Origin of the sequence: Dechloromonas sp. A34, assembly GCF_026261605.1 — a bacterium.
Classification (GTDB): domain Bacteria; phylum Pseudomonadota; class Gammaproteobacteria; order Burkholderiales; family Rhodocyclaceae; genus Azonexus.
Window position 1 is genome coordinate 1,690,300 of record NZ_CP102486.1, and the last position, 113,325, is coordinate 1,803,624.

The window sequence follows — 113,325 nt, forward strand, 5'->3', positions numbered from 1 at the left end:
CGTCTGCTGCAGGCGCTGCCGACGGGCAGCGTTTCGGCCTACCTGCCCAATCCCTATCTCGCGCCGCGCACGCTGCAACTGGCGCTGGCCGAGGAGCTCGGCCTCGCGGTCAGCGGCGACAGCGACGACTATCACCTGCTACAAAGCATCAACCGGGCGCTCATGGAACACGCCGCAGCCGGCCGCCAGGTCGTCGTCTGCATCGACGAGGCGCAGGCCATGCCGTTGGAGACGCTGGAGTCGCTGCGCCTCCTCTCCAACCTCGAGACCGAGAAGCGCAAGCTGCTGCAGATCATCCTGTTCGGCCAGCCGGAACTCGACCGCAAACTGGCCGAGCCTTCGGTGCGCCAATTGCTGCAACGCATCGCCTTCCATTACCGGCTGCACGGCCTTGATCGCCAGGAGGTGGCCAACTATCTGGCGCACCGGCTGCGCGTCGCCGGCTACCGCGGCGAGGGCGTCTTCGGGCCGCGCGCCGTGCGCAGCCTGCACCGGGCCAGCCGCGGCACACCGCGCCTGCTCAATATCCTCGCCCACAAGGCGCTGCTTGCGGTGTATGGCGAGGGCCGACACAGCGTCCGTCTCGGCCATGTCCGGCAGGCGGCGGCCGATACCGAAGGTGCCGATCGGCCGGGGTGGTGGTGAGATGAGCCTGATCAACGACATGCTGCGCAATCTCGAGGCCAAACGTCCCGACGATCTGGCCAGGCAGAACCTGCAAAGCGAAATCCGTTCGCTGCCGCCGGCCGCCACGCCGCGCCTGCGCCTGGGGCCAGTGCTCGCGCTGAGCAGCCTGCTGGCGCTCGCTCTCGGTGGCGCGGTGCTGCACCTCGATAGTCAACTGTTGCCGCTGCTCGGCATTGTCGAAACGCCGCCGCCAGCGGTCGCCGCGGTGCCGGCCCCGGTGGTGCTGCAACCTGCTGTTCCAGTCTTGACGCCGACCCCACCCGAGCTCCAGCCGGCCCCGGTCGCCGACGATCTGAAGCTGGCTCAGGGCTTGAGCGTACTGCCGATGCCGGCCGCGCCGGTGCTACCGGTGCCCGACCCAGTGGCGCCGCCGCGTGAGGTAAAACCGGAGGCGCCGCCGGCGAAGAGCGAAACGGCAGCAATCAAGGTGGCCGCGACTACTTACGCCGGGCCGGTCTCGATCGAGAAAAGCCCGGTCCTGGCGACGCCGCGCGACCGTGCCGATGCCGAATATCGCAAGGCGGAAACCACTCAGGCGACCGGGCGCAGCGGCGAGGCGACGGAAGCTCTGCGCGCCGCGCTGAAACATGACGCCGGCCATGTCCCGGCGCGCCAGGCCTTGCTTCGGCAGTTGCTCGACCAGCGCCGGTTCGAGGAGGCGATGAGCATGCTCCAGGAAGGCCTCGACCTGCAACCGATGCAGACCGGCTGGGCGATGTCTCTGGCCCGCCTGCAACTGGAACGCGGCGATGTGACGGCGGCCGACCGCACGCTGGGCCGCTCGCAGGACTATGGCGAAACTAATGCCGACTATGCTGCTTTCCAGGGCCATCTGAAGACCAGGCTCGGGGCGCATCGGCTGGCGGTCGCCCACTACCAGCGCGCCGCCCGCCTGTCGCCCGGCGAAGGGCGTTGGTGGCTGGGCCTCGGTCTGGCCCAGGAGGCCGATGGCAAGGCCGCCGAGAGCAAGGAGGCGCTGCGCCGGGCGCTGGCGAGCGCGACCCTGTCCGGCGAACTGACGGCGGTAGCCGAGCAGCATCTGCGCTAAGCAACGCTGACCAAATGCCCCGGCGCTTGCCGCCTTGCCGTACTGCTCGTGCTATCTTCGGCGACGTCATATCAGCACTCGCTGTTTTTGACCAAGGTTCAAGACGGCGCCGGGAAAATCCCGACAATGGGCCAGTCTTTCAGGAGCTTATCGTGCGTATCTGGATCTTGCCTTTCCTCGCTTTCCTGTTTTTGTTGAACCCGGCCCGGGCCCAGACCGGGGCTGGCGAACTGCCCATCCACCAACTGGCGCGCGAGGGCAGCGGGGCCGAGATCAGTAGTCTGCTCAAGGCCGATCCGGCGGCGCGCGACCAGCGCACCGCCCTCGGTTCGACGCCGCTGCATCTCGCCGCGATGAACCCGGATCGCAGCGCGATGGCCGCGCTGCTGGCCGCCGGGGCCGATCCCAATGCCCGTGACGGCGAGGGTTCGACGCCGATCCACATGGCGGCCTACGCCAGTCGGGCCGCGCATGCCCGCCAACTGCTCGAGGCCGGGGCCGATCCGCTGCTCAAGAACAACCAGGGACGCGATGCGACGGCGATGGCGCGCAAGGTCAAGGCCGACGAGGCGGCCGGCGTCATTTCGCTGTGGCTGCTCAAGGGCTGCAAGGCTGGCAAGCCATGCTGAAACGCCTAGCCCTGCTGGCGCTGTTGCTGACCACCTTTCACGCCGGCGCCGAGGAAAGCCTGCCGCCGCTCACGCTCTACACGCCGACCGTCTGCCTGGCCTGCATCGATTACGCCGAACATCTGCGCGCCGCCGGCTTTACCGTGACCGTCACGGCGACTGACAACATGGCGGCGGTCAAACGCCGCCTGAAAGTACCGAAACATCTGGCCGCCGAGCCGAGCGCGATGGTCGCCGGCTATTTCGTCGAGGGCCACGTGCCGGCCGACGACATCAAGGAGTTGCTGCGCGAGAAGCGCAAGGCACGCGGCTTGGCCGTACCCGGCCTGCCGCTCGGGGCCCCGGGCCGCGAATATTCCAATCCGACCTGTGATACCGCCTGCACTGTGCTCGATGGCGACACCGGTACGGGCCGGGTGCGCCGCGAACTCTATGAGACGCTGCTCGTCAAGCCGGACGGCGACACCTCGATCTACGCCCGGCACTAGTGCCAGCCTTCGCTTTTGTGGCATTAATGCCAGCCTTTGAATTTGTGGCATCGGGCGGTGTCAGAGCAGCGCCGCCGGGCCGAACAGCTCTTCGTGGCGGGCGTTGAGCCAGGCATCGTCCTCACCCTGCGGATTGTTTTCCCGGGTCTGGCTCATGCTTTGGACTAGGACCCCGTCGCCGCGCACCCGGTAGCGGGTGTCGATGCGGGTGAACTGGGCTGGCGCCAGGTTCAGGTAGGCGAAGCAGGTGCTTTCCGGCAGTGCCGGTTCCGGTGCCTTGCCATCCAGTCGGCCGAGAATCTCGGTGGCGGCGATCTGCCCCATGCGGCTGGCCAGTTGTCCGGTTTTCGGATAGTGGCCGAACAGCGGCGACACTGCGCCGACGCTGTCGCCGATCACGAAAATCCGCTCGTCGCCGGCCAGGCCAAAATGCCGCGGATCGACCGCCGCCCAGGTGCTGTCCCGGCCGCTCAGTCCGGCCTGGCGGCAGAGCGGGGCGGCCGTCTGTGGCGGCATGATGATGGCGTCCGCGAAGCGGATCTCGTCGATGTCCAGCGTCGCGACCCGGCGGTAGGGGTCGAGTTGGCGCAGCCGGGTGTTGGGCAGGTAGGTGACCTGGTCGCGGAAGAATTCGCCGAACACCCGCTGATAGCCGGGCCATGGCGCATTCGGCTCGACCAGTGTGAGATGGGCCTTGAGACCGCGCGACTTGATGCTCTGGGCGATGATCATCGCCCGTTCATAGGGCGCTGGCGGGCAACGGTAGGGGGCGAACGGGATGGTCATCAGGAACTCGCCGCCGGCGAATTCGCCGAGTTTGCGTTGCAGCGTCGCCAGCTCGCTGCCGGCGGTATAGGCGCTCGGGAAAAGCTGGCGGGTCTCGCGGGCCGCTGCCTGGTCGCCATCGAACAGTGCCGCATCGTCTTCGCCGATGCCGGCCGAGACGACCAGCCAGTCGTAGGGGAAAGATCCGGCCGTGGTGATGACCTGGCGCTGTGCGCGCTCGATGGCGAGGACCTCGGCCTGCACGAAGTGGTAGTCGAGGGCCGCGGCGGCTGCCCGATAGTCCTGGTGCAGGCGGCGCCCGTCGTCGAGGCCGGCCAGCCAGCGGTTGCCCAGCGCCTGCGACACGAAGGCCGCCTGGCGCTCGACAAGCAGCACCTCGCAGCGTTTGGCCAGGTGCCTGGCGGCGGCCAGTCCGCCCCAGCCGCCGCCGATGACGATGGCCCGCGGGCGAGCCGGGGTGGCGCGGATGGCCGGCGCACAGAGCGTGCATCCGGTGGCGAGCAGGAACTGGCGGCGGGTGAGCGACATGGGCCTAGCTTAGAGCCTCGCGCCCGGACCGGAAATGATCGAAAGCAATTTATCCGGCCGGAAATTCGGCTTGAGAGCACCTTTCGCCTGCCGGCAAGGCCCCGTGGCTGTAGCCGGCCGCGCTTTCCGGGGTTATCCTTGACGGGCTGTCTGTTGTCCAATCCGGGGCCGCGAATCTCATCCGGCCAATCGTCGCCCGTCGAACCCTAGCGAACCATGAATCCACAAGATAATTCCGTCGTCTTCGGCACTGAAGACATTCTGCGCAGTCTGTGCAATTCGGTGACCAAGGTATTGAGCATCGCCACCCACAGCCAGATTCGCTATTCCGGCATGGTTCAGCGCATCACCAAGACCTGCCTGAAACCGGACATCGGCTGTTTCGTGCTCTTCGACGGCGGCTTCTCCGGGCTCGTCGTCACCAACTTCTCGGCCCAGGCAGCCATGGAACTCTACGAGAGCTACATGCTGAACATGGGCATGGCGAAGAGCGAACTGGCCGGCTCACATACCTCGGACGAGGTCAGCAACGTGATGGGCGAACTGATGAACCAGATCGTCGGCGACTTTACCAGCAAGGTGGCGCGCGAACTGCAGACCCATATCACCCAGAACCAGCCCAAGATGCTGGCGCTGAACAAGCAGGTCATGCTCAGCGTGGACACCAATCTCGACCAGCCCGAATCGCGCCGGGTGACCTTCTTCACCGGCCGCAACAATATTTTCTATCTCGAGCTGGCGATCGACCGCACCGAGTTTATCAAGCTCAACGATTTCGAAACCAGCGAAGTCACCGATCCCGACGAGTTGATCGCCCAGGCCAATGCGGCGCCGGCCGTTGCCTCAACCCAGCCGGAAAGCGCCAGCGAGCAGGACGAATTCCTGCGTTCCCTCGGCATGTAAGCCTGGCTGGAAAGCCCTAGCGGGCTGGCAGTCTGGCCAGCTGGCGGTCATGCCAGGTGGCCAAGAGGCTGATCGCCAGGCCGGCGCCGAGCAGGGCCATGAACATGTCGGATTGGGTGTCCCAGACATCGCCCTGGGTGCCGAGAAATTCATCGGCGCCCTGGCCCATCCACAGCGCGGCAGCCCATTCGATCATTTCGTAGACGGCACTGATCGCCAGCGCGATACAGACGCAGAGGAAGGCGGTCATCCGCCGGCCATTGACGTGGGCGCCGCGGATCAGGATTTCGCGGGCGGCCAGGGCCGGGACGAAACCCTGCATGAAGTGCCCGATCTTGTCGTAGGGATTGCGTGCCGTGCCAAGCAGGTCCTGCAGCCAGAAGCCGAACGGGACGCGGGCGTAGGTGTAGGCGCCACCGCCGATCAGGACCAGGGCATGGGCGGCGATCAGCACCGTCAGTAGCGTGGTCAGCGGGTAGCTGCGACGCGTGGCGACCAGCAGGGGCAGGGCGATCAGCACCGGGGCGACTTCCATGAGCCAGGTCAGGCGGTCGAAGGGGGCGAGGCCGGAGACGATCAGCGCCGCGACGATGAGCCCGGCGAGTGCGGCGTTGAGCGTATCCCGGCTGTCCATCTCAGCCTTCGTTGCGGATCAGGGCGAGCAGTTCCTCGCCGTAATGTTCGATCTTGGCGCTGCCCATGCCGGTGATGCCGGCCAGCAGGCCATGGCTGACCGGGCGCACTTCGGCCAGTTCGCGCAGGGTCTTGTCGTGCAGGATGACGTAGGCCGGCACCCCCTGTTCGCGGGCGGTATCGCCGCGCCATTTGCGTAGCAACTGGAACAGCGCTTCGTCGGCCGGCGCCAGGTCGCTGACCACGGTGCTGCTGCTGCGCGACGGCGTCGCCTTGCGTTTGGCCGGCCGGCGCAATTGGACCTGGCGTTGGCCTTTGAGGACTTCGCGCGCGGCGTCGGTCAGTTGCAGGGCGCCGTGCTCGGCCATGTCGACATGGACCAGGCCGGCGGCGGCCAGCTGGCGGAAGACGCTCTTCCAGGCGTGGTCGTCGAGTTCCGAACCGACGCCGAAGGTCGGCAACTGGTCGTGGTTCCACTGCTTGACCTTGTCGGTCGCCTTGCCGCGCAGGAGGTCGGTCAGGTGGCTGACGCCGAAGCGCATGCCGGTACGGAAGATGGCCGACAGCGCTTTCTGCGCGGCCAGCGTGCCGTCCCACAGTTCCGGCGGGTCCTGGCAGACGTCGCAATTGCCGCAGGTCTGGCGTTCCTCGCCGAAATAATTCAACAGCACCTGGCGCCGGCAGCGCGGCGCTTCGCAATAGGCGAGCAGGGCGGTCAGGCGTTGCGACTCGAGGATCTTCTGGCCCTCGCCGGCGCCCGATTCGGCGATCCGCGAATGCTGCAGCGCGACGTCCTGCATGCCATAGGCCATCCAGGCTTCGGAGGGCTCGCCGTCACGGCCGGCGCGGCCGGTTTCCTGGTAGTAGGCCTCGATGCTCTTCGGCAGGTCGAGGTGGGCGACGAAGCGGACGTCCGGCTTGTCGATGCCCATGCCGAAGGCGATCGTAGCGCACATGACCAGGCCTTCCTCGCGCAGGAAGCGACGCTGGTTGGCGGCGCGCTCCGGGGCGGGCAGGCCGGCATGGTAGGGCAGGGCCGGATAGCCCTGGGCCGACAGCCACTCGGCCGTTTCCTCGACCTTCTTGCGCGACAGGCAATAGACGATGCCGGCCTGGCCCTTGCGGCCGGCCAGGAAGCCGAGCAACTGCTTCTTGGCATTGTCCTTTTCGACCACGGTGTAGCGGATGTTCGGGCGGTCGAAGCTGGACAGGAAAACGCGGGCTTCGCCGAGGCCGAGCCGGGTCAGGATTTCGTTGCGCGTCGCCTGGTCGGCGGTGGCGGTCAGCGCGATGCGCGGCACTTGCGGGTAGCGCTGATGCAGAGCGCTGAGCTGCAGGTATTCCGGGCGGAAATCATGGCCCCATTGCGAGACGCAGTGCGCCTCATCGATCGCGAACAGGGCGAGCTTGCCGGCTTCGGACAGGGCGTCGAGCATGGCCAGCGTGCGATCGAGCAGCAGGCGTTCGGGGGCGATATAGACGAGGTCGAGATTGCCGCTGAAGATGGCCTGCTCGACCGCCTGGGCTTCGCGCCAGTCGAGCGTCGAATTCAGGCAGGCGGCCTTGACGCCGAGTTGGATCATCGCGTCCACCTGGTCCTGCATCAGCGCGATCAGCGGCGAGACGACGACAGCACAGCCCGGGCGAAGCAGGGCGGGAATCTGATAGCAGAGGCTCTTGCCGCCGCCGGTCGGCATCAGCACCAGGGCATCGCCGCCGCCGGCGACGTGGCCGATGATCTCGGCCTGGGCACCGCGGAAGGCGGGATAGCCGAAGATATCGCGCAGCAGGCCGAGGGCCTTGGTGTCGGTCGTCACGGGTTCAGGCCTGTGCTTCGGGCAGGATGGCTTCGCGATAGAGCACGTCGCCGTCCCAGACCAGGGCTTCGCCGCGGTCTTCGTGCCAGTCGGCGAGCACCCAGCGTTCGACGTGGATGCCGTCGACGATGTGGTCGTGCCGGGCCGGCCGGTGGGTATGGCCGTGGATGAAGGTGGCGTAGCCGTGTTCGCGCAGGAATTCGTCGGTGGCGACCAGTTCGAGGTCGCTGTAGGGATCGTCCTTGCCGCGCTGACTGGCCTCGCTGACTTCGCGCATGTGGGTGGCGATGGCCCGGCGTTCGGCCAGCGGCTTGGCGAGCAGGGCGGCCTGCCACTCGGGATTGCGGACTTGGGCACGGAAGGCCATGTAGGCGGTGTCGTCAAGACACAGCGCGTCGCCGTGCGCGAGCACGAACTGCCATTCCGGTGTGGACAGGACGTAGGGATCGCCGATCAGCTTGACGCCGCTTGCCGCAGCAAAGCCGGGGCCAAGCAGGAAGTCGCGGTTGCCGTGCTGGAGGCTGATGCGCAGGCCGGCATCGGACGCGGCGCGCAGTGCGGCGACGATGCCGGCGTGGTAGGGCTCGTCGATATCGTCATCGCCAACCCAGGCTTCGAACAGATCGCCGAGGATGAACAGTTCCTCCGCCTCCCGGGCGCGCCCGGCGAGAAAGCCAAGGAACAAACAAGTCGCCCCGGGTGACCGGGGCGACAGGTGCAGATCGGAAATGAACAGGATCAAACGATTTCGGCCTTCTCGATGATCACGTCCTCGGCCGGCACGTCCTGATGGAAGCCCTTGTTGCCGGTCTTGACGGCGCGGATCTTGTCGACGACGTCCATGCCTTCGACCACTTCGCCGAACACGCAATAGCCCCAGCCCTGGCCGGACGGCGACTTGAAGTCGAGGAAGTCGTTGTCGACGGTGTTGATGAAGAACTGGGCAGTGGCCGAGTGCGGGTCATTGGTGCGGGCCATGGCGATGCTGCCGCGCTTGTTCTTCAGGCCGTTGGCGGCCTCGTTCTCGATCGGGGCCTGGCACGGCTTCTGGTTCATGCCCGGCTCCATGCCGCCACCCTGGATCATGAAGTTCTTGATGACGCGGTGGAAAATGGTGTTGTCGTAATGGCCGGCCTCGACGTAGGCGAGAAAGTTGGCGACCGTCTTCGGGGCCTTCTCGGCGTCTAGGTTCAGAGTGATGACACCGTGGTTGGTGGTGAGCTTGATCATGGGGGAGTCCTTATTTTTCGGAAATGATTTTGACGCTCTGGATGACCACGGGGGTCGTCGGAACGTCTTGGTAATAGCCAGCGTTGCCGGTCGGCACCTTGGCAATCTTGTCGACCACGTCCATGCCCTGGGTCACCTTGCCGAAGACGGTGTAGCCCCAGCCGCGCGGATCGGCGGAGGTGCGGTGGTTCAGGAAGTCGTTGTCCTTGAGGTTGATGAAGAACTGGACGCGGGCCGAATGCGGATCTTGGGTGCGCGCCATGGCGACGGTGCCGCGGTCGTTCTCCATGCCGTTGGTGGCTTCGTTCTGCAGGGCCGGGGTCAGTACCTTCTTCTCTTCCATGGCCGTGCTGAAACCGCCACCCTGGATCATGAAGCCGTTGATCACGCGATGGAAAATGGTCGACTCATAAAAGCCGTGCTTGGCGTTGTAGAGGAAGATCTCGACGGTCTTCGGTGCCTTCTCTGGGAACAGTTCCAGCGTGATCTTGCCCAGGTTGGTCGTCATTTCGACGGTCGGGGCGGCCCACACGGCCAGCGACGCCAGCAGGCCGGCGGCCAGGGCGGAGATATTTTTCAGCATCAGGCACTTCCTTCGTAAATGATTTTCCACTTGCCATCTTCACGCAGCCAGTACTGGCGCTTCTTCATCTGATTGTTCAGATTGTTGCTGCGGTAGTCCTGGTCGAAGGTGACGACGACGATTTCTTCCTTGCCGGGATTGCGGAATACGGACAGGTTGTCGAGCTTGACCTTGATCCATTCCTTGCTGGCGTTGAGTTGTTTCTTCTGGGTCGCGAACGCTTCGTAATCCTGGTCGCTGGACTTGAAGCGCTTCGAGTAATGCTTCAGGTAGCGCTCGGCGTTCCGGCTTTCCCAGTCGGTGCGCCAGGTGTCGATCGCGTGGTTCAGTTCGTCACGCTCCTTGACCCAGTCGTCAAGCGACAGCCATTCGACGGAGTTGCTGATGATCACGGGAGTCAGGCCGACCTGCAGGTTCTTGGCGACGGCGTCGAGATCCTGGTTGGTCAGCACGACGCAGCCATCCGAGGCGTTCGGTGGTCGGGCGAAGGTGTCCGACGGCGTGCCGTGCAGCCAGATGCCGCTACCACCGCGCCCTTGCTGGCGGTCCCATTCGTTCGGGTAGTTGATCGGGAAGGCGCCGCTGCCGTAGAGGTCGGTCAGCTTCTGGCGGGGCAGGTTGGCGGTCACGTGATAGACGCCGACCGGAGTTTTCTTGTCGCCTTCGACCAGCTTTTCGGCACCCAGCTTGCCGTGGGTGATGTAGTAGTCGGCAACGAAGCGCGGCCGGCCGCCATGAGACTTGTCGTTTTCATAGACATAGAGGCGCGAGCGCTTGGTGTCGACGACGATGGCGAAGCGCTGGTCGGGCTGCATCTGCAGCAGGTAGCGCGGCACGAAGCTGGCTTCCGGCTTTTCGCGGTAGCCCTTGAGGCGGACGATAGCCTCCGCCCTCAGGTCGGCGACCTTGTCTGCCGGTGCGTCGCTGAGCGCCCCGAAAGTCTGGATCGGATGGGCGCGGGCGAGCAGCAGGTCGCCCTTGATCAGGTTGGCCAAGCGGTAATTCGGGTGTTGGCGAAGCAAGTTCTCAGTCAGTTGCAGCGCATTGTGCAGTCGATTTTCTTCAATTTCCTTGAAGATCCCGGCTAGTTGGGCTTCCGGACCAGAATCCGAAGTCGTTGCCGGGAGCAGGCCATTGGCCTTGGTCGAGATTTCGGCCGGCAGCGAAAGCGTCGATGACAAGGTCAGCGACGGGTGCGGTGAGATATCTTCCGGCTTCGAGGACTGCCACTGATAGACCAGAAAGCCGCCGACCAGGCAGCTCGCCAGTCCGAGAATGAGGTACTTGCGGCTTGCCATCAGCGCGCGTTTTCTTCCTTGATAAGCCATTTGTTATTGGAGCGGACCAGAACCAGCGTCTTGAGCGTCGAACTGCTCAGACCGGGCGCCGTGTAGTGTTGGCGGAACTTAGCCGTGGCCTTGTCGCCATTGATCGCAATCTGGGGCTCGTCAACGGTCACCGAAATCTTGCCCGCCTTGCCGGCGATGCGGTCTTCGCGCTCGGTTTCCCAGGCCTTGCGGCTGATGCCCTTGGGGGTGTTGAAATCGGAGGCATAGGCGGCCAGGTAGGCCTTCATGTCCTTGCGCGACCAGGCGCTGGCCCAGGCCGAGATGGCCTTGGCGACGTCGTCGCTGGCGCCATCCGCTTTGGCGGGCGCAGGCGTTGGTGCTGCGGCCGGCGTCGGCTTGGCTTCGGCGATCTTGGCCGGGGCGGTCGAGGCGGCGCCCGGCGTCGAGGTGACGACGCTGGCAGTCGGGGCGACGACCGGTTTGACGGTGGCGGCCGGGGCGGCGGCGACCGGAGCGGGTGCCGGTGGGGGCGGCTTGACGTTACCCTTGCCGGAAGTGGTGATCAGATCGCGAATCAGGGCCAGCTTGTTCTGGGTGGCGGCGTTGGAATTGTCCAGTTGCAGCGCCTTGTCGTAGGCCTGGCTGGCCAGCTTGGCATAGACGTCACCGAGGTTTTCGTAGGCGATGGCGTAGGAGGGATGAGTCCTTATGGCCATTTCGAGCGCCGTGCGCGCCTTGTCGTATTGTTTCTGCTGGGCGTAGAGCACGGCCAGGTTGTTATAGGGCTCGGGCAGCTCCGGGTAGTCTTCGGAGAGCTTGGTGAAGACGGCGATGGCCTCGGCCGGCTTGTTCATTTCGGTGAAAATCAGACCCTTCAGGAAGCGGCCCTGGGCATCCTTGGGGCGGCTGCTCAGGTAGGCATCTACCTTTTCCAGCGCCTGCGGGTACTGGCCCTGCTTGATCAGGCGCTGGACTTCCGGCAGGTTGTCGGCAAACGCTGGCACGGCGAAGCCGATGGCCAGGCCGATAGCCAGTGCACGCAGCGTCTTGAGCTGCTGAAAACGGGGCTGGGACAGGGATTTGATGGTCATCGCTATGCTATAATTTTCGAGGTTGTACAATCCTTCGATTCTACCAAAAACGCCGGTGATTCCATAGGTTTAAGCGTTCCGGCGACGCCACGGATTCATTCCCGCATGCTCAAAATCTACAATTCCCTGAAGCGCGAAAAGCAGGTTTTCGCCCCGATCGAAGCCAACAAGGTTCGCATGTATGTCTGCGGGATGACGGTGTACGACTACTGCCACCTCGGTCATGCCCGGGTGATGGTCGTTTTCGACATGGTCTATCGCTGGCTGAAGGCCTCCGGGTACGACGTGACCTATGTCCGCAACATCACCGACATCGACGATAAGATCATCCGGCGCGCCGCGGAAAATGGCGAAACGATCCAGCAACTGACCAATCGTTTCATCGCCTACATGCACGAGGACGCCGATGCGCTGGGCGTGCTTCGCCCGGATCACGAGCCGCGGGCGACCGAATACGTGCCGGAAATGCTCGATCTGATCGGCAAGCTGGAGAGCAATGGCCTGGCCTACCACGCCGCCGACGGCGACGTGAATTACGCGGTGCGCAAGTTCGATGGCTACGGCAAGCTGTCCGGCAAGTCGCTCGACGACCTGCGGGCCGGTGAGCGGGTCGAGGTCGATTCGGCCAAGCAGGATCCGCTCGATTTCGTGCTCTGGAAACATGCCAAGCCGGGCGAGCCGGCTTGGGAATCGCCGTGGGGCGAGGGCCGTCCGGGCTGGCACATCGAATGTTCGGCGATGAGTTCGAAGCTGCTCGGCCAGCATTTCGACATCCATGGTGGCGGCCAGGACCTGCAGTTCCCGCACCACGAGAATGAAATCGCCCAGTCCGAAGGCGCCAACTGCTGCACCTTCGTCAATTACTGGATGCACAACGGTTTCGTCCGCGTCGACAACGAGAAGATGTCGAAGTCGCTGGGCAATTTCTTCACCATTCGCACCGTGCTCGAACAATACGACGCCGAGGTGATCCGCTTCTTCATCCTGCGGGCCCATTACCGCAGCGCGCTGAACTACTCGGATGCCCACCTCGACGATGCCAAGCGCAGCCTCGATGGTCTTTATTTCGCGCTGCGCGATGTGCCGCCGGCCAAGATCGCTATCGACTGGAACAATGATTTCGCCGCCCGTTTCGCAGCCGCGCTGAATGAGGATTTCGATTCGCATGGTGCGATTGCCGTGCTCTTCGAACTGGCCGGCGAAGTGAACCGCCAGCGTAGTGCCGAACTGTCTGGTCTGCTCAAGGCGCTGGGCGGCGTGATCGGCTTGCTCGAACGCGAACCGATGGCCTACCTGCGCGCCAATGCGGGAAATGGCGGGGGGCTGGACGAGGCGGTCATCGAGCAGTTGATCGCTGACCGTGCCGCAGCCAAGAAAGCCAGAAATTTTGCCGAGGCCGATCGCATTCGCGACGAACTGAAGGCCGGCGGCATCGTGCTCGACGACAGTGCCCAGGGAACTAGCTGGCGTCGGGCCTGATTCCTGATGACCAAAATGAAAACGGCCCGCGCAGGGCCGTTTTTTCATGGGACGCCGGGGTTTAGCGTAGTACCTTGCCGCCCGGACCAATGACGGTTAGTTCGACGAAACGCGAGCCGACTCGGCTGGCTGGCGTGTAGTTGACGCGGTAGCCACCGAAGTCGACGCCGCCCATGCTTTCCAGGGCGCTGACCAGCTTGTCGCGGCTGAGATCCTTGCCGGCGCGCTTCAGGCCTTCGACCATGGTCCGGGCCATCAGGTAGGCTTCCATGCCGTAGTACGAGTAGCTGCCCGGCTTGGCGACCAGCTTCTGGTATTCGCGGACGGCCGGTGCCGAATCGTTCCAGGGATAAGGTGCGACTTGGGAAATACCGATGCCGCGCGCTTCGGGGCCGAGTTCCTGGACCAATTGCTCGGTGCCGACCGGCGACAGGGTCATGAACATCGGGTTCTGTCCGGATTTCTTCATGGCCTTGACGAAGGCGGCGGTCGGCTTGTACAGCGTGACCATGATCACCGCCTGCGGATTGGCCTTGGCGATCGGTTCCAGCGCTTTGCTGACATCGACGGAGTTGCGTTCGACGGTGCCGACCGCCGATGGTGCTAGGTTGTGCTTCTTCAGGGCCGTCGTGATGCCTTCCAGACCCGATTTTCCGAAGCCGTCATTTTGGTAAAACACGGCAATGCTTTTCAGGCCGAGCGAGACCAGTTGATTGACGATGGTGTCCGTTTCGTCGGCGTAGCTGGCGCGGACATTGAACATGTAGCGCGAATTCGGGTTGCCGGAGATTGGCTCACGCAACGTCGCGGCGCCAGAGATGGTGCCGACCAGTGGCACCTTGGCTGGGCCGAAGACGGTATTCATGGCTTCGGTCGTCGGGCTCGAGCCGTAGTAGGAGAGGAGCGCGAAGGCGTTTTTCTCCTTGAGCAGGGTCTTGGTGTTGGCCACCGTGCGCTCGGTTTCGTAACCGTCATCGAGGGCGACCAATTCGAGTTTGCGGCCGTTGACCCCGCCGTTCTTGTTCAGCTGCTCGAAATAGTTCTGGATCGTCTGGCGCATGTCCAGGCCATAAGCGGCATTCGGGCCGGAGAAAGGGGCTGACATGCCAATGGTGATCGAAGTATCGGTGACGCCGGGATCAGCCGCACAATTGAGTGCTGAAAAGGCAAGTGTTCCGATTGCGGCGAGCCGCTTCAGGCGTTGCATTGGTAGTCTCCCCAATCATGATTATTCGATGATTCTAGCAGTCGAATGAAGCTTGGGGGCGGCTTGATCATACTTTAGTGATAGATCGTTAGGGGCCTGTCAGCGGGGGGGGCTGCCGAAATAAAACAATCCCGGTCAGGCAATGACTATTGCCTGACCGGGATTGCCGGGATGGAATCGATGGCCGGGTTCAGGCAATCGATTCGCCAAGGATTAATTCACTTTGTTGCTTTAAGCGGAGGTGTCTGCCTCACTCGCCGAAGAAATCCTTGACCTTGTCCATCCACGACTTGGCGCGGGGATTGTGTTTCGCGCCACTGTCGCGGCTGGATTCCTCCAGTTCGCGCAGCAATTCCTTCTGGCGGTCGGTCAGGTTGATCGGCGTCTCCACCACAACATGGCACATCAGGTCGCCATGGGTGTGGCTACGGACGCCCTTGATACCCTTGCCACGCAGGCGGAAAACCCGTCCCGACTGAGTTTCGCCGGGGATCTTGATGCCGGCGGCACCATCCAGCGTCGGAATCTCGATTTCGCCACCGAGGGCGGCCGTGGTGAAGGAAATCGGCATTTCGCAATGCAGGTCGTTGTGGTCGCGGGTGAATACCGCATGCGGCTTGAGGTGAATCTGGACGTAGAGGTCGCCCGGCGGGCCACCATTGACGCCATGTTCGCCTTCGCCGGCCAGCCGGATGCGATCGCCCTCGTCGACCCCAGCCGGAATCTTCACCGCCAGCGTCTTGTGTTGCTTGATGCGCCCCGCACCGCCGCAGCTCTTGCAGGGATCGGCAATGAAGCGACCGGTGCCGTGACACTTGTGGCAGGTCTGCTGGATCGAGAAAAAGCCCTGTTGCAGGCGGACCTGGCCGGAACCGTTACAGGTCGGGCAGGTTTTCGGCTGGGTGCCGGCCTTGGCGCCGGTGCCATGACACGGTTCGCAGACTTCCATGGTCGGAATGCGAATCTTGGTTTCCGTACCGTGAGCCGCCTGTTCGAGCGTGATTTCCAGGTTATAGCGCAGGTCGGCGCCGCGGTAGATATTGGAGCGGCCTCCACCACCGCCGCCACCGGCGCGGCCGCCGAAGATCTCGTCGAATATGCCGCCGAAGGCGTCGGAGAACCCGCCGCCGCCAAAACCGCCACCGCCCATGCCGGACTGCGGATCGATGCCGGCGTGGCCGTACTGGTCGTAGGCAGCGCGTTTCTGGCCGTCCGACAGGATCTCGTAGGCTTCCTTGGCTTCCTTGAATTTCTCCTCGGCCGCCGGATTGTCCGGGTTGCGGTCGGGGTGGTGCTTCATGGCCAGCTTGCGATAGGCCTTCTTGATTTCGTCTTCGCTGGCGTCGCGATTGACGCCGAGAATTTCGTAAAAGTCGCGTTTTGACATGTTTCCTACCCGTCAAGTGACAAAGGCACCGTGCCTCCGGGGAGTTCCCGGCGGCGCGGTGCCATAAGGCATGGTCAGATTATTTCTTGTCCTTGACCTCGGTGAACTCGGCATCCACCACGTCGCCTTCGTCCTTCTTGGCTTGCTGCTCGCCTCCCGGTGCGGCACCGCCAGCGGCGCCTTCAGCCTGCTGCTGGGCATACATCTTTTCACCCAGTTTCTGGGCAGCGGCGGCCAAGGCTTCGGTCTTGGCGGTGATGACTTCCTTGTCACCCTCGCGCAGCACGTCCTCGACATCCTTGATGGCGGCTTCGATGGTGGCCTTTTCGGCCGCATCGAGCTTGTCGCCATATTCGGTCAGCGATTTCTTGACCATGTGCACCATGCCGTCGGCTTGGTTGCGGGCATCGGCCAGTTCGTGCACCTTCTTGTCGTCTTCTGCGTGCAGTTCGGCATCCTTGACCATGGCCTGGATTTCGGCTTCGGACAAACCGGAGTTGGCCTTGATGGTGATCTTGTTTTCCTTGCCGGTCGCCTTGTCCTTGGCAGTCACGTGCATGATGCCGTTGGCGTCGATGTCGAAGATGACTTCGATCTGCGGCATGCCGCGCGGCGACGGCGGGATGCCTTCCAGGTTGAACTGACCGAGGCTCTTGTTGCCGGAAGCGACTTCCCGCTCACCCTGCAGGACGTGGATGGTCACGGCGGACTGGTTGTCGTCGGCGGTCGAGAAGACTTGGCTGGCCTTGGTCGGGATCGTCGTGTTCTTCTGGATCAGCTTGGTCATGATGCCGCCCAGGGTTTCAATGCCGAGCGAGAGCGGGGTGACGTCGAGCAGGAGCACGTCCTTGACTTCGCCCTGCAGCACGCCGCCCTGAATGGCAGCGCCGACGGCGACCGCTTCATCCGGATTGACGTCCTTGCGCGGCTCCTTGCCGAAGATTTCCTTGACCTTCTCCTGGACCTTGGGCATGCGCGACTGGCCGCCGACCAGGATGATGTCGTCGATGTCGCTGATCTTGCAGCCGGCATCCTTCAGCGCGGTGACGCAAGGCGCCATGGTGCGCTCGATCAGTTCATCGACCAGCGATTCGAACTTGGCACGGGTGATCTTCAGTGCCAGGTGCTTCGGGCCGGAAGCGTCGGCGGTGATGTAGGGCAGGTTGATTTCGGTCTGCTGGCTGGAAGACAGTTCGATCTTGGCCTTTTCGGCGGCTTCCTTGAGGCGCTGCAGGGCCAGCACGTCAGCCTTCAGATTGACGCCGGATTCCTTCTTGAACTCGTCGATGATGTAGTCGATCAGGCGCTGGTCGAAGTCTTCGCCACCGAGGAAGGTGTCGCCGTTGGTGGCCAGCACTTCGAACTGCTTTTCGCCATCGACATCGGCGATTTCGATGATCGAGATGTCGAAGGTGCCGCCGCCGAGGTCATAGACGGCGATCTTGCGATCCTTGCCCGGGGCCTTGTCCATGCCGAAGGCAAGGGCGGCTGCGGTCGGTTCGTTGATGATGCGCTTGACTTCGAGGCCGGCGATGCGGCCGGCGTCCTTGGTGGCCTGGCGCTGGCTGTCGTTGAAGTAGGCCGGCACGGTGATGACGGCTTCGGTGACTTCTTCGCCGAGGTAGTCTTCGGCGGTTTTCTTCATCTTGCGCAGTACTTCGGCGGACACCTGTGGCGGGGCGATCTTCTTGTCGCGCACCTGGACCCAGGCGTCGCCGTTGTCGGCCTTGACGATCTTGTAGGGCATCAGGGAGATGTCCTTCTGGACTTCCTTCTCCTCGAAGCGACGGCCGATCAGACGCTTGACGGCGTACAGCGTGTTCATCGGGTTGGTCACGGCCTGGCGCTTGGCCGGGGCGCCGGAAAGAATCTCGCCATCTTCGGCGTAACCGATAACGGACGGCGTGGTGCGCGCGCCTTCGGAGTTTTCGATGACCTTCGGCTGGCCGCCTTCCATGATGGCGACGCAGCTGTTGGTGGTGCCCAGGTCAATACCAATGATCTTGCCCATGTTATTTCCTTTACTGAATGCGAATGAATTTGTGATGTTCAGGAGTTGGGGGCGGCGCCCCGAATTTCAAGACTTCGGCTTGGCGACCATGACCAGGGCAGGGCGCAGTGTGCGCTCGGCGATCAGGTAGCCCTTCTGCAACACGGTGACGACAGTGTTGGCTTCCTGCTCCGAATCCACCATGCCGATCGCCTGATGCTTGTGCGGATCGAATTTTTCGCCGAGCGGATTGACTTCGACCAGGGCGTTCTTTTCGAAGGCGGACACCAACTGCTTCAGCGTCAGTTCGACGCCGGACTTGAAGCTGTCGACGGTTTGTTCCGGCACTGCCAGGGCTGCTTCCAGGCTGTCCTTGACGGCCAGCAGTTCGCCGGCGAATTTCTCGACCGCAAACTTGTGGGCTTTGGAAATGTCATCCTGGGCACGGCGGCGGATATTTTCGCCTTCGGCCTTGGCGCGCAGCCAGGCGTCGTAGTGTTCGGCGGCCTTCAGCTCGAGGGAGCGGAACTGTTCCTCAATGCTGGGCAGTGTGTCGGTGTGCTCTTCAGCTACTGCTTCGGCAACGGGTTCGGTGATAGCTTCGGTTCCCAGCAAAGGATCCTGGGGGGGTTCGGGGTTGGACATAGGCGCGTTCTCCAAAAAAACTGCTTTATTACTTTGGGGGTGTTTATCCGGTTTCAAGAGGCCTGGCGAAAATTCTTGGCCCTCAAAACGCATGCGGCCCCGGGCTGCTGCGTGCTACGATAATTCGATGAGTTTCTCCAGCCGTTCATGATGGAAACAATTGGCAAATATCGAGTAATCCGAGAACTGGGCAAGGGGGCGACCGCCACGGTCTACCTCTGCGACGATCCGGATGCCAGCCGTCAGGTCGCCGTCAAGGTGATCCGTTTCGGGCAGGATTGCGCCGCTATGTCGCGACGCATGCGCAAGTTGTTCCAGAACGAAGGCATGGTTTCGAAGCGGCTGGATCATCCGAACATCGTGCGGGTCTATGACGCCGTGGTCGAAGATGAGTTCGCCTATCTCGCCATGGAGTACGTCGACGGGTTCGGCCTCGAGCAGCACTGCCGGATCGACAAGCTGCTGCCTATGCACCGGGTGATCGGTATCATCTTCAAGTGCTGCATGGCGCTCGACAGCGCTTACCGGCAGGGCATCATCCACCGCGACATCAAGCCGGCCAACATCATGGTGGCGGCCAACGACGAGGCGAAGATCGCCGATTTCGGCCTTGCCCTGAACATGAACAAGGATCTCGACCGCGACTCGACCTTCATCATGGGGGTTGGCTCGCCGGCCTACATGTCGCCCGAACAGATCAAGGGTTATCCGCTCAACCAGAAGACTGATCTGTATTCACTTGGTGTCGTGCTCTTTCAGCTATTGACCGGCCGCCTGCCGTTCCGGGCCGCCAACCAGGCAACGTTGGTCTACCGCATCATCAATACCGACGCCCCGGCGGTTACCGCGCTCAACCCGAATCTGCCGGAAGGGCTGAACGCCATCATCCGGCGGGCGCTGGAAAAAGATTTGTACAGTCGCTACCGGAATGGCGCCGAGTTCGCCAAAGACCTCTCGGCGGTGCGCTATCAGATCCTCGAAGAGGACGAGACGGCGCAGGATACCCGGCACTTCGAGTTGCTGCGCAAGCTCGATTTTTTTACCGAGTTCGAGAATATCGAGCTCTGGGAGGTCTTGCGGGTTGCGGTCTGGCGCGAGGTTTCGCCCAATGTCGCAGTCATTTGCGAAGGCGACCGCAACAAGTTGTTCGGGATCATCATTACCGGTTGTGTCGAGGTCTCCATCGACGGCAAGGCGCTATGTCGCCTTGGGCCCGGCGAACCGATCGGTGAGGTGGCTTTCATGCATCCGACCAGCGATCAACGTCACGCCACTGTGGTCACGCTAGAGCCAACACTGTTCCTGGAAATCAATGCTGCCGCCCTGGCACTGTCGTCGGAGGAGTTGCTGGAGCGCATGCGCAATGTATTGTTGGCGCGGCTGATCCGCCGCCTGCGGGAGGTCAACAAGATTGCCGCGGCTCTTGGGCAGCCGGCGGTTCAGATGGCTAGCGGCTCGCTGAGCGGATATACGCGTTCCCGCCCAGGGGGCGGTCTCGACCTCGAACTGACGCCGATGTGAAAACCGCCTCGTTCAGAGGCGGTTTTGGTTTTGCCGTCAGCGATCCAGCTAGACCTTGAAGCGGCCAACCATGGCCGCGAGGCCTTCGGCCAGGCGTTTCAGGTCGTGTGCCGCGCCGGCCGTCTGTTCAACGGTGCCGGTGTTGTCGCGCGCCATGCCGGCAATCGCTTCGATACTGGCCTCGACCTTGACCGAGACGCGGCGTTGTTGCTCGGTGGCCGAGGCGATGCTGTCCAGGCCATGATCGACTTCGGTGACCGAGCCGTTGGTTGCCAGCAGCACGCTTGATACCGTCGCCACGGCTGACTGGCTGCTTTCCAGGTGATGCAGGCCGGCTTCGATGCTGCGCCGGACGGCTACCGACTGAGCGCTCAGATTGGCGGTAATGGCATCGATCTCGCTTGCCGAACGGGAGGATTTCTCGGCCAGTTTGCGCACTTCGTCGGCGACCACGGCGAAACCACGACCCTGCTCGCCGGCCCGGGCGGCCTCGATGGCGGCATTGAGGGCGAGCAGGTTGGTCTGCTCGGCAATATCCTTGACCTCGCGGGTCATCTGGGTGATCGCATCGGTGTTGCGGACAAAGTCGTTGACCGAGGTCGCCATTTCCTTGACGGCGTGCTCGACGACGTCCATTTCGCCGAGCAGCAGCGTGAGATTACGGCTACCCTCGTTGGCTCGGGCCAGGCTTTCCTGCGACTGGTGTTGAACGTTTTCGGCACTATGCGCAATCGATGTAATGCTGGCCGCCAGTTCCTCGACCGCGGTGGCCGCTTCGATCGACTTTTCGTTCTGCAGGTGCGAGCTCTGCGAGACGCGGTCGGCGATGTCGGAGAGCGCCGCAACCCGGGACGAAACCTGGCTGGCGGAGTCGCGTACCTGGCGCACAAGTTGGTTGAAGTTTTCCATCATTTCGTTGAAGACCAGCGCTGACTGGCCGACTTCGTCCTGCCCCTTGATCGGCAGTCGGCGCGTCAGGTCGCCTTCGCCGCTCGCGATGTCGCGCAGTCCCTTGCGCAGCTCTTCGAGGGGGGCGGTTACAAAGTGATGGGTCAGCAGATAGATGATGACCAGCAGAGCGCCTAGCGCCGCAATTGCGACGCCGCCGATTTTCAGGCGGAAGGCGGAAACCTCGGCTTCCACGGAGTCGAGGGAAACCTTCATGCTGACGACACCGAGTACCGTACCCTCTGGAACTTGATGGCACATGATGCAGTCTTTGCCGAGGTAGTTCTTGGATGCCTTGGTCGGATTGATCACCTGCAGGTAGGAGCTGTCGCTGCTCGTCTCGACCTTCATGTAAGACTGTCCGCTGCTCATCACCTGCTGTTCGAGCGGCGTCAACTGGCGGCCACCCTTGGTGTCCGGCCCGAATATCTTGACGACGGCGTCGCTGCGTGCGACATGCAGATCCTTGATGATCGACAGTTGCTTGATCTGGTCGAGAAAGACCTCGCGCTGGCCGACGGTGCCGGTCAGCATCATGCCGGTCAGGCCGGCCATGGTCATTTCGTGGATGCTTTGCGAGAAGTCCTGCGCCTGGCGGATGGCCGTATCCCGATTAACTTGGGATGTCCAGATGATGGCTCCTGCCCAGATGACGGCCAGAATCAGCCAGATGGCGGCGGTCAAGCGCACCCAGATTTTCAAATCGGCAAAGCGCGGCATTTCATCTCCCTAGTAGCTGCCGCCGATGGTTGTTATTAGGCGGTCAGGTCAATTTGTTGAATTGTGCCAGCCGCGCCGTCTTCCTGCAAAAATATACCGGATGAGCGGATCTGTCCGAGAAGCCCATTGTCATTGGCTTTGAGGTCGAATGGCGTATTGATGCTGCTCAGCGCGATGGCACCGACGCCAGCTGCGGCCAGCGACTGGAGCTTGTCCTGACCACTATCGCGGGTCCAGATCTGAAGTTTGTTGAAGGCGGCATCGTTTTCGTCGATCCAGCCATTATGGTCGTCGTCGAGTTTTGCCAGTTCGCCGAAACCGTTGTTGGTACTCGGCCCGAACAGTTCGCTACCGTTATTGACCTTGCCATCCTGATTGCGGTCGAAGACCAGGAAGCCACTGCCGGGGGCGACGAAGTTGATCTGCTCCTTGTCACCGTCCGAATTCAGGTCGAAGGCAAAGCGCTGTTCGGTTAGCTGGGCGGCGGTGCCGGAAAAGTTGAGGACCAGCGGGTCAGTCTTGCGTGCCGCATCGCCAACACGCAGGCTGACGTTGCTTTCCTCGTAGTAGGAGCGCGACATCGACAGTTCGAGTGAGAAGCTGATTTCTCGACCATCCGCCGTCCTGACCGTACCGCTTGCCGAAAAACTGGTTTGTTCGATTTCGGTGTAGGACTCGTGATAGTCGTACTCGATGCCATAACCAGCGGCGGCAGGAGTGCTCTGTGCCGCAACCTGGCTGGTACTGGCGGATGCCTGGTCAATGCGCGCCTGCAGTTCCGTCGCGTCAAAAACCTTGATCTCTTTGCCGAAGAAATACGCCAGCATGGAGCGGATCAGCATTGTCTTCGGATCGCCGTCCACTGCTGCATCCTGGGCTTCCTTGATCGAATCCGCCGATTGCGCCGCCCGGCCGGCATCGGAAATGCTGACCCGGTCGCCCGCCGAACCTCGGCCGCGGAATGCCTCGTCGGCAAAGTCGGGGCGCTGCTGGCCGACCCACATCTTCAGCGATTCCTTGACCTCATGGCGTTGCAGACTGGCGTGCGTGGAGGCCATGTCGAGATTGGCACTGGCGATTTTCATGGTGGCCTCCGCGTAAGGCGTTTTGACGCCTTGTTAACGGCTGGTCACCAGCAAAGTTAAATTTATTTTAGATGTGGCTGGATCCAGCGCTTGAGCGTGCCGAGGTCGAGTGCACCGCTTTGCCGGGCGATTTCCCGGCCATCCTTGAAAATGGCCAGGGTCGGAATGCTGCGGATATTGAAACGGGCAGCCAATTGCTGTTCCGCTTCGGTATCGAGCTTGGCCAGCCTGACCCGCGGCTCGAGATCGATGGCCGCCTGGTGGAAATTGGGCGCCATCGTTCGGCAGGGGCCGCACCACGGCGCCCAGAAATCGACGACCACCGGCAGGTCGTTGCGCCCGATCTGGCGTTCGAAATTGGCGGCCGTCAGTTCCAGCGGTTCGCCGACGAACAGCGCCTGACTGCATTGCCCACACTTCGGGCTTTCATTCAAACGGGCATTGGGCAGGCGGTTGACTGCATTGCAGTGCGGACAGACGACGTGCAGGCTTTCACTCATGGCGAACCCCAAATATTAGGTTGTTCTGATGTTTGTGCTGCCGGCGGAATTTCAAGTCCGGGCGCCCCATTTCAAGGCTTCCCGCACCGTAAGCTCAAGTGCGTTGGGGTCGGCGGGCGTCCGGGTCGGCCAGCCGGCCAAGTGGCTTTCGACCATATCGGCCAGCGCCTTGATCCAGGCATCGTCCTCGTTGAGCGCCGGGATGTAGTGATATTCCTTGCCGCCGGCTGTCAGAAAGTCGTCGCGGCCTTCCTGGGCGATTTCCTCGAGTGTTTCCAGACAGTCGGCGACGAAGCCCGGGCAGATCACGTCGACCCGCCGAACCCTCTTCTTCCCCCATTCATGCAGCGTCGGGGCGGTATAGGGCTGCAGCCATTCGGCCTTGCCGAAGCGCGACTGGAAACAGATCTGGTAGCGGTCGGCGCCGAGATTCAGGCGCTCGGCCAGCAGGCGGCCGGTCTTGTGGCATTCGCAGAAATAGGGGTCGCCGAGGTCCAGGCTGCGCTTGGGTAGGCCGTGGAAGCTGATCAACAGGCGGTCGTCGTTGCCCAGTGCGCCGACTTTCTGCCAGTGCCGGCGCACCGATTGTTCGAGCGCGGCCAGGTAGCCATCGTCGTCGTGGAAATTGCGGACGAAGCGCATTTCCGGCTGGTTGCGCAATTGCAGCAGCCATTTGGCCGCTTCATCGACGACGGTGGCGGTGGTACTCGACGAGTAGTGCGGGTACATCGGCACAAGCAGGATGCGGCTGGCGCCGGCGGCCTTCAGGCGCCCGAGTACCTCCGGGACCGAGGGCGAACCGTAGCGCATCGCTAAGGTCACGGTGACCTGATGACCACGCTGGCCAAGCAACCCCTTGAGCAGCTTCGCCTGGCGTTCGGTATGGACGCGCAGCGGCGAACCTTCGGGCAGCCATACGCTGGCGTACTTGGCGGCCGATTTCTTGGGGCGGACGTTGAGGATGATGCCGTTGAGGATCAGCCACCAGATCGGCTTGGGAATCTCGACGACGCGCGGATCGGATAGAAATTCACGCAGATAGCGCTTCAGGGCCGGTGCAGTCGGTGCCTCCGGGGTGCCCAGGTTGACCAGCACGATGGCGGTGGACGAGGGTGTGCCATGCCGGTACGGCGGTTCGGGCAGAAAGCGGGGCATTTATTTTTCCGGGTTGTAGGAGAGGGCGCTGGACAGCAGGCGGGCGGTGATGTCGACAATCGGGATCACCCGTTCATAGGCCATGCGGGTCGGTCCGATGACGCCGACCGAACCGACGATCTGGCCATCGACAGAATAGGGGGCGGTAATGACGCTGCATTCGTCGAGGGTGGCGATGCCGGATTCGCCGCCGATGAAGATGCGCACCCCCTCGGCCCGGTGGGAAACGTCGAGCAGGCCCATCAGGCTCGAGCGTTGCTCAAAGAGATCGAACAGTTCGCGCAGGCGTTTCATGTTCGACGACAGTTCTTCGACGTCGAGCAGGTTCCGTTCGCCGGAAATCACATAGGGCGTCGCATTTTCGGTCAGTGCGGCATCGCCAGCGGCCAGTGCCTGTTCCATTAGCGGTTTGATGTCTTCGCGCAGCTGCATGATTTCGCTGGCCAGGCGCTGCCGTATCTGCTCGAAATCGAGGCCGGCAAAATTCTGCGTCAGATAATTCGCGGCGCTGACCAGTTCGGAGGGCGAGTAGGCCTTGTCGGTATTCAGGATGCGGTTCTGCACATCGCCATCGGTGGTGACGATAATCAGCAGGATGCGCTTTTCCGACAGGCTGAGAAATTCGATCTGGCGAATGCGACTGCTTGCCCGGCGCGGCGCGATGACGACGCCGGCGAAGTGAGTCAGGCTGGATAGCAGTTGCGAGGCGCTGGAAATGATCTGGTTCGACGGCCGACCTTGCAAGGCCTCTTCCATGGCACCCATCTGGCGGGCTTCGAGCGTTTGCACGGTGAGCAGGCTGTCGACGAACAGCCGATAGCCGCGCGCCGTCGGGATGCGCCCGGCCGAGGTGTGCGGGCTGGCGACAAAGCCGGCTTCCTCGAGATCGGCCATCACGTTGCGGATGGTGGCCGGCGACAGATCGAGGCCGGAAAACTTGGACAGGGCACGCGAGCCGACCGGCTGACCATCCGCGATGTAATGTTCAACCAGCGCTTTGAGAAGGGTGCGTGAGCGTTCGTCCAGCATGGCAGGGCATTGTACAAAAATCCGCGGGCGGCGCGGCAACGCAATTTTTATGCAAGAATTCGGGACATGAACAGAGGCTTCGCTTCCCATCGCTCACCGAAGACCATCGCCCTGGTCGGCAAATACCATAGCCCGGAAATTGCCGAGTCCTTGCGTCGTCTGGCCGAATACCTGCACGAGCGGGGTATTTCGGTCTTCATCGAACGGGAGACCGCCGAGCATATCGGGCGCATCGTCGATCTGGCGCGCTGGGTGACCTGCGGCTTCAACGACATCGGGGCTCATGCCGATCTCGCCATCGTGCTCGGTGGCGACGGCACCATGCTCAACGCGGCGCGCCGTCTGGCCCGCTATTGCGTGCCGCTGGTCGGGGTCAATCAGGGGCGGCTCGGCTTCATGACCGACATTGCCCGCGACGACATGCTGACCTGCATGGACGATCTGCTCGATGGCCGTTTCATCGAGGAAACGCGGATGCTGCTCTCGGCCGAGGTGCTTCGCGACGGCAAGGAAATCGCCACCAATCTGGCGCTCAACGATGTCGTCGTCGACAAGGGGGCGATCGGCCGGATGATCGAGTTCGAACTCTTCATCGACGGCGAATTCATCTACAACCTTCGTTCGGACGGCCTGATCGTCTCGACGCCGACCGGGTCTACCGCCTACTCGATGTCGGCCGGTGGCCCGATTACGCATCCGACCCTGGGCGGTATCGGGCTCGTGCCGCTCTGCCCGCATGCCCTGACCAACCGGCCGATCATCGTCAATGACAGCGCCGACATCGAACTGCGCATCGCCAATGCCGACGACCCGCGCGTGCACTTCGACGGCCAGGTGACGCTCGACCTCGAGCGCGACGATTGCGTCCGCCTGCGCCGTTCCGAATACGCCATCTGCTTCCTGCATCCGCCGGGTTACAGCTATTTCGCCATGCTCCGCCAGAAGCTCCAGTGGAGTGAACGGCCCAAAGGTCCCTGATGTTGCGTCACCTGACCATCCGCGATTTCGTCATTGTCGACCGGCTGGAGCTGGAGTTTGCCACCGGTTTCGGCGCCCTGACCGGGGAAACCGGTGCCGGCAAGTCGATCCTGATTGATGCCTTGGCCCTGGCCCTCGGCGAGCGGGCCGATGCCGGCGTCGTGCGTTCTGGCTGCGACAAGGCGGAAGTTGCGGCCACCTTCGAGGTCGCCGCCCTGCCGCAGGTCGGCGAATGGTTGGCCGCCAACGATCTCGAAGGCGACGGCGAATTGCTGCTGCGCCGCGTGGTCGATGCCGGCGGTCGTTCGCGGGCCTATATCAACGGCTCACCGGCGACGGTTCAGCAATTACGCGAAGTCAGCGACTGGCTGGTCGATATCCACGGCCAGCATGCCCATCAATCCTTGCTGCGCGCCGATGCCCAGCGCCAATTGCTCGACGCCCATGCCGGCCTTGGCGGGCAGGCTGCTCAGGTGGCGGCGGCCTTCCGCGCCTGGCGGGAGGTCGAGGCTTTGTTGCGTACGGCCAGCGAAGGCGCGGATGCGCTGGTGCGCGAGCGTGAACAGCTGGAATGGCAGGTCCGCGAGCTGGAAACGCTGGCCTTCTCGGCCGACGAATGGGCCGGGCTGGAAGTCGAGCATCGTCGTTTAGGACATGCCACCAGTTTGATCGAGGGGGCGCAGTTCGCGCTGGCCGTGCTGGCCGACGACGACGCGGCCTGCGAGCGGCAGATCGATAGCGTTGGCGCACGGCTCGATTCGCTGTCCGAGTACGATCCGGCCTTGCAGGAAGTCGCGGCGCTGGTGCAATCGGTGCAGGCCGAACTCTCCGAAGCGGTATCGACGCTGCGCCGCTATACCGACCGGGTAGACCTCGATCCGGCGCGCCTCGGTGAAATCGACCGCCGGATGGAAGCTGTGCTCGGCGCCGCCCGCAAGTATCGGATGCAGCCGGACGGCTTGCCTGAACTGCTCAAAGGCTGGCAGCAACGGCTGGCGGTGCTCGATGCCTCGACCGATCTGGCCGCCCTCGAAACCCGGGTTGCCGCCGCCCGCGACGATTACATGACTAAGGCGCAGGCGCTTTCGGCCGGGCGTCGACAGACGGCAGAGGCGATGGGCCTGGCGGTCAGCGAAATCATGCGCCAGTTGGCGCTGTCCTCCGGGCGCTTCGAAATCGCCCTGCTGCCCGCCGAGAATGGTGCCGTCTACGGCCTGGAGCAGGTCGAATTCCGTATTGCTGGCCTGGCCGGCAACGAGGCCAAGCCGCTGTCCAAGGTCGCCTCCGGCGGCGAATTGTCGCGGATCAGCCTGGCCATCCAGGTGCTGACCTCGCGCTCGGCCAGCGTACCGACGCTGATCTTCGACGAAGTGGATGTCGGCATCGGCGGTGGTGTTGCCGAAATCGTCGGTCGCCTGCTCAACGAACTGGGAAGCGAACGCCAGGTGTTGTGCGTGACGCATTTGCCGCAAGTGGCGGCGCAGGCCGACTGGCAGTGGCAGGTCAGCAAGGCGACGCGCGATGGTGCGACGCTGAGCTCGATCCGGCCGCTCGATCAGGATGGCCGTGTCCGGGAAGTTGCTCGCATGCTGGGCGGCGTCGATATCACCGAGATAACCCTGCAGCATGCCGGCGAGTTGCTGGGGTCAAGAAGCAAAAAAGTCAAAAATCAGGCGTCCAGCCCACTATAGTCAGAGCGGGCTTCCATTGTTGACGGGTCATGATCGGGGCGGTCGGCAGCAACTCCTCTGTTTCTTATTCCGCGGCGCAGAGCAATGCTTTGACGCCCGAGCAGCAGCGCCAGGTCGCGGCGCTCCGGGTAACCGATCGCCAGGTCAAATCGCACGAGCAGGCCCACATGGCGGCCGGAGCGGGACTGGTTCGGGGCGGTAGTTACGAGTATCAGTCCGGGCCCGACAACAAGCGCTATGCCGTTGCCGGCGAGGTTTCGATCGATGTTTCGCCGGGCCGAACGCCGGATGAAACGATCGCCAGGGCCCAGCAGATCAGGGCCGCCGCGCTGGCGCCGGCCGATCCGTCAACGCAGGACCGGCGGGTTGCGGCTACGGCCGGGCAGATGGAAATGCAGGCGCGCGCTGAAATGGCGCAGCAGCCCGATGATGTGTCGGCGAGCGAGGAGCCGGTCAACAGTGCAATTGCCGCCTACCGACAGATAGCCGCGGCACAACCGGGATCAAGCAGTTTTCAGGCGCAGGCCTAAAGCAGGCGGGAAAGTGCGTAGGCTGCCAGCGCCAGGAAGAACAGGCCGCTGATGCGATGAATCCAGAGCAGCGGCAGCTTGTGCAAGAACTTGCGGCCGGCCATGACGCCGAGGATCGAAGTGCAACTCAGGGCCAGCGTGGCGCCCAGCCAGACGGCAGCCATTTCGGTCGTGCTGCCCATGCCAGCTACCGCAATCTGCGTCTTGTCACCAAATTCGGCCAGGAAAATCAGCAGGAAGGTCGTGGCGAAAATGCCGTGGCCGGGCTTTTCCTCGACATCTTCGTCCTCGTCTTCTTCCTGGTAGCGCAAGGCACTGACGCCGAAAACGGCAAACAGCAGCGCCACGGCCACCGTCACTACCCACTCTGGTAGCCAGGCGGCGACTGCGGCTCCGAACAAGACGGCCAGCAGATTGAGAACGGCAAAAGCGGCAATGGCGCCGAGTACGACCGGCAAACCGCGATGACGGGCGGCCAGCGTCATGCAGACGAGCTGGCTCTTGTCACCGAATTCGGCCAGGGCAATCAGCAAAAAAGTGGCACCTGCCGAGGAGAACCAGTTCCCCAGCGCCACGGAAGTTAGATTAGACATCGAAAAACAGCGGCTCAGACTTTGCGGTCCGGGTTGTCGCGATGCGGGCAATCTGTCTTCAGGCACTGGGCGTAGAGATAGAGCGCGTGATCCTGAATGGCGAAACCACGTTCCTTGGCGATGGCATTCTGTCGCTTTTCGATTTCTGGATCGTAGAACTCCTCGACCCGGCCGCAGTCGATGCAGACCAAGTGGTCGTGGTGCTTGCCGCGGTTGATCTCGAATACCGCCTTGCCCGATTCGAAGAAATGGCGTTCAAGCAGTCCGGCCTGTTCGAACTGGGTGAGCACGCGATAGACGGTGGCTAGGCCGATATCCATGTGTTCCGCGATCAGCATGCGATAGACGTCTTCGGCAGTCATGTGCCGGAGGGTGCTCTTCTCGAAAAGCTCAAGAATTTTCAGGCGCGGAAAGGTGGCTTTCAGGCCCATGTTCTTGAGGCTTTGGGGGTCGCTCATATGCTGTAATTCCAGGGAGTGTTGGCGCAGGCCGATTGGGGATTTCGGGTATGATATACCGCTTCAAAGCCGTTTGAGAAACTCCGGAATCCCGCATGCTCCGCACCCGCCCATTGTTTTTTGCAGCCATTTTTACGCTGCTGGCCGCTTGTTCGACCAAGCCGAGCTTCATTAACGAATACAAGATCGATGTCCAGCAGGGCAATGTGCTGAGCCAGGAAATGGTGGCTCAACTCAAACCCGGCCAAACGCGTGACCAGGTGCGTTTTCTGCTCGGTACGCCGCTGATTGCGGATATGTTTCATCTGCAGCGCTGGGACTACGTCTATCGCTACCAGAATGGCCGGACTGGCCAGGTTGAGGTCCGCAGGTTTGCTGTTTTCTTCAATTCCGACGGCCGCCTGGAGCGCGTGAACGGGGATGTTGCGGTCGCCGATACCGGCGAATTGAACATGCCGACCGCCAGAAGCCGTCTGGTCGACCTCGGGACCTTGTCGGGCGAGGCGGCCGACAAGCCGCTGCCGCCGCGCGAGGAACCGGGTTACTTCCGCCGTTTCATGGACATGTTGGGGTTTTAGGCTATGAGCAAGACACGCATTGGCATCGTCGGTGCCAGCGGCCGCATGGGTCGCATGTTGATCGAGGCTGTGCTCAAGGATGAGCAGGTCGTGCTCGGGGGGGCTTTTGATCAGCCGGGTAGCCCGGCGATCGGCAAATCCGCCGGCGAACTGGTTGGTCTGGCCGCAGATGTTTTGGTTTCCGATGATCTGGTCGGCGGACTGAAAGGAATCGACTGCCTGATCGACTTCACGCGCCCGCAGGGAACCTTGCACCATCTCGAGCTCTGCCGCCAGGCCGGGGTCGGCATCATCATCGGGACCACCGGTTTCGAGGCGGAGGGCAAAGCAGCGATCACCGCCGCCGCCCAGGATATTCCCGTCGTCTTCGCGCCGAACATGGCGGTCGGCGTCAATCTGGTCTTCAAGCTGCTCGATACCGCAGCCCGCATCCTGAATCAGGGTTACGACATCGAAATCGTCGAGGCCCACCATCGCATGAAGATCGACGCGCCGTCCGGGACGGCCCTGCGCATGGGCGAGGTGGTGGCCAACGCCCTGGAGCGCGACCTCAAGGAATGCGCGGTCTATGGCCGCGAAGGCGTGACCGGTGAACGCGACCCGTCGACCATCGGTTTTGCCACGGTCCGGGGCGGTGATATCGTCGGCGACCACACCGTGATGTTCTGCGGCCTCGGTGAACGCGTCGAAGTGACCCACAAGGCGAGCAGCCGGATGCCTTACGCCCTGGGTAGCCTGCGCGCAGCCCGCTTCATCGCCGGTCGCCAGAGCGGTCTGTTCGACATGCAGGACGTCCTCGGCCTGCGCTAGAGGCCATGAAATCCCGCCTGCTGACTCGTCAACTTCAGGAAGTTTTTGGTGGCGATGGCGAGCCGCAGTTCAGGCAGTTGGTCGAGGCGGCTCGCGCCGCCCAGCAAACGGAACTGGTCCAGGGGCTGGAGAAGTTGCTGGGTCAGGTCGATTCGGCTTATGGCGCTTATGTCGGCCTGAACAACTGGCAGGGCATGCTGTCGGGCGATGCCCTGGCGGACTGGAATCTGCGTAGCGGGACCATCGAATCCGGTCGGCATTGGAAAGAGATGCTCGGCTATGGCTCCGATGAGCTGGACAATACGATTGCCCACTGGCAGCGGCTGGTTCATCCGGAAGATCTGCGGGCGCTCCTGGCGCGCATGGCGGCCCAGGCGCAGAGCAAGGAACATTATTTTCAGGCCGAGTGCCGGCTCAAGGCGCGCGACGGCCAGTGGCGATGGTTCCTGCTGCGCGGCGCGGTGGCGGCATGCGATGCCGACGGCGAGCCGCTCCGCCTGTTGCTCTTGCAGCGCGATATCAGTGAGGTCAAGGCCGTCGAGGCGGCGCTGATTTCCGCAAAGGAGGCGGCCGAGGCTGCCAACAAGGCGCGTGGCGCCTTCCTCGCCAACATGAGCCACGAGATTCGGACGCCGATGAACGGCATCATCGGGATGACCGAACTGGCGCTCGATACCGAGCTCGATGCCGAGCAGCGGCATTATCTGAAGACCGTCAAGTCCTCGGCCGAGGCGTTGCTGACGATCGTCAACGACATCCTCGATTTCTCCAAGATCGAGGCCGGTAAGGTCCGCTTCGAGAGCATTCCCTTTTTGATCCACGATGCCTTGCTGGAGTCGATTCGGGTGCTTGCCGTCAGCGCCCACAAAAAAAGCCTGGAGCTGATCGCCGATATCCGGCCGGAGGTGCCGCAACGGGTGGTCGGCGATCCGACACGTTTGCGTCAGGTGATCATCAATCTGGTCGGTAATGCCATCAAGTTCACGGAACGGGGCGAGGTTGCGCTTGAGGTGGTCGTCGATCAACAGACCGACGGCTCGGTCTTTCTTCGTTTCTCGATCCGGGATACCGGGATCGGTATCCCGCCTGAAAAGCAGCAGGCAATTTTCGAGGCATTTTCACAAGCCGATGTGTCGACAACTCGGCGTTTTGGTGGCACGGGCCTCGGCCTGGCGATCAGCGCGCGTCTGGTGCAATTGATGGATGGCCGGATCTGGCTGGAGAGCGCGCCAGGGGTCGGGTCCGTATTCCACTTCACGATCAGGTTTGGCACCGATTCCGAGATTCGCCCGCGGCCAGTGCCTGACGCCAGATTTCGTGGTCGCCGCGCGCTGGTCATCGAAGACAACGCCACGGCTGGGCAGGGGCTGGTTGAAATGCTGGAACGGCTCGGTGTCCAGACGGCACTGGTCGCCGATGGCGGGGCCGCGGAGGCTGCCATCGAGCGGACTCGCGCAGTCGACTTCTCTTATGACTATATTTTTGTCGATGCCAAAATGGATGCCCCGGCCGGCTTTGCGCTCGCCGAAGGGTGGCGTAACGGTGCGCGGGGCGAGCGTCTGGTCGTCATGCTGACGACGGAGAATCAGCGACAGGATCTCGCCCGTCTGCGCGAAATTGGCGTCTCGGCCCATCTAGTCAAACCAATCGGGGCTGATGATCTGGCCGATGCGCTGGGATTGGCGGAGGGGGGCGACGTGGGCGGGCTGAGTCTCGCGCCGTTCGACCTTGATGTACAGCAACCGGATTCGGGGCGGAATTTGCGGATCCTGCTGGTCGAGGACAATCCGGTGAATCAGGAACTCGCCGTGCGCCTTCTGGAACGCAGTTCTCATCATGTCGTGGTGGCCAACAATGGCGCGGAGGCTGTTGAGCTGTTCGACAGTGGCCAATTCGACGTCATTCTGATGGGTATGCAGATGCCCGTGATGGGGGGTATCGAGGCTACCGAGGCCATCCGCTCGCGCGAAATGCGGCGCAGTTGGGTGGTGTCCAGCGAGTTTCGACAGGTCTACATCATCGCGATGACGGCCAATGTCATGGCTAGTGATCGAGAGCGGTGTCTGGAAGCCGGGATGAACGATTATCTGGCCAAGCCGCTACGGCCGGAGCAGCTCTGTGCGGCGCTGGCGCGCTCCTGCGAGGCATCCGGGGGTGGCCAGCTGCTGGATGCCGACTTGTCGCCGCTCCCGGCAGGGGGGGCGGCTCGATCTGAAGGCGGCGCTGCACAACATTGGCGATGTCGAACTTTTCGCGACGATGGCCAGCATGCTGCTCGCGGAGTGGGGCGATCACCTCAATCGGCTAAATCAGGCGCTGGCCGCGGCTGATTCCCAAGCGTTGCGAATCCACGCCCACACCCTAAAAAGTCTGCTCGCGATGTTTCATGCAGAACTGGCCAGGCGTCAGGCGATGGCGCTCGAGAATGCGGCCATGGTGGAGGGGCGGGTTGACTGGCCGGCCTGTCAGCGTCTGTATGGCGAGCTGGCGGACGAGATGGAGCGGATTCACCCGCTCCTGAAGCAGTTTGTCGATACCCGTGTAATCCCTTGAATTTGCCTGAAAAGCTAGTTTTCGGCTAGAATAGGAAGGTTAAAAAAGCACAAGCGGGGAGGCGCAAGCCTTCCCGCTTGGCACATGAACAAGCAGAAAATACTAGGAGAGCCGGTCGTGTCGTTGCTGCCCTCATTTACCCCCGCCATTCTCGCCCTCGCCGACGGAACGGTATTCAAGGGCCAATCCATCGGCGCAGATGGTGTTACCAGTGGCGAGGTGGTGTTCAACACCGCCATGTCCGGCTATCAGGAAATCCTCACCGATCCATCCTATTGCCGGCAAATCGTCACCTTGACCTATCCGCATATCGGCAACACCGGTTGCAATGCGGAAGATTTTGAATCCAATGCCAATTACGCCGCCGGGTTGGTCATTCGTGACCTGCCGCTGGTCGCCTCCAACTGGCGGGCCCAGGAAGACCTTTCGCCCTACCTGAAAAAGCATGGCATCGTTGCCATCGCCGGCATCGATACGCGCAAGCTGACCCGCATCCTGCGCGAAAAGGGTGCCCAGGCTGGTTGCATCCTGGCTGGCGAGATCGATGAGTCCAAAGCGCTGGCCATGGCGCGTGCCTTCCCCGGCTTGGCCGGGATGGACTTGGCCAAGGTGGTTTCCGCTACGGAAAGCTATCCCTGGACCGAAGGTGAATGGACGCTGGACGGCTACGAAAAAGGGCCGGAAGCGCGCTTCCATGTTGTGGCCTACGATTTCGGCGTCAAGCGCAATATCCTGCGCATGCTCGTCGAGCGCGGCTGCAAGCTGACGGTCGTCCCGGCCCAGACGCCGGCCGCCGATGTGCTGGCGATGAAGCCGGACGGCATCTTTCTCTCCAACGGCCCGGCGATCCGGAGCCCTGCGACTACGCCATTGCCGCCATTCGTGAATTTCTCGAGCGGGGCGTGCCGACTTTCGGCATCTGTCTCGGCCACCAGTTGCTGGCGCTGGCTTCCGGCGCCAAGACGGCCAAGATGAAGTTCGGCCACCACGGCGCCAATCACCCGGTCAAGGACCTGGACAGTGGCCAGGTGTTGATTACCAGCCAGAACCACGGGTTTGCCGCCGATATCGATTCCCTGCCGGCCAATCTGCGGGCGACGCACGTCTCGCTGTTCGACGGCTCGCTGCAAGGGATTGCCCGCACCGACGTGCCGGCCTTCTCCTTCCAGGGGCACCCGGAAGCCAGCCCGGGGCCGCATGACGTGGCCTACCTGTTCGACCGCTTCCTCGATCTGATGGCGCGCGGCTCGACTGCACTAGATAACGCAAAACAAGCGGCGAAATAAGCGAGAAACATATGCCGAAACGTACAGATATTAAGAGTGTTTTGATTATTGGCGCCGGCCCGATCATCATCGGTCAGGCTTGCGAATTCGACTACTCTGGCGCCCAGGCCTGCAAGGCACTGCGCGAAGAGGGTTACAAGGTCATTCTGGTCAACTCCAACCCGGCGACGATCATGACCGACCCGGAAATGGCCGACGTTACCTATATCGAGCCGATCACCTGGCAGGTCGTCGCCAAGATCATCGAAAAGGAACGTCCGGATGCGCTGCTGCCGACCATGGGCGGTCAGACCGCGCTGAACTGCGCGCTTGATCTCGACCGCGAAGGCGTGCTGGAGAAGTTCAAGGTCGAACTGATCGGTGCTTCCAAGGAAGCCATTGACAAGGCCGAAGACCGCCAGAAGTTCAAGGATGCGATGACCAAGATTGGTCTCGGTTCTGCTCGTTCAGCCACCGCCCACAGCATGGAAGAGGCCTATCAAGTCCAGGCTGCGATCGGTTTTCCGACCATCATCCGGCCCTCTTTCACGCTGGGTGGCACCGGCGGCGGCATCGCCTACAACATGGAAGAGTTCGAGACCATCTGCAAGCGCGGCCTGGAAGCCTCGCCGACCAACGAGCTGCTGATCGAAGAATCGCTGCTCGGCTGGAAGGAGTACGAGATGGAAGTGGTCCGCGACAAGGCGGACAACTGCATCATCATCTGCTCGATCGAGAATCTTGATCCGATGGGCGTGCATACCGGCGACTCGATCACTGTCGCCCCGGCCCAGACGCTGACCGACAAGGAATACCAGATCCTGCGCAACGCCTCGATCGCCGTGCTGCGCGAAATTGGTGTCGATACCGGCGGTTCCAACGTGCAGTTCTCGATCAACCCGAAGGACGGACGGATGATCGTCATCGAGATGAATCCGCGCGTCTCGCGTTCGTCGGCGCTGGCCTCCAAGGCGACCGGCTTCCCGATCGCCAAGATCGCTGCCAAGCTGGCCGTCGGCTATACGCTCGATGAACTGGCCAACGACATCACTGGTGGCAAGACCCCGGCCTCCTTCGAGCCGTCGATCGACTACGTCGTCACCAAGGTGCCGCGTTTCGCCTTCGAGAAATTCCCGCAGGCCGATTCCACCTTGACGACGCAGATGAAGTCGGTCGGCGAAGTCATGGCCATCGGCCGCACTTTCCAGGAATCGCTGCAGAAGGCTCTCCGGGGCCTTGAGGTCGGCGTCGATGGCTTCAACCTGAAATCGGTCGATCCGGAAACCATCGACGAGCAACTCGCCCGGCCGACGCCGGATCGCCTGTGGTACGTCGCCGATGCCTTCGGCGTCGGCATGTCGGTCGAAAAAGTGTTCGAGCTGACCAAGATTGATCCGTGGTTCCTGGTGCAGATCAAGGAGATCGTCGATCTCGAACTGAAAGTGGAAAAACGCGATCTGGGGTCGTTGACTGCTGAAGAACTGCGTTACCTGAAGCGCAAGGGCTTTGCCGACCGTCGGCTGGCCTATCTGCTGAAGACCACCGAAACCGAATTCCGCGCCCGTCGCCATGAACTGAACGTCCGCCCGGTGTACAAGCGGGTCGACACCTGCGCCGCCGAATTTTCGACCGGTACCGCCTATATGTACTCGACCTACGAGGACGAGTGCGAGGCCAATCCGACCGACAAGAAGAAGATCATGGTGCTGGGCGGCGGTCCGAACCGCATCGGCCAGGGCATCGAGTTCGACTACTGCTGCGTGCATGCCGCGATGGCGATGCGCGAAGACGGTTACGAAACGATCATGGTCAACTGCAATCCGGAAACCGTGTCTACTGACTACGACACCTCCGATCGCCTGTACTTCGAGCCGCTGACGCTGGAAGATGTGCTGGAAATCGTCGCCATCGAGAAGCCGGTCGGCGTCATCGTCCAGTACGGCGGCCAGACCCCGCTCAAACTCGCCCTGGCCCTCGAAGCCAACGGTGTGCCGATCATCGGCACGACGCCGGAATCGATTGACATCGCCGAAGACCGCGAGCGCTTCCAGAAGCTGTTGCACGAACTCGGCCTGAAGCAGCCGCCGAACCGTACGGCCCGTACCGAAGAAGACGCCCTGCGTCTGGCGCAGGAAATCGGTTATCCGCTGGTAGTCCGTCCGTCCTACGTGTTGGGTGGCCGGGCCATGGAAATCGTCCATGAGCAGAAGGATCTCGAGCGTTACATGCGCGAAGCAGTCAAGGTTTCCCATGATTCGCCGGTGCTCCTTGACCGCTTCCTGAACGATGCCGTCGAGTGCGACGTCGATGCCCTGTCCGATGGTGAGGAAGTCATCATTGGCGGCGTCATGGAACACATCGAGCAGGCCGGCGTGCACTCCGGCGACTCGGCCTGCTCGTTGCCGCCTTATTCACTGTCGCCCGCTGTCCAGGATGAACTGCGTCGGCAGACCAAGCTGATGGCCAAGGCGCTGAACGTTTGCGGTCTGATGAACGTACAGTTCGCCATCAAGGACAACGACGTCTACGTGCTCGAAGTCAATCCGCGTGCTTCGCGCACCGTGCCGTTCGTCTCCAAGGCCACCGGCCTGCAACTGGCGAAGATTGCTGCCCGTTGTATGTCCGGGCGCAGCCTGAAGGACCAGGGCGTGACCAAGGAAGTGATCCCGCCGTATTACTCGGTCAAGGAAGCCGTCTTCCCCTTCGTCAAGTTCCCCGGCGTCGATACCATTCTTGGCCCGGAAATGAAGTCGACCGGCGAAGTGATGGGGGTCGGCACCACCTTTGCCGAAGCTTTCGTCAAGTCGCAACTGGCCGCCAGCGTCAAGTTGCCGACCTCCGGCAAGGTCTTCCTGTCGGTCAAGGACAGCGACAAGGCTAAGGCCATCGAAATTGCCCGTCACCTGCATGAAGTCGGTTTCCATCTCGTAGCCACGCGCGGAACGGCGCATGCCATCGCCGCGGCCGGGCTACCGGTACAGTCGGTCAACAAGGTAACCGAGGGGCGTCCGCATATTGTCGACATGATCAAAAACAACGAAATTTCGCTGATCATCAACACGGTGGAAGAAAAGCGTCAGGCGATTGGCGACTCGCGGTCGATCCGGACTTCCGGCCTGCAGGCGCGGGTCACGATGTACACGACGATCTGGGGCGCAGAAGCTGCCGCTGAAGGTATTCGCAATCGTGGCGAGTTGCACGTTTATTCGATCCAGGCGCTGCACGAGCAACTTCACTGAGACTAACCTGAACCGCCGGGCTGCCCTTTACGGGCGCCGGCGGTTTGCTTTTGCTGGAAGAAATTATGAGTAAAGTCCCGTTGACCGTAGCCGGTGCCGAAAAACTCCGCGAAGAGTTGCATCGCCTGAAGACCATCGAGCGTCCGAGCGTCATTGCGGCAATTGCCGAAGCGCGCTCGCACGGCGATCTCTCGGAGAACGCCGAGTACGACGCGGCCAAGGAGCGCCAGGGCTTTGTTGAAGGGCGAATCCAGGAGGTCGAGGGCAAGCTGTCGAATGCGCAGATCATCGATCCCAAGCTGCTCGATGCCGACGGACGCTGTGTCTTTGGCGCCACGGTCGATATCGAGGATCAGGATACCGGCGATGCCGTGACTTATCAGATCGTCGGCGAGGATGAGGCCGATATCAAGAACCGCAAGCTGTCGGTTGCTTCGCCGATGGCCCGGGCGCTGATCGGAAAATACGCCGGTGACATTGCCCAGGTGCTGGCTCCCGGCGGTATTCGGGAATACGAAATCATCGATGTCCGCTACGAATAGGCCGCGATGAGAAAGCTGTCCGAGGCCCTCTATCTGCTCACCATCACTTTGTGGGTGGGCGGGCTGTGGGCTATCGGATACATCGTCGCTCCCGTTCTGTTTTCCAGTCTGACCGATCGGCAAACGGCCGGCATGGTGGCCGGAAAGCTGTTTGCGTTGATCGGCTGGGTTGGCCTGGGTAGCGCGACCTACCTGACTGTTTTCCTATTGCTCCGTCGCGGTGGCGGGATTTTCAGGTGTGCGGTGTTCTGGCTGGTTGTGGTGATGGCCTTGCTGACCGCCGCCAGCCAGTTTGGCATTCAGCCCCTGATGGCACAACTGAAAGCCGATGCCTTGCCGCGCGAGGTGATGGAAAGCGTGTTGCGCGACCGATTCGCCGCGTGGCACGGATTTTCCAGCATCCTCTATCTGGTCCAGAGCATGTTGGGATTGTGGCTGGTGGTCTGGGCCGGCAAAGGACTGAAATAATCAGCCCTGGAAACTGCGCTTGGTTGTCTTGCTCGGGGCGGAGGCTGGGCGGCGCGGCCTAGTTTTCGGGCTTGGGGACGTGGCTGGCGCCGTATTCTCAAGCGGGGCGGGGCGGTAAATCACCAGCAGTTTGCCGATATGTTGAACGTCGGCAGCGCCGAGTTTGGAACAGATTTGTTCAAGATAGGCGACGCGGTTCTCACGGCTGTCGCCATAAACGCGTATCTTGATCAGTTCGTGAGCGTTGAGATTGACCTCGATTTCCTTGAGTACGGCCTCGGTGAGGCCGTTTTCGGCAATCGAGACGACAGGATTCAGGTTGTGGGCACGGGCGCGCAGTTCGCGGCGCTCGACAGACGATAATTGCAGCATAGTAAACCTTTCAAAAACGGCATTTTACCGAATGAGCAGAACCAGGACCAGCAAAGCGTGGATGCGGGAGCATGTAAATGACCCGTATGTCCAGCTCGCCAAGAAAGAGGGTTGGCGTTCGCGTGCCGCTTTCAAACTGATGGAGATCGACGACAAGGACAAGTTGCTGCGGCGCGGCGAGGTCGTTGTCGACCTCGGTGCCACCCCGGGAGGGTGGTCACAGGTCGCGGCGAAGCGGGTCGGCGATGGCGGCTTGGTATTTGCACTCGACTTGCTGGAGATGGAGCCCCTGCATGGCGTCGAATTCATTCAGGGCGATTTCCGTGAGGATGATGTGCTGAGAACCCTGGAAGAAAAGCTGAATGGCCGTCACGTTGGGCTTGTAATGTCCGACATGGCCCCCAATATGTCCGGTGTACCGCTTGTTGACCAGGCCAGAATCATGTACCTGGCGGAACTGGGACTGGAGTTTTCCAAGGTGCACCTGAAACCGGATGGCGCTTTTCTGGTCAAAGTTTTTCAAGGAACGGATTACGAGACGTTTCTCCGTTCGATGCGCGAAGTGTTCAAGACAGTCGTGGTTCGCAAACCGGATGCCTCTCGTGATCGGAGCGCCGAGCTTTATTTGCTCGGGCGTGTTTTGCGTTGAAACTTATGTATAGAATGGTGCTTTTGTCGCTCGGCGCTGTAGAAGGAGAGCAAGCTTGAACAACATGTTCAAAAACCTCGCAATCTGGCTGGTCATCGGTCTCGTGCTGATGACCGTGTTCAATCAGTTCAACACCCGCCAGGTCGCGCAAGGCTCGGTCGAGTACTCGCAATTCATCGAAGAGGTCAAGCAGGGGCGCATCAACAAGGTCGTCATGGAAGGTCGTACCCTGAAGGCGACGACTACCGACGGCAAGCGCATCACCACCTATTCGCCGCCTGATCTCTGGCTGGTTTCCGACCTTCTGAAGAGCGGTGTCAAGATCGAGGCCAAGCCGGAAGAAGAGCAATCCTTCCTGATGAGCATCTTCGTCAGCTGGTTCCCGATGCTGCTGCTGATCGGCGTCTGGGTGTTCTTCATGCGCCAGATGCAGGGTGGCGGCAAGGGCGGGGCCTTCTCGTTCGGCAAGTCGCGCGCCCGAATGACCGACGAAGCACAGAATGTCGTTACTTTTGCCGATGTCGCCGGTTGCGACGAAGCGAAAGAGGAGGTCCAGGAGATTGTCGATTTCCTGCGCGATCCTTCCAAGTTCCAGAAGCTTGGTGGCCGCATTCCCAAGGGCGTGCTGATGGTCGGCAACCCGGGTACCGGTAAGACGCTGCTCGCCAAGGCGATCGCCGGCGAAGCCAAGGTGCCGTTCTTTAGCATCTCCGGTTCCGATTTCGTCGAAATGTTTGTCGGCGTCGGCGCTGCCCGCGTTCGCGACATGTTCGAGAATGCCAAGAAGCACGCGCCATGCATCATCTTCATCGACGAAATCGATGCCGTCGGCCGCCATCGCGGTGCCGGCTTGGGTGGCGGCAATGACGAGCGTGAACAGACCCTGAACCAGTTGCTGGTCGAAATGGATGGTTTCGAAGGCCACTCCGGCATCATCGTGATTGCCGCGACCAACCGTCCGGACATCCTCGATCCGGCGCTGCTGCGTCCGGGGCGCTTCGACCGTCAGGTGGTCGTGCCGCTGCCGGATATTCGCGGCCGCGAGGAAATCCTCAAGGTTCATATGCGCAAGGTGCCGATTTCCGGTGACGTCAAAGCCGACATCATCGCCCGTGGTACCCCTGGCTTCTCTGGCGCCGATCTGGCCAACCTAGTCAATGAGGCGGCCTTGTTTGCGGCACGTACCAACAAGCGCCTGGTCGATATGGATGACTTCGAGAAGGCCAAGGACAAGATCATGATGGGTGCCGAGCGCCGCAGCATGGTCATGAGCGAGGACGAGAAGCTGAATACGGCCTACCACGAGTCGGGCCATGCTGTCGTCGCTAAGCTGGTGCCGAAGTCCGACCCGGTGCACAAGGTCACCATCATTCCGCGTGGTCGTGCTCTGGGCCTGACCATGCAGTTGCCGGAAGAGGATCGTTATGCCTACGACCGGCAATACCTGATGAGCCGCATTGCCGTGCTTTTCGGCGGGCGGATTGCCGAAGAGTTGTTCATGAACCAGATGACGACCGGTGCCTCGAATGACTTCGAGCGGGCGACGGCGATGGCGCGTGATATGGTGACCCGCTACGGGATGTCGGATCTTGGCGTCATGGTCTACGGCGAGAACGATGGTGAGGTTTTCCTCGGTCGTTCGGTGACTCAGCACAAGAATGTTTCCGAAGCGACGATGCAGAAGGTCGATGCCGAAATCCGTCGCATCATCGACGAACAGTACGCGCTGGCCCGCAATCTTCTCGAAGAGCACCGCGACAAGGTGGAGGCGATGACCAAGGCGCTGCTCGAATGGGAAACCATTGATGCCGAGCAGATTGACGACATTATGGAAGGCAAGCCGCCGCGTCCGCCCAAGCCGTCGCAGAGCAAGCCGCGAGCGTCCACGCCGAGCGATACGCCAGGAGCCGAGCCGACCGCGGCGGCCACGGCCTGATCCATTTGACCGATTAAAGGCCGGGAGCTTTCTCCCGGCCTTTTGCTTTTATCTCCATGACAAATATTCGTTGCGGCTCGTTTCTGCTCCCTCTGGATCGCCCACTCGTGATGGGTATCGTCAATCTGACCCCTGATTCGTTTTCCGGCGACGGCCTGGTGGGCGATGTCGAACGGGCCATTCTTCACGCCCGGCAGCAATACGAGGCTGGGTCGGATATTCTCGATATTGGTGCCGAGTCGTCGCGTCCGGGGGCAATTCCAACACCGGAAGACGAAGAGTTGCGCCGCTTGTTGCCGGTCCTCAAGGAAATTACGACCTGGGGGATTCCCGTCTCGGTCGATACCTACAAGCCCGCCGTAATGCGTGCCGCTTTGGCGGCGGGGGCGGCGATGATCAACGACATCACTGGGATGGTTCGTCCGGAAGCGGTTGCGGCAGTGGCTGCCAGCGATTGTGCAGTCTGTGTCATGCACATGCAGGGTGATCCGGACACCATGCAGCAAGCCCCGGCATATCGGGATGTCGTCGGCGAAGTGCGCAATTTCCTGATGGCTGCAGTCGTGCGTTGTCGTCAGGCGGGAATTGAAGACCAGCGTCTGGTTCTTGATCCCGGCTTTGGTTTCGGCAAGAGCCTTGAACACAACTTGGCGCTGTTTCGGGCTTTGGGTGCGACTGGCTGCGACGGGCTTCCGATCCTTGTCGGGGTGTCGCGCAAGTCGATGTTAGGAGCGATTACCGGCCGTCCCGTTGATCAACGTCTGGTGGCCAGTGTGGCTGCCGCGCTGATGGCAGCGCAAAAAGGTGCAAAAATATTGCGGGTGCATGATGTTGCCGCGACCAGGGATGCTTTGGCTGTCTGGTCGGCAATCGAACAGGGAGAAAATAATGAGTAGGAAGTACTTTGGAACCGACGGTGTGCGCGGGCGGGTCGGCCAATCGCCGATAACGCCGGATTTTGTCATGCGGCTGGGCTACGCTGCCGGCAAGGTCCTGCTGGGGCAAAGCAAAATGCCGAGCGGCGTCCGCCCGGAGGTGTTGATCGGCAAGGATACGAGGCTCTCCGGTTACATGCTGGAATCGGCCCTTGAGGCTGGGTTTTCGGCGGCCGGGGTTGATGTCTGCCTGGTCGGTCCGCTGCCGACGCCGGCGGTGGCTTATCTGACCCGGGCGTTGCGGCTGCAGGCGGGGATTGTGATTTCTGCCTCGCACAACCCGTATTACGATAACGGCATCAAGTTCTTCTCGGCGCAAGGGACCAAGTTGGCCGATGATGTCGAGCATGCCATCGAGGAGGGTATCGACCAGCCCATGGTTTGTGTTCCGGCGGCCGATCTCGGGCGGGTCAGGCGGATCGAGGATGCACGCGGCCGCTACATCGAATTCTGCAAGAGCACCTTCCCCAACGATCTCGATCTGCGCGGCCTGAAAATCGTCGTCGATTGCGCGCATGGGGCTGCGTATCACACGGCGCCCAATGTATTTCATGAACTGGGGCGGATATCGTGACCATTGGCGTCCAGCCGAATGGACTGAATATCAATGACGGTTTCGGAGCTACGGCGCCGCGTGCGCTGTGCGAGGCCGTTCTGGCCCACCGGGCGGACCTCGGCGTGGCGCTGGACGGTGATGCCGACCGGATCCAGATGGTCGATGCCGAGGGTAATCTCTATGATGGCGACCAACTCCTTTTTGCCATCGTGAAGAGTCGGGCGCGAACTGCGCCGGTCAAGGGAGTAGCTGGCACGCTGATGACCAATCTCGCGCTGGAACACGCTCTGGGCAAGCTGGGGGTGGCTTTTGGTCGGGCTGCGGTCGGCGATCGCTATGTCGTCGAAATGATGAACGAAAAAGGCTGGCTGTATGGCGGCGAGAACTCCGGTCATATTCTGGCTCTTGATCGGCATACCACGGGGGACGGAACGGTGGCCGCCCTTCAGGTGTTGGCGGCATTGCGGGAAAGTGGCGGTGATTTGAGGACCTTGCTCGGTAGTCTGGTGCTTTATCCGCAAAAACTGGTCAATGTGGCGATCAACAAGGCATTCCCCTGGAAGGATGATCCGCGTATCGCCAAGGCTCTTGCCGAGGTTGAAACGCGCATGGCGGGCCGCGGCAGGGTGTTGTTGCGCGCCTCGGGAACCGAGCCTTTGTTGCGCGTCATGGTCGAGGGCGAGGACGCCGTCGAGGTGGCAGAGGCTGCCGAGCACCTCGCTGCGGTGGTGCGCAACGCGGCCCAGTAAATCCTGATTTGTTAGGGAATATTGACCGGCGGACCTCTCGGTCGCTATAATCGACGGGTTTTTCGCCAACCGAAACCGCCAAGCTCATGCGTAAAAAGCTAGTCGCAGGAAACTGGAAGATGCACGGTAGTCTCCGGCAGAATGCGATCTTGCTGGAAAGTGTCAAGGCCGGGGTTGGCGACATCAAATGCGAGGTCGTCGTCTGTTGCCCCTATCCTTATATGGGGCAATTGCAGGCGGTTCTCTCCGGGTCAGGCGTGGCCTGGGGGGCGCAGTCGGTGAGCGAGTATGTGGCGGGTGCCTATACCGGAGAGGTGGCGGCGTCGATGTTGCTGGAATTCGGATGTCGATATGTATTGGTTGGCCATTCCGAAAGGCGCAGCCTGTTTGGTGAAACTGATGGCGTGGTGGCTGCTAAGTTCGAGGCGGCGCAACGGGCGGGGTTGATTCCCGTGCTCTGTGTCGGCGAAACGCTGAGCGAGCGTGAAGCAGGGGCGACGGGCGAGGTTGTGTCGCGGCAGTTGGCCGCCGTGCTTGAGCGAGTCGGGGTGGTGGCATTGAAGGATGCGGCGCTGGCTTATGAGCCGGTATGGGCGATTGGCACTGGAGTGACTGCGTCACCGGCGCAGGCGCAGGAGGTCCATGCGGCGATTCGCCAGCAAGTGGCCGGGCTGAGCGCGGAGGTGGCAGGTGGTTTGCGTATTCTGTATGGCGGTAGTGTCAAGCCTCAGAATGCAGAGGAATTGTTTGCGCAGCCTGATATCGATGGTGGTTTGATCGGTGGGGCGGCGCTGGTTGCAGATGATTTTCTGGCAATTTGCCGTGCGGCAAGTTGATAGGCGAAAAAAATGAACTGGTTTTTCTCGGTTGTTCTGACGGTCCATATTCTGGTTGCCTTGGCGATTATCGGCCTGGTGCTGATGCAGCATGGCAAGGGGGCGGATATGGGGGCGGCTTTCGGTAGTGGTGCTTCCGGCAGTCTGTTCGGCGCCACGGGGTCGGCCAACTTTCTCAGTCGGACGACTGGTGTTCTGGCGGCCGTGTTTTTTGTAACCAGTCTGACGCTGGCTTATGTGGCATCAAACAAGCCAAAAACGACTGGCAGTGTGATGCAGGAAACGGTACAATCGCAGCCTGTTTCGCAGCCCGCTTCCGGCGGTGGCGGATCTCCTGTGCAGCCTGCTGATGCGGCTTCCAGGGCTAAAGATATTCCGAAGTAAAGCAAGGTGACCCGCCCGGCAATGTCCCTCGCCGGGCGGGTCAAAAAAGTAGTGCCGACGTGGTGAAATTGGTAGACACGCTATCTTGAGGGGGTAGTGGCGCAAGCTGTGCGAGTTCGAGTCTCGCCGTCGGCACCAATAATTGGGGCAGTGACCATAGGGTCAGCTGTTTCGTACAAGAAACTGAAAATTGGCGGCGGATCATGGAAAACTACTTTCCTATCCTGATGTTCGTCCTGGTGGGCGTCGCGGTTGGCGTCCTGCCGGTTGCGATGGGTTTCATGCTTGCTCCCAACAGGCCGGATCCCGAAAAGCTCTCTCCTTATGAGTGCGGCTTTGAGGCATTTGAAGATGCGCGCATGAAGTTCGATGTGCGCTATTACCTGATTGCCATTCTTTTCATTCTGTTTGACCTGGAAATTGCGTTCCTCTTCCCGTGGGCGACGATTTTCAAGGACATCGTGGCGACCGAATCGATCAAGCTGTTCGGATTTGTCGAGATGCTCGTCTTCGTTGCCATCCTGGTTATCGGGTATGTCTATGCCTGGGCCAAGGGTGCGCTAGAGTGGGAATAAAGCATGGCTATTGAAGGCATTCTCCAGGAAGGTTTTGTCACCACCACGGCTGACAAGCTGATCAACTACATGCGAACCGGTTCAATGTGGCCGATGACCTTCGGTCTGGCCTGTTGCGCGGTGGAAATGATTCACGCCGGGGTCTCGCGTTACGACCTCGATCGTTTCGGTGTCGTTTTTCGCGGCAGTCCGCGGCAGTCCGATGTGATGATCGTGGCGGGAACGCTGACCAACAAGATGGCGCCGGCCTTGCGCAAGGTATATGACCAGATGGCCGAGCCGCGTTGGGTGATTTCCATGGGCTCCTGTGCCAATGGTGGTGGCTATTACCACTACTCCTACTCCGTGGTGCGCGGCTGTGACCGCATCGTGCCGGTCGATATCTATGTTCCGGGGTGCCCGCCGACGGCGGAGGCGCTCATCTACGGCATTATCCAGTTGCAGAACAAGATTCGTCGTACCAATACCATCGCTCGTTAATTGCCAAGGCTGATTCGATATGTCTGCCAAGCTGGAAACGCTTAGCCAAAATCTAGAGAAGCACTTTGGTGACAAGCTCAAGTCGCTCAAGCTTGCTTTGGGTGAAGTAACCATTGAAGTCGGTGCTGCTGACTATCTGGCGGTAATGACTGCGCTGCGGGATGAGGCGGATCTTCATTTTGAAGAGCTGATCGATCTCTGTGGTGTCGATTACTCGACCTACGGTGAAGGTGCCTGGCAGGGGCGGCGCTTCGCGGCGGTTTCTCATCTGCTTTCGATCGAGCATAACTGGCGCCTGCGCGTCCGGGTCTTCGCCGAGGATGATGAATTTCCCTCCGTCGATTCAGTAACCGGCATCTGGAAAAGTGTTAATTGGTTCGAGCGCGAAGCGTTCGACCTGTACGGCATCGCTTTCGTCGGTCACGATGACTTGCGGCGGATTCTGACCGATTACGGCTTTATCGGCCATCCGTTCCGCAAGGACTTCCCGATCTCCGGTCATGTCGAAATGCGATATGACCCCGATCAGGCCCGTGTGATTTACCAGCCGGTAACCATCGAGCCGCGCGAAAACACCCCGCGCATTCTGCGCGAAGACACCTACGGGGATCCGGCACATGGCTGATATCCGCAATTTCACTCTTAACTTTGGCCCTCAGCACCCGGCAGCGCACGGTGTGCTGCGGCTGGTGCTTGAGTTGGACGGCGAAGTCGTCCAGCGCGCCGATCCGCACATCGGGCTGCTGCATCGGGCAACCGAAAAACTGGCCGAAACCCGGACCTGGGTGCAGTCGGTGCCCTACATGGATCGTCTTGACTACGTTTCCATGATGTGCAACGAGCACGCCTACTGCCTGGCTACCGAAAAGTTGCTGGGTATCGAGGTGCCGGAGCGCGGCAAGTACATTCGCACGATGTTCGACGAAGTAACCCGTATCCTCAACCACCTGTTGTGGATCGGCTGCCACGCGCTCGACGTTGGTGCGATGACCATGGCGCTCTATACCTTCCGCGAGCGCGAAGATTTGATGGATGTCTACGAGGCGGTCTCGGGGGCTCGCTTGCACGCCGCCTACTATCGTCCGGGCGGCGTTTATCGCGATCTGCCCGACCGCATGGCGCAGTATCGTGAATCCACCTGGACCAGCGCCAAGAAGGCCAAGGAGTTAAATGAAAACCGAAGCGGTTCGGTGCTCGATTTCCTCGAGGACTTCACCAACCGCTTCCCGACCTACCACAGCGAATATCACACCTTGCTGACCGATAACCGGATCTGGAAGCAGCGTCTGGTCAATGTTGGCGTCGTGACCCCCGAGCGCGCCCTGCAAATGGGCTTCACCGGTGCGATGTTGCGCGGCTCCGGTATCGCTTGGGATCTGCGCAAGAAGCAGCCGTACGCCGCCTACGACAAGGTCGACTTCGATGTGCCGGTCGGCGTTAATGGCGACAGTTATGATCGCTATCTGGTGCGCATGGAAGAGATGCTCCAGTCCAACCGGATCATCAAGCAGTGTATCGCCTGGCTGCGCAAGAATCCCGGGCCGGTGATTACCGAAAACCACAAGGTGGCGCCGCCGCCGCGTGAGGACATGAAGACCAACATGGAAGAGCTGATTCACCACTTCAAGCTCTTTACTGAAGGCATTCATGTTCCGGCGGGCGAGGCATATGCCGCTGTCGAGCATCCGAAGGGCGAATTCGGTATCTATTTCGTTTCCGATGGTGCCAACAAGCCTTATCGCATGAAGATTCGTGCCCCGGGCTATGTCCACCTGGCCGGCATGGACGAAATGTCCAGAGGCCACATGATTGCCGACGTCGTTACGATTATCGGTTCCCAAGATATTGTTTTTGGCGAGATTGACCGCTGATGTTTTCCGCTGAAACCCTAGAGAAATTTGCCCGCGAGGTCGCCAAATACCCCGCCGATCAGAAACAGTCGGCGGTAATGGCCTGTCTGGCGCACACCCAGGAAGAAAAGGGCTGGTTACCTCCCGAGGCGATCGAAGCCGTAGCCAACTATCTCGGCATGGCGCCCATGGCAGCCTACGAGGTGGCTTCCTTTTACAACATGTACGACCTCAAGCCGGTCGGCAAGTACAAGATCACGGTCTGTACCAACCTGCCCTGCGCGCTTTCCGGCGGCTACCATGCCGGCGAATACGTTCAGAAAAAGCTCGGCATCGGTTACGGCGAAACGACGGCCGACGGCAAGTTCACCCTGAAAGAGGGCGAATGCATGGGGGCCTGCGGCGACGCACCGGTTTTCATCGTCAATAACCGTTCGATGTGCAGTCACATGCATCCGGAGCAGATCGACCAGCTGCTTGAGGAGTGCAAATAATGGCCATGCTCGGTTCGATCAACGGTGTCCTGATGGAAGGCCTGGATGGCGACAATACCTGGCACCTGAAGGATTATGTTGCGCGTGGCGGTTACGCCCAGCTGAAACGCATCCTGGACAGCAAGATGACCCAGGAAGATGTCATCAGCGAAGTCAAGAAATCCGTGCTCCGTGGTCGTGGTGGCGCCGGCTTCCCGACCGGCTTGAAGTGGTCCTTCATGCCGCGCTCCTTCCCGGGCGACAAATACGTCGTTTGCAATACCGACGAAGGCGAGCCGGGTACCTTCAAAGACCGCGACATCATGCGCTACAACCCGCATGCGGTCATTGAGGGTATGGCGATTGCGGCTTACGCGATGGGTGCAAACCGCGGTTACAACTACGTGCACGGCGAAGTCTGGCAGGAGTACAAGCGTTTCGAGGAAGCGCTGGACGAAGCCCGTGCTGCCGGATTTATCGGCCAGAATATTCAAGGTTCAGGGTTCAATTTCGAACTCTTCGCGCATCACGGCTACGGCGCCTATATCTGTGGCGAAGAGACCTCGCTGCTCGAGTCGATCGAGGGCAAGAAGGGGCAGCCGCGCTTCAAGCCGCCTTTCCCCGCTTCCTTCGGTTTGTACGGCAAGCCGACGACGATCAACAACACCGAAACCTTTGCCGCCATTCCCTTCATTCTGAAGATGGGTGGCGAAGAGTTCCTGAACCTCGGCAAGCCGAACAATGGTGGAACCAAGCTGTTCTCGGTTTCGGGCCATGTCAATCGTCCGGGCAACTACGAAATTCCTCTCGGTACGCCGTTTGCCACCTTGCTTGAAATGTGTGGTGGCATGCGCGGCGGCCGCAAGTTGAAAGCCGTGATTCCCGGCGGTTCGTCGGCACCGGTCATGCCGGGCGAAGTCATCATGGATTGCACCATGGATTACGACTCGATCAGCAAGGGCGGTTCGATGCTGGGTTCGGGTGCCGTCATCGTGATGGATGAAACGGTCTGCATGGTTAAGGCGCTGGAGCGCCTGTCCTTCTTCTACCATGAAGAATCCTGTGGCCAATGCACACCCTGTCGCGAAGGTACGGCCTGGATGTACAAGGTCGTTCATCGCATCGAAAACGGTCAGGGCAAGCCGGAAGACATCGACCTGCTGAACAGCGTACTGGGCAATATCGCCGGTCGCACGATTTGTGCGCTCGGTGACGCAGCAGCCTTCCCGGTGCAAAGCTTCCTGAAGCATTTCGGTAGCGAGTTCGAATACCACATCGAACACAAGACCTGTCTGGTTCCCAAGGATGTGCAGTGGGCGGGCAGTGGTTTCCACAAGGTTCAGGCCTGAGCGAAACCTTCCAAGCGATAGATACGAAAGAACTGGCTACAAGGTAGCGACATGCTAGAAATCGAGATCGACGGCAAAAAAGCGCAAGTGCCTGACGGCAGCACGGTGATGGACGCCGCGCAGCAGGTTGGGGTTTACATTCCGCATTTTTGTTACCACAAGAAACTTTCGATTGCCGCCAACTGCCGCATGTGTCTGGTGCAGGTGGAAAAGGCTCCGAAACCGTTGCCGGCTTGTGCAACACCGGTGACCAACGGCATGAAGGTCTTTACCCATTCCGAGCTGGCGGTCAAGGCGCAGAAGGGGGTCATGGAGTTCCTGCTGATCAATCACCCGCTGGATTGTCCGATCTGTGATCAGGGCGGCGAGTGCCAGTTGCAGGATATGTCCGTCGGCTACGGTCCGATGAAGAGCCGTTATACCGAAGAAAAGCACGTCGTCTTCCACAAGAACGTCGGACCGCTGATCTCCATGGAAGAGATGAGCCGCTGCATTCACTGCACGCGCTGCGTCCGCTTCGGCCAGGAAATTGGCGGCATCATGGAACTCGGCATGGCGAATCGGAACATGCATTCCGAAATCACCACCTTCCTTGGTCGCACGGTTGATTCCGAATTGTCGGGCAACATGATCGACATGTGCCCGGTTGGTGAGCTGACTTCCAAACCGTTCCGCTACACCGCCCGCTCGTGGGAGTTGCAGCGTCGCAAATCGATCAGCCCGCATGATTCGGTCGGCGCCAACCTGACCGTCCAGGTAAAGCACGACAGCGTGATGCGTGTTCTGCCGCGCGAAAATGAAGCGGTCAACGAGTGCTGGATTTCCGACAAGGAACGTTTCTCCTATCAGGCGCTGAATTCCGATGAGCGACTGACCAAGCCGATGGTCAAGCAAGGTGGTGAATGGCGCGAGGTGGACTGGAATGTCGCGCTCGACTACGTCGCCCATGGTCTCAAGGATGTCACCCGCGAACATGGTGGCGATTCGCTGGCAGCGTTGGCCTCTCCGGCTTCGACGCTGGAAGAACTTTTCCTGCTGCGCAAGGTTTGCAAGGGACTGGGCAGCGGTAACATCGATTTCCGGCCCCGGCAGAGCGATTTCGGCACGGACGGCAAACGTGGCGGTACGCCGTGGCTTGGTCTTCGTCTGGCAGAGATCAAAGATCTCGATGCCGCACTGGTCGTCGGATCGTTCCTGCGCAAGGATCATCCGCTGATTGCCCAGCGTCTGCGTCAGGCTGCTAAGAAGTACACCAAGGTCAGCCTGATTTCGGTTGCCGGCGATGATCAACTGATCAAGCTGCATACCAATCTGACCGTTTCGCCAGCCTTGTTGGCCGAAACGCTGGCTGCGGTGCTCAAGGGCGCTGCCGAACTTAAGGGCGTTGCTGCGCCGAGCGGGTTGGAGAGTGTTTCGGTTTCCGCCGGAGCCAAGGATATTGCACAGAGCCTGGTCGAAGGCGAGAAGCGCGCCATTTTCCTCGGAAATGTGGCAACCCAGTCGCCGCAAGCTACCCAACTCCATGCCTTGGCTCTTGAGTTGGGCAAGCTGACCGGTGCTACCGTCGGTTTCCTCGGCGAAGCTGCCAACGTGGTTGGCGGTTACGTGGCCGGGGCCGTTCCGGGCAACGGCAATGCCCGCCAGATTTTCGAACAGCCGCGCAAGGCCTATCTCCTGATGGGTATCGAGCCGGAGTTCGATTGTGCCAACCCGCAACTAGCACTTGCTGCACTTAAACAAGCTAGTTTGGTGGTGTACCTCTCCTCCTTCAAGCATGCTCCGGCACTCGAGTATGCTGATGTAATGCTGCCAATCGCGCCTTACACCGAAACCGCCGGTACTTTCATCAACACCGAAGGCCGCGTGCAAAGCTTTAACGGCGTGGTCAAGCCCCGTGGCGAGACCCGTCCCGCCTGGAAGATTTTGCGCGTGCTGGGCAATGTTCTGAATCTCGATGGTTTCGCCTATGAAAGCAGTGAAGCGGTTCGCGATGAGGTGCTGGGCAAGGGCGTCGAATTCGTCGCCGGCCTCTCCAACGATTTGAATGGCCTCGCCATCGAACTGCCGCAAGCGGTCGAAGGTATGCAGCGGATCGCTGACGTGCCGATCAATTTTGCCGACGCGCAGGCGCGCCATGCTCCGGCGTTGCAGCAGACCACCGATTCGGTGGCTCCGTCGGCCCGTATCAACGAACAGACCCTGGCGCAACTTGGTATCGCTGCCGGGTCTCAAGTCAGGATCAAGCAAGGGCAAGGTGAAGCGTCGCTGGTCGCCAAGGCTGACAACTCGATTCCGGTCGGTTGTGTTCGGGTTTCTGCCGCTCATGCCAGCACTGGCAACCTGGGCGACATGTTTGGCCTGATTTCCGTGGAGCGTGCATAAATGGACGCACTGATGAATTTCGGACTGGGGATTTTTGGCGGCGCTTGGCCGGCCGTCTGGACCCTGATCAAGATCGTTCTGATTGTCGCTCCGCTGATGCTGGGCGTGGCTTACCTGACGCTTGCCGAGCGCAAGGTGATCGGTTTCATGCAGGTCCGCATCGGTCCCAACCGGGTCGGACCGTGGGGCCTGATCCAGCCGATCGCCGACGGTCTCAAGCTGTTGCTCAAGGAAATCGTGGTTCCGAGCAGTGCCAGCAAGGGCATTTTCATTATTGCCCCGATGCTGGCGATTGCCCCGGCCCTAGCCGCCTGGGCGGTGGTTCCCTTCACCGACACGCTGGTGCTGGCCAACATTGATGCCAGTCTGCTCTACATCATGGCGATTACCTCGATGGGGGTATATGGCGTCATCCTGTCGGGCTGGGCCTCCAATTCGAAATATGCCTTCCTCGGCGCGATGCGTTCCGCTGCCCAGATGGTGTCTTACGAAATTGCCATGGGTTTTTCGCTGATCTGCGTGCTGATGGTCTCCAACAGCCTGAATCTTGTCGAAATCGTCAATGCCCAGAACACCGGAAGTTTCGCCGGTTACGGCCTGACCTTCTTGTCCTGGAATTGGCTGCCCTTGTTCCCGATGTTCATCGTCTATCTGATCTCGGGTACTGCCGAACTGAATCGCGCACCGTTCGACGTCGCCGAAGGCGAGTCGGAAATTGTTGCCGGTTTCCACGTCGAATATTCGGGCATGGCATTCGCGCTGTTCTTCCTGGCCGAATACGCCAACATGATTCTGGTCGCCACCCTGACTTCGATCCTGTTCCTCGGTGGCTGGCTGTCGCCGGTCGGCTTCCTGCCGGATGGCATCGTCTGGCTGTTTGCCAAGATGTCCTGCATCCTCTTCCTGTATCTCTGGTTCCGTGCCACCTTCCCGCGTTATCGCTACGACCAGCTGATGCGTCTGGGCTGGAAAGTGTTTGTGCCGATTTGTCTGATTTGGCTTTTCGTAGTGGGGGTCTGGATGATGTCCCCGCTGAATATCTGGAAGTGAGGAGAGACTGATGGGTTCGATGAAGGAAATCTTCAACAGCCTGCTCCTCAAGGAGCTGTTGAAAGGGATGGCGGTAACCGGCAAGTATTTCTTTGCCCGCAAGATTACCGTCCAGTATCCCGAAGAAAAAACACCGCAGAGCTTCCGCTTCCGCGGGCTGCACGCCCTGCGTCGCTACCCCAATGGCGAAGAGCGTTGCATCGCCTGCAAGCTGTGCGAAGCGATCTGCCCGGCCCTGGCCATCACCATCGAGACCGAGCCGCGTGACGACGGTTCGCGGCGGACGACGCGCTACGACATCGATCTGACCAAGTGCATTTTCTGCGGTTTCTGCGAAGAGGCGTGCCCGGTGGATGCCATCGTCGAAACCCGCATCTTCGAATATCACGGCGAAAAGCGGGGTGATCTCTATTACACCAAGCAGATGCTGCTGGCCAATGGTGACCGGTACGAGGCGCAGATTGCCGAAGATCGCGCCCTTGACGCCCCTTACCGATAACAGGTACTCGCGATGGATTTTCAAACCCTGGTCTTCTTTTTCCTGTCAGCGATCCTGATCGTTGCCAGCCTGCGCGTGATTACCGCGCGCAACCCGGTGCATGCCGCATTGAATCTGATTCTCGCCTTCTTCACCTGCGGCGGTATCTGGGCTCTGCTGCAAGCCGAGTTTTTGGCGATTGCCATTATTCTGGTTTACGTCGGCGCGGTGATGGTGCTCTTCCTCTTCGTCGTGATGATGCTTGACATCAACATGGACCGAATTCGTGAGGGCTTTTGGAACTACCTGCCGCTGGGGGCCGTCCTCGGCCTGCTGATGGTTCTGGAAATGGGCCTCGTTCTCGGCGCCAAGTATTTCCAGGTGCCCGCCGCAGAAGCCATTACGCCGGCTGGCGTGTCGAACACCAAAGCCATTGGCGCGCTGATGTTCAGCGACTATGTCTATCCGTTCGAACTGGCCTCCATCGTGCTGCTCGTCGGCATGATCGCGGCCATCGTTCTGACTTACCGCGGTCCGAAGAAATCCAAGTACACCAATCCGAACGAGCAGGTCTTCGTCAAGGCGAAGGATCGTATCCGCGTCCTGCAAATGCCGGTTGAAAAAGACTGAACCCCGGGGTGCCAATGCTTACTCTTTCCCTTTCGCATTTCCTGATTCTGGGCGCGATTCTCTTCGCGATCAGCGTGGTCGGCATCTTCCTCAACCGGAAGAACCTGATCGTGTTGCTGATGGCCATCGAGTTGATGCTTCTCGCGGTCAACATGAATTTCGTGGCGTTTTCCCACTACCTCCAGGACTTGTCCGGCCAGATTTTCGTCTTCTTCATCCTGACGGTTGCCGCTGCTGAGTCGGCAATCGGTCTGGCCATTCTGATCGTGCTGTTCCGCAACCTCAAGAGCATCCATGTGGATGACCTGGGCAGCCTGAAGGGTTAAACATGGAAATGCAAAAACTCTACCTGCTCGTACCGCTGGCTCCGCTGTTCGGGGCCATCGTTGCCGGTCTCTTTTGCCGGGTTATTCCGCGCTGGGTTGCCCATACTGCGACGATCGCCGGTGTCGCTGTCGCCTTCATCGCGTCCTTGGTCATTTTTCAGGACGTTCAGGCCGGCCATACCTTCAACGGTACGGTTTACACCTGGCTGACCAGCGGCGACTACCGCTTCGAGGTCGGCTTCCTGATCGATACGCTGACCACGACCATGATGCTGGTGGTGACCTTCGTCTCCCTGATGGTGCATATCTACACCATCGGCTACATGCAGGAAGACCCCGGCTACAACCGCTTCTTCAGCTACATCTCGTTGTTCACCTTCTCCATGCTGATGCTGGTGATGAGCAACAACTTCATGCAGCTGTTCTTCGGCTGGGAAGCCGTCGGTCTGGTCTCCTACCTGCTGATCGGTTTCTGGTACACCCGGCCGACCGCCATCTTCGCCAACATGAAGGCCTTTCTGGTCAATCGCGTCGGCGACTTCGGCTTCATCCTCGGCATCGGCCTGATCTTGGCCCATTTCGGCAGCCTCGACTACGCCACGGTGTTCAACAAGGCGAAGGACTTCTCCGATACCACCATCAACATCTGGGGTACCGCCGACTGGTCGCTGATGACTGTCACCTGTATCTGCCTGTTCATCGGTGCCATGGGCAAATCGGCCCAGGTTCCGCTGCATGTCTGGCTGCCCGACTCGATGGAAGGCCCGACCCCGATCTCTGCCCTGATTCACGCGGCGACCATGGTGACCGCCGGCATCTTCATGGTGTCGCGCATGTCGCCGCTGTTCGAGTTGTCGACCACGGCGCTGTCCTTCGTCATCGTGATCGGTGCCATCACCGCGTTGTTCATGGGCTTTCTCGGCATCATCCAGAATGACATCAAACGCGTCGTCGCTTACTCGACGCTGTCGCAGCTCGGTTACATGACCGTGGCGCTAGGTGCTTCGGCTTACTCGGTGGCGATCTTCCACCTGATGACGCACGCCTTCTTCAAGGCTCTGCTGTTCCTCGCCGCCGGCTCGGTGATCATCGGTATGCACCACGATCAGGACATCCGCAACATGGGCGGCCTGCGCAAGTACATGCCGATTACCTGGATCACCTCGCTGGTCGGTTCGCTGGCCCTGATCGGTACGCCTTTCCTGTCCGGTTTCTACTCCAAGGACTCGATCATCGAAGCGGTTGGCCTGTCCCATATCCCGGGTGCCGGTTTTGCCTACTTCGCGGTGCTGGCCGGTGTCTTTGTCACCGCCTTCTACTCGTTCCGCATGTATTTCCTGGTCTTCCACGGCGAAGAGCGGTTCGGCAAGGCGCATGACGCCGAACATCACGACCACGCTGGCGATCACGACGACGAAGAAGTCGCCGCCGATCACCACCACGGTCTGGCGCCGGGTCAGAAGCCGCACGAAACCCCCTGGGTTGTCTGGTTGCCGTTGGTGCTGCTGGCTATCCCGTCGGTCGCCATCGGTTTCATCGCCATCGGCCCGATGCTCTTCGGCGACTACTTCAATATCGTAATTCCGGGTACGGAAGGCATTCCGGTCATCTTCATCGACCACCATGCCCACCCGGCCATGGAGCATCTGAAGGAAGAGTTTCACGGCGCGACCGCCATGGGCATCCATTCCCTGACCACGCTGCCGTTCATCCTGGCGCTGGCCGGTGTGGTGTTGTCGTGGTTCTTCTACATGAAGCGTCCGGACATTCCGGCCGCCATTCAGCGTCGCTTCTCCGCCATCCATACGCTGCTCGAAAACAAGTACTACTTCGACAAGTTCAATGATGTCGTCTTCGCCGGCGGTGCGCGCCTGCTGGGCAAGGCACTTTGGCGCGGCGGCGATGTGGCCGTTATCGATGGGGTTATCGTCGATGGCTCCGCAAAACTCGTGAAATGGATTTCATCAATCACCCGTTTGTTCCAGACGGGCTACGTCTATCACTACGCTTTCACCATGATCATTGGCGTCTTTGTGCTGATGACCCTGTGGATCAACCGCGCTTAGCGTGAATAGTTCGCAGAAAAGCAAGGAATAACATGTCGACTTACCCGCTGCTATCTTTCGCCATCTGGATTCCGATCGTTGCCGGTCTGGTGGTACTCGCCATCGGCTCCGAACGGAATGCGCCACTGGCAAGGATGCTTGCCCTGTTTGGCGCGATCGCCGGCTTTCTCGTCACCATCCCGCTGTGGACTGGTTTTGATATCGCCAATGGCGGCATGCAGTTCGTTGAACTGAAGAGCTGGATTCCCCGCTTCAACCTGAACTATCACCTCGGCGTTGACGGCATTTCGATGCTGTTCGTGATTCTGAACGCCTTCATCACCATCATCGTCGTCGCCGCCGGATGGGAAGTCATCAAGGAGAAGGTGGCGCAATACAATGCCGCTTTCCTGATCATGTCCGGCCTGATGAATGGTATCTTCACCTCGCTCGACGGCGTGCTGTTCTACGTCTACTTTGAAGCCTCGCTGATCCCGCTCTACCTGATCATCGGCGTCTGGGGCGGTCCGAACCGGGTGTACGCGGCTTTCAAGTTCTTCCTCTACACGCTGTTCGGCTCGCTGCTCCTGCTGCTCTCCCTGATGTATCTGTTCATCAATTCCGGCGGTAGTTTCTCGATCCTCGAATGGCACAAGCTGCCGATCGAGCTGGGCCCGCAGATCTGGTTGTTCCTGGCATTCCTGATTGCCTTCGCCGTCAAGGTGCCGATGTGGCCGGTGCATACCTGGTTGCCGGACGCCCACGTCGAAGCGCCGACCGGCGGTTCCATCGTGCTGGCAGCGATTGCGCTGAAACTCGGGGCCTACGGTTTCCTGCGGTTCTCCCTGCCAATTGCTCCGGATGCCTCGCACGAACTCTCCGGCCTGGTGGTTGCGCTGTCGCTGATTGCGGTCGTCTATATCGGTTTCGTCGCCCTGGTTCAGTCCGACATGAAAAAGCTGGTGGCCTATTCCTCGATTGCCCACATGGGTTTCGTGACGCTGGGTTTCTTCATGTTCAGCGCCATGGGTATCGAAGGCGCTCTGGTTCAGATGGTTTCGCACGGTTTCGTCTCGGGCGCAATGTTCTTCTGTATCGGCGTCATGTATGATCGTGTCCATAGCCGCCAGATCGCCGATTACGGCGGTGTGGTCAACACCATGCCGAAGTTTGCCGCCCTGTTCATGCTGTTCACCATGGCCAATTCGGGCCTGCCGGCAACCTCCGGCTTCGTTGGCGAATTCATGGTTATTCTCGGTGCCGTCAAATACAACTTCTGGGTTGCCTTCGCTGCCGCCAGCGCGATGATCATCGGTGCTGCCTATTCGCTCTGGATGTACAAGCGGGTGATCTTCGGCGACGTTGCCAACCATCACGTCGCCGAACTATCCGACATCAACAAGCGCGAGTTCGCCATTCTCGGCGTGCTCGCCCTCTGTACCCTTTGGATGGGCCTGTACCCGCAGCCCTTCACCGAAGTCATGCACGCCTCGGTCAACGACCTGCTGCGTCACGTTGCCATCAGCAAGATTCAATAAACGGTAGCCGACATGTTCGACAATTTCGTTGTCCCCGATCTCCTGCCCGCCGCCCCGGAAATTTTCCTGGCGGTGATGGCCCTCGCCATTCTGATGATCGATCTCCTGGTGAAGGATAGTCGGCGCACTGTTACCTTCGTCCTGACCCAGTTGACGCTGATCGGCTGTGCCGCCATTCAGTTCTCGACCAGCACGGGAGACATCGTTTATACCTTCAGCAACATGTTCGTCGATGATCTGATGTCGGATCTGCTGAAGTTGTTCCTCTATATGACCATGGTCATCGTGATGTTCTACTCGCGGGCCTATGTCATCGACCGTGAGGCGATGAACAAGGGGGAATACTACGTTCTTGCCCTGTTCGCGACCCTGGGCATGATGGTGATGATTTCGGCCAATCATTTCCTCACCATCTACATCGGTCTCGAACTGCTCTCTTTGTCGCTTTACGCCATGGTCGCGATGAACCGCGATTCGCTGGCCTCCACCGAAGCGGCGATGAAGTATTTCGTGCTCGGCGCGCTGGCCTCCGGTCTGCTGCTCTACGGCATGTCGATGATCTACGGCGCCACCGGCACCCTCGAAATCACCGGTGTCGCCGAGCGTCTCTACGGCGGCGATGTGAACAAGTCGGTTCTGGTCTTCGGCCTGGTCTTCCTGGTCTCCGGTCTGGCTTTCAAACTGGGTGTCGTTCCGTTCCACATGTGGATTCCCGACGTCTATCACGGTGCGCCGACCTCGGTCACCCTGCTCATCGGTTCCGCACCGAAGCTGGCCGCCTTCGCCATCGTCATGCGTCTGCTGGTCAATGGCCTGATCACCATGGCTGCGGACTGGCAGGCAATGCTGATCATCCTTTCGGTCCTCTCGATGGCCATTGGAAACTTGGCGGCCATCGCCCAGACCAACCTGAAGCGCATGCTGGCTTATTCGGCAATTTCGCACATGGGCTTCATGCTGCTCGGCATCACCACCGGCGTCGTCAGTGGCGATGCTCGCTATGCCCTGAATGCCTACAGTTCGGCGATGTTCTACGTGATCGCCTACGTGCTGATGAGCCTCGGTACCTTCGGCATGATCCTGATGATGGCCCGTTCCGGTTTCGAAGCCGAGAATATCGATGACTTCAAGGGTTTGAACAAGCGCAGCCCGTGGTTCGCCGGCATCATGCTGATGTTGATGTTCTCGATGGCCGGCGTCCCGTTCTTCATCGGTTTCTTCGCCAAGTTCTCGGTGTTGCAGGCGGTCATCGCCGCCGGTTACATCTGGCTGGCCATTGTCGCCGTGCTCTTCTCGCTGATCGGTACCTTCTACTACCTGCGGGTCGTCAAGGTGATGTACTTCGATGCGCCGACCGACGATACCCCGCTGACCGCCGGCATGGACATGCGTATCCTGATTTCCGCCAACGGCTTGGCAGTCGCGGCGCTTGGTATCTTCCCACAGGTCATCATGTCGCTCTGCGCCTACGCACTGCTGCGTTCGCTCTGACAACGGCTTGATCCTTTGTTCGCAACGCCCCGCTGGTCGGGGCGTTGCTGTTTTTGGAGACTGAAATGAGCCACGATGAGCACCTGATCGAATCGGAAATTTCCAGTGAAACCGTCTTCAAGGGCGTCTTGCTCGAGGTCCGCAAGGACTTCGTCGAACTTCCGAATGGCAAGGAATCGATCCGCGAATACATCGTGCACCCCGGCGCCGTGGTCATCCTGGCCTTCCTCGACAATGGCAATCTGCTCTTCGAACGACAGTTCCGCTATCCGTTACGCCGGGTCTTCCTTGAACTGCCGGCCGGAAAGATTGATCATGGCGAGGCCACGATTGACACGGCCCGCCGCGAACTACAGGAAGAAACGGGATATACGGCGCGCGAATGGGAATATCTGGGAATGATGCACCCCTGCATTGGTTACTCCGACGAGCGCATTGAAGTCTTTGCTGCGCGGGGCCTGCATCTTTCCGGGGAGAAACAGCTAGACCACAACGAGTTTCTCGACGTGCTCGAGCTCTCGCCCGAAGCTGCCCGGCAGGCCGTCTGGAGCGGCCAGATAACCGATGCCAAGACGATTGCAGCATTGTTCTGGCTTGACCGGCCCTGATCTGGAAGAAAAGTTGTTTGTTTGTGACGCCATAGTAGATCGCCCTGACTAGCCGGAACGGCGGTGGTGGGCACTTCATTCGCCCGCTCGGTAATCCGTCCTGCCCTCCGCATTTCGAATGCCATAGCAGCCGGGCAGCGATCCCGGATGCCGTGAATCAGTCATGGCTATTTCGACGAAGTCCCATAAAATGTCAGTCTGCGCGCCAAAATCGTTCCCCGGCCAATGTCTCGACTCAAACTTCCGCGCCTGCTCGCCCTCCTGGCGTTTATTCTCGCCGGCCTTCCCGTACAGGCCGAGGTAGCATCCCCGAGCTCCATTCGAGTCGTTCTCGACGACAATTACCCGCCATATTCCTTCCGCGCGGCGAATGGCCAGGTCCAGGGTATTCTCAAGGAACTGTGGGCCCTGTGGGCGCAGCGTACCGGCATCGCGGTGGACTTCCAGCCGATGGAGTGGGGCAAGGCGCGGGCTACGATGGAAAGCGGCCAGGCCGACGTCATCGACACTATTTTCGCGACCGAAGAGCGTCAGAAGATTTACGAGTTTTCGCGTCCCTACGCCGCCATCGAAGTCTCCTTGATGTTCCACGAGAGCATTAGCGGCATTGCCGATGCCACTTCGGCCAAGGGTTTCACGATTGGCGTCAAGGAAGGCGATGCCTGCATCGACTACCTGAGCGCCCAGGGCATCACTGATTTCAGGCGTTTTCCAAGCTACGAGGCGCAGGTCAAGGCTGCCGTGACCAACGATATTCGTGTCCTGTGCATCGACAAGCCACCAGCCTATTACTTCTTTAACCGCGAAGGCAAGGCCGACCAGTTTCGGCATTCACCGCCGCTTTATATCGGCCAATTCCACTGGGCCGTGGCCAAGGGTCGGCTCGACCTGATGCAGGTCGTCGAGGCGGGATTCGCCAGGATTTCCGCGGCTGAACGGCAGGCCATCGAAGAGCGCTGGCTTGGCGAACGACTGACCGGGAATCCGTGGGCCCGCTATGCCCGCGCCCTGGGCTATGGCCTGCTCGCCCTGAGCCTAGTGGTCGCCACCCTATTCCTCTGGGGCCGGACGCTGCGGCGCCAGGTTGCGGCGCGGACTGTCGAGTTGACGACGACGATGACTTCCCTGCGCAAGACCGAGGAGCGTTTCCGCACGCTGTTCGAGCAGGCCAATGACGCCATCTTGATCATGCAGGGGGCCACGGTACTCGATTGCAACCGCCGGGCCGAGATTCTGTACGGACAGTCTCGCGAACAGTTGATCGGCGCCTCGGCGATGGCTGCCGCGTCGCCGCAGGCCGACGGCCGGACATCGGCCGAGGTTTTGGGGAGGGTGATCAGTCGCGCCCAGGCTGGTGATCCGGTGGTTTTCGAATGGCGCAACCGGCGCCCCGATGGCTCGCTGCTCGACGTCGAGGTCAGTCTCAGCCGCATCGACTATGGCGGCGAGGAGTGCCTGCAAGCCATCGTTCGCGATATCACCGAGCGCAAGCAAAAGGATGACCGGATCAAGGAATTGCTTGCCGAGCAGCGCCTGATCTTCGACAACGTCCACGTCGGCATCCTGCTCTTACAGCAGCGCAAGATACTGAAGTGCAACCAGCGCCTCGCTGACATGTTCGGTTTCGCCGGTCCGGCGGCAATCGAAGGCAACACCACGCAGCTCTTTTACTGTTCGGAAGAGCAGTTCAAGGCGGCCGGCGACGTCGGTTATTCGCAGCTGGCGCGCGACGGTTTTGCCAATTTCGAATTGGAGATGCGGCACCGGGATGGCAGCCGCATCTGGGTCATCCAGACCGGCCGGCCGCTCGATCCGGAGGCCGTTCTCGACGGTGCCTCGATCTGGGTCTATACCGACATCACCGAGCGCAAGCAGGCCGATATCGCCCTGCGCCAATCGAAACAGGTGTTTGCGGCCGCCCTCGAATCGTGCCCGATCGCTGCCTCGATCGCGACCACGGCGGATGGCCGTTTCATCGAGGCCAACGCCAAATACGAGCGCGATTTCGGGTGGACGCGGGCCGATCTGATCGGCAGGACCTCCCAGGAGATCGGGCTGTGGCCGGATTTCGCCGAGCGCGAGTCGTGGATCGCAGCGATGGGGCGCGACGGCCGCCTGGTCGACTACGAAACCGTCTGGGCGAACCGCATTGGCGAACATCGGAACGTCAGCCTGGCCAGCGAGTTGATCGAACTGGATGGCCAATCCTGCATCCTCGCCTACATCACCGACATCACCGCCCGTAAGCGCGCCGAGGCCGACCTACGGATCGCCGCCGCCGCCTTCGAGTCGCAGGAGGGGATGATGATCACCGATGCTCAGTGCAAAATCCTGCGGGTCAATCAGGCCTTTACCGAAAGCACCGGCTACACGGTGGCCGAAGTGGTCGGCCAGTCGCCCCGCATGCTCAAGTCCGGGCGCCATGACGCAGAGTTCTATCGCTTGATGTGGGATTCGATTGGTCGGACCGGCACCTGGCAGGGCGAGATCTGGGATCGCCGCAAGGACGGCGAGATCTTTCCGAAGTGGCTGACCATTTCGGCAGTCAAGGATGAGGCCGGTATCGTCACCCATTACGTCGCCACCCACTTCGATATCACCGAACGCAAGAAAGCCGAGGAGAAGATCCAGGCCCTGGCCTTCAACGACCAGCTGACTGGCCTCGCCAATCGCTTCAGCCTCAACGAACGCCTGACCCGGGCGCTGGCGCTGGCCGGCCGCGGTGGCAAGACAGTGGCCCTGCTGATGATCGATCTCGACAATTTCAAGACCATCAACGACACGCTCGGCCACCAGATCGGCGACCACCTGCTGATGGAGGTCGCCCGTCGTCTCGCCGCCGCCGTGCGCCAGAGCGACCTGGTCGCCCGCCTGGGCGGCGACGAGTTCATTGTCGTCCTCGCCGACATCGATTCCCCGGCTGATGCTGCCCACGTTGCCGACAAGATACTGACAGTGCTGGCAGCGCCCTACGTGCTCGATGGCAACGAGCTGCGCACTAACGCCAGCATCGGGATCTGCCTCTTCCCGGACGATGCCGCCGAGAGCCAGGACCTGATCAAGAAGGCCGACGTTGCGATGTACCACGCGAAATCCAGGGGGCGGGGCAATTACCAGTTCTTCAAGGACGAAATCCAGCAGGCCGCTGTCAGGCGCCTCGGCATCGAGTCCGACCTGCGCAAGGCCATCGTCCAGCAGCAGTTCCTACTCCACTACCAGCCCCAGCTCGACCTGCGCAGCGGCCGGTTGGTCGGCGTTGAGGCGCTGATCCGCTGGCAGCATCCGGAGCGCGGCCTGGTCTCACCGATGGATTTCATTCCGATCGCCGAGGAAACCGGCCTCATCCTGCCGATCGGTGATTGGGTACTCGAACAGGCCTGTCGGCAACTGGCAGTCTGGCAAAGCCGTGGCATCGAACACATCAGAATGTCGGTGAACCTGACCGCCAGCCAGTTCCTCAACCGCGAGTTGCCGGCGCGCATCCGGGCACTGCTTGGCCAATACGGCGTGGCGACCAGCATGCTCAATCTCGAAGTCACCGAATCGATGTCGATGGCCTCCCCGGAGCAGACCATCGCCTCGATGACCGAACTGACCGAATGCGGCCTGTCGCTGTCGATCGACGATTTCGGTACAGGCTATTCTTCGCTGGCTTATCTCAAGCTGTTCCCGGTCAGCACGCTGAAGATCGATCGCTCCTTCGTCAAGGACATCGAAACTGACAGCAACGACGCCGATATCTGCGACGTCACTGTCCTGCTCGCCCACAAACTGGGGCTGGATGTCGTCGCCGAGGGCGTCGAGACCGAAGCGCAACTCCAGTATCTGCGCTCCATCGGTTGCGAGAAGATTCAGGGCTATCTGATCAGCAAGCCGCTCCCGGCCGAAGAGGCCGAGCGCTTCATTGTCGACCATGCGCCGCTGCGCGGTTTTGGGACGGTCGAATTGTGGCTGGGGCAGTGATGCTGGCGCTTTCGGGCGCCACGTTCCATAAACAAAAGCCCGGCACTTGAAGCCACCCGTCCCGGCGCCAGCACCGTCACAAAACCATCATCAGGGCTTAACACCCGATCGCTATTCTGGCCCTTCGAACGTCGTTGCTCGAACGGAACCAAGCATCGTCAACGGCGTCCAACAAGGCACCTCAACAAAGTCGGAGACAAGATGGAAAATGCATCATTCGGACATCGGCAACACGAGCGGCAACAGCAACAGCAGCAGCCCCAGCAAAGTGCATTTTATTCGGTGAATGCCGGTGTGGCGGGAAAGGTGGCGAAAGCGGATCATCCCCGGAACACTTGGCAGTTGAAGGCCATGGCCCAGGCGCGCAAGCAGTCGGGTAGCAAGCTCTAACGGCTCCAGTTGAATTCAAGCCGGATTTGCTTTCGGCCGGCGGTAGCGGAATGCCCGGCATTCCACCCACTTCTATCCCCAGCAGTACTCGCCCGCGGATTGCGGCGCGATCGCCCAAATTTGAGGCCAGAGAACTGACTGGCCGCGTTCAGCGCCAGGATGATCAGCCCGGCATCAAGCGAACCGACCGCCACGCCCTGGGCCGGGTTTCAGGCAGGGCGCCCGGCCCAGCGTTCGCTGCCCTGGCGGACGACTTCTTCCAACGAGCCTTCGCGGGCAAAGCTGTCGCGGACTTCGCGGGCGCCGTTGCGGCCTTGCAGGACTTCCGTGCGCAGAAGGTTGAGCGCCTCGGTCGAGCCGAGGTCGTAGGCATGCATCTCGATGCGCGCCATGGTGTGCAGGATGTCGTCGCGGATGATCCGCTGCTCGGCGCTGCCGGGCACCACCAGCGTGCCGTCGTAGCCGAAGCGGCAGGCCTGGAAGCGGTTGAAGGTATAGACCAGGTAATCGTCCTCGCTCGGCTCGACCGGCTTTTCCTCGAGCAGGTAGCGGGCCAGGGCCTGGGCGTAGGCGGCGATCTGCGCGGCGCGCTCGACGGTCAGCGGCGTATCCATGACGCGAAGTTCGATGGTGCCGAATTCCGGTTTGGGGCGGATGTCCCAGTAGAAATCCTTCATGCTCTTGACGACGCCGGTGGCGATCATCTTGCGGTAATAGCTCGCGAAGTCGTCCCAGCCCAGGACGAAAGGCGCCCGCCCGCTGAGCGGGAAGGCGAAGACCGAATTGAGCCGCGCCGACTGGAAGCCGGTGTCGAAGCCCTGGACGAAGGGCGAGGCAGCCGATAGCGCGATCAGGTGCGGGATGTAGCGGTTAAAGGCGTGGAGCAGCCAGAGCGCCTTGTCCGGACAGGCGCAGCCGATATGCACGTGCTGCCCGAAAATGGTGAATTGCTTGGCCAGGTAGCCGTAGAGCTGCGACAGATGATGGAAGCGCGGCGCATCGAAAATCGCCTGCTTGCCCCAGTGCTGGAACGGGTGGGTGCCGCCGCCGGAGAGCAGGATGCCGAGGCGGTCGGCCTGATGCACCAGTTCGTTGCGAATCTGGCGCAACTGGGTCACGGCATCGTCGTAGTCCTGGCAGATGTCGGTCGACAGCTCGATCATCGAATCGGTGATCTCCGGTTTGACGTCGCCCGGATGCTGGCGCCCGGCCATCTCGCGCAGCAGGTCGGGGGCGGCGCCGATCAGGTCGTAATCCTGGCCGCCGACGATCTGCAGTTCCAGTTCGATGCCCAGGGTCAGCGGCGCTGATTGGGAGAATGCCGGCAGTTCGTTTTCGGTCTCTTCATTCACGGCGTTCTCCGCTCCATTTCAGGCACAGCGCGACGATGACCGGGCCGGCCAGTTCCATGATGGCGGCGGCGCTCATCGCGACCGGCATCAGCGTGCCCTGCAGTTCTGGGTAGATTTGCCCGAGGTCGGCGGCGGCCACCATCACCGGCCCGGCCGCTGGCGACAGGGCGAGGCCCAACAACAGGCCCTGGCGCCAGCTGATGCCGGACGGGCGGGCGAGCAGCAAGACGCCACCCAGCTTGGCCAGGCTGCGCGCTGCGATCAGGGCGAGGGCGAGCAGGCCGCCGGTGAGCAGATGTTCGATCTTGATCTGCATGCCGACCACCAGAAACAGCATGACCACCAGCACGCCGCCGACCGAGCCGAAATGGCGCGGAAAGACCCAGGCCCGGGTGGTGCCGTTGCGCAGCACGAGGCCGGCGAACAGCATGCACAGCGTCACCGGCAGGCGCAGCGCCTCGATCAGGCCAATGGTCATCAGCACCAGGCCAAGCAAGACGATGGAAGCGTATTCGTCGCGCAACTTGAGCCACCGATCGAGCCGGCTGATCGCCTCGGCCAGCAGCTTGCCAACGATCAGGCCGCCGCCGAGCAGATAGAGCGGGTGGGTGATCGCCATCACCCAGTCGCCGCGGTAGTGCTGGTGCAGGGCGCCCATCGCCAGATGGACGGTGACCACGGCGTAGATGGTGTTGAGTGCCGTCAACACCAGCAGGCGGGTGCTGACCTGGCCCTGGGCATTGCTCTCGGCGACGACGCGCATGATCACGGCAGGCGAGCTGGACATGCCGATGGCGCCGAGCAGGATGGCTGGCCCGATGGCCAGGCCGAGATAGCGGCTGAGCGCGAAGACGGCGCCAAACGCGGCCAGCGATTCGCAGAGGCTGGTTACCAGCAGCCAGCGGTTGTGCTGCAGCCAGCGCAGATCGACCCGGCTGCCCAGTTCGAGCAGCAGAATCCCTAGGGCGACATCGAGCCCCCAACGCAACCATTCGCTGTGCTCGGCGACCAGCGGATCACCGGCCAGCGCGGCGACCAGCATGCCGACCACCGGGTAGGCCGTGATGCGCGGCAGGCCGAGGTGATGACGCACCAGTTCGCCGGCCAGCGCGGCGCCGACGATTGCCAGCGCGATCCACAGCAGCGGGCTCAGGGCGAGCGGCCAGTCGGGCAGGAAAAAGACCGACGGCGTCATCGCGGAAGTTTCCCGGGTTGGCGCCGTGTATCGTCCATGGCGTGGTGAAGCCGGGCGCGGAATGCGCTGTTCTTCATGTTTCCTCCCACTATCCAGATTGGAATGCTTGACCGTGGCGCAGGCCGCTCGGGCGATTGCGCCAGGAATGTCGATGCAGCGGTTTGCCCGGGCGGGCACCAGTGTCGATCCGGCCGCCTGGGCGATATGGCAATTGCCTAGAAAGGACCGGCAGCCTAACACGCGCTAGGTATGAGATGAAATTGCCGGATGAGTTCCGCTGAATCCGGCGTCGCCCATCAAGGCCGGCAGCTGGCGCTGCTTCCTACTTCGACAGGTTGCGCATGGCCCGTTCCAGGCCGTCGATAGTCAGCGGGAACATGCGTTTGCCGGTCAGTTGCTGGATCAGTTGAATCGACGGCGTGTAGCTCCAGTGTTCCTCGGGCAGCGGGGTGAGCCAGGCGGCGTGCGGCCAGGTCTTGAGCAGGCGTTCGAGCCAGACGGCACCGGCTTCCTCGTTCCAGTGCTCGACACTGCCGCCGGGGCGGGCGATTTCGTAAGGGCTCATGCTGGCGTCGCCGACGAAGACCAGCTTGTAGTCGGGGCCGTAGGTGTGGATGACGTCCCAGGTTGACAGTTTTTCGTCGTAGCGGCGGCGATTGTCCTTCCAGACGCCTTCATAGACGCAGTTGTGGAAATAGAAGTGTTCGAGGTGCTTGAACTCGGCGCGCGCTGCCGAGAACAGTTCCTCGCAGGCCTGGATGTGGTCGTCCATCGAGCCGCCGATATCGAGGAAGAGCAGCACCTTGACTGCGTTGTGGCGTTCCGGCCGCAGATGCAGGTCGAGCCAGCCGCCATTCCTCGCCGTGCCGGCGATGGTGCCGTCGAGGTCGAGTTCGGTCGGGGCACCTAGGCGGGCAAAACGGCGCAGGCGGCGCAGGGCGACCTTGATGTTGCGCACGCCGAGGTCGAGCGAGTCGTCGAGGTTACGGAATTCGCGCTGCTCCCAAACCTTGATCGCCGTGCGATTGCCGACCGAGTCGCCGCCGATGCGCACGCCTTCCGGGTTGTAGCCGCCGTGGCCGTAGGGCGAGGTGCCGGCGGTGCCGATCCACTTGCTGCCCCCGGCATGGCGTTCCTTCTGCTCGGCCAGGCGCTGCTTCAACTGTTCGAAAACCTTCTCGTAGCCGAGCTTCTGCAACTTCAGGCGATCGGCTTCCGAGAGATGACGGCGGGCCGCCAGTTCCAGCCATTCCTCGGGCACCTCGGGGGCGAAGCCAGGCAGGGCCTCGACGCCGTGAAAATACTCGCCGAAGGCGCGGTCGAAACGGTCGTAGAGCGCCTCGTCCTTGACCAGCAGGGTGCGCGATAGCAGGTAGAAATCGTCCAGGCTGCCGCTGACCAGCCGCGCCTCGAGCGCTTCGAGCAGGGCCAGCAGCTCGTTGGTCGACACCGGGAGCTGGCGCGCCTTGAGGTGCAGGAAGAAATCGACCAGCATGCCCTAGCTCTTGCGGCGGTTCATGAAAGCCAGGCGCTCGAAGAGATGGACGTCCTGCTCGTTCTTGAGCAGGGCGCCGTGCAGCGGCGGAATGGCGTCCTTGGCTTCCTTGGCGCGCAGGGCTTCCGGCGGAATATCTTCGGCCAGGAGCAGTTTCAGCCAGTCGATCAGTTCGCTGGTCGATGGCTTCTTCTTCAGACCGGGCACCTCGCGCAGATCGAAGAAGACCTCCAGCGCTTCCTTGAGTAGATCGTGCTTGAGTACTGGAAAGTGCACGGCGACGATCCGTTTCATCGTCTCCCGGTCCGGGAACTTGATGTAGTGGAAGAAGCAGCGGCGCAGGAAGGCATCCGGCAGTTCCTTCTCGTTGTTCGAGGTGATGATGATCAGCGGCCGGTGCTTGGCCTTGATCGTGCGCTGCAGCTCGTAGCAGTGGAATTCCATGCGGTCGAGTTCGCGCAGCAGATCGTTGGGGAATTCGATGTCGGCCTTGTCGATCTCGTCGATCAGCACCACCGAAGGTTCGTCGCACTCGAAGGCCTGCCACAGTACGCCATGCACGATGTAGTGCGAAATGTCCTCGACGCGCGGATCGCCCAACTGCGAATCGCGCAGGCGGGACACCGCGTCATATTCGTAGAGGCCCTGCTGGGCCTTGGTCGTCGATTTGATGTGCCACTGGAAGAGCGGCATGCCGAGCGCGCCGGCCACTTCCTCGGCGAGCAGCGTCTTGCCGGTGCCCGGCTCGCCCTTGATCAGAAGCGGGCGTTGCAGGGCGATGGCGGCATTGACCGCCAGCGTCAGGTCGCGGGTGGCGACGTAGGTTTCGGTACCTTCGAATTTCATGGGGGACTCACCAGGGAGAAAGCCGGATCGCCTTGCGGGGCGGCTTGCGTTACGGGTTGTGTGGCGGCAATGATAAGGCTGACCGGCGCCGGAATTGGACAGCCGTACTTTAATCAGCGACGTGATGCGGAAAAAGCGGCAATTTTCTGGCAATTCGGTATCGTGACTACGCTTGGTGCGCCCGCAGCGCCGCTAAGTTCCGCGTCGGCGGCATCTTCAACATTTGTCTATGGAACACTTCGTAATGCAACCGGAACGCCAGCGCCTCATCCGTACATTGTTCGACGAATACATCGAGATGTACGCCGCGCGTGACGATCGCCTGACCACCCGCTTCAGCCAGAATTTCAGCGGCTACGCCGGCAGCAGCGACCAGCTCGTCACCGACCGGGAAGAGTGGATCAGGATCACCCGACTCGATTTCGCCCAGGTGCCCGAGCGCATCCGGATCGAAATGCTGGACCTCGCGCTGCAGGAGCTCACTGACGATGTCGTCGCGGCCACCGCTTTCTTTCACATTCACCTGCCGCTCCCCGAGCATGTCCTGGCGCACGAGACGGCGCGTCTGGTGTTGGTCTTCCGGCGCGAAGGCAGCGACTGGATGATTGCGCACAGCGGCATCTCGATCCCCTTCGGCCTGGCCCGGGAAGGCGAGGTGTACCCGATGACCCGCCTGCAGGAACGCAATCGCGAACTGGAGGTGCTGGTCGAAGAGCGCACCCGTGATCTGAAAATAGCCAACGACGCGCTTGATGCCCACCGCAATCATCTGGAAACCGAGGTCCAGCAGCGTACGGCCGCCCTTTCCATCGCCAAGGAGGCGGCAGAAGCTGCCAATCGTGCCAAAAGCATCTTTCTGGGCACGGTGAGCCACGAATTGCGCACACCGATGAATGCCATCATGGGGATGACTTCGGTCGCCCGGGGCCAGGCGACCGACCCGACGCTGATCCGTCGCCTGACGGTGATCGACCGCGCCTCGCATCACCTGCTTGCCGTGATCAACGACATTCTCGACATCTCGAAGCTTGAAGCCGAGCGTCTGACCCTGGAATGCAAGGATTTCCGGCTGGACGATATTCTGCAAAAAATCACTGGTCAGCTCGGCCATCAGGCCGAGGCCAAGGGCCTGCAACTGGTGGTCGACGAGGCGCCGGAAATCGGCGACTTGGCGCTGCAGGGCGATCCGCTGCGCCTGGAGCAGATACTGCTCAACCTGGCCGACAATGCCGTCAAATTTACCGATCGCGGGACGATCAGTTTGCGCTCCCGGCTGACCGAGCTTGACCCGAACGGCGTCCGCTTGAATTTCGAGGTGCAAGACAGCGGCATCGGGATCGCCGAAAAGGACCTCAAACGTCTTTTCTCCCTCTTTGAACAGGCCGACGGTTCGACGACCCGCAAGTACGGTGGCACCGGCCTTGGCTTGGTGATCAGCAAGCGCCTGGCGCAGTTGATGGGCGGCGACATCTCGGTGGTCAGCGAACCCGGCGTCGGCAGCACCTTCACGCTGAACGTTCGCCTGAACCGGGCGCTTGGCAACTGAGCAGCGTCGACTACGCGTTTGCCCGGTGACCGAGGTTACATACCAATAGCTGGCGACTGGCCACAATCCATCGCGTCGCCCACCTTGAGGCGACGACAGCCCCTAACCCCGATGGAGAAAATCATGTCACTGACCACCGCCAAATTTGTCCGCACCGCAATTCTCGCGCTGACCACCGCCACCCTGTCGCTGGCCGTCGTTGCCGCCGATGCTCCGAAATCCCTCTACGACCGCCTGGGCGGCAAACCGGCGCTCAATGCCGTGGTCGGCGAATTGTGGACGCAGGTTGCCGCCGACGCCCGGATCAATGGCCGGTTTGCCCACACCAAGCCGGAAGTCTTCGGCGCCCAGCTAGTCGATTTCCTGTGCGTGACCAGCGGTGGCCCCTGCAAGTACTCGGGCGCCGACATGAAGAGCGCCCACACCGGCATGAAGCTGAGCGAACTGGAGTTCAACGCCCTGGCCGAAGATACCGTCAAGGCGCTCGACAAATTCAATGTGCCCGCTACCGAAAAAGGCGAAGTCATGACCCTGCTCGGCAGCCTGAAGGGCGACGTCATCAACCGCTAAGGCGGTTCGCCAGGTGGTGGGCTGGAGATCGGCCCGCCACCGTTCCGAATCAGAACCCGCATCCCGTTCGCCATGAAGAAAATATTCAGAATCGTTTTGTCCATTGTCGCCCTGCTGTTCGCCTCGCAGGCTCCGGCCCTGACCGACCGTGCCCATCTCGAGAAATGGTGCACCCACGGTTCGCAGGTCGCGGCAGGGCGTTGCATCGGTTACCTGCTGGCGGCCGAGGATGCCTTGTCGACGGCAGAAGTCGAGGGTGTAAGGGCCTGCGTGCCGCGCGACGTCACCCTGCAACAGCTGCATCAGGCGCTGATCGAATGGCTGGCTACCCATCCCGATGCCGCGGGGGAGACGGCGCTCGGCCTGGTCGCGCGGGCCTACGCCGAGCGTTTTCCCTGCGGGAAATGACAGGTAGCCCGCTCGGCGGCTACTACTTCCTTCTGGCGGGCCAGTGCCGTCAGAGGCCGCAAGAAAAGCATCCCTGAAACGGAAAACGCCCCAGAAATACGGGGCGTTTTGTTTTGCATGGGGTCCGGCGCTGTCTTAGCCGCCGTTTCTCGATGTCAGCCGGTTACCTGGAAATGCTCGACCAGCCCCCTCAACTCAAGCGCGGTCTTCGCCGTATCGGAGGCCTTGGCTGCGACTTGGGAGACGCTTTCTCCGGTTTGCTCGGCGGCCCGTGAAATGTTGTCCATCGAGCACGCGGTCTGCTGCGCAACCTTGCTTTGCTCCGCCGTCGAGTTGGCTATGTCGTCGGCCAGGCGCGACAGTTCTCCGGCGGCGTCGAGGATGCGGGCAAAGGATTCGTGCAGTTGCCCGGTCTGGCTGGCGCTTTGCTCGACGTCGGTGCTGACCGTGCTCATCGCGCTGACTGCCGCCTCTGCCTTGGTCTGGATCGAATGCACCATTTGATTGATGTCGGCCGTACTGTGCGCCGTCCGTTCGGCGAGCTTGCGTACCTCGTCGGCCACCACCGCAAAGCCCCGTCCGCTTTCCCCGGCCCGCGCTGCCTCGATTGCCGCGTTGAGTGCCAGCAGGTTGGTCTGGTCGGCAATTTCCTTGATCACCGAGGTCATCTCGTTGATCCGTTCGATCTCGGCCGACAACTCACCAACGGCATTGCTGGACGCCGTCGCGGCCTGCAGCGCACGCTGCGTCGTCGCCGCATTCTTGTCCACCTCGGCGGCGCTGTCATGGGCGATCTGGCGCGTCCGTTGCGAGGCGTCGGCGATCTCCTGCGTCCGCTTGGAGACTTCGGAAACCGAAACGGTCAGCTCCTGCATGCCCGCGCTGATCTGCATCACGCTTTCCGTCTGGCGGTCTACGACATCGTGTACGGTCTGCGTTTCAGCCGACAGCGAATCGGAGGTCTCGGACAAACGCCGCGATGCCTGGCGGACCGAAGCCAGTGTCCGGTTCAGTGCCTTGACCGCGGTATTGACCGAGGCCGCCATGTCGCCGATCTCGTCCTTCGAAGAAACCTCGACATGGACGGTCAGGTCGCCACCGGCAACGCGTTCGAGTACGCCCCGCACTGCTTCAGCCGGACGGGAGATCGAGCGCACGATGACCACCGCACCGATCAGCATTGTGGCCACTGCCGCGGCAAACACGCCGGTCACCAGCCAGTTCAAACGTTCGCCGAGCTGGGCGCTGGCCTCGTAGGTCCGGCGCATCGCCGTGTTTTCGAGTTCGATCAACTTGCCCAGGGGCTTCTGGAGCTTGCTGATGATGGCCGGCCATTCGTCCTCGACCAGGGCGGCCAGGGCATCCTGATCATCGGCGTCGTAAAGACGGTCGATGCGATCGAAGAGGGCGGGCAAGGTGGCAATCTGCTGGTCGATGGCCTGGATCAGCTCGATCTCCTCCGGCGAGTTCCCCTTGTTGGCGTTCGTGAAAATTTTCCAGTGTTCGGGAATCCGGGCACGGTTGTCCTTCAGATGGATACGTGACCCGGCACGTGGCAATTGTCCGACCGACACCGCGAGGACCCGGAAACGGATCTCGCTCATGATGCTGTCGATTTCCTGGACCGAGATCAGCGGCTGGACCGAGTGCTCGTACACATCGGTCAGCGCGCCGTGCGACGCCCGATTGCTGTAGATGTTGACACTCACGAAGAGGAGCATGATCAACAGCGCACCAATCGTCGCTGCATATAGTTTGGTGCTAAGCGTGATTCTCATCGGTGTCCTTCATGGCACTGAATGGCAAATGGCCGAATCCGCGGACTCGGCCATTCAGGTTGAGCCGTGACGGCGCAATTATTCGATCGGGTAGCCCTTGGCCTTCCATTCCGGGAAGCCGCCGCGGAACCAATGAATCTTGGTGTAGCCCGCCTTGATCGACATGGTCGCGGCCTTGAAACTCTTCCAGCAGTCGCCGGCATTGCAGTACAGGACGACCGGAGCTTTCTTGTCAGCCGGCATCTGGCTGAGGTCGAACTTGTCCTGGGAGGGATCGAAGTCGACCGCCTTAGCGCTCTTTTCCTTGTACGGAATGTTCTTCGCACCCTTGATGTGGCCTTCGGAATATTCCGCGGCAACCCGGGCGTCGATCACCGGCACGCCCTTGTCCATCAGTTGTTTGACCTGATCAGCGGAAACCAGCGTCGTGCCCGACAAGGTCGCCGGCGTTTCGGCGGCCTGTGCCAGACCAGCCAGCCCCAGGAAAACCATGGCAGCGGTTGCCTTGGCAAGAATACGGGTGAACTTCATAACTCCCTCCGGATACGTATTATTGGAAATGGACATGCCCGCGGTTGATAGCCAGATTCGTGCCACAAAGGAAATCGGCAAATAAATGCGGTTTTTGACATAAACATAAGAAAATCATCAAATTCTATTCCTGGTTGTGGGAATTATGCTTTATGAATGTCAATATCGGGAATCGCTGGTTCGCTGCCAACGGGGAGTGATTTATGGTTTCTCTCTTTGCGGCCAAATCTCTTCGACCGCTTTAAGTTGCTTGGCCATGGGGCGACGCTTTGTGGACTATGATGGTCTGACGAGGTACGGAGGTGAGGATCATGCCGACGAGACTACTGGCCGCGGTGATTGGTTTGGTGCTTGGAGTGTCCACATGCTCCGTTGCGCATGCCCAGGTAGACAAAGTCCTTGTCCATGTCGTCAGCTGGGTTCTGCAGAAACAAATCGATGAACTGGAGAAGGCGAACGATCCGAACCGGGACCTGCGCGAGTACAACGCCGGGGACAAATACGACGCTCGTGACCAGTACGCTCCCCGTGAGCAGCCAAAATATCAGGAGCCACCGGCCTACCGCGGCTACGGCAATGAACCCAATGCTGGCCGCCCCGAGAGCAACCAAACCGTTGGGCCGGCCACGCAATAGGGGGGCTTGCATAGCCACTTTTGAATTGTGGGTCGAACACTCCGGTCGCGCGAAAAGCCTCTCCCAAACGAAAAACGCCCCGAAAAATCGGGGCGTTTTGTTTGGGGCCGGGTGCTGCCTTAGCCGCAGCTACCCACTGCCCCGCAGGCGGTACAGAAGTCGCAGCCGTCCTTGCGGATCATCGTGTGGTTGCCGCATTCGCTGCACAGCTTGCCCTGGGTCGGGTGCACCTTGTTACTGCTGCTGTCTTCCGGCGCTTCGAGTATGCCCATCTGCTGCAGCGGGAAGCCGGCTTCGTCGAGGATGCCGAGCATGGCGTAGCGGTGAATGATCAGCTGGGCGATGTAGGCGACAGTCGACGGGTAGGTCTGCTGCTTGCGGGAGCCCGGGACGAAGGCCATGAAGTCGCCGAACGGCTCGGAGTAGTCGAGCAGCTTGCGCAGCTTCATGCCGATCCAGGCCGGATCGAGGACGCGCATGTCGAGCGACAGGAGCTTGGAGAGGCCGTCGAGGGCGCGCGGGTAGTTGCCGGAGAGCCACATCGAGTAGGGGCGGGTGACGCCGTCGGGCAGGGTGATTTCCTTGAGGCCGAGGACAAAATCTTCGCCGGTCGAGGCGTTATTGACGTCCACCGTCCAGGACAGCGTGCCGTCGGTGCCGGTCTTCGGCTCCTTGGTGCTGAACAGGGCATCCTTCACCGGGGTCGGGCCTTCGTGCTTGAAGGCGCCGAGCTGCTCGCAGCGCCAGCGGATAACCTGGGCCATGGCGGAGACCACCGAGGGCAGGCGCTTGCGCTCGCCATGCGGCGGCATCTGCATGTCGAAGGCGTCGCCCGGGGTCTTGGCCAAGGCATCGAGCTTCATTTCCAGCCAGCCGTGGTCGTTGGCACGCATGTCCATGGACAGCGTCTTGGCAACGGCGCCCAGGCCGCGCGGTTCGGCCGGGCCGTTGGCCCAGACTTCGAACGGCCAGGCCCGGCCTTCCGGTTCGACGTGGCCGACGAAGAGGGCGAACTTGCCGATCGGCGAGTCGACCATGTAGGTCCAGCACAGGTTGCCTTCCGGCAGGTTCGGGCGGCCCGGCCAGCGCAGGCTGGCGAGCACCGGGGCCGGCAGGTTCTTGATCGACAGGCGGCGGTTGGCGTCGGAGACGAAATCCTGCGGCGACTTGGCGGCGTCGGCGGCGGCAGCCTCGGCCGTGCTCGGCTCGGGGGTGACGGAGAGTACGGAGCCGAGGATGCTGTTCGGGCGGTAGGTGGCCAGACCCTTGAGGCCGGATTTCCAGGCGCTCATGTAGAGATCCTGGAAGTCTTCGTAGGGGTAGTCGCCCGGCACGTTGACCGTCTTCGAGATGGCGGTGTCGATGTGCGGCGCGACGGCGGCGACCATGTCCTTGTGGGCGGCAGCCGAGATTTCCAGGGCCGTGACGAAGTATTCCGGCAGCTTGCTGACATCGCCGCCGAGGTGCTTGTAGAGGCGCCAGGCGTAGTCCTCGACCGAGTACTCTTTCAGCGTGCCGTCCGGCATGCGCTTCTTGCGGCTGTAGGTCCAGGAGAACGGCGGTTCGATGCCGTTCGAGGCGTTGTCGGCAAAGGCCAGCGAAATGGTGCCGGTCGGCGCGATCGACAGCAGGTGCGAGTTACGCAGGCCGTGCTTGCGGATTTCGGCCTTGACGTCAGCCGGCAGGCGGGAGGCGAAATTACCGCCGGAGAGGTAGAGCTCGGCGTTGAACAGCGGGAAGGCGCCGCGCTCCTTGGCCATTTCGACCGAGTACAGATAGGCGGCATCGCGCATCTGCTCGGTGATCCGGGTAGCCATGGCGCGGGCTTCCGGTTTGTCGTAACGCAGGCGCAGCATAGCCAGCGCATCGCCGAGGCCGGTGAAGCCGAGGCCGACGCGGCGCTTGTTGGCGGCTTCTTCCTGCTGGCGCTCGAGCGGCCAGTGGGTGGCGTCGAGTACGTTGTCGAGCATGCGGGTCGAGACGCGGCAGACTTCGGCGAATTCGTCGAAATCGAAACTGGCCTGCTCGGAGAAGGGGTGACGGACAAACAGGGTCAGGTTGATCGAACCCAGGCAGCAGCAGCCGTAGGGCGGCAGCGGCTGTTCGGCGCAGGGATTGGTGGCCTCGATGACTTCGCAGTAATTGAGGTTGTTGTCCTTGTTCATGCGGTCGAGGAACAGGATGCCCGGCTCGGCGTGGTCGTAGGTGGATTTCATCACCTGGTCCCAGAGGTCGCGGGCGCGCACCTTGCGGTACACCCACAGGCCGTCCTCGCGCTGGTAGGCGCCGGAGGACTTCATTTCGCCGTTCGGCTCGGCGCGGTGGGTCAGTTCGACATCGGTGTCGGCATCGACGGCTTCCATGAAGGCGTCGGTGACGCCGATGGAAATGTTGAAGTTGGAGAGGTCGCCTTTGTCCTTGGCGTGGATGAAGACTTCGATATCCGGGTGGTCGCAACGCAGCACACCCATCTGGGCGCCACGGCGGGCGCCGGCGGATTCGACGGTTTCGCACGAGCGGTCGAAGACGCGCATGTACGACACCGGGCCGGAAGCGCGCGACTGGGTACCCTTGACGCGGGCGCCTTGCGGACGGATGGACGAAAAATCGTAGCCGACGCCGCCACCGCGACGCATCGTTTCAGCGGCCTGGGCCAGCGCGGTATAGATGCCGGGACGGCCGTCGGTATTTTCGACGATGGAGTCGCCAACCGGCTGCACGAAGCAGTTGATCAGCGTCGCCTGAAGGTCGGTGCCGGCGGCGGAGTTGATCCGGCCGGCCGGGATGAAGCCGTTTTCCTGGGCCCACAGGAAGCGGTTTTCCCAGTGCGCGCGATCCTTCTCCTGCTCTACCTGAGCCAGTGCCCAGGCGACGCGTTTGCGCACGTCGTGGACGCTGGTTTCCTTACCCTTGGCGTATTTTTCGATCAGGACTTCGCCGGAAATCTCCTGCTCTTGCAGGGGGGCGAATTCGGGGGGGCGGGAATGTCGGTCAGCGAGAGTTGTTCGGCTACTGGGCTCATTTTTTGCTCCTCGGCATGGCTTCGTTAATTGGGCTTGTTAGTTTTTGAATGAGCAGCAATCTACTAGATATAGTAGGTCAATGCAATCCGTTGACTAGATACGGGATTTTGTGCCGGCCGTGAAACCGTTTTGTCATATCGCAAAAAAGCCCCGAAAAAACAAAGCCCCGGCACCTTCCGGGGCCGGGGCTGTAAGACAAAATATTTTTCTTAAAGTGCCAGCAGGGTCTGCGCGTGGTGCGCCATCATCCACTCTTCGTTGGTCGGAATGACCAGCACGTCGACGCTGCTGTTGCCAGCCGAAATCTGCAGGTCGTGGCGGGCGTTGGCCTCGGGATTGAGGCGGATGCCCAGCCATTCCGATTGCAGGCAGACGCGGCGGCGGACTTCGGCGGCGTGCTCGCCGATGCCGCCGGTGAATACCAGGGCATCGAGGCCGCCGGCCGCGGCGGCCAGCGAGCCAAGTTCGCGGGCGATGCGGTAACAGAAGAGGTCGACCGCTTCCTGGGCTTCCGGCTTGTCGCTGGCGAGCAGGGTGCGCATGTCCTGGCTGAGGCCGGAAACGCCGAGCAGGCCGGATTCCTTGTAGAGCATCTTGGTCATGTCCTTGACCGAGAGATTCTTGGTTTCCATCAGGTGCAGGATCACACCGGGGTCGAGGTTGCCGCAGCGGGTGCCCATGACCAGGCCGTCGATGGTCGAGAAGCCGAGCGTCGTGGCGACGCACTTGCGATTGACCATGGCCGCCATGCTGGCGCCGTTGCCGAGGTGGGCGACGACGACGCGACCGCTGGCGCGGCCGGAATGCTGGGGCAGGGCGCGGGCGATAAATTCGTAGGACAGGCCGTGAAAGCCGTAGCGCTTGATGCCTTCGGCGGTGATGCTGCGCGGCAGGCCGAAGGTCTGGGCGACGCCCGGCTGGCTGCGGTGGAAGGCGGTGTCGAAGCAGGCGACTTGCGGAATGCTGGGCAGCAGGGCCTGGAGGGCGATGATGCCGGCGACGTTGTGCGGTTGGTGCAGCGGGGCGAGCGGCACGAAGCTGGTCAGGTGGCCGAGCACGGTGTCGTCGATGATGGTCGGCTGCGAATAGCGTTCGCCGCCATGGACGACGCGATGGCCGACGGCGACGATGGTCCAGTTGGCGTGGCTGGCGGTGAACCACTTGAGCAGGGCATCGAAGGACTGGGCGTGGCTGACCTGCTGGCCGTCCAGCATCTGGTCGGCGATGCGTTCGCCGGCACGGTTCTTGGCCACCATCTTGGTGGCGTCGGTGCCGATGCCGTCGATCTGCCCGGAGACTTCGGCTTCCGGCGAGATTGGGTGGGCGAGGGAGAAGAGGGCGAATTTGATCGACGACGATCCGGCGTTGATCGTCAGGATGCCTTGTTTCATGTCAGACGTTTCCATTTTTGCGGTTGGCGTGGGCGACGAGTGCGGCGATGACGCATGACGCGGTGCGGGTTTCAGCCGAATCGGCGCGGCTGGTGAGGACGATGGGTACCCGGGTGCCGAGAACGATGCCGGCGGTCAGGGCGTTGGCGAGGTATTCGAGCTGCTTGGCGACCATGTTGCCGGATTCGAGATCGGGCACGACGAGAATCTCGGCATGGCCGGCCACCGCCGACTTGATGCCCTTGGTCTTGGCGGCGACGATCGAGACGGCGTTGTCGAATGCCAGCGGGCCATCGAGGATGCCGCCGCGGATCTGGCCGCGGTCGGCCATCTTGCACAGGGCGGCGGCGTCGAGCGTGGACTGGATTTTGGGGTTGACCGTCTCGACGGCGGAAAGGATCGCCACCTTGGGTTCGGGAATGCCGATGATGTGGGCGAGGTCGATGGCGTTCTGGATGATGTCGACCTTGTCTTCCAGGGTCGGCGCGATGTTGATCGCGGCGTCGGTGATCATCAGCGGCCGGTGGTAGGTCGGCACGTCCATCAGGAAGACGTGGCTGATCCGGCGCGAGGTGCGCAGGCCATTGGCGCGCGAAACGACTTCGCCCATCAGTTCGTCGGTATGCAGGCTGCCCTTCATCAGGGCCTCGGCATCGCCGGTGCGGACCAGGGAAACGGCAATCGCCGCCGAATCGTGGCTGTGGGCGGCATTGACGATGCGGATGCCGTGCAGGTCGATGCCGAATTCTTCGGCAACGGCGCGGATCTTGTTCTCCGGGCCGACCAGGATCGGCTCGATGATCCCGGCCTGGAAGGCGATCACCGGCCCGCGCAGCGATTCCCGGTCGCAGGGGTGGGCGACCGCGGTCGGGATCGGCTCCAGACCTTTGACGCGGTTCAGCATCTGGGTATAGCGCTCGTACTTGTCGTCGATGCGCACTTCCGGCATATGGACGACCTGGAGGTGCGAGACCTTTTCGGCCGGCGCCAGCACCTCGGCCGTGCCGCGCACGACCTGCAGGCCTTCCTGGTTGGTGCACACGCAGTCGAAGACGACATGCTTGTTGTGGTCGAATTTCTGCTTGGCGGTGACCGTGACGGTGATGATGTCGCCGATGGTGACCGGCCGCGCGAAGTGCAGTCCCTGGTCGACCAGGATCGTGCCAGGGCCGGGAAACTGGGTGCCGAGCACCGTCGAGATCAGCGAACCGCTCCACATGCCGTGGGCGATGACTTCGCGGAACATGCCGCTTTCCGAAAATGCCGGATCGACCACCGAGGGATTGAAGTCGCCGGTCAGGATGGCGAACAGCTTGACGTCTTCGGGCATCAGCGTCCGGGTCAGGCTGGACGAGTCGCCGATGCGGATTTCGTCGTAGGTCTTGTTGATCAGGTAACGCTCTTCGCTGGTCTCACGCATGATCGGTTTCTCCCTGGAGGACATGAAGCGGGCAGTGCAATGACGATACGGTCAGTATAGAGTGCTGCGTCGCAGCAAACAACGCGACTTGATTTCGTTCGGTATGGCAATTCAAGGGTATTTCACCCGTGGGTGTTTCGATGTGCACGCGCAGCATGCGAGAACGTTTCCTGGGTTGTGACGGGGTCAGGAAAAACGCAGCATGGCCCGCCGGTCTTCGGCCGTGGTTTTGACCGGAATCTCGATATCCAGCTCGGGATGCAGTTGCGACAGCCGGTCGATCACCCAGTCGTTGGCCTCGTAGGTGAATTCGCGGGCGGTCAGCGGCGCCCCGGAGCAGGCCTCGACGAAGAGCGCGACGGCCGCCGAGCGGCTGACCCCGTACTCGCAATGGACCATCATCGAAATCTTGAAGGGTGCATCGTGCAGTTCTTTGACGAAATGGTCGATGCGGCGCGCCATCGTCAGGTCGAACAGCCCGGGGGCGCTGGCAGGTACTCGTCGGCCGGCACCGCGTCGTAGAAGGAGAGGCGCAAGACATGTCGGAAGGCCGGGTTGAGCCGCGCCTCGGGCGTGCCCGGGTCGGTGATCGAGATGATGGCCATGTACGGATTGCCGGCCAGGGATTCGGCGAGTTCGCGCGACGCGAAGTGAACTTGGGTGATGGTCATGATCCGGCAGTGCCGTGAGGTGCAGCGGGCGGCTGGCCCGACAGAAGAGGCGTGGTGAGGCAGGTCATTCCATGAATACGGGGTCGGAGAAAACCAGCGTGCCATCCTTGCGCATCATCAGGTTGTCGGCCTTGATCAGGTCGGGCAGGGCACCGTACTCGCCGGAGAAATCCTCCAGCGCCTTCAGCGACTGCTGCACGGTGTCGGTCCAGCCCATCGGCGTGACCACCAGATGGTGCAGGGCGATGCGCCCCATGTCCTGGGCCAGGTTGCGCCACATCAGGCAGGCGTCGAAATAGGAGGTCGAGATCTTGGTCGCGACCTCGACGGCGTCACCGGTGCCGGGCAGCGGATAAAGCTTTTCGACCTCGACGATATGGAAGGGAAAGCCGCGGCTGGAGCGCCCGACGGTGCCGTGGTCGGCATAGACCACCGGGAAATGCCGGCCGGTCGGCCGGTCGGGGGCGGTGTAGTAGGCGTAGTCGGTAGGCGAGGAGAGCAGTTTGAAGACATGTTCCTGGCCGTCGACGACATCGCCGTCGAGGACGATGGTGTTCTCGCCGCGCCCGATTTCCGGCCTGCCGTTGAGCAGCGGGTGGTCGGGTACCGGGTCGGTGATGATGGTGCCGCAGTTGTCCATGGCTTATTCCGCGGGTTTTCCTGATCGGGAGCATACCGCAAGGGCCCGGCTGGGCCGGGCCCTTGCAGAGCGGTCGGGGCGGATGGTCAGGCGACGATGTGGGCGCCGCCGTCCACGTAGATCGTCTGGCCGGTCATGCCGGAAGAGCCCGGCGTGCACAGGAAGGCGGTCAGCGCGCCGACTTCCTCGATGGTCACGGTACGGCCGAGCGGCGCCTTGGCGGCATCGTTTTCGAGCAGCGTATTGAAATTGGCGATGCCGGAGGCGGCGCGGGTCATGATCGGGCCGGGCGACACGGCGAAGACGCGGATGCCCTTGGGGCCGAGGTCGTAGGCCATATAGCGGACGGCCGATTCGAGCGCCGCCTTGATGATGCCCATTACGCCGTAGTTGCGGACGACGCGCTCGGCGCCGAGGTAGGACATGGTGATCAACGAACCGCCGTGCGCCATCAGCGGCTCCAGGGCCTTGGCCATGCGCAGGAAGCTGTGGCAGGAGACGTTCATCGCCGAGTCGAAGCCTTCTTCGGTGGTGTCGATGACACGACCGTGCAGGTCGTCGGCATTGCAGAACGCCATCGAGTGCACGGCGAAGTCGATCTCGCCGAAGGTTTCGCCGCACTTGGCGATGACGCTTTCCAGGCTGCCTTCTTCGGCGACGTCAAGCTTGACGAACAGCTTGGCGCCCAGGGCTTCGGCCAGCGGCTGGGTATATTTGGCGGTCTTGTCGTTCTGGTAGGTCAGGGCGATTTCGCCGCCCAGCGCGACGATTGCCTTGGCGACAGCGTAGGCAATCGACTTGTCGTTGGCGATGCCGGTGATCAGGCCTTTTTTGCCAGCCAGCGGCAACAGGGCGCCGGTCTGTGTCGGCGTGAGTTGTTCGGTAATTGTGTTCATGCTGTTCTTCCTTACAAAAGTTGGTTGCCGATGTTGATGCGATGCACCATTTTGGACCGACAACTGTGCATTAACAGGCGCTAATGCATGCTGTGCTGCAGCAATATTGTTGCACATTCTGGTTACCGGTTGGCGACAAGCTGGCCCCCGGTTGACCTGTCGCAAGAAATTGCAGGGTTTCGGTGCTACGCTTGTTTTCGTCATAAGTGAATGTCCGGAGGTTCTCGTGGCCCTGAACGATATGCATGCCGAAGCCGTAGCGGGGATTGTCGACCGCGTCGTCACCCGTTATCGGCGCGATCCCACCTGTATGCTGCAGATCCTGCGCGAAGTGCAGGAAGCCTGCGACTGGATTCCGCCGGAAGCCGTCGACCGCATGCAGGCGACGCTGGGCGTGCCGCGCACCAAGATAGAAGGGGTGGCCGGCTTCTATTCATTTCTCTACACCCAGCCGCGCGGCAAATACCGCATCCTTTTTTCCGACAACATCACCGATCGCATGGCGGGCAACCTGGCGCTCATGGAGCGCTTGTGCAGCAACCTGTGGATCGAGCCGGGCAAGGTTTCGGAAGACGGTCTGGTCAGCGTCGACAAGACCTCCTGCACCGGTATGTGCGACCAGGGGCCGGCCCTGCTGGTCAATAACTACGCGGTGACCCGGCTGAGCGCCGAGCGCATCGATGAAATCGCCGAGCTGGTGCGTAACAAGGTGCCGGTTGCCGAGTGGCCGGCCGACTATTTCAAGGTCGAAGACAATATCCGCAAGCCGGACATCATGCTCGCTTCGCAGATGTCGCCGGGCGATGCCCTGCGCGCAGCGCGCGAGCGGGTGCCGAGCGACGGCCTGATGGCCTCCAATATGCGCTCCTGGCGCGAAGGCCTGCCCTCCGGACTCGGCGGCCCGGCCGCCATGCTCGACGAGATCAAGCGCGCCAACCTGCGCGGCCGGGGCGGTGCCGGCTTCACCACCGGCCTGAAGTGGGAGGCATGCCGCAATGCACCGCTCAAGCCGGGGCAGCAGCGCTTCGTCGTCTGCAACGCTGACGAAGGCGAACCGGGCACCTTCAAGGACCGCGTGCTGCTCACTTCCTACGCCGACCTGGTGTTCGAGGGCATGACCGTGGCTGCCTACGCGATCGGCGCCCGGCGTGGTTTCCTCTACCTGCGCGGCGAATACCGGCACCTGCTCGAGCCGCTCAATGCGGTGCTCGAGCGGCGGCGCCAGGACAAGCTGCTGGGGACCGACATCATCGGCATTCCGGGCGGTGATTTCGATATTGAAATCCACCTCGGGGCCGGTGCCTACGTCTGCGGCGAGGAATCGGCGCTGATCGAGTCGCTCGAAGGCAAGCGCGGCACGCCGCGCAACCGGCCGCCGTTCCCGGTGACCAACGGTTATCTCGACCAGCCGACTATCGTCAATAACGTCGAAACCTTCGCCGCGGCGGCGCTGATCGCGTTGAAGGGCGGGGAGTGGTACGCCGCGATCGGCACCAAGCTGTCGGCCGGCACCAAGATTCTTTCAGTTTCCGGCGACTGCGAGCGGCCGGGGCTTTATGAGTATCCCTTCGGCGTCAGCATTCAGCAGGTGCTCGACGATTGCGGTGCCAAGGACACGCAGGCGGTGCAGGTCAGTGGCCCGTCCGGGGTCTGCGTTTCACCCGACGAGTTCGACCGCGTCATTGGTTTCGAGGATATTCCGACGGCCGGCGCCTTCACCATTTTCGACAACAGCCGCGATATGTTCGAGGTGGCCCGCAATTACGTGCATTTCTTCCAGCACGAAAGCTGCGGTTTTTGCACGCCGTGCCGGGTCGGCACCTCGCTCTTGAAAAACCTGATGGACAAACTGCACAACGGTTGCGGCTCACCCTACGACTTCACCGAAATCGAGAAGCTCAACCAGTTGCTGCAATCGATGAGTCACTGCGGTCTCGGGCATACGGCCTGCAATCCAGTGCTCGATACCATCGCCAAGTTTCGCCCGGCCTATGAGAAGCACATGGTGCAGCAGGATTTCGCGCCGGCCTTCGATCTCGACCGGGCACTCGCTTCAGCACGCCAGATGACCGGCCGCGACGACGCGGCCGCCCACATCATCAAGGAAGAATTCGGCGAGGAGAATTCCCTATGAGCCAGACCTTTACTCTCGACGGCAAGACCATTCCCTTCGAGGATGGCCAGACCATCATGCAGGCCGCGACCAAGGCCGGGGTTTTCATTCCACACCTCTGTTATCACCCGGAATTCAAGCCGCACGGTTCATGCAAGCTGTGCACCGTCAAGGCCAACGGCCGGCAGACGGCTTCCTGCACGATGCGGGCGATGGCCGGCATGGTGGTCGAAAGCGATACCGAGGAAATCAACGCCGAACGCCGGGCACTGACCCAGATGCTGTTCGTCGAGGGTAATCATTTCTGCCCCTCGTGCGAGCAGAGCGGCAACTGCCAGTTGCAGGCCACGGCCTACCACCTGGGCATGATGTCGCCGCACTTCGACCACTTCTTCCCGAACCGGGCGGTCGATGCCTCGCACCCCGAGGTGCTGCTCGACTTCAACCGCTGCATTCTCTGTTCGCTGTGCGTGCGGGCCAGCCGCGACGTCGACGGCAAGAACGTCTTTGCCTTGTCCGGCCGTGGCATCAAGACCCATCTGATCGTCAATGCCAAGTCCGGCAAGCTGGCCGACACTGACTTCGCGCTCGACGACAAGGCGGCGCAGGTCTGCCCGGTCGGTGTCATCCTCAAGAAGCGGCGGGGCTTTGCCGTGCCGATCGGCGAACGCACTTACGACAAGCAGCCGATTGGCGAAACCGTGGAGGGGCGCTGAGATGACTGCTCCCAAGAAAAAGCTGAAAGTAGCGACGACTTCGCTGGCCGGCTGCTTCGGTTGCCACATGTCTTTCCTCGATATCGACGAACGGCTGTTCACGCTGCTCGAACACATCGAGTTCGACCGCTCGCCGCTGACCGACATCAAAACCTGTAGTCCGGACTGCGATCTCGGCATCATTGAAGGCGGCCTGTGCAATGCCGAGAACGTCCATGTCCTGCGCGAGTTCCGCAAGAACTGCAAGATCCTGATCGCCATCGGCGCCTGCGCCATCAACGGCGGCCTGCCGGCTCAGCGCAATCATCTGCAACTGACAACCATCCTTGAAGAGGTTTATCACACCAGCCCGGGCTGAACAACGGCATGATCCCGAACGACCCCGAACTGCCGCTGCCGCTCAACAAGGTGCACCCGATCCACGAAGTGGTGAAGGTCGATTTCTTCATCCCGGGCTGCCCGCCCTCGGGCGACGCGATCTGGAAGGTGCTGACCGACCTGCTGGCCGGCCGCGAGCCGACGCTGGAGCACGGCCTGATGCACTACGATTAACCGAGGTAGAACAATGACCTACAACCTTGAAACTGCCGAATATCCCGAAAAGTTGCGCCGGGTGGCGATCGATCCCGTCTCCCGCGTCGAGGGCCACGGCAAGGTCACCATCCTGCTCGATGAGCACAACAAGGTGCACCAGGTGCGCCTGCACATCGTCGAGTTCCGCGGCTTCGAAAAATTCATCCAGGGCCGACCCTACTGGGAGGTCCCGGTCATGGTCCAGCGCCTGTGCGGCATCTGCCCGGTGTCGCACCACCTTGCCGCCTCCAAGGCGCTCGATGTCATCGTCGGCGCCAAGAAGCTGACCCCGGCTGCCGAGAAACTGCGCCGCCTGATGCATTACGGCCAGATGTTGCAGTCGCATGCGCTGCACTTCTTCCATCTCTGCTCGCCTGATCTGCTGTTCGGTTTCGACAGCGACGTGACCAAGCGCAACATCGTCGGCGTCGCCGCCGCCCACCCGGAAATCGCCAAGCGTGGTGTGCTGCTCAGGAAGTTCGGCCAGGAGGTCATTCGCGTCACCGCCGGCAAGCGGGTGCATGGCACGGGGGCGGTTCCCGGCGGGATGAACAAGTCCCTGACCGTGGCCGAGCGCGACCTGCTGCTGAAGGACATCTACACCATGGTCGCCTGGGCGCGCGACGCGGTGCACCTGATCCAGAAGGTGCACACCCAGGACCCGGGGCTCTACAACAGCTTCGGCATCTTCCGCTCCAATTTCATGTCGATCGTCGGCCACAACGGCGATCTCGACTTCTATCACGGCACGCTGCGCGCCCGCGACGACAACGGCAAACTGATTTTCGACGGCGTCGATTACCAGCAGTACGACAAGTACATCGAAGAGGAAGTGAAGCCCTGGAGCTACATGAAGTTCCCGTTCTTCAAGGCCCAGGGTAAGGAGCACGGCTGGTACAAGGTCGGCCCGCTGGCCCGGGTGCAGAATTGCGACCAGATCTCGACGCCGTTTGCCGAGCACGAACGCAAGGAATTCGTCGACTATGCTGGCGGCACGCCGATGCACGCGCCGCTCGCCTACCACTGGACGCGGATGATCGAGATGCTGCACGCCGCCGAGGTGATCAAGGATCTGCTGCATGACGACGACCTGCTCAGCAACGACCTGATGGTCGAGGGCGAACGCCAGATGGAAGGCGTCGGCGTCATCGAAGCACCGCGCGGCACCTTGTTCCATCATTACCGGGTCGACGAGAACGACCTGATCACGATGGCCAACCTGATCGTGTCGACCACCAACAACAACCAGGCGATGAACGAGGCCGTGCGCCATGTCGCCCGCCGTTACCTGCAGGGCCGGGAAGTGACCGAGGGCCTGCTCAACCACATCGAGGTCGCGATCCGCGCCTTCGACCCCTGCCTGTCCTGTGCCACCCATGCGCTGGGCAAGATGCCGCTCGAAGTCGAGCTGGTCGATGTCGAAGGCCAGCGGGTTCATTCCCTGAGCCGTTCGTGAACGCAGCGGTTGTCGTCTTCGCCGTCGGTAATCCCAGCCGCGGCGACGACGCCATCGGGCCGCTGTTGCTCGAGCGGCTGGGTGGTTGGCTGGATGACGAGGGGCTGGCCGGGCAATTCGAACTGATCGAGGATTTCCAGCTGCAGATCGAGCACGCCCTCGATCTGGGCGGGCGCCGGCTGGCCCTGTTCATCGATGCCGGCGCCGGCACCCCGGGACCCTACACCTTCCGGCGCATCGCACCGGCTACCGGCATCGCCCACACCACGCACGAACTGCCACCGGAGGCGGTGCTCCAGGTCTATCGCCAAACCGAAGGCGCCGAGCCACCGCCGGCCTTCGTGCTCTGCGTGCGCGGTGAGCAATTCGAGCTCGGCGAGCCGTTGACGGCTGCAGCTACTGCCGGCCTCGAAGGCGCCTGGCAACTGTTGACCGAACTCTGCCGGAAATCCGTACTGACGGAATGGGAGCGGGCAGCGCTGGCTTAGGCGGTCGCCCGGCGCTACTGGCAGCGGCTCGGTCGGGGTTTGGCGCCTCTGATGAAAAAGCGCTCGGCAAGCGGCTCTTGGGCATTCAGACGCTGGCGGACAGAATTCACGGAGCCTATAATCGGATCAGCTAATGACTGATTGGTCAGTAAATGATCGGGGGCCTTATGAACCGTTCTCGTCTTGGTAAAACGCTGGTTTTTGCCCTTTTGGCTGTGTCAGCCGCCGGCCTCGGCTACATCCTTTATCAGCAGCGTCCGGCTGGCTTGCCGAGTGGTTTTGCCTCGGGCAACGGGCGGCTGGAGGCCATCGAGGTCGATGTCGCGACCAAGATTTCCGGCCGCCTGAGTGCTGTCCTGTCGCGCGAAGGCGACATGGTCGCAGCCGGCGACGTCGTGGCCAGGCTGGATGCCGACGATCTGCGCGCCCAACTGCGGATGGCCGAAGCACAGGTCGAGCAGGGCCAGCGGGCGCTCGATCAGACGCGGGCCGGCGTGCGCAAGTCGGCGAGCGACGTGAAGCTGGCCGGCAAAAGCCTGAAGCGCTCGGAAGATCTGGTCGGCCGGGGTTTTATCAGCCGCAGCAAGCTGGATACCGACCAGACCGGCATGGATGGCGCGCAGGCCGGCCTGGCCCAGGCGCAAAGCCGGGTCGGCGAGGCTGATGCCGCAGTGGCCGCCGCCGAGGCCAGGGTCGAAAGCTTCAAGGTGAACTTGAACGACACCGCGCTCCGGGCGCCGATCGGCGGTCGGGTGCTTTACCGGCTGGCCGAGCCGGGCGAGGTTCTGGGGGCTGGCGGCAAGGCGCTGACCCTGCTCGATCTGTCCGATATGTACATGACGATTTACCTGCCGACCGAGAAGGCCGGGCAGGTGGCGCTCAACAGCGAGGCCCGCCTCCTGCTCGATGCCCTGCCCGGGCAGGTGATTCCGGCCAGCGTCAGCTTCGTGGCCGCAAAGGCGCAATTCACGCCGCGCGAAGTCGAAACCCGAAGCGAGCGCGAGAAGCTGATGTTCCGTCTCAAGGTCAAGGCCGATCCGGCCTGGCTGGCAGCACACCGCGATCTGGCCAAGGGCGGCATGCCGGGCGTCGCCTATGTCCGGTTCGATGCCAAGGCAGCCTGGCCGGCCAACCTGCAGGTCGACGGAAAGTAGGAGGCATGGGCCGCGCGCCGGTCGCCCGCTTGTCCGGCGTCAGTCATCGCTACGGCAACGTGATGGCGCTGGAGGCGGTCGATATCGCCTTGCCGGCCGGCTGCATGGTCGGCCTGATCGGACCGGACGGCGTCGGCAAATCCTCGCTGTTGGCCTTGGTCTCGGGCGCACGGCAGATTCAGGCGGGCAAGGTGGAGGTGTTGGGCGGCAACATCGGCGAGCGTCGTTTCCGCGCCTCGGTGCAGCCGCGCATCGCTTACATGCCGCAGGGGCTGGGCAAGAACCTCTATCCGACGCTGTCGGTATTCGAGAATGTCGATTTCTTCGGTCGCCTGTTTGGACAGGGGCGGCGCGAACGCGCCCAGCGCATCGCCGAACTGCTGGACAGCACTGGCCTGGCGCCGTTCCGCGAACGGCCGGCTGCCAAGCTGTCGGGGGCATGAAGCAGAAGCTCGGCCTGTGCTGCGCCCTGATCCACGATCCCGACCTGCTGATTCTCGACGAACCGACGACCGGCGTCGATCCGCTGTCGCGCCGCCAGTTCTGGGAGTTGATCGACACCATCCGTGCCCGCCGGCCGGGAATGAGCGTGCTGGTGGCAACGGCTTACATGGAAGAGGCCGAGCGTTTCGATTGGCTGGTAGCGATGGACGACGGTCGAGTGATCGGCCACGGCACGCCGGCCGAGCTGCGGGCGCAGACCGGGCAGGCGACCCTCGATGGCGCCTTCATCGAATTGCTGCCGCTAGCCCGCCGCCAGGCACACCACGCGCTGGTCATCCCGCCCCGGGTCGGCGACGGGGGCGTTTGTGCCATTGAGGCCGAAGGGCTGTCGCAGCGTTTCGGCGACTTCACGGCGGTGGACCGCGTCAGTTTTCGCATCGAGGCCGGCGAGATCTTCGGCTTTCTCGGCTCAAACGGCTGCGGCAAGACGACGACGATGAAAATGCTGACCGGCCTTCTGCCGCCGACCGAGGGCACGGCGAAGCTATTCGGCAAGGCGATCGATGCCCGCGACCTCGAAACGCGCAAGCAGGTCGGCTACATGTCGCAGTCCTTCTCGCTGTATGGCGAGCTGACGGTGCTGCAGAACCTCGATCTGCACGCCCGCCTCTTCCACCTCGCGGAGGCTCGGCGCGAGCAGCGCATTGCCTTGCTGATGCAGCGTTTCGGGCTGGCCGAATACGCCGGCCAGGCGGCGGCCGACCTGCCGCTCGGCATCCGCCAGCGCCTCTCGCTGGCCGTGGCCGTGGTCCATGAGCCGAGGCTGTTGATCCTCGACGAGCCGACCTCCGGCGTCGACCCGGTGGCACGCGACGAATTCTGGGCCTTGCTGGTCGAACTGTCGCGCCTGCAGGGCGTCACCATCTTCATTTCGACCCACTTCATGAATGAGGCCGAGCGCTGCGACCGCATCTCGCTGATGCATGCCGGCAAGGTGCTGGCCAGTGACACGCCGGCCGGGCTGTGCGCGGCGCGCGGCGAGCCGACGCTGGAGGCGGCCTTCATCAGCTATCTGGAGGAGGCGACCGGGGTGGCGAAGAGTGGGCCCGCCGTCGTTCCCGACACGGTGGCCGGGAATACGGCTGCGTCGCCAGCCCTGCCCATCCGCTCGCCCGCCTTCAGCCTGCGCCGCCTGCTCGGCTATGCCTACCGCGAGGCGCTCGAACTACGGCGCGATGCCATCCGCCTGGCCTTCGCGCTGCTCGGCTCGGTGGTCATGATGTTCGTGCTCGGCCATGGCTTGTCCTTCGATGTCGAAGGGCTGCGCTTCGCCGTGCTCGATCGCGATCAGACCCCGGAAAGCCGCGACTACATCGCCAACGTTGCCGGCTCGCGGTATTTCGTCCAGCGCCCGGCGTTGGTCGACGATGCCGATCTCGACTGCCGCATGAAGAGCGGCGAGGTGTCGCTGGCCATCGACATTCCAGAAGGTTATGGCCGTGACCTGCGGCGTGGGCGCAAGCCGGAAGTCGGCGTCTGGGTCGATGGCGCCATGCCGTATCGCGGCGAGACGATACGTGGCTACATGGATGGCTTGCACCGCGATTACGTGCGCCAGATGATGCGTGAGGCGACCGGCAGCTACCCGGCCAAGGTGCTGGAGATCGAATCGCGTTATCGCTACAACCAGGATTTCAAGAGTGTTTACGCCATGGTGCCGGCCGTCATCCCGCTGCTCCTGCTGCTCATCCCGGCCATCCTGATGGCGCTCGGCGTGGTCCGCGAAAAAGAGCTCGGCTCGATTACCAACCTGTACGTCACGCCGGTGACGCGGCTCGAATTCCTGATCGGCAAGCAGTTGCCTTACATCGCCGTCTGCATGGCCAGCTATCTGCTGATGATGGGCGAGGCGGTCTTCGTCTTCGGTGTGCAGGTCAAGGGCAGCTTCGCCGCGATGACGCTGGGCGCCTTGCTCTATGTCACGGCGACTACCGGCCTCGGCCTGCTGATGTCCACCTTCACCAAGACGCAGATTGCGGCGCTGTTCGGCACGGCCATCGTGACCATGTTGCCGACCATCCAGTTCTCCGGCCTGACGACGCCGGTCGAGGCCCTGGAGGGGGCGGGGTACTGGATTGGCCAGGGCTATCCGGCGACCTATTTCATCCTGATCTGCCGCGGCGCCTTTACCAAGGGCCTGGGTTTTGCCGACTTGTGGCAGTCGCTGCTGGCGCTGGCCGCCTTCATTCCTCTGCTCACGGTGGCCAGCGTGGTCTTGCTCAAGAAGCAGGAGAAGTAGCATGGCCGGCTTTTCCCTGAGCAACATCTTCCGCCTCGGCCTCAAGGAGTTGCGCAGCCTGGCCGCCGACAAGGTGCTGCTCGGGCTGATCGTCTGGGCCTTCTCGGGCGCCATCTACGAGGCGGCGACGGGAAGCTCGCAGCAGCTCAACAACGCCCCGGTCGCCATCGTCGATGAAGACAGTTCGCCGCTCTCGGCCCGGCTGGCCGGCGCACTCTATCCGCCGTACTTTCGTCGCCCGGAGTTGATCGGCCTGGAACAGGTCGACGATGCGATGAACCGGAATTTGTACTCTTTCGTGCTGGTCATCCCCAGCCATTTCCAGCGTGATGTGAGCGCCGGCCGGCGCCCGGAAATCCAGCTTAACATCGACGCCACGGTGATCAGCCAGGCCTTCATCGGCGCCAGTTACATCAACAACATCGCCAGCGGCGAGGTCGGCGAATTCCTGACCGGACGTCGCGCCGACGAGGACACGCCGATCCGCCTGACCGCCCGCGCCCGTTTCAATCCGAATTTGACCGGCCTGTGGTTCGGCGGCGTCATGGAGGCGATCAACAACGTCACCATGCTGACCATCATCCTGGTCGGCGCCGCCTTCATCCGCGAACGCGAGCACGGCACCATCGAGCACCTGCTGGTCATGCCGCTGCGGCCGTTCGAGATCATGATGGCGAAAATCTGGGCGAACGGGCTGGCCGTACTGATTGGCGTCGCTTTTGCGTTGCTCGTCATGGTCAAGCAGGTTCTGCAGGTGCCGATAGCCGGGTCGGTGGGGCTCTTTCTGGCGGCGGCGGTGTTCTACCTGTTCTCTGCAGCGTCGATTGGCATCTTTCTCGGCACACTGGCGCGCTCAATGCCGCAACTCGGCCTGCTCATCATTATCACCATCGTGCCGCTGCAACTGCTGTCCGGCGGGGTGACGCCACAGGAGAGCATGCCGGCGGCGATCCAGAACATCATGGCGGCAACGCCGACCACCTATTTCGTCCGTCTGGCCCAGGGCATTCTCTATCGCGGGGCGGGGCTGGAAGTCATTTGGCCCGATCTGCTCGGGATGACGGCAGTCGGGGGCTGTTTCTTCGCGATTGCGCTGTTCCGCTTCCGCCGGGCGGTGACGCAGACGCAAGTCTGAAGCATCCGGGAAAATGTTGATGTGCATCATGGGCCAATCTGCGATCGGTGCTCAAGATGACGCCGGAAGCCAGCCCTCCCGGCGGCGTTCCAGATCGACATGATGACCCTCAAAGCAGTATTCGCGGCGGCCGTGGCCGCCGTCTTTTTGTCCCCGGTGCAGGCGGTCGAACCGGCTGCCAGCCGCTACGAGACCCTGGCACTACTGGCGGAGGCCGAACGGGGCGCGGCCATCGGGGCAACGATCGAGGTCGATATCGATCTGGCGGCCAGTTCAGGCTACAGCGTGGCGCTGGTCGGCGAGCGGGCCGAGGTCCGCTACCGGATGGCCTTCAACCAGATTGCCGAAGGCTGGAGCTGGAGGCCGGAGGCCGATCCGGCGCGCGAAGATTATTACCGCTTCAAGTTCCTGCCCTTGCAGTCGGTGGCCGTCGAGCGCGGCGAGTATGCGCACGAGGACAAGATCGGCAGCGTGCAACAGATGAAGATCAGTTGGCGCTACGACTACTTCCTGGCCTTCGCCAATCTCTACGATTTCTATCCCCGCGGCGTCGATGACGAGGCCGGTTTCAGCGCCGATCTGCCGGCTACCGTCGCCGACCACCTCGGCCTGCGGGCGCGAGCCCACCTGATCGAGCCGGTGATCAGCGAGAGCACGACGTTCTGGAAGGCGACCTACGGCAAGCCGATCGACTTCACGCTGAAGAAACGTTATCTGGTCGGCGTTCTGGACGAGATCGATTTCGTGGACCTGGAGAGCGGCGCTATCCTCTGCCGCATCAGGCCGGGTGCCGGGCATTGCTCGGCAGGCGGGGCGAGCGGTCAGCGATAGACCAGCACCGGCACCTTGGAGTGGGTCAGCACCTTGTTGGTTTCGCTGCCGAGCAGGAAGCCGCTGATGCCGCGCCGGCCGTGCGAGGCCATGAAGATCAGGTCGGCCCCGGACTTTTCGGCGGCTTCGATGATCGCCTCGTAGGGGATGTCGCTGGTCGCAGAGGTCGTGTTGCATTCGACACCGGCTGCGGCGCACAGGGCCTGGACCTCGCCGAGGTATTGGGCGGCCTGCTGGTCAGCCAGTTCGGCGAATTTTTCCGGGGTGGTCGGGTCGATCAGCGCGCCCTCGCCGAAATAGGCGATCGGATATTCGGGTTTGGCGAAGAAGACGGTAACGCGGGCGCCGGTTTCCTTGGCAAAGGAGACTGCTCGTTGGGCTGTGGCCTGCGAAAGTTCGGAACCGTCGGTCGGGACGAGAATATGCTTGAACATGGTCTACCTCCTGAAACTGTCTGCTGGCGTTGCATTCCGCCGTCTTGAGGATCATGCTACGCCAAGTCAGGAGGATTTCAAACATGCGTCTGGGTTTTCTCGGAGCGGCCGGCGAGGTGACCGGTTCCTGTACTTTGGTGGAATCGGGCGACACCCGTTTTCTCGTCGATTGCGGCATGTTCCAGGGCGGTCCGGAGGCACGGGCAAAGAACCTGCGGGCCCTGAATTTCGGTTTCGACGTGCGGCAGATCGATTTTGTGCTGCTTACCCATGCCCATATCGACCATTCCGGCCTCTTGCCGCGCCTGTCCATGCTCGGCTACAAGGGACCGATCTATGCCACGCCAGCGACCATCGACCTGCTCGAAGTACTGCTGCCGGACAGCGCCCATATCCAGGAGAAGGAGGCCGAATGGCAATTGCGCCACCGGCATCGGCGCGGCAAGGACGAGCGCGGGATTCCGGCGCCGCTTTATACCGTGGCTCAGGCCCTGGCGAGCCTCCAGTTGCTGCGTCCGGTTTCCTTTGGCGTCAGCCTGGCGCCGGCCGACAACGTCAAGGTGCAGTTCCACGACGCCGGCCATATTCTCGGCTCGGCGTGGCTGGAAATCGCCGTCAGCGGGGAAGGCAGGCCGCGCAAGCTGGTCTTTTCCGGCGATCTCGGCATGCCCGACCGGCCGGTGTTGCGCAATCCGGAAAAGCCACCGGCCGAGGCCGATGTCCTGGTTGTCGAATCGACTTATGGCGACCGCACGCATCGCTCGTTGCAGGAAACCGAGGACGAGATCGTCGATGCCTTCGAGCGGACGCGTGCCGCCGGTGGCAACCTGATCATCCCCGCCTTCGCGGTCGGCCGGACTCAGGAAATCATCTACCTGCTGGCCGATCTGGTCCGCCGCAAGCGCCTGTTTCCGCTCAAGGTCTATGTCGATTCGCCGATGGCCAATGCGGCAACGCGCATCACGCTGGCCCATCCCGAGCTGCTCGATGCCGAAACGCGTGAGCTGATCGCCTGGCAACAGAAACATCCGGACAAGATGAAGCTCGAATTTGTCGCCGATGTCGAACGTTCCAAGGCGCTCAACGAGATCCGCAGTGGTGCCGTGATCATCTCGGCCAGTGGCATGTGCGAAGCCGGACGGATCAAGTATCACCTGCGCGAGAACCTGCCGCGCAGCGAGTGCAGCGTGCTGATCGCCGGTTTCCAGGCGGCCGGTACGCTCGGTCGACGCCTGGTGGACGGGGCGCGGCTGGTCAATATCTTCAGCCAGCCAGTGCCAGTCCGGGCACGCATTTACACGGTCGGTGGTCTTTCGGCGCATGCCGACCAGGCCGCCTTGCTTGACTGGCTGGGTGGATTTCACTCGGCACCCGGGACTTGCTTTGTCGTGCATGGCGAAGCCGGGGCATCGGCCAACTTCACGCAGGCGATCAACGAGCGCTTTGGCTGGCCAGATGTGCGTTTGCCGACCCCCGGCGAGTCCTTCGCGCGGTAAGATGACAGCAGAAACTTAGCTACGAGGTAATCCAGATGTCCGGTAATCCGTCAGCAAAAAGCAGTGGCCTCGATATGCGAACGCAGAGTCCGCTCGAGACCCTCGGCAATTCACTGGGTAAGGCGATCGACCCGTATGGTGTGACGTCTTCCCTTCTCAATGCACAAATGGCCTGGATACTGCACCCGCAGGAATTGTCGCGGGCGATCCATGCCCTCTCCGGCGATCTGTTCGAGTTGCAGTCGCATGTAATGCGGCGGGCGGTAGGCATTCCCTCGTCCGACGTCATCGCGCCCAATGCCGACGATGCGCGTTTCGCCGACCCGATCTGGACCGATTCGGCGAGCTGGGACATCATCAAGGAGTGGTATCTGGCCTTCACCCACCGGCTCGAAGATATGCTTTTCGAGACCCCGGGGCTGTCGGACAAGGAACGCCGGCGCTCCGCCTTCTGGCTGCGCAATTGGCTGAACATGGTGGCGCCGACCAATTTCTTCTGGCTCAACCCGGCCGCCATGCAGCGCTTTGTCGATACCAAGGGCGAGAGCCTGAAGCAGGGCTGGGAAAACTTCCAGCGCGACGTCGAAGCCAAGAACATCCTGATGGTCGAGCCCGATGCCTTCGTCGTCGGCAAGGATCTGGCGACGACGCCGGGCAAGGTAGTGTTCCGCAATCGCCTGCTCGAAGTGATCCACTACGCCCCGACCACCGAGCAGGTGCGGGCGATGCCGATCGTCATCACCACGCCGTGGATCAACAAGTTCTACATCCTCGACCTGACGGCCCGCAAGAGCCTGGTCAAGTATCTGACCGACCAGGGGTTTTCGGTGTTCATCACGAGCTGGAAGAACCCGGGCGAGGATCTGGCCGAGGTCAGGCTCGACGACTACCTGCTCGAAGGCGTCAGCGAGGCGGTGCGTGTCGCCTGCGAATTCTGCAAGGTGCCCAAGGTCCATCTGGTTGGCTACTGCATCGGTGGCACGCTGGTCAGTACCTACATGGCCTGGGCCACCAAGCGCTTCGGGGCCGACCAGATGCCGGTGGCGCACTGGACGCTGTTTACGACGCTGACCGACTTCGCGCATCCAGGCGATATCGACGTCTTCATCGACGAGGCCTGCATCGGGGCACTCGAAGAGTCGATGGCCAAGAAGGGCTATCTCGACGGCAGCGAAATGGCCTCGTCCTTCCGCCTGCTGCGCTCGAACAGCCTGATCTGGAATTACTGGGTCAGCAGCTATTTGCTCGGCGAGCCGTTGCCGGCCTTCGATGTCCTGTTCTGGAACATGGATTCGACGCGCATGCCGCAGGCCATGCATTCCTACTACCTGCGCGAGATGTACCTGCACAACAACCTGATCAAGCGCGACAAGCTGACCATTGCCGGCGAATCGATCGACCTCGACCTGATTACCCAGCCGCTCTACGTGGTGACCGCCGAAGACGACCACATCGCGCCGTGGAAGCAGTGCTACCGTATCCGCAAGCAGATCAACGTCAATGCGCCGGTGCGCTTTGTGCTGTCCACGTCCGGCCACATCCTCGGCATCGTCAATCCGCCGGCCAAGCCGCCCAAGCGGGCCTACTGGATCGCCGAACCCGAGCGCAATGAACATTGGGAGCACTGGTTCGATCGTGCCGAGAAAAAGCCCGGGACCTGGTGGGAGGACTGGACGCTGTGGCTCGGTGATCGTACCGGCGACCTGGTCGAAGCCTATCCGGCCAGCAATCGCAAGTTCCCGGCGCTGTGCGATGCGCCCGGCACCTATGTCCTCGAAAAGTAGGCCGCAGCGCGTGAACCGAAGCAAAGCCGGACGATGAGCGCCAGCCTGTTCCCCCTGGCGACCGGCCGGCCGCCGGCGGGGGTCGATCTGCTGCGTATCGTGCGCATCAACGAGCAGATCAAGCGCGTTGTCGGCGTTTCCTTCAAGATCAACATCATGGCTCTCAACGCCATTTTTCTCGCCAAGCGGGCCGGTACCGCGGCGCGGGGATTTGGCGTGCTCTCCAACGAACTGCGGGTGTTTTCGCAAGACCTGCGGACCTGCATGGAATCGCTGACCCGCCTGATCCATGCCTGCGTCAACGAGGTTTCCGTGGTACTGCAGAATAATCGGCAGATGCGCCTGCTCGGCAAGGCGGCCGAACTGGCACCGCGGCAACCGGCCCTGATCGCCGTGCGCCAGCGTCGTAGCCGGGCCGATGAGGAACATGCGCAGCAGCTCGGCCGTTTGCGCCGGCAACTCAAGCGCGCGCTGGAAGATGCCTTCCAGATGGTTGAGCTGGGCGGTGTCCTGGCCAAGTCGGCCAAGATCGAGGCGGCTTACGGGCAGAGCCATGCCGCTGCGCTGTCTCAGGTTTCCGGCGAGTTCGACGAGGTCGTCGAGGAAATCCGCGCGGCGCTCGAATCACTGCGCCGTTCGCCATTTTTTGCCGGTAGCTGATACTCAAAGAAAGAATTCGTGAAGACTACCAAGACCATTTTTCAGGACGGCGGCCACAAATGGGTTGCCATCGTCCGCGACCCGGAAAAACCGAACTACCTGATCGATACCAACGAGTATCTGGTGGCCTATGGCGACCAGGGCTTGCTGCTCGATCCCGGCGGTGCAGAAATCTTTCCGGCGGTATTTTCGGCCCTCTCGGCCGAGTTCGATCCCTCGGCATTGGCCGGCATCTTCGCCTCGCACCAGGATCCGGACACGGTTTCGTCACTGGCGTTGTGGCTGGAATTCAATCCGGCCATGCGCTGCTACGTCAGTTGGCTGTGGAGTGGCTTCATACCGCACTTCGGTGGTACCGCTGAGACCCTGGTCGCCATTCCCGACGAGGGTATGGACATCGCGCTGGCCGGCCTGATCCTGAAAGCCGTGCCCGCCCACTACCTGCATTCCTCGGGTAACTTCCACCTCTATGACAAGGTCGCCAAAATCCTGTTCTCCGGCGATGTCGGGGCGGCGCTGCTGCCACCCGGCCAGGATGGCCTGTTCGTCGAGAATTTCGATGCCCATATCCGCCACGCCGAAGCCTTCCACAAGCGTTGGATGGGTTCCAACGAGGCCAAGCGCCGCTGGTGCGAGCGCGTCGCACATCTCGATATCGACATGCTTTGCCCGCAGCATGGGGCGATCTACCGCGGGGCCGACGTCCAGCGTTTCATCAACTGGTTTGACGAAATCCAGGTCGGCGGTGTGGTCAACGCCTGATTTGTCGAGAATTGATTGGGGTCAAGGTTCGGCCGCTCGGGTGCCCCGAGAATTGCCCCATCCCCAGCAGCGAGTGAGCCATGACCACCATCCGCAGTTTCATGACCAACGACCATCGCCATTGCGATGATCTCTTTGCCGAAGCCGAGCAGGCCATGGCCAAAAACAATCTGGAGGCTGCCCGTGCCGCCTTCGGCCACTTCCGGACAGCCGTGCTGGCCCACTTCGACTGCGAGGAGAAGACGCTGTTTCCGACCTTCGAAGCGAAGACCGGCATGAGCATGGGGCCGACCCAGGTCATGCGCCTCGAGCACGAACAGATGCGCGCCCTGCTCGACGATGCCGCCGAAGCCCTGAACGCCGGCAGCGCCGACGACTATCTCGGGCAGGCCGATACCCTGCTGATCATGATGCAGCAGCACAACATGAAAGAAGAAAACATCCTCTACCCGATGTGCGACCAGCATCTGGCGGCCGAACTGCCGGACGTGCTCGCCCATCTCGAAACGGAACTTGCCGAATCATGACCCACGCCAAAACCCCACACGTCGTCGATGCCCGCTACATGGAGCCGCCCGAGCCCTTCACCCGAACCATGGAAATGCTCGATACCCTCCAGGAAGGCGAAAAAATGCTGCTGCTGCTGTTTCGCGAGCCGCATCCACTGTACAAGGTGCTGCGCCAGAACGGACATCACTACGAGACCGAATTGCAGCCCGACGGCACCTTCGAGATCCTGATCTCGCGCTAACTCCCTCCGATGCAGGCCATGCTGTCCTTCGAGAAGGCCCCGCCGCTGGCGGCACCGCTGCGCTTCTTCCTGACCGCGCCGCTGTTCATCGTGCTGGCCGGCCTGCTCATTGCCTACGAGGGGCCGGCACTGTTCTCCTCGCGCTGGATGCCCGGCACGCTGGCAGCGACCCATCTATTGACCATTGGCTTCATGCTGCAGGTCATGCTCGGGGCGCTGATCCAGATCCTGCCCGTCGTTGCCGGCGCCAATCTGGCGCGGCCGTTGATGCTGGCGGCGGTGGTCCATCCCGGCCTCAGCCTCGGTGCGCTGTTGCTCGCCGGTGGCTTCTACTTTGCGCAGCCAGTCTTGCTGAGTGCCGCCGCGCTGCTGCTTGGCCTGAGCGTGGTGTGTTATCTGGCGGCCAGCAGTTGGTCGCTGCTCCGTGTCCCATCGACCAGCCCGACCATCCGCGGCCTCAAGCTCGCCTGGCTGGGACTGACCGGTGTTGTCGGCCTCGGCGTCGTGCTCGCGTTGGGCCTTGCCCATGGCTGGTCGCTGCCGCTGGTGGCGCTCACCGACCTTCACGCCGGCTGGGGGCTGGGTGCCTGGGCCGGCGTCCTGCTCGCCTCGATTTCCTATGTCGTGGTCCCGATGTTCCAGCTGACCTCGGGCTACCCGGCGCGGCCGAGCTGGTGGTTTCCGGTCGTCATGCTCGGGCTGCTGCTGCTGTGGAGCCTCGCCGTCTTCGCCGACTGGCCGGGGCTGGTCCGCCTCACCCAGGGCCTGGCGGCGGTGGTCGGCATCGGCTTCGCCGGGCTGACCCTGCGCCTGCAGTCGCAACGGCGACGGGCGCGTTCCGATGCCACCCACCGCTACTGGCAGCTTGGCCTGCTGTCGAGCATCGTCGCCCTGAGCATGCTGCTGATCGCGGCGCTGTGGCCGGGCGCCGCCGAACTGGAAGGCTGGCCGCTATTCGTCGGCATTCTGCTGATCGCCGGCGGCTTCATCGCCTTCATTATCGGCATGCTCTACAAGATCGTTCCTTTCCTGGCCTGGATGCATCTCCAGAGCAGTGGGCAGGCCAAGGTGCCGGCCCCGGCCATGAACAAGATACTCGGCGATCGCGACATGCATCGCCAGATGCTGGCTTACGTCGCCGCCTGCGGGCTGCTGCTGGCGGCCGTGCTGCTGCCCGAGTGGCTGGCCCGGCCAGCAGGGCTGGCCTTTGCGCTGGCCGGCGGCTGGCTGTGGTGGAACCTGTTCGGTGCCGCCCGGCGCTACCGGCTGCACCTGGACGTGATCGCCGCCAAACTCGCCACACCATGAGCTACCTGGCGCTGAAACACCTGCACATCACCTGTGTCGTGCTGAGCGGCCTCGGCTTCTGTCTGCGTGGTTGGTGGATGCTGCGCGAATCGCCGCTGCGCCAGCACCGGCTGGCCCGGGTCGTGCCGCATGTCGTCGATACGCTGCTGCTCGGCAGCGCCTTGAGCATGGCCTGGCTCAGCGGCCAGTATCCTTTCGTCCAGGGCTGGCTGACCGCCAAGCTCGGTGGGCTGCTCGCCTACATCCTGCTCGGGACCATGGCCCTCAAGCGCGGCAAGACCCGAGAGTCTCGCGCCGGCTATTTCGTGCTGGCCCTGCTGGCCTACGCCTACATCGTCAGCGTGGCGCTGACCCGGAACCCGCTTCCGTTTGCCTAGCCGCCTCGGCGGCCCGGTGAATTGTCGAATACTCGACAAGATGGTGTTTGGGTGGACTGCGGGAAATTCACCTGATTTCAATTAAAACAATTGGTTAATGCCGTGTTTTGGCGGCTGGCATTGTAACTGCATAGACAGCCCACCCCCAACGACAGGCCAAGGAGATTCCCAATGGAACAGAGAGCCGTACCGATTACCCAGGAGGCCGCCCTGCGCGTCGCCCTGGCTGCCCGCGCCATGCCCAATGTGACTTTGGTCAGGTTGATTGCCTTGTTGCAGAGCCATCTCGGCGACGAGATCGATACCGAGAATCTGCGCGGCATCACGGTCACCAACCTGAAAACCGGCCTTGGCAGCCTCGACGGCGAAGAGGATGACGAGGATATGGGCATCGGCCTGGATGCCATGAAACTGGCGGTCCGCATCCTGTGGGGCGAAATCGAGGGTGATGAAAACCTGCCGCAAGTGCAGCACTACGACGAGGGCGACATCCCGGGTTCGCTGCGCATCGCCATCGCCTCCGACAGCGGCGATGCCCTGAACGGCCATTTCGGTTCCTGCCTGCGTTATCTGGTGTACCAGGTGTCGGCCACCGAAAGCCGGCTGATCGGCATCCGCAGCGCGCTGGAGGCCGACTTTGCCGAAGACAAGAACCTGTTCCGCTGTCAGTTGATCGCCGACTGCCATGTCCTGTACGTTGTCTCGATCGGCGGTCCGGCGGCGGCCAAGGTCATCCGCGCCGACATCTTCCCGATCAAGCTGCCCAACGGCGGGCCGGCGAGCGAAGTCGTGCAGCGCTTCCAGCAGGCCCTGGTCGAGTCGCCGCCGCCATGGCTGGCAAAAATCCTCGGCGTCAGCGCCGACAAGCGTCTGCGGCTCTACAGCGCCGAGACCGAGGAAGAGTAGGGGAGGGGCGCCTTTAAAGGCGCCCCAGCTTCCGATACAGCGTGTTGCGGCTGATCCCCAACTGGCGGGCGGCGGCCGAGATGTTGCCGCCAGCGGCTTCCAGCGTGCGCAGTGCGGCCTGGCGGCCGATTTCTTCCAGGCTGCCGACGTTGTTTTCAGGTGCCGCCGGGGCCCACGGGTCGAAGGGCGAGAGGGTGCTGCCGGCTGCGGCCAGCGGTGTGCTCTCGAACAACTCTTCCGGCAGGTGGCTTTCGGTGATCAGGGTTTCGTCGTCATCGAGCAGCGCGATGGCGACCCGGATGGCGTTGAACAACTGGCGGATATTGCCCGGCCAGGCGTAGTTCTCGATGGCCTGCAGGGCGCCTTCCGAAAAACGGACCGCTGTCCGGGATGCAGTTTCGGCTGCGGCGATCTTGGCGACCATCTGGCGGATGTCGGTGCGTTCGCGCAAGGCGGGCAGCGTGACGCACATGCCGTTCAGACGGTAATAGAGATCCTCGCGGAAGGTGCCGCGCGCCACTTCCTCGCGCAGGCGGCGGTGGGTGGCGCAGACCAGCGAGATGTCGACCTGGATGGCCCGCGTGCTGCCGAGCGGCGTCACGCAGCGTTCCTGCAGCACGCGCAACAGCCGGGCCTGCAGGTTGAGCGGCATGTCGCCGATTTCGTCGAGGAAGAGGGTGCCGCCGTGGGCCTGTTGAATCTTGCCGGGGGCACCTTCCTTGCGGGCGCCGGTGAAGGCGCCGCCCTGATAGCCGAAGAGTTCGGATTCGATCAGGGTTTCGGGAATCGAGGCGCAGTTCAGGGCGACGAAGGGTCCGCTCTGGCGCGGGCCGCTGTTGTGGAAAGCCTTGGCGAACATCTCCTTGCCGGCGCCGGATTCGCCCTGGATCAGGATCGGGATGTCGCGGCCGAGAATGCGGCGCGAACGGTCGATCGCCGCTTGCAGGCGGGCGTCGCCGGTATTCATTGTTTCCAGCGTCGGGCCGGAAACGGCGGCGGCCTCGGGCCGGCGGGCGCTGCGCACGGCCGGCAATTCGTCGTACACGCGGCCGGCGATAACCTGGGGCGGCAACTGGCCGCGCAACTGGACGTGGATGGCACGGCCATTGACATTGATTTCACAACTCGCCTGGGCGTTGTTGCGCTGGCGGTCGACCAGGGCCGACAGGTTGCTCTCGAAGACCATCGAGAAATCGCGGCGCACGGCATCGACCTGGCGGATGCCGAGGATCTCGGTTCCGTTGCGGTTGATGGCCAGCACCTGGCCGTCCGGCGATACGGCGGCGAGGCCTTCCTTGGGGCTGCCCAGGTAGTCGGGGCGGCTGTGGAAGCAGATCAGGATGTCGCGGGCGTGGATCGACTCGAACAAGCGTTTTTCGACGATCAACGACGAGAAGCGGACCAGTCCCAGGGTGTGGCGTTGCTGGTTGCGGTAGTCGCCGGAGATGTCGAGGACGCCTATCAGACGGCCGTCCGGCCCGAAGATCGGGCTGGCGCAGCAGGTCAGGAAGCCGTTGTTTTCCAGAAAGTGTTCGGCGCCGAGGACTTCGATCGGCATTTCTTCCGAGAGGGCGGTGCCGATGGCGTTGGTGCCGCGCTGGTTTTCGTCCCACGAAGCACCGGCGGCCAGCGCCACGCGGTCGGCGCGGCTGAGGAAGTCGGCATCGCCGACCGACTCGAGCAGCAAACCGTTGGCGTCGGCCAGGATGACCATGCTGCCCGATTCGCGAATCTGCTCGAAGACATGTTCCATGATCGGCCGCCCCTGGAGCAGCAGATGCCGATTGCGGTCCTGTTCGGTCTTCAGGGCCATGCGATCGAGCGATTCGATGATCGGCAGTGCGTTGTTTTCAGTCAAGCCGAAACGGCGGCAACGTTCCCAGGAACGCAGGATTTGCGGGTCAACCAGTCCGTCCGGCAAGACACCCTGATCAAAAAACAGGTGTCTGGCTTGAACTAGTCGTTGCCCATGCATGTCATCCAGCACATGAATCTGTCCCATCACTCCTCCGGTGTACCAAAGTCTGATTCTTTTTTTGTAGTTGCTTCATAACGTAGCACCTGCCCATTTTATAAGCAATGTGCCGAACAACGTTCAGCAAATGGCGTGCCATCAATACGCCGCTGCCCCGATCAATGCCTCGATAAAATAAATCCGGATCGGGCCCGGTCCTGGCACAAGCTTTGCAGAATGGTGAGGGCAGAAGCCGTAATCGTTATCACCAAAGGAGACAAAGTGAAATTTCCAACCTCAACCATCGCCCTCGCTGCGGCCCTGGCACTCGCTGCCGCAGCCCCCCAAGTCTTTGCCCACGGAGACGTGGTCCCGCAGGCCGTCGATACCACCGGCCTGAAGAATCTGGGTGCTGACTGGCAAGCGAGCAATCCGTACCGCAAAGATAAGACAGCGATCCGTATCGGAGATTCCGCCTTCAACCAGAACTGTGCCCGCTGCCATGGCCTGGGGGGCATCTCCGGCGGCATCGCGCCTGATCTGCGCTACTTGCCGCTGGGCGACGAAGGTGACGAGATCTTCATGCAGCGCATCCGCAAGGGCGCGGTGCGCGATGGGCGCGTCTACATGCCGCCGTTCGAAGGCACGCTGAGCCAGGAAGCCATGTGGGCCATTCGCAGCTGGCTGGAAACCGTCCATGAAGACTGATCGCCGCCTCTGGCTGAAGGCGCTGGCCGCCTTGCCGATGGGCCTTGCCCTGCCGGCCCTGGCCGATGGCCTGGAAACCCTGCGCGAACGGGGTCGCCTGCGCATCGCCGTCTATAACGATTTTCCGCCGTATTCGACGCGCGGCGGCAAGGGCATCGATGCCGACCTCGGCCGTGCCATCGCCGCCAAACTGGGCCTGGCCGCGGAAATCGTCGGGTTCAATGCCGACGAGGACATGAACGACGACCTCCGCAACATGGTCTGGAAGGGGCATTACCTCGGCACCCAGCCGGCCGATCTGATGCTGCATGTGCCAGTCGATGAAGTGCTCGCCCGCGCCAATGACAAGGTCCGCATCTTTGGCGCCTATCACCGCGAAACCCTGGCCCTGGCGCGCAATCCGGAGCGTATTCCGGCGCTCTCAGGTTCGGCGGCAGTCGCCCTGGAGATCTTTACCCGCGAGAAGATTGGCGTCGAAACCGCCTCGCTGGCCGACTCCTTCCTGCTTGGTGTACTCAATGGCCGTCTGCGCGAAAACGTGGTCCATTTCACCACGGTCGCAGAGGCCGGCAAGGCTCTGGCCGAAGGCGGTGTCGCGGCCGTGCTGGCGCCGCGCGCCGAGCTTGAGGCCGCGATCAAGGGCAAGGAGCGGATCACCCTCGATGCCGCCAAATTCGCCGAATTGAAGGTCGATAGCTGGCCACTCGGCATGGCCGTCAAGGTCGAGGAACAGGCGCTGGCCGACGCCATCGGCGCCGCCGTCGCCGAATTGAAGCGCGACGGCAGCGTGGCGGCGATCTTCCGCCAGCACGGCATCACTTACCAATCAGCCTGAGGTCATCATGCGCCCTGTCCACCTACTGCGCGTCGCGCTGCTCGCCGCCATCGCCGGGCCGGTTCTGGCCGGCCCGCTGGCTTACGTGCCCAACGAAAAGTCGGCAACGATCAGCATCATCGACACAGCAACCGACCAGCGGCAAAGCGACATCGCCGTCGGTCAGCGGCCGCGCGGCATTGCCAGCGGGCAGGGGCGGGTATACCTGACCGACGGCAAGACCGGCAGCCTGCTGATCGTCGATACCGTTGCCGGCAAGCTGGAACGTAGTGTCGCAGTCGGCCAGTCGCCCGAAGGGGTCAGCCTTTCCGCCGACGGCAAGCTGCTCGCTGTGGCCGTCGAGGACGACAATAGCGTCGTCCTGCTGACAGCGCCGGAGGGCAGGGAAGTGGCGCGCATCAAGGTTCACGGCAAGAACCCGGAACATGCCGTGTTCAGTCCGGATGGCCGCTGGCTCTACGTCAGCGCCGAAGAGGCCGAGCAGGTCGACGTGATCGATGTCGCCGCCCGCCAACAGGTAGCCAGCATTCCCGTCGGCAAGCGGCCACGCGGCATCGGCTTCCTGCCCGACGGCAGTCGCGCCTATGTCGCCTGCGAACTGGCCGGCAAGGTGTACGCCATCGATGTCGCCCAGGGCAAGGCAATTGCCGAGATCACGGCCGGCGAGTACCCCAACGGGATCGCCGTGCACCCCGACGGCAAGCGGGTTTTCGTCTCCAACGGGCGCGGCGGTTCGGTGATGGCGATCGACGTCGCCAGCAACACCGTGGTCGCCACGGTGGCGGTCGGCAAGCGACCCTGGAACATGGCGTTGACCCCGGACGGCGGCAAGCTCTACGTCGCCAATGGCCGCTCGGGCAGCGTTTCGGTGATCGATACCGACAGCTTTGCGAAGCTGCGCGACGTCGAAGTCGGCGAACTGCCCTGGGGCGTGAGCATCCGATGAGCCCGCAACGCTACAGCCTGCCGGCCATCCTGCTGCACTGGGCGCAGGCCATCCTGATTCTCTGGCTGCTCTGGCTGGGGTGGACGATGACCGACCTGCCCAAGGGAGCCGAGCGCAGCGCTGCCTACAGCCTGCACAAGTCGCTCGGCCTGCTCGCCTTGCTGTTGATCGTCGTGCGCCTGGCCTGGCGTTCGCGCAACGCGCCGCCCCCTTTGCAGGCCGAGGGCTGGGAAGGCCGCCTGGCCCATCTCACGCACCGCGCGCTCTACCTATTGCTGGTCCTGGCACCGCTCGCCGGCTACCTGGCTTCCTCGTTCACGCCCTACGCCCTGAAGTTTTTCGGCATCGAAATCGCCAAGGCCGGCTGGCCCGACGAGTCGCTGAACGGCTTTTTCAAACTGCTGCACCAGGCTTTTGTCTGGGGCATCGGCGGCCTGGTCTTCCTGCATCTGGCCGGGGCACTGAAACACCTGTTGCTCCGTGACGGGACGCTGAGCCGCATGCTGCCCGGCCGGGTGTTACAGAAATGAACAGTTGCTCCAGAGTGGAGCAGTGACGTGCTCCAGAAGGTCGTGAGTTTTTCTCTATGTGACCAGTCGGAAAGCTAGACATCATCCCGGACCAAGCGAAATCGCCCTCGCTTGCTAACTAATTTGGGACATGCTGGTGTTGCTGGTAGGTGGCGATTAGAGGGCTCTGCCCAAACTGCCAGCTACGTAAACAGGTTGTCGGGCGGTAGTTCTGATGTTCTCGCAACGGCAGCACCGTGCCCATTGCAGCCAGTTCCCCTCTGGGAAAGCGGACGCTTCATCAAGGCTCTGCCGTCATTTGCAGATTGGCATTGGGAATTTCAGCAATCGTCGGCGTCGCCATGATCATTTCTCCAATTTTGGCTTGAGGATTTTTTCAACGAAGTCTTCGGTTTGATACGATTGTGCTGCTGCCGCCCGACCTCGCGAGAGAGGGCGATTCGGGTTCCGTTGGAACCCTGGACAAGCATGGTTCGCTGCCCGTAGCCATGCTGGATGGCTCCCCCCCTGACCCATTGCCCCTTGCCCACGGTCCATCATGTAGCCGATGCGTTCGGCGATGACTTCGTTGCTTTGCAAGTCGATGATCCGTAGTGAACTTCCGGCAATCCAGTATTCGCGGTCATCCAGCGTGGAAATGTCGTCGTAAGTGACGCCGTAGCGGGGAGACGGGCCGGGCGCTAGCGTTTTATCGAGAACGAAGGCGTAAATATTTAAGTCGAAATTTGGATCACGCTTCAACTCATTCGCAACATTTGGCGCATTGACATCCATCCTGCCAACAACTTTCTGGGTGCCGACGTAGCGATATCGCTTGCCGTCCTGCGGATCGATGGTTTCAACGTAGTGGTAGCCGAAGCGCGGGGGCGCTCCCGGTGCAAACTCGGCTTGGCGAGTTTCATTTCCACGCAAAAAGCTCTTGATATACCCATCACCGCCCATGTCTTTGCCATATGGATCATCCATCTTGAACTGTTCCCCGAAGTTGTCCTCTTTGGGCCTGACCTTCATCAGCAAAATGCCATCAACATCCTCCACCGTCCGGTGAATCTTTTCACCGGCGGTCTTACAGCGTTCCTGGAACAGCGCTTCCGCTTTCGCCAGACGACTTCCCTTCGCATCAGTCTCCCGTTTCATTTCCCACGCCCAACGGCCGGGAAAGGCCAGGAACAACACAGCCACCACGACTACAGCAATGGCCTTGCTCGTCTTCGTTTTGGGGATCAAGGCTGCCGCCACAAATGCGCCAATCAGTACCAGCCAAAAAATATCGCCAACCATACGAAGCAGGTCGGCGCCAGGTCCAAGTTCAATCATTTTTTTGGCTTTGCTAGGAAACGACAGACAAAATCATATCGCATATCGAACGGCCGCAATTGGGCAGACTCATCAAGGGCCGCTCCTGGCCGGTTGTTGCCCTAAGTCAAGCAATGTCGCGCGTCCACACGACTGAACCTGATCGTCTAAATCCTGGTCAATAAACCATTGTCTTGAATCGTGACGGGAGTCTGGTATGAGCAATCGACGGTTGCGGTTTTACCTTGTGGCCGGCGCGCTGGTGCTGGCCGCGACGATTGCGCCGGCCGCCGGGCCGGTATTCCGCAGCGAAAAGGCGAGCTTCAGCGTCAACGCCCTGACTGGTGGGCTGGAACACCCCTGGGGCCTGGCCTTTCTGCCCGACGGCCGTTTTCTGGTGAGCGAGCGGCTGGGCCGCCTGCGCGTGATCTCTGCCGACGGCAAGCTCGATCCGCAGCCGGTGGGCGGGGTGCCGGCGGTGGCTGCAGTCGGCCAGGGTGGGCTGCTCGATGTCGTGTTGCATCCGAAATTTGCCGACAATGGCTGGGTCTATCTCTCCTATGCCGGCGCGGGGCCTGGCGGGATCGGTACCGAGGTGGCGCGCGGGCGCTGGGTGTCGGATCGCGCCGGCCACCGCCTGGAGGGTTTGCAGGTGATTTATCGCCAGCGGCCGAAGTCCGATACCAAGGTGCATTTCGGCTCGCGCCTGGTCTTCGACCGGGCCGGCTTGCTCTATATCACCCAGGGCGATCGCGGTGAGATGACGCGCGCCCAGCCGCTCGATGATCTGGCCGGCAAGCTGGTGCGCTTGCGCGACGATGGTAGCGTGCCGCCGGACAATCCGTGGTCGGGCAAGGCCGGGGCGCGGCCGGAAATCTTCAGCTTCGGGCATCGCAGCGTGCAGGGCGCGGCGCTGCATCCGGCGAGCGGCGAGTTGTGGGCGCACGAACACGGCCCGCAGGGTGGCGATGAGATCAATGTCGTGCGTGCCGGTCGCAACTACGGCTGGCCGGTGATTACCTACGGCGTCAATTACGGGATCGGCACCAAGATCGGGGTCGGCACCCAGCGCGAAGGAATGGAGCAGCCGGTACTCCAGTGGACGCCATCGATCGCGCCATCCGGCATGGCCTTCTATAGCGGCGAGCGTTTTCCCGGCTGGCGCGGCAATCTGCTGGTCGGGGCGCTGAAATTCAAGATGCTGGTCCGCCTGGAACTGGACGGTACCCGCGTCGTCCACGAGGAGCGCATGCTGGCCGAGCGTTTCGGCCGCATCCGCGATGTTCGGCAGGGGCCGGACGGACTGATCTATCTCTTGACCGACGAGCCTGACGGCCAGTTGCTGCGCCTCGAACCGCTGGCCGCCGGGCGCCCGTAGGCGCCGGCGGTGGGGGGCTTACTGGAGAGCGAGGATCCAGGCGATGGCTGCCTTCAATTCCTCGTCGCTGATCTTGTCGGCGGGGTGGGGCAGCATCGGGACGGCTCCCCAGTTGCCGGAACCGCCGGCGCGCACCTTGTCGAACAATTGGGCCGGGGCCTTGGCGTCGCCCTTGTACTTGGCGGCGACTTCCTTGTAGGCTGGGCCGACGCGCTTGGCATCGACGGTGTGGCAGGCGATGCAGCGGGCTTTCTTGACGATCTCTTCGCTGGCCGCGGCGGGCTTGGCGATGGTCAGGCAGGCGGCCGCCAGCAGCGGCAGGATCAGGGTGGTGGTATGTGCTTTCATGTTGATTCCTTGCGGTGTTAAACGAGGCCTGCGGCCTGTAGTTCCGCCCATTCGGCATCGGTGAAGAGCCGCGAGCGGGTGTGAAAGGCCTTGCCGGTGTTGCCTTCGAGCGAGAAGGTGCCGCCCGAGCCATCGATGACGTCGATGATCAGCTGCGTGTGCTTCCAGTATTCATACTGCGAGGCGCTCATATAGAAGGGCACGTCGCCGATGTCGCCGAGGTGCACATCGTAGGGGCCGATGGTCAGATCGCTCGGCAGGTAGCAGTTGGCGGCACTGTTGTCGCAGCAGCCGCCGGACTGGTGGAACATCAATTGCGGCCCGTATTGCTGTTTCAGGAGCGCAATCAGTTCCAGCGTCGCCGGGGTGGCGATGACGCGTTCGACCATGGTGTTCTCCTCGAATCGGTGTTTAAAAAAGGGGGGCGGTTGCCCGCCCCCTGAAAGTGCCCGCAAACTGGGCCAGTGGAGGAGATGCGCGGTTAGAAGAAGCCCAGCTTCTGTTCGGCGTAGCTGACGAGCAGGTTCTTCGTTTGTTGGTAGTGGTCGAGCATGACCTTGTGGGTTTCGCGACCGATGCCGGATTCCTTGTAGCCGCCGAAAGCGGCGTGGGCCGGGTAGGCGTGGTAGCAGTTGGTCCACACGCGACCGGCCTGGATGGCGCGGCCCATGCGGTAGGCGACGTTGCCGTTGCGACTCCAGACGCCGGCGCCGAGACCGTACAGCGTGTCGTTGGCGATGGCCAGGGCTTCGGCTTCGTCCTTGAAGGTGGTGACGGCGAGCACCGGCCCGAAGATTTCTTCCTGGAAGATGCGCATCTTGTTGTGGCCCTTGAACAGGGTCGGCTTGACGTAGAAGCCGCCTTCGATGTCGCCACCGAGGTGGGCGCGTTCGCCGCCGATCAGCAGTTGGGCACCTTCTTCCTTGCCGAGATCGAGGTAGGACTGGATCTTGGTCATCTGTTCCTGCGAGCACTGGGCACCCATCATGGTCTCGGTGTCGAGCGGGCTGCCCATCTTGATGGCGGCAACGCGCTTCAGGGCACGTTCCATGAACTTGTCGTAGATCGATTCCTGGATCAGGGCGCGCGACGGGCAGGTACAGACTTCGCCCGAGTTGAAGGCGAACAGCACCAGGCCTTCGATGGCCTTGTCGAGGAAGCCGTCATCCTTGTCCATGACGTCGGCAAAGAAGACGTTGGGCGACTTGCCGCCCAGTTCCAGGGTGGCCGGAATCAGGTTGTTGGCGGCGGCTTGGGCGATCACGCGGCCGGTCGAGGTCGAGCCGGTGAAGGCGATCTTGGCGATGCGCTTGCTGGTGGCGAGCGGCATGCCGGCTTCGCGGCCGAAACCGTTGACGATGTTCAGCACGCCCGGCGGCAGGATGTCGGCGATCAGTTCCATCAGGATCAGGATCGAGATCGGGGTCGATTCGGCTGGCTTCAAGACGACGCAGTTGCCGGCGCCGATCGCGGGTGCCAGTTTCCAGGCGGCCATCAGGATCGGGAAGTTCCAGGGGATGATCTGGCCGACGACGCCGAGCGGCTCATGGATGTGGTAGGCCATGGTGTTCTCGTCGATTTCCGAGATACCACCTTCCTGCGAGCGCAGGCAACCGGCGAAGTAGCGGAAGTGGTCGACGGCGAGCGGGATGTCGGCGTTCAGCGTTTCGCGGATCGGCTTGCCGTTATCGACCGTCTCGGCATAGGCCAGCAGTTCGAGGTTGGCTTCGAGGCGGTCGGCGATCTTGAGCAGGATATTGGAGCGGGTCGTGGCATCGCTCTTGCCCCATTTCGGGAAAGCGGCATGGGCTGCGTCGAGCGCCAGTTCGACGTCTTCGGCGGTGGAGCGGGCGGCCATCGTGTATGGCTTGCCGCTGATCGGGGTGATGACGCTGAAGTACTCACCCTTGACCGGAGCGACCCACTTGCCGCCGATGAAATTGTCGTACTTGGATTTGTAAGCGATTTTGGCGCCAGCGGTGCCGGGGGCTGCGTAGAGCATATATGTCTCCTGAAATTTATGAGGTTGCTAACGGGTTGATTCGAGGGGAAGGAACTGGTTCGATCTGAACCGGCGCCCTGCCGTGTGTCCTGCCAGATAAGGTGCATGCCGTATGC

The 113,325-nt window shown here is 61.9% G+C and carries 103 protein-coding genes, 1 tRNA gene and 4 pseudogenes (1 of these 108 only partly in view); 69 read left to right on the forward strand and 39 right to left on the reverse strand.

The window, feature by feature from the left end:
• The 4 genes from NQE15_RS08560 to NQE15_RS08575 all read left to right on the forward strand — a co-directional run.
• Positions 1-645 carry the 3' portion of an ExeA family protein gene (locus NQE15_RS08560; protein WP_265948459.1) on the forward strand. The gene continues 183 nt to the left of window position 1, outside the view, so the window shows 645 of its 828 coding nt (coding positions 184-828); the start codon falls outside the window, past its left edge; its stop codon occupies positions 643-645.
• A 1-nt stretch (position 646) separates the two neighbouring features.
• Entirely contained in the window at positions 647-1,735 is a 1,089-nt protein-coding gene (locus tag NQE15_RS08565) for a tetratricopeptide repeat protein (protein ID WP_265948461.1), read from the forward strand.
• A gap of 152 nt (positions 1,736-1,887) precedes the next feature.
• Positions 1,888-2,364 (forward strand): ankyrin repeat domain-containing protein, encoded by a 477-nt coding sequence (locus NQE15_RS08570; RefSeq protein WP_265948463.1) that lies wholly within the window; start codon positions 1,888-1,890, stop codon positions 2,362-2,364.
• Positions 2,358-2,852 (forward strand): DUF411 domain-containing protein, encoded by a 495-nt coding sequence (locus NQE15_RS08575; protein WP_265948465.1) that lies wholly within the window; start codon positions 2,358-2,360, stop codon positions 2,850-2,852. Before NQE15_RS08570 ends, NQE15_RS08575 begins: the two co-directional genes overlap by 7 nt.
• Positions 2,853-2,912: 60 nt before the next feature.
• On the opposite strand, the gene NQE15_RS08580 is transcribed toward NQE15_RS08575, so the two are convergent.
• Complete coding sequence (locus tag NQE15_RS08580; protein ID WP_265948467.1) at positions 2,913-4,166, reverse strand: FAD-dependent oxidoreductase; 1,254 nt, start codon at positions 4,164-4,166, stop codon at positions 2,913-2,915.
• Between the two features lie 216 nt (positions 4,167-4,382).
• Here NQE15_RS08580 and NQE15_RS08585 point away from each other — a divergent pair, with 216 nt between their 5' ends.
• Positions 4,383-5,069, forward strand: a complete 687-nt coding sequence (locus NQE15_RS08585; RefSeq protein ID WP_265948470.1) for a DUF3334 family protein — start codon at positions 4,383-4,385, stop codon at positions 5,067-5,069.
• 16 nt (positions 5,070-5,085) lie between these two features.
• Here NQE15_RS08585 and NQE15_RS08590 read toward each other — a convergent pair whose 3' ends face one another.
• Genes NQE15_RS08590 through NQE15_RS08620 form a run of 7 tightly spaced genes read right to left on the reverse strand, consistent with a single transcriptional unit; the run spans position 5,086 to position 11,712 of the window.
• Positions 5,086-5,703, reverse strand: coding sequence for a DUF2238 domain-containing protein (locus NQE15_RS08590; protein ID WP_265948473.1), 618 nt, complete (start codon positions 5,701-5,703; stop codon positions 5,086-5,088).
• 1 nt (position 5,704) lies between these two features.
• Positions 5,705-7,519 (reverse strand): DNA helicase RecQ, encoded by a 1,815-nt coding sequence (gene recQ / locus NQE15_RS08595; RefSeq protein ID WP_265948475.1) that lies wholly within the window; start codon positions 7,517-7,519, stop codon positions 5,705-5,707.
• Positions 7,520-7,523: 4 nt separating this feature from the next.
• Positions 7,524-8,204, reverse strand: coding sequence for a UDP-2,3-diacylglucosamine diphosphatase (locus tag NQE15_RS08600; RefSeq protein WP_416336513.1), 681 nt, complete (start codon positions 8,202-8,204; stop codon positions 7,524-7,526).
• A 53-nt stretch (positions 8,205-8,257) separates the two neighbouring features.
• Positions 8,258-8,749, reverse strand: a complete 492-nt coding sequence (locus NQE15_RS08605) for a peptidylprolyl isomerase (protein WP_265948481.1) — start codon at positions 8,747-8,749, stop codon at positions 8,258-8,260.
• 10 nt (positions 8,750-8,759) lie between these two features.
• Positions 8,760-9,332 (reverse strand): peptidylprolyl isomerase, encoded by a 573-nt coding sequence (locus NQE15_RS08610; RefSeq protein WP_265948484.1) that lies wholly within the window; start codon positions 9,330-9,332, stop codon positions 8,760-8,762.
• Positions 9,332-10,630, reverse strand: a complete 1,299-nt coding sequence (locus NQE15_RS08615) for a L,D-transpeptidase family protein (protein ID WP_265948487.1) — start codon at positions 10,628-10,630, stop codon at positions 9,332-9,334. The genes NQE15_RS08610 and NQE15_RS08615 overlap by 1 nt, the downstream gene beginning before the upstream one ends.
• Positions 10,630-11,712, reverse strand: a complete 1,083-nt coding sequence (locus tag NQE15_RS08620; RefSeq protein WP_265948490.1) for a tetratricopeptide repeat protein — start codon at positions 11,710-11,712, stop codon at positions 10,630-10,632. The genes NQE15_RS08615 and NQE15_RS08620 overlap by 1 nt, the downstream gene beginning before the upstream one ends.
• 105 nt (positions 11,713-11,817) lie before the next feature.
• On the opposite strand from NQE15_RS08620, the gene cysS reads away from it, so the two are divergent.
• Positions 11,818-13,191, forward strand: a complete 1,374-nt coding sequence (gene cysS, locus NQE15_RS08625; RefSeq protein ID WP_265948493.1) for a cysteine--tRNA ligase — start codon at positions 11,818-11,820, stop codon at positions 13,189-13,191.
• 61 nt (positions 13,192-13,252) lie between these two features.
• Here cysS and NQE15_RS08630 read toward each other — a convergent pair whose 3' ends face one another.
• The 4 genes from NQE15_RS08630 to grpE all read right to left on the reverse strand — a co-directional run bounded on the left by NQE15_RS08630 (position 13,253) and on the right by grpE (position 18,420).
• On the reverse strand, positions 13,253-14,398 hold the full coding sequence (locus NQE15_RS08630) for an ABC transporter substrate-binding protein (RefSeq protein ID WP_265948497.1): 1,146 nt from the start codon (positions 14,396-14,398) through the stop codon (positions 13,253-13,255).
• 250 nt (positions 14,399-14,648) lie between these two features.
• Positions 14,649-15,785: a molecular chaperone DnaJ gene (gene dnaJ / locus NQE15_RS08635; RefSeq protein WP_265948500.1), complete on the reverse strand. Its 1,137-nt coding sequence runs from the start codon at positions 15,783-15,785 to the stop codon at positions 14,649-14,651.
• 79 nt (positions 15,786-15,864) lie between these two features.
• Complete coding sequence (gene dnaK / locus NQE15_RS08640) at positions 15,865-17,796, reverse strand: molecular chaperone DnaK (protein WP_416336514.1); 1,932 nt, start codon at positions 17,794-17,796, stop codon at positions 15,865-15,867.
• A 66-nt stretch (positions 17,797-17,862) separates the two neighbouring features.
• On the reverse strand, positions 17,863-18,420 hold the full coding sequence (gene grpE, locus NQE15_RS08645) for a nucleotide exchange factor GrpE (RefSeq protein WP_265948503.1): 558 nt from the start codon (positions 18,418-18,420) through the stop codon (positions 17,863-17,865).
• 150 nt (positions 18,421-18,570) lie between these two features.
• On the opposite strand from grpE, the gene NQE15_RS08650 reads away from it, so the two are divergent.
• The gene (locus NQE15_RS08650) at positions 18,571-19,941 is read left to right on the forward strand and encodes a protein kinase domain-containing protein (protein WP_265950198.1); all 1,371 of its coding nucleotides are present in this window, start codon (positions 18,571-18,573) and stop codon (positions 19,939-19,941) included.
• A gap of 48 nt (positions 19,942-19,989) precedes the next feature.
• Here the strand turns inward: NQE15_RS08650 and NQE15_RS08655 are convergent, their stop codons facing one another.
• The 5 genes from NQE15_RS08655 to hrcA form a co-directional block, all read right to left on the reverse strand.
• Positions 19,990-21,609: a methyl-accepting chemotaxis protein gene (locus tag NQE15_RS08655; protein ID WP_265948505.1), complete on the reverse strand. Its 1,620-nt coding sequence runs from the start codon at positions 21,607-21,609 to the stop codon at positions 19,990-19,992.
• A 35-nt stretch (positions 21,610-21,644) separates the two neighbouring features.
• Positions 21,645-22,694, reverse strand: a complete 1,050-nt coding sequence (locus NQE15_RS08660) for a VCBS repeat-containing protein (RefSeq protein ID WP_265948508.1) — start codon at positions 22,692-22,694, stop codon at positions 21,645-21,647.
• Positions 22,695-22,756: 62 nt separating this feature from the next.
• Entirely contained in the window at positions 22,757-23,194 is a 438-nt protein-coding gene (trxC, locus tag NQE15_RS08665; protein ID WP_265948510.1) for a thioredoxin TrxC, read from the reverse strand.
• Between the two features lie 51 nt (positions 23,195-23,245).
• On the reverse strand, positions 23,246-24,349 hold the full coding sequence (gene hemH, locus NQE15_RS08670) for a ferrochelatase (RefSeq protein WP_265948512.1): 1,104 nt from the start codon (positions 24,347-24,349) through the stop codon (positions 23,246-23,248).
• A complete protein-coding gene (gene hrcA, locus NQE15_RS08675) occupies positions 24,350-25,378 on the reverse strand; it encodes a heat-inducible transcriptional repressor HrcA (RefSeq protein WP_265948515.1) in 1,029 nt (342 codons plus the stop codon).
• 66 nt (positions 25,379-25,444) lie between these two features.
• Between hrcA and NQE15_RS08680 the strand changes: the two genes are divergently transcribed.
• From NQE15_RS08680 to NQE15_RS08690, 3 genes are read left to right on the forward strand one after another with little or no spacing between them, the layout of a single operon-like run.
• A complete protein-coding gene (locus NQE15_RS08680; RefSeq protein ID WP_265948517.1) occupies positions 25,445-26,356 on the forward strand; it encodes an NAD kinase in 912 nt (303 codons plus the stop codon).
• On the forward strand, positions 26,356-28,047 hold the full coding sequence (gene recN / locus NQE15_RS08685; RefSeq protein ID WP_265948518.1) for a DNA repair protein RecN: 1,692 nt from the start codon (positions 26,356-26,358) through the stop codon (positions 28,045-28,047). The genes NQE15_RS08680 and recN overlap by 1 nt, the downstream gene beginning before the upstream one ends.
• Before the next feature lie 29 nt (positions 28,048-28,076).
• Positions 28,077-28,577, forward strand: coding sequence for a putative metalloprotease CJM1_0395 family protein (locus NQE15_RS08690; protein WP_265948520.1), 501 nt, complete (start codon positions 28,077-28,079; stop codon positions 28,575-28,577).
• On the opposite strand, the gene NQE15_RS08695 is transcribed toward NQE15_RS08690, so the two are convergent.
• A complete protein-coding gene (locus tag NQE15_RS08695) occupies positions 28,574-29,170 on the reverse strand; it encodes a TMEM165/GDT1 family protein (protein WP_265948523.1) in 597 nt (198 codons plus the stop codon). The genes NQE15_RS08690 and NQE15_RS08695 overlap by 4 nt on opposite strands.
• A 14-nt stretch (positions 29,171-29,184) precedes the next feature.
• Positions 29,185-29,628 carry a ferric iron uptake transcriptional regulator gene (fur, locus tag NQE15_RS08700; RefSeq protein ID WP_265948524.1) on the reverse strand — a complete coding sequence of 148 codons (444 nt, stop codon included), beginning with the start codon at positions 29,626-29,628 and terminating at the stop codon, positions 29,185-29,187.
• A 95-nt stretch (positions 29,629-29,723) separates the two neighbouring features.
• Between fur and NQE15_RS08705 the strand changes: the two genes are divergently transcribed.
• The 8 genes and pseudogenes from NQE15_RS08705 (at position 29,724) to NQE15_RS08740 (ending at position 39,083) form a co-directional block, all read left to right on the forward strand.
• Positions 29,724-30,206 (forward strand): outer membrane protein assembly factor BamE, encoded by a 483-nt coding sequence (locus NQE15_RS08705; protein WP_265948526.1) that lies wholly within the window; start codon positions 29,724-29,726, stop codon positions 30,204-30,206.
• Positions 30,207-30,209: 3 nt separating this feature from the next.
• A complete protein-coding gene (dapB, locus tag NQE15_RS08710; RefSeq protein ID WP_265948528.1) occupies positions 30,210-31,016 on the forward strand; it encodes a 4-hydroxy-tetrahydrodipicolinate reductase in 807 nt (268 codons plus the stop codon).
• Between the two features lie 5 nt (positions 31,017-31,021).
• Positions 31,022-33,346 carry a PAS domain-containing hybrid sensor histidine kinase/response regulator gene (locus tag NQE15_RS08715; RefSeq protein WP_265948530.1) on the forward strand — a complete coding sequence of 775 codons (2,325 nt, stop codon included), beginning with the start codon at positions 31,022-31,024 and terminating at the stop codon, positions 33,344-33,346.
• Positions 33,285-33,569: an Hpt domain-containing protein gene (locus tag NQE15_RS08720; protein WP_265948533.1), complete on the forward strand. Its 285-nt coding sequence runs from the start codon at positions 33,285-33,287 to the stop codon at positions 33,567-33,569. Before NQE15_RS08715 ends, NQE15_RS08720 begins: the two co-directional genes overlap by 62 nt.
• Before the next feature lie 84 nt (positions 33,570-33,653).
• Positions 33,654-34,855 (forward strand): annotated as a pseudogene (gene carA, locus NQE15_RS08725) (glutamine-hydrolyzing carbamoyl-phosphate synthase small subunit).
• An 11-nt stretch (positions 34,856-34,866) separates the two neighbouring features.
• The gene (gene carB / locus NQE15_RS08730; RefSeq protein WP_265948535.1) at positions 34,867-38,073 is read left to right on the forward strand and encodes a carbamoyl-phosphate synthase large subunit; all 3,207 of its coding nucleotides are present in this window, start codon (positions 34,867-34,869) and stop codon (positions 38,071-38,073) included.
• A 65-nt stretch (positions 38,074-38,138) separates the two neighbouring features.
• On the forward strand, positions 38,139-38,615 hold the full coding sequence (gene greA, locus NQE15_RS08735; RefSeq protein WP_265948538.1) for a transcription elongation factor GreA: 477 nt from the start codon (positions 38,139-38,141) through the stop codon (positions 38,613-38,615).
• Positions 38,616-38,621: 6 nt separating this feature from the next.
• Positions 38,622-39,083: a DUF4149 domain-containing protein gene (locus tag NQE15_RS08740; RefSeq protein WP_265948541.1), complete on the forward strand. Its 462-nt coding sequence runs from the start codon at positions 38,622-38,624 to the stop codon at positions 39,081-39,083.
• On the opposite strand, the gene NQE15_RS08745 is transcribed toward NQE15_RS08740, so the two are convergent.
• Positions 39,084-39,455 (reverse strand): YhbY family RNA-binding protein, encoded by a 372-nt coding sequence (locus NQE15_RS08745; RefSeq protein WP_265948545.1) that lies wholly within the window; start codon positions 39,453-39,455, stop codon positions 39,084-39,086.
• 31 nt (positions 39,456-39,486) lie between these two features.
• On the opposite strand from NQE15_RS08745, the gene rlmE reads away from it, so the two are divergent.
• From rlmE to NQE15_RS08865, 24 genes and pseudogenes are all read left to right on the forward strand, one after another.
• Positions 39,487-40,104, forward strand: coding sequence for a 23S rRNA (uridine(2552)-2'-O)-methyltransferase RlmE (rlmE, locus tag NQE15_RS08750; RefSeq protein WP_265948548.1), 618 nt, complete (start codon positions 39,487-39,489; stop codon positions 40,102-40,104).
• Between the two features lie 55 nt (positions 40,105-40,159).
• On the forward strand, positions 40,160-42,040 hold the full coding sequence (gene ftsH, locus NQE15_RS08755; RefSeq protein WP_323054960.1) for an ATP-dependent zinc metalloprotease FtsH: 1,881 nt from the start codon (positions 40,160-40,162) through the stop codon (positions 42,038-42,040).
• 56 nt (positions 42,041-42,096) lie between these two features.
• On the forward strand, positions 42,097-42,936 hold the full coding sequence (folP, locus tag NQE15_RS08760; protein WP_265948552.1) for a dihydropteroate synthase: 840 nt from the start codon (positions 42,097-42,099) through the stop codon (positions 42,934-42,936).
• Positions 42,929-44,280: pseudogene (glmM, locus tag NQE15_RS08765) on the forward strand (phosphoglucosamine mutase). The gene folP and the pseudogene glmM overlap by 8 nt, the downstream one beginning before the upstream one ends.
• A gap of 86 nt (positions 44,281-44,366) precedes the next feature.
• Positions 44,367-45,116, forward strand: a complete 750-nt coding sequence (tpiA, locus tag NQE15_RS08770) for a triose-phosphate isomerase (RefSeq protein WP_265948556.1) — start codon at positions 44,367-44,369, stop codon at positions 45,114-45,116.
• 12 nt (positions 45,117-45,128) lie between these two features.
• Positions 45,129-45,500 (forward strand): preprotein translocase subunit SecG, encoded by a 372-nt coding sequence (gene secG / locus NQE15_RS08775; RefSeq protein WP_265948559.1) that lies wholly within the window; start codon positions 45,129-45,131, stop codon positions 45,498-45,500.
• Positions 45,501-45,553: 53 nt separating this feature from the next.
• A tRNA-Leu gene (locus NQE15_RS08780) sits at positions 45,554-45,638 on the forward strand.
• Positions 45,639-45,700: 62 nt separating this feature from the next.
• Complete coding sequence (gene ndhC / locus NQE15_RS08785) at positions 45,701-46,075, forward strand: NADH-quinone oxidoreductase subunit A (RefSeq protein ID WP_416336534.1); 375 nt, start codon at positions 45,701-45,703, stop codon at positions 46,073-46,075.
• 3 nt (positions 46,076-46,078) lie between these two features.
• Complete coding sequence (locus tag NQE15_RS08790) at positions 46,079-46,555, forward strand: NuoB/complex I 20 kDa subunit family protein (RefSeq protein WP_265948566.1); 477 nt, start codon at positions 46,079-46,081, stop codon at positions 46,553-46,555.
• A gap of 19 nt (positions 46,556-46,574) precedes the next feature.
• A complete protein-coding gene (locus NQE15_RS08795; protein ID WP_265948569.1) occupies positions 46,575-47,180 on the forward strand; it encodes an NADH-quinone oxidoreductase subunit C in 606 nt (201 codons plus the stop codon).
• Positions 47,173-48,426 (forward strand): NADH-quinone oxidoreductase subunit D, encoded by a 1,254-nt coding sequence (locus NQE15_RS08800; protein ID WP_265948572.1) that lies wholly within the window; start codon positions 47,173-47,175, stop codon positions 48,424-48,426. Before NQE15_RS08795 ends, NQE15_RS08800 begins: the two co-directional genes overlap by 8 nt.
• Positions 48,426-48,899 carry an NADH-quinone oxidoreductase subunit NuoE gene (nuoE, locus tag NQE15_RS08805; protein WP_265948575.1) on the forward strand — a complete coding sequence of 158 codons (474 nt, stop codon included), beginning with the start codon at positions 48,426-48,428 and terminating at the stop codon, positions 48,897-48,899. Before NQE15_RS08800 ends, nuoE begins: the two co-directional genes overlap by 1 nt.
• Positions 48,899-50,227, forward strand: coding sequence for an NADH-quinone oxidoreductase subunit NuoF (gene nuoF / locus NQE15_RS08810; protein WP_265948577.1), 1,329 nt, complete (start codon positions 48,899-48,901; stop codon positions 50,225-50,227). Before nuoE ends, nuoF begins: the two co-directional genes overlap by 1 nt.
• Before the next feature lie 51 nt (positions 50,228-50,278).
• Complete coding sequence (gene nuoG, locus NQE15_RS08815; protein WP_265948580.1) at positions 50,279-52,609, forward strand: NADH-quinone oxidoreductase subunit NuoG; 2,331 nt, start codon at positions 50,279-50,281, stop codon at positions 52,607-52,609.
• Positions 52,610-53,659, forward strand: coding sequence for an NADH-quinone oxidoreductase subunit NuoH (nuoH, locus tag NQE15_RS08820; protein WP_323054961.1), 1,050 nt, complete (start codon positions 52,610-52,612; stop codon positions 53,657-53,659).
• 10 nt (positions 53,660-53,669) lie between these two features.
• The gene (gene nuoI / locus NQE15_RS08825) at positions 53,670-54,158 is read left to right on the forward strand and encodes an NADH-quinone oxidoreductase subunit NuoI (RefSeq protein ID WP_265948582.1); all 489 of its coding nucleotides are present in this window, start codon (positions 53,670-53,672) and stop codon (positions 54,156-54,158) included.
• A 12-nt stretch (positions 54,159-54,170) separates the two neighbouring features.
• Complete coding sequence (locus NQE15_RS08830) at positions 54,171-54,767, forward strand: NADH-quinone oxidoreductase subunit J (protein WP_265948584.1); 597 nt, start codon at positions 54,171-54,173, stop codon at positions 54,765-54,767.
• 14 nt (positions 54,768-54,781) lie between these two features.
• Positions 54,782-55,093, forward strand: coding sequence for an NADH-quinone oxidoreductase subunit NuoK (gene nuoK, locus NQE15_RS08835; RefSeq protein WP_226497573.1), 312 nt, complete (start codon positions 54,782-54,784; stop codon positions 55,091-55,093).
• Between the two features lie 2 nt (positions 55,094-55,095).
• Positions 55,096-57,159 carry an NADH-quinone oxidoreductase subunit L gene (gene nuoL / locus NQE15_RS08840; protein WP_265948588.1) on the forward strand — a complete coding sequence of 688 codons (2,064 nt, stop codon included), beginning with the start codon at positions 55,096-55,098 and terminating at the stop codon, positions 57,157-57,159.
• Between the two features lie 32 nt (positions 57,160-57,191).
• Complete coding sequence (locus tag NQE15_RS08845; protein ID WP_265948590.1) at positions 57,192-58,676, forward strand: NADH-quinone oxidoreductase subunit M; 1,485 nt, start codon at positions 57,192-57,194, stop codon at positions 58,674-58,676.
• Positions 58,677-58,688: 12 nt separating this feature from the next.
• Positions 58,689-60,167 (forward strand): NADH-quinone oxidoreductase subunit NuoN, encoded by a 1,479-nt coding sequence (gene nuoN, locus NQE15_RS08850; protein WP_265948593.1) that lies wholly within the window; start codon positions 58,689-58,691, stop codon positions 60,165-60,167.
• Between the two features lie 65 nt (positions 60,168-60,232).
• Positions 60,233-60,775 carry an NUDIX domain-containing protein gene (locus NQE15_RS08855; RefSeq protein WP_265948595.1) on the forward strand — a complete coding sequence of 181 codons (543 nt, stop codon included), beginning with the start codon at positions 60,233-60,235 and terminating at the stop codon, positions 60,773-60,775.
• A gap of 225 nt (positions 60,776-61,000) precedes the next feature.
• Entirely contained in the window at positions 61,001-64,738 is a 3,738-nt protein-coding gene (locus tag NQE15_RS08860) for an EAL domain-containing protein (RefSeq protein ID WP_265948597.1), read from the forward strand.
• A 201-nt stretch (positions 64,739-64,939) separates the two neighbouring features.
• Positions 64,940-65,128 carry a hypothetical protein gene (locus NQE15_RS08865; RefSeq protein WP_265948599.1) on the forward strand — a complete coding sequence of 63 codons (189 nt, stop codon included), beginning with the start codon at positions 64,940-64,942 and terminating at the stop codon, positions 65,126-65,128.
• A gap of 209 nt (positions 65,129-65,337) precedes the next feature.
• Here the strand turns inward: NQE15_RS08865 and NQE15_RS08870 are convergent, their stop codons facing one another.
• The 4 genes from NQE15_RS08870 to NQE15_RS08885 all read right to left on the reverse strand — a co-directional run bounded on the left by NQE15_RS08870 (position 65,338) and on the right by NQE15_RS08885 (position 70,016).
• A complete protein-coding gene (locus NQE15_RS08870) occupies positions 65,338-66,480 on the reverse strand; it encodes a YbdK family carboxylate-amine ligase (RefSeq protein ID WP_265948601.1) in 1,143 nt (380 codons plus the stop codon).
• On the reverse strand, positions 66,473-67,675 hold the full coding sequence (locus tag NQE15_RS08875) for a cation:proton antiporter (RefSeq protein ID WP_265948604.1): 1,203 nt from the start codon (positions 67,673-67,675) through the stop codon (positions 66,473-66,475). Before NQE15_RS08875 ends, NQE15_RS08870 begins: the two co-directional genes overlap by 8 nt.
• Positions 67,676-67,997: 322 nt before the next feature.
• On the reverse strand, positions 67,998-69,170 hold the full coding sequence (locus NQE15_RS08880; RefSeq protein ID WP_265948606.1) for a vWA domain-containing protein: 1,173 nt from the start codon (positions 69,168-69,170) through the stop codon (positions 67,998-68,000).
• Positions 69,171-69,173: 3 nt separating this feature from the next.
• A complete protein-coding gene (locus NQE15_RS08885; RefSeq protein ID WP_265948610.1) occupies positions 69,174-70,016 on the reverse strand; it encodes an AAA family ATPase in 843 nt (280 codons plus the stop codon).
• Between the two features lie 244 nt (positions 70,017-70,260).
• Here NQE15_RS08885 and NQE15_RS08890 point away from each other — a divergent pair, with 244 nt between their 5' ends.
• The 3 genes from NQE15_RS08890 (at position 70,261) to NQE15_RS08900 (ending at position 72,540) form a co-directional block, all read left to right on the forward strand.
• Positions 70,261-71,562, forward strand: a complete 1,302-nt coding sequence (locus tag NQE15_RS08890) for an ATP-binding protein (RefSeq protein WP_265948614.1) — start codon at positions 70,261-70,263, stop codon at positions 71,560-71,562.
• Between the two features lie 123 nt (positions 71,563-71,685).
• Entirely contained in the window at positions 71,686-72,132 is a 447-nt protein-coding gene (locus tag NQE15_RS08895) for a group I truncated hemoglobin (protein WP_265948616.1), read from the forward strand.
• A gap of 72 nt (positions 72,133-72,204) precedes the next feature.
• Positions 72,205-72,540, forward strand: a complete 336-nt coding sequence (locus tag NQE15_RS08900; RefSeq protein WP_265948619.1) for a Rap1a/Tai family immunity protein — start codon at positions 72,205-72,207, stop codon at positions 72,538-72,540.
• Positions 72,541-72,695: 155 nt separating this feature from the next.
• On the opposite strand, the gene NQE15_RS08905 is transcribed toward NQE15_RS08900, so the two are convergent.
• Together NQE15_RS08905 and NQE15_RS08910 are read right to left on the reverse strand one after the other, a co-directional pair.
• Positions 72,696-74,318, reverse strand: coding sequence for a methyl-accepting chemotaxis protein (locus NQE15_RS08905; RefSeq protein ID WP_265948623.1), 1,623 nt, complete (start codon positions 74,316-74,318; stop codon positions 72,696-72,698).
• Between the two features lie 78 nt (positions 74,319-74,396).
• Entirely contained in the window at positions 74,397-74,849 is a 453-nt protein-coding gene (locus NQE15_RS08910; RefSeq protein WP_265948627.1) for a rhodanese-like domain-containing protein, read from the reverse strand.
• 311 nt (positions 74,850-75,160) lie between these two features.
• Between NQE15_RS08910 and NQE15_RS08915 the strand changes: the two genes are divergently transcribed.
• Positions 75,161-75,484, forward strand: a complete 324-nt coding sequence (locus tag NQE15_RS08915) for a hypothetical protein (RefSeq protein ID WP_265948630.1) — start codon at positions 75,161-75,163, stop codon at positions 75,482-75,484.
• 119 nt (positions 75,485-75,603) lie between these two features.
• Here NQE15_RS08915 and NQE15_RS08920 read toward each other — a convergent pair whose 3' ends face one another.
• From NQE15_RS08920 to fabI, 7 genes are all read right to left on the reverse strand, one after another.
• Entirely contained in the window at positions 75,604-78,444 is a 2,841-nt protein-coding gene (locus NQE15_RS08920) for an adenosylcobalamin-dependent ribonucleoside-diphosphate reductase (protein WP_265950204.1), read from the reverse strand.
• Between the two features lie 272 nt (positions 78,445-78,716).
• A complete protein-coding gene (locus tag NQE15_RS08925) occupies positions 78,717-79,898 on the reverse strand; it encodes an acetate/propionate family kinase (RefSeq protein ID WP_265948633.1) in 1,182 nt (393 codons plus the stop codon).
• A 1-nt stretch (position 79,899) separates the two neighbouring features.
• Positions 79,900-81,318, reverse strand: a complete 1,419-nt coding sequence (locus NQE15_RS08930) for a bifunctional enoyl-CoA hydratase/phosphate acetyltransferase (RefSeq protein WP_265948637.1) — start codon at positions 81,316-81,318, stop codon at positions 79,900-79,902.
• Between the two features lie 186 nt (positions 81,319-81,504).
• Complete coding sequence (locus tag NQE15_RS08935) at positions 81,505-81,780, reverse strand: hypothetical protein (RefSeq protein ID WP_265948640.1); 276 nt, start codon at positions 81,778-81,780, stop codon at positions 81,505-81,507.
• Positions 81,781-81,782: 2 nt separating this feature from the next.
• On the reverse strand, positions 81,783-81,989 hold the full coding sequence (locus NQE15_RS08940; protein ID WP_265948643.1) for a hypothetical protein: 207 nt from the start codon (positions 81,987-81,989) through the stop codon (positions 81,783-81,785).
• A 64-nt stretch (positions 81,990-82,053) separates the two neighbouring features.
• Positions 82,054-82,629 (reverse strand): hypothetical protein, encoded by a 576-nt coding sequence (locus NQE15_RS08945; RefSeq protein ID WP_265948666.1) that lies wholly within the window; start codon positions 82,627-82,629, stop codon positions 82,054-82,056.
• 86 nt (positions 82,630-82,715) lie between these two features.
• Positions 82,716-83,525, reverse strand: coding sequence for an enoyl-ACP reductase FabI (fabI, locus tag NQE15_RS08950; protein ID WP_265948668.1), 810 nt, complete (start codon positions 83,523-83,525; stop codon positions 82,716-82,718).
• A gap of 241 nt (positions 83,526-83,766) precedes the next feature.
• Here fabI and NQE15_RS08955 point away from each other — a divergent pair, with 241 nt between their 5' ends.
• The 9 genes and pseudogenes from NQE15_RS08955 to NQE15_RS08995 all read left to right on the forward strand — a co-directional run bounded on the left by NQE15_RS08955 (position 83,767) and on the right by NQE15_RS08995 (position 94,734).
• Positions 83,767-85,659, forward strand: a complete 1,893-nt coding sequence (locus tag NQE15_RS08955) for an NAD(P)H-dependent oxidoreductase subunit E (protein ID WP_265950207.1) — start codon at positions 83,767-83,769, stop codon at positions 85,657-85,659.
• Positions 85,656-86,354, forward strand: coding sequence for a 2Fe-2S iron-sulfur cluster-binding protein (locus tag NQE15_RS08960; protein WP_265948670.1), 699 nt, complete (start codon positions 85,656-85,658; stop codon positions 86,352-86,354). Before NQE15_RS08955 ends, NQE15_RS08960 begins: the two co-directional genes overlap by 4 nt.
• Position 86,355: 1 nt before the next feature.
• A pseudogene (locus NQE15_RS08965) lies at positions 86,356-86,906 on the forward strand (NADP oxidoreductase).
• A gap of 13 nt (positions 86,907-86,919) precedes the next feature.
• A complete protein-coding gene (locus NQE15_RS08970; protein ID WP_265948672.1) occupies positions 86,920-88,383 on the forward strand; it encodes a Ni/Fe hydrogenase subunit alpha in 1,464 nt (487 codons plus the stop codon).
• Positions 88,380-88,871, forward strand: a complete 492-nt coding sequence (locus tag NQE15_RS08975; protein WP_265948674.1) for a hydrogenase maturation protease — start codon at positions 88,380-88,382, stop codon at positions 88,869-88,871. The genes NQE15_RS08970 and NQE15_RS08975 overlap by 4 nt, the downstream gene beginning before the upstream one ends.
• 167 nt (positions 88,872-89,038) lie before the next feature.
• Entirely contained in the window at positions 89,039-90,025 is a 987-nt protein-coding gene (locus tag NQE15_RS08980) for an HlyD family secretion protein (RefSeq protein ID WP_265948676.1), read from the forward strand.
• 5 nt (positions 90,026-90,030) lie between these two features.
• A pseudogene (rbbA, locus tag NQE15_RS08985) lies at positions 90,031-92,768 on the forward strand (ribosome-associated ATPase/putative transporter RbbA).
• Position 92,769: 1 nt separating this feature from the next.
• On the forward strand, positions 92,770-93,903 hold the full coding sequence (locus NQE15_RS08990; protein ID WP_265948679.1) for an ABC transporter permease: 1,134 nt from the start codon (positions 92,770-92,772) through the stop codon (positions 93,901-93,903).
• A gap of 99 nt (positions 93,904-94,002) precedes the next feature.
• A complete protein-coding gene (locus NQE15_RS08995; RefSeq protein WP_265948682.1) occupies positions 94,003-94,734 on the forward strand; it encodes a hypothetical protein in 732 nt (243 codons plus the stop codon).
• On the opposite strand, the gene NQE15_RS09000 is transcribed toward NQE15_RS08995, so the two are convergent.
• Positions 94,725-95,168 (reverse strand): universal stress protein, encoded by a 444-nt coding sequence (locus NQE15_RS09000; RefSeq protein WP_265948686.1) that lies wholly within the window; start codon positions 95,166-95,168, stop codon positions 94,725-94,727. The genes NQE15_RS08995 and NQE15_RS09000 overlap by 10 nt on opposite strands.
• 83 nt (positions 95,169-95,251) lie before the next feature.
• On the opposite strand from NQE15_RS09000, the gene NQE15_RS09005 reads away from it, so the two are divergent.
• From NQE15_RS09005 to NQE15_RS09045, 9 genes are all read left to right on the forward strand, one after another.
• The gene (locus NQE15_RS09005) at positions 95,252-96,664 is read left to right on the forward strand and encodes an MBL fold metallo-hydrolase RNA specificity domain-containing protein (protein WP_265948691.1); all 1,413 of its coding nucleotides are present in this window, start codon (positions 95,252-95,254) and stop codon (positions 96,662-96,664) included.
• A gap of 74 nt (positions 96,665-96,738) precedes the next feature.
• Entirely contained in the window at positions 96,739-98,448 is a 1,710-nt protein-coding gene (locus tag NQE15_RS09010) for a PHA/PHB synthase family protein (protein WP_265948693.1), read from the forward strand.
• A gap of 33 nt (positions 98,449-98,481) precedes the next feature.
• Entirely contained in the window at positions 98,482-99,108 is a 627-nt protein-coding gene (locus NQE15_RS09015; protein ID WP_265948696.1) for a chemotaxis protein, read from the forward strand.
• A gap of 18 nt (positions 99,109-99,126) precedes the next feature.
• Complete coding sequence (locus NQE15_RS09020; RefSeq protein WP_265948699.1) at positions 99,127-99,870, forward strand: MBL fold metallo-hydrolase; 744 nt, start codon at positions 99,127-99,129, stop codon at positions 99,868-99,870.
• An 80-nt stretch (positions 99,871-99,950) separates the two neighbouring features.
• Positions 99,951-100,397 carry a hemerythrin domain-containing protein gene (locus NQE15_RS09025; RefSeq protein ID WP_265948702.1) on the forward strand — a complete coding sequence of 149 codons (447 nt, stop codon included), beginning with the start codon at positions 99,951-99,953 and terminating at the stop codon, positions 100,395-100,397.
• A complete protein-coding gene (locus NQE15_RS09030) occupies positions 100,394-100,621 on the forward strand; it encodes a DUF2249 domain-containing protein (protein ID WP_265948705.1) in 228 nt (75 codons plus the stop codon). Before NQE15_RS09025 ends, NQE15_RS09030 begins: the two co-directional genes overlap by 4 nt.
• Before the next feature lie 18 nt (positions 100,622-100,639).
• Positions 100,640-101,929, forward strand: a complete 1,290-nt coding sequence (locus tag NQE15_RS09035; protein WP_265948710.1) for a hypothetical protein — start codon at positions 100,640-100,642, stop codon at positions 101,927-101,929.
• Positions 101,926-102,306, forward strand: coding sequence for a SirB2 family protein (locus NQE15_RS09040; RefSeq protein ID WP_265948719.1), 381 nt, complete (start codon positions 101,926-101,928; stop codon positions 102,304-102,306). The genes NQE15_RS09035 and NQE15_RS09040 overlap by 4 nt, the downstream gene beginning before the upstream one ends.
• Before the next feature lie 171 nt (positions 102,307-102,477).
• Entirely contained in the window at positions 102,478-103,212 is a 735-nt protein-coding gene (locus NQE15_RS09045) for a dinitrogenase iron-molybdenum cofactor biosynthesis protein (RefSeq protein WP_265948728.1), read from the forward strand.
• A gap of 13 nt (positions 103,213-103,225) precedes the next feature.
• On the opposite strand, the gene NQE15_RS09050 is transcribed toward NQE15_RS09045, so the two are convergent.
• Positions 103,226-105,214 (reverse strand): sigma-54-dependent Fis family transcriptional regulator, encoded by a 1,989-nt coding sequence (locus NQE15_RS09050; RefSeq protein ID WP_265948733.1) that lies wholly within the window; start codon positions 105,212-105,214, stop codon positions 103,226-103,228.
• A gap of 234 nt (positions 105,215-105,448) precedes the next feature.
• Here NQE15_RS09050 and pedF point away from each other — a divergent pair, with 234 nt between their 5' ends.
• From pedF to NQE15_RS09070, 4 genes are read left to right on the forward strand one after another with little or no spacing between them, the layout of a single operon-like run.
• Positions 105,449-105,874, forward strand: a complete 426-nt coding sequence (gene pedF / locus NQE15_RS09055) for a cytochrome c-550 PedF (protein ID WP_265948748.1) — start codon at positions 105,449-105,451, stop codon at positions 105,872-105,874.
• The gene (locus NQE15_RS09060; protein WP_265948756.1) at positions 105,864-106,709 is read left to right on the forward strand and encodes a substrate-binding periplasmic protein; all 846 of its coding nucleotides are present in this window, start codon (positions 105,864-105,866) and stop codon (positions 106,707-106,709) included. The genes pedF and NQE15_RS09060 overlap by 11 nt, the downstream gene beginning before the upstream one ends.
• Positions 106,710-106,716: 7 nt before the next feature.
• The gene (locus tag NQE15_RS09065; protein WP_265948764.1) at positions 106,717-107,655 is read left to right on the forward strand and encodes a beta-propeller fold lactonase family protein; all 939 of its coding nucleotides are present in this window, start codon (positions 106,717-106,719) and stop codon (positions 107,653-107,655) included.
• Complete coding sequence (locus NQE15_RS09070) at positions 107,652-108,185, forward strand: cytochrome b (RefSeq protein ID WP_265948766.1); 534 nt, start codon at positions 107,652-107,654, stop codon at positions 108,183-108,185. Before NQE15_RS09065 ends, NQE15_RS09070 begins: the two co-directional genes overlap by 4 nt.
• 345 nt (positions 108,186-108,530) lie before the next feature.
• Here NQE15_RS09070 and NQE15_RS09075 read toward each other — a convergent pair whose 3' ends face one another.
• Positions 108,531-109,502, reverse strand: coding sequence for a hypothetical protein (locus NQE15_RS09075; RefSeq protein WP_265948769.1), 972 nt, complete (start codon positions 109,500-109,502; stop codon positions 108,531-108,533).
• Positions 109,503-109,698: 196 nt separating this feature from the next.
• Between NQE15_RS09075 and NQE15_RS09080 the strand changes: the two genes are divergently transcribed.
• On the forward strand, positions 109,699-110,859 hold the full coding sequence (locus NQE15_RS09080; RefSeq protein ID WP_265948771.1) for a PQQ-dependent sugar dehydrogenase: 1,161 nt from the start codon (positions 109,699-109,701) through the stop codon (positions 110,857-110,859).
• A gap of 18 nt (positions 110,860-110,877) precedes the next feature.
• Here NQE15_RS09080 and NQE15_RS09085 read toward each other — a convergent pair whose 3' ends face one another.
• The 3 genes from NQE15_RS09085 to NQE15_RS09095 form a co-directional block, all read right to left on the reverse strand.
• On the reverse strand, positions 110,878-111,207 hold the full coding sequence (locus NQE15_RS09085; protein WP_265948773.1) for a c-type cytochrome: 330 nt from the start codon (positions 111,205-111,207) through the stop codon (positions 110,878-110,880).
• Positions 111,208-111,224: 17 nt separating this feature from the next.
• On the reverse strand, positions 111,225-111,596 hold the full coding sequence (locus tag NQE15_RS09090; protein WP_265948775.1) for a DUF779 domain-containing protein: 372 nt from the start codon (positions 111,594-111,596) through the stop codon (positions 111,225-111,227).
• 92 nt (positions 111,597-111,688) lie between these two features.
• A complete protein-coding gene (locus NQE15_RS09095) occupies positions 111,689-113,209 on the reverse strand; it encodes an aldehyde dehydrogenase family protein (protein ID WP_265948777.1) in 1,521 nt (506 codons plus the stop codon).
• Between the last annotated feature and the right edge of the window lie 116 nt (positions 113,210-113,325).

Bases quoted from the DNA above. Each gene is read 5' to 3' on its own strand.
- NQE15_RS09015 (WP_265948696.1), top strand. From the start codon at position 98,482: ATGAGCGCCAGCCTGTTCCCCCTGGCGACCGGCCGGCCGCCGGCGGGG.
- NQE15_RS08995 (WP_265948682.1), top strand. From the start codon at position 94,003: ATGATGACCCTCAAAGCAGTATTCGCGGCGGCCGTGGCCGCCGTCTTT.
- NQE15_RS09025 (WP_265948702.1), top strand. From the start codon at position 99,951: ATGACCACCATCCGCAGTTTCATGACCAACGACCATCGCCATTGCGAT.
- secG (WP_265948559.1), top strand. From the start codon at position 45,129: ATGAACTGGTTTTTCTCGGTTGTTCTGACGGTCCATATTCTGGTTGCC.
- NQE15_RS09030 (WP_265948705.1), top strand. From the start codon at position 100,394: ATGACCCACGCCAAAACCCCACACGTCGTCGATGCCCGCTACATGGAG.
- recN (WP_265948518.1), top strand. From the start codon at position 26,356: ATGTTGCGTCACCTGACCATCCGCGATTTCGTCATTGTCGACCGGCTG.
- rlmE (WP_265948548.1), top strand. From the start codon at position 39,487: ATGAGCAGAACCAGGACCAGCAAAGCGTGGATGCGGGAGCATGTAAAT.
- NQE15_RS09070 (WP_265948766.1), top strand. From the start codon at position 107,652: ATGAGCCCGCAACGCTACAGCCTGCCGGCCATCCTGCTGCACTGGGCG.
- nuoH (WP_323054961.1), top strand. From the start codon at position 52,610: ATGGACGCACTGATGAATTTCGGACTGGGGATTTTTGGCGGCGCTTGG.
- NQE15_RS09050 (WP_265948733.1), bottom strand. From the start codon at position 105,214: ATGGGACAGATTCATGTGCTGGATGACATGCATGGGCAACGACTAGTT.
- NQE15_RS08705 (WP_265948526.1), top strand. From the start codon at position 29,724: ATGCTCCGCACCCGCCCATTGTTTTTTGCAGCCATTTTTACGCTGCTG.
- NQE15_RS08970 (WP_265948672.1), top strand. From the start codon at position 86,920: ATGACCTACAACCTTGAAACTGCCGAATATCCCGAAAAGTTGCGCCGG.
- folP (WP_265948552.1), top strand. From the start codon at position 42,097: ATGACAAATATTCGTTGCGGCTCGTTTCTGCTCCCTCTGGATCGCCCA.
- NQE15_RS08830 (WP_265948584.1), top strand. From the start codon at position 54,171: ATGGATTTTCAAACCCTGGTCTTCTTTTTCCTGTCAGCGATCCTGATC.
- cysS (WP_265948493.1), top strand. From the start codon at position 11,818: ATGCTCAAAATCTACAATTCCCTGAAGCGCGAAAAGCAGGTTTTCGCC.
- nuoG (WP_265948580.1), top strand. From the start codon at position 50,279: ATGCTAGAAATCGAGATCGACGGCAAAAAAGCGCAAGTGCCTGACGGC.
- NQE15_RS09010 (WP_265948693.1), top strand. From the start codon at position 96,739: ATGCGAACGCAGAGTCCGCTCGAGACCCTCGGCAATTCACTGGGTAAG.
- NQE15_RS09085 (WP_265948773.1), bottom strand. From the start codon at position 111,207: ATGAAAGCACATACCACCACCCTGATCCTGCCGCTGCTGGCGGCCGCC.
- NQE15_RS08585 (WP_265948470.1), top strand. From the start codon at position 4,383: ATGAATCCACAAGATAATTCCGTCGTCTTCGGCACTGAAGACATTCTG.
- NQE15_RS08865 (WP_265948599.1), top strand. From the start codon at position 64,940: ATGGAAAATGCATCATTCGGACATCGGCAACACGAGCGGCAACAGCAA.
- nuoL (WP_265948588.1), top strand. From the start codon at position 55,096: ATGGAAATGCAAAAACTCTACCTGCTCGTACCGCTGGCTCCGCTGTTC.
- NQE15_RS09035 (WP_265948710.1), top strand. From the start codon at position 100,640: ATGCTGTCCTTCGAGAAGGCCCCGCCGCTGGCGGCACCGCTGCGCTTC.
- NQE15_RS08855 (WP_265948595.1), top strand. From the start codon at position 60,233: ATGAGCCACGATGAGCACCTGATCGAATCGGAAATTTCCAGTGAAACC.
- NQE15_RS09080 (WP_265948771.1), top strand. From the start codon at position 109,699: ATGAGCAATCGACGGTTGCGGTTTTACCTTGTGGCCGGCGCGCTGGTG.
- tpiA (WP_265948556.1), top strand. From the start codon at position 44,367: ATGCGTAAAAAGCTAGTCGCAGGAAACTGGAAGATGCACGGTAGTCTC.
- NQE15_RS08620 (WP_265948490.1), bottom strand. From the start codon at position 11,712: ATGACCATCAAATCCCTGTCCCAGCCCCGTTTTCAGCAGCTCAAGACG.
- NQE15_RS08695 (WP_265948523.1), bottom strand. From the start codon at position 29,170: ATGTCTAATCTAACTTCCGTGGCGCTGGGGAACTGGTTCTCCTCGGCA.
- NQE15_RS08655 (WP_265948505.1), bottom strand. From the start codon at position 21,609: ATGCCGCGCTTTGCCGATTTGAAAATCTGGGTGCGCTTGACCGCCGCC.
- NQE15_RS09005 (WP_265948691.1), top strand. From the start codon at position 95,252: ATGCGTCTGGGTTTTCTCGGAGCGGCCGGCGAGGTGACCGGTTCCTGT.
- NQE15_RS09040 (WP_265948719.1), top strand. From the start codon at position 101,926: ATGAGCTACCTGGCGCTGAAACACCTGCACATCACCTGTGTCGTGCTG.
- NQE15_RS08715 (WP_265948530.1), top strand. From the start codon at position 31,022: ATGAAATCCCGCCTGCTGACTCGTCAACTTCAGGAAGTTTTTGGTGGC.
- nuoI (WP_265948582.1), top strand. From the start codon at position 53,670: ATGGGTTCGATGAAGGAAATCTTCAACAGCCTGCTCCTCAAGGAGCTG.
- NQE15_RS08945 (WP_265948666.1), bottom strand. From the start codon at position 82,629: ATGGACAACTGCGGCACCATCATCACCGACCCGGTACCCGACCACCCG.
- NQE15_RS08575 (WP_265948465.1), top strand. From the start codon at position 2,358: ATGCTGAAACGCCTAGCCCTGCTGGCGCTGTTGCTGACCACCTTTCAC.
- NQE15_RS08910 (WP_265948627.1), bottom strand. From the start codon at position 74,849: ATGAAGTTCACCCGTATTCTTGCCAAGGCAACCGCTGCCATGGTTTTC.
- NQE15_RS08930 (WP_265948637.1), bottom strand. From the start codon at position 81,318: ATGCGTGAGACCAGCGAAGAGCGTTACCTGATCAACAAGACCTACGAC.
- NQE15_RS08605 (WP_265948481.1), bottom strand. From the start codon at position 8,749: ATGATCAAGCTCACCACCAACCACGGTGTCATCACTCTGAACCTAGAC.
- NQE15_RS08940 (WP_265948643.1), bottom strand. From the start codon at position 81,989: ATGACCATCACCCAAGTTCACTTCGCGTCGCGCGAACTCGCCGAATCC.
- nuoK (WP_226497573.1), top strand. From the start codon at position 54,782: ATGCTTACTCTTTCCCTTTCGCATTTCCTGATTCTGGGCGCGATTCTC.
- NQE15_RS08990 (WP_265948679.1), top strand. From the start codon at position 92,770: ATGGCCGGCTTTTCCCTGAGCAACATCTTCCGCCTCGGCCTCAAGGAG.
- grpE (WP_265948503.1), bottom strand. From the start codon at position 18,420: ATGTCCAACCCCGAACCCCCCCAGGATCCTTTGCTGGGAACCGAAGCT.
- NQE15_RS08590 (WP_265948473.1), bottom strand. From the start codon at position 5,703: ATGGACAGCCGGGATACGCTCAACGCCGCACTCGCCGGGCTCATCGTC.
- fabI (WP_265948668.1), bottom strand. From the start codon at position 83,525: ATGAACACAATTACCGAACAACTCACGCCGACACAGACCGGCGCCCTG.
- hrcA (WP_265948515.1), bottom strand. From the start codon at position 25,378: ATGCTGGACGAACGCTCACGCACCCTTCTCAAAGCGCTGGTTGAACAT.
- NQE15_RS08565 (WP_265948461.1), top strand. From the start codon at position 647: ATGAGCCTGATCAACGACATGCTGCGCAATCTCGAGGCCAAACGTCCC.
- NQE15_RS09060 (WP_265948756.1), top strand. From the start codon at position 105,864: ATGAAGACTGATCGCCGCCTCTGGCTGAAGGCGCTGGCCGCCTTGCCG.
- NQE15_RS08935 (WP_265948640.1), bottom strand. From the start codon at position 81,780: ATGGCGCGCCGCATCGACCATTTCGTCAAAGAACTGCACGATGCACCC.
- NQE15_RS08905 (WP_265948623.1), bottom strand. From the start codon at position 74,318: ATGAGAATCACGCTTAGCACCAAACTATATGCAGCGACGATTGGTGCG.
- NQE15_RS08720 (WP_265948533.1), top strand. From the start codon at position 33,285: ATGCTGCTCGCGGAGTGGGGCGATCACCTCAATCGGCTAAATCAGGCG.
- NQE15_RS08650 (WP_265950198.1), top strand. From the start codon at position 18,571: ATGGAAACAATTGGCAAATATCGAGTAATCCGAGAACTGGGCAAGGGG.
- NQE15_RS09095 (WP_265948777.1), bottom strand. From the start codon at position 113,209: ATGCTCTACGCAGCCCCCGGCACCGCTGGCGCCAAAATCGCTTACAAA.
- NQE15_RS08885 (WP_265948610.1), bottom strand. From the start codon at position 70,016: ATGAAATTCGAAGGTACCGAAACCTACGTCGCCACCCGCGACCTGACG.
- NQE15_RS08790 (WP_265948566.1), top strand. From the start codon at position 46,079: ATGGCTATTGAAGGCATTCTCCAGGAAGGTTTTGTCACCACCACGGCT.
- NQE15_RS08860 (WP_265948597.1), top strand. From the start codon at position 61,001: ATGTCTCGACTCAAACTTCCGCGCCTGCTCGCCCTCCTGGCGTTTATT.
- NQE15_RS08800 (WP_265948572.1), top strand. From the start codon at position 47,173: ATGGCTGATATCCGCAATTTCACTCTTAACTTTGGCCCTCAGCACCCG.
- NQE15_RS08915 (WP_265948630.1), top strand. From the start codon at position 75,161: ATGCCGACGAGACTACTGGCCGCGGTGATTGGTTTGGTGCTTGGAGTG.
- NQE15_RS08740 (WP_265948541.1), top strand. From the start codon at position 38,622: ATGAGAAAGCTGTCCGAGGCCCTCTATCTGCTCACCATCACTTTGTGG.
- greA (WP_265948538.1), top strand. From the start codon at position 38,139: ATGAGTAAAGTCCCGTTGACCGTAGCCGGTGCCGAAAAACTCCGCGAA.
- NQE15_RS08660 (WP_265948508.1), bottom strand. From the start codon at position 22,694: ATGAAAATCGCCAGTGCCAATCTCGACATGGCCTCCACGCACGCCAGT.
- NQE15_RS08880 (WP_265948606.1), bottom strand. From the start codon at position 69,170: ATGCTGGTCGATTTCTTCCTGCACCTCAAGGCGCGCCAGCTCCCGGTG.
- NQE15_RS08925 (WP_265948633.1), bottom strand. From the start codon at position 79,898: ATGAAACAAGGCATCCTGACGATCAACGCCGGATCGTCGTCGATCAAA.
- NQE15_RS08580 (WP_265948467.1), bottom strand. From the start codon at position 4,166: ATGTCGCTCACCCGCCGCCAGTTCCTGCTCGCCACCGGATGCACGCTC.
- NQE15_RS08890 (WP_265948614.1), top strand. From the start codon at position 70,261: ATGCAACCGGAACGCCAGCGCCTCATCCGTACATTGTTCGACGAATAC.
- NQE15_RS08795 (WP_265948569.1), top strand. From the start codon at position 46,575: ATGTCTGCCAAGCTGGAAACGCTTAGCCAAAATCTAGAGAAGCACTTT.
- NQE15_RS08960 (WP_265948670.1), top strand. From the start codon at position 85,656: ATGAGCCAGACCTTTACTCTCGACGGCAAGACCATTCCCTTCGAGGAT.
- nuoF (WP_265948577.1), top strand. From the start codon at position 48,899: ATGGCCATGCTCGGTTCGATCAACGGTGTCCTGATGGAAGGCCTGGAT.
- NQE15_RS09075 (WP_265948769.1), bottom strand. From the start codon at position 109,502: ATGATTGAACTTGGACCTGGCGCCGACCTGCTTCGTATGGTTGGCGAT.
- NQE15_RS08630 (WP_265948497.1), bottom strand. From the start codon at position 14,398: ATGCAACGCCTGAAGCGGCTCGCCGCAATCGGAACACTTGCCTTTTCA.
- nuoN (WP_265948593.1), top strand. From the start codon at position 58,689: ATGTTCGACAATTTCGTTGTCCCCGATCTCCTGCCCGCCGCCCCGGAA.
- NQE15_RS08690 (WP_265948520.1), top strand. From the start codon at position 28,077: ATGATCGGGGCGGTCGGCAGCAACTCCTCTGTTTCTTATTCCGCGGCG.
- NQE15_RS08875 (WP_265948604.1), bottom strand. From the start codon at position 67,675: ATGACGCCGTCGGTCTTTTTCCTGCCCGACTGGCCGCTCGCCCTGAGC.
- dnaK (WP_416336514.1), bottom strand. From the start codon at position 17,796: ATGGGCAAGATCATTGGTATTGACCTGGGCACCACCAACAGCTGCGTC.
- NQE15_RS08980 (WP_265948676.1), top strand. From the start codon at position 89,039: ATGAACCGTTCTCGTCTTGGTAAAACGCTGGTTTTTGCCCTTTTGGCT.
- NQE15_RS08615 (WP_265948487.1), bottom strand. From the start codon at position 10,630: ATGGCAAGCCGCAAGTACCTCATTCTCGGACTGGCGAGCTGCCTGGTC.
- NQE15_RS09090 (WP_265948775.1), bottom strand. From the start codon at position 111,596: ATGGTCGAACGCGTCATCGCCACCCCGGCGACGCTGGAACTGATTGCG.
- NQE15_RS08745 (WP_265948545.1), bottom strand. From the start codon at position 39,455: ATGCTGCAATTATCGTCTGTCGAGCGCCGCGAACTGCGCGCCCGTGCC.
- nuoE (WP_265948575.1), top strand. From the start codon at position 48,426: ATGTTTTCCGCTGAAACCCTAGAGAAATTTGCCCGCGAGGTCGCCAAA.
- NQE15_RS09000 (WP_265948686.1), bottom strand. From the start codon at position 95,168: ATGTTCAAGCATATTCTCGTCCCGACCGACGGTTCCGAACTTTCGCAG.
- NQE15_RS08845 (WP_265948590.1), top strand. From the start codon at position 57,192: ATGTCGACTTACCCGCTGCTATCTTTCGCCATCTGGATTCCGATCGTT.
- NQE15_RS08610 (WP_265948484.1), bottom strand. From the start codon at position 9,332: ATGCTGAAAAATATCTCCGCCCTGGCCGCCGGCCTGCTGGCGTCGCTG.
- hemH (WP_265948512.1), bottom strand. From the start codon at position 24,349: ATGCCCCGCTTTCTGCCCGAACCGCCGTACCGGCATGGCACACCCTCG.
- NQE15_RS08900 (WP_265948619.1), top strand. From the start codon at position 72,205: ATGAAGAAAATATTCAGAATCGTTTTGTCCATTGTCGCCCTGCTGTTC.
- NQE15_RS08895 (WP_265948616.1), top strand. From the start codon at position 71,686: ATGTCACTGACCACCGCCAAATTTGTCCGCACCGCAATTCTCGCGCTG.
- NQE15_RS09045 (WP_265948728.1), top strand. From the start codon at position 102,478: ATGGAACAGAGAGCCGTACCGATTACCCAGGAGGCCGCCCTGCGCGTC.
- NQE15_RS09065 (WP_265948764.1), top strand. From the start codon at position 106,717: ATGCGCCCTGTCCACCTACTGCGCGTCGCGCTGCTCGCCGCCATCGCC.
- dnaJ (WP_265948500.1), bottom strand. From the start codon at position 15,785: ATGTCAAAACGCGACTTTTACGAAATTCTCGGCGTCAATCGCGACGCC.
- carB (WP_265948535.1), top strand. From the start codon at position 34,867: ATGCCGAAACGTACAGATATTAAGAGTGTTTTGATTATTGGCGCCGGC.
- dapB (WP_265948528.1), top strand. From the start codon at position 30,210: ATGAGCAAGACACGCATTGGCATCGTCGGTGCCAGCGGCCGCATGGGT.
- fur (WP_265948524.1), bottom strand. From the start codon at position 29,628: ATGAGCGACCCCCAAAGCCTCAAGAACATGGGCCTGAAAGCCACCTTT.
- trxC (WP_265948510.1), bottom strand. From the start codon at position 23,194: ATGAGTGAAAGCCTGCACGTCGTCTGTCCGCACTGCAATGCAGTCAAC.
- NQE15_RS08955 (WP_265950207.1), top strand. From the start codon at position 83,767: ATGCATGCCGAAGCCGTAGCGGGGATTGTCGACCGCGTCGTCACCCGT.
- NQE15_RS08680 (WP_265948517.1), top strand. From the start codon at position 25,445: ATGAACAGAGGCTTCGCTTCCCATCGCTCACCGAAGACCATCGCCCTG.